We start from the raw sequence: 115343 nt of genomic DNA, 5'->3' as shown, positions 1-115343 counted from the left end.
GCAAGTACCAACAGCACTAATGACGAGGAAAGCAGTTCAACAGCCCAATATCTGGACCATCGCAAAAGTATCGCAAGCCGATCTTCCCTTGCTGCAAATTCATCCAATAGGACATTACCGATCTGGCCAGAATACGGTTTATCACTCAGTTCAACCGTAGGTTTTCCTCCGGCGAACACGACGGAATAGTTCGACGACTGATAAAGCGTCCGCACAGCTTGGCACATTTCGCTCTCATCACGACAGGACGCAAACCCATCGGCAATCTCCTGGCGTCGTTCACGTAACAAGGTACAAGGGATAGCCACGCGCTCACAGCGTTTCAACGCGAGATCATAAGCTCCTGAGAAATCTGAACCGATCAACAATGGTGAATTGGCCAATTCATTTGCCTCACGGGCAATTTTTGCGGACTCGGCAAGAGGGAGAAAGTTTCCTAATTTTGGCAGGTTGATAACGGCAGCCAATATCACGAACATCGCAAAGACCAAATTCACCTTAGAGCCCCTTCAGCAGCTTGTCGGTGCAAAGAAAACGGATACAGGACTTGACGTGATCCGGGACCACAAAGGTTTCACCGGTCCGCAACCATTTCCCACACCCATCTTTCCGCCATCGATCGATGAAATACTCCATGGCCTCCTGATAATTTTCGGCAATGTATTGCTGGTCCGTTACATAGATGACGCACAGGTACTTGCCTTGCTCCAGTGCCTGGAAATTCCGCCAGATTGCCTGGTCCAGGTCGCGACCCCGCTTCTCGGTCAACTCGATTTCCAGCGCCACGTACTGTCCAGGATAAGCATCAAGTTCGACCAGCGCGTCGGGGCGCTTGCCATCGAGGGTATCCAGCTCACCCATCGCCGACTCAAGGATGTAGCTCCGCACCCCAGGAACAGTCAGAATTGACTGCTGCACCGCCAGATTGTGCCGAATGAGACGGTGCGAAACTGAAGCGTGATCAAGATCGTAGTCACGCATGTTTCTTCGCCTCCTCCAGCCCCTGTTCCGTCAACATAAAGATTTGCTTGCAGCTGAGCCCGGGCACTTCGATGAACTGCAAGTAGCCCTTTCTTACCAAGTTGAGAAGGTATCCATTCTCGGTAATCCCCAGCCGCCTTTTGATAATTCCACGGCTGGTGTAGTGATGCCTAAAAATCCATTTCAACGTCTCCCTGAGTTTTTCCTTGGAACGGGCGTGCGGGGACATACCGCCGGTGAGATTGGCGCGGGGGTTTTTCTTAGTAACCGTCATAGCAACTCCTGTATAAACACACAGTTACTATGATCGATACGAAGATACCCCTCAAGTCGCCAATCGAAATAACTATGAGAAATTTTCGGTTTTTTGTATAAATACAACATAATTTTAGTTTTTGCATAACTACAACTGTTTATATTCATGTGCTTACTTGACTTTATTATAAATTTTATATACCATTTATGTGTTCCCTGGACACCACCCCACCAGACACCAAGTAAACAAGCCCACGCCAATGTGCGTGGGCTTTTTCATGGAAAGGAGATTTGTTTTGCCACAACAACAAGAACATCATATTTACCGTCATTTTTCATATTTTTTGCCAACCTACCGTGAATTGTTCAAGTCACCATATATCCGGCTGTTCATCGCCAGGCTGATCAGGTTGCATATTTCCTCGGAAAACCAATGCCTTGGAGGCAATTCAGCGGATTACTGGGACACCATTCGTTGGGGAAACAGCTTCTTTGGCTTCAACATCTACTACGACGAATTGGGTTCGCTGATGGTAGACATCTACCCGATGCTCGGAGAGGCGATTCAGGCAGATACGCCATTGGCGAGCTCCATACCTTTGCAGGTCACAAATCATGTGGTCGCTGAATGAGCGGGGAAAGTGGCAACAGCGCTGCGATTGCTGCGGTAGCCAGAAAGATGAAGGCCGATTTGGCAGTTTGCTTTTTCCTGCCTTGTCTGCTGATACCGACTCAGGTCCCGGCAAGGTTGCATTAGATCTTTGCCAGCGGTGCATTGACCGGGCACTTTGTGCCTTAACTAGCAAAACGGACTCTCAGGTCGCTACGCAAAAGCAATCTGGTCCCGGCCAGATAATTTTCTAGGAGATCTGATGATTCCAATCGTATTGCTGTTGCTAGTGCTGGCGTTCGCGGTTGCAGGCCTTACGTTCTATTTGCGCTCTGCCAAACGAAAGAAGGCCGACAAGGCCGAGCAAAAACAGCGACCGAAATAGCGCGGGCTTACGCGTTCACTGAATTCTGTGGGGGTATCGCTCTGAATGTGGCATTGCCAGAGACAGCCCCCCTTCCGCCCTTCCAATCTTTGAGGATGAAGCATGTTCAAGTTTTTTTCTATCACCGTTTTTTTTCCAGACCTGAAGGGTTTTACCAGCAACTTCCTGGGAGAGGATCCGGAACTTATGTCGACCCACGCTTTGCCGGGCAATGACGATTGCTGCCCCAGCATCAACCCTGCCAGCGGGCTCCCGATGATCAACGGTGATTGCGGGGTCGATATCGGTGGAAACAGCTACGGTTTCAACGATAGCCTGTTTGACTAATCAGGCGGTCCGACCATGCAGGTTCAACAACAAATCGATGAACTTCCGGAAATCATTTTGAACCCGGAGGATGGTGCTGCGCTGAACAACCTTTTTGAGCAACAAGGAAGCAAGTATGTCGTTTGTTTGGCAAACTATCCGGCGCTGATGGACAGCCTGGCGAATGCCTTGGCCAGTCAATTGGGTATTTTCCTGAACGAAGAGGCTCCACTTGAATCGCAGCTCAGAGGAACGATGGAATGACGCTCACCGAAGCGTTGCTCGATCTTCTCCAAGATATTGATATTCAATTGACGGACAGCGCACCGGACGACCTGCAGGCAATCAAGATGGGCATTTCTGCGCGACTTGATCTGCTGGGTAAAGAATTGGCCAACGCGGTTGCGTATTCTTCGCCAGGAGGCTGCGCATTGAGTGTCAGTATCATCCGCGGACACCTGCTTGGTGATTACCTGGGGATACTGAACCTCGCGCCAGGTATCCATGTCGACAAGGCAGGAGGAATGTCAGCTGACCTTCGACGGCTATTGGTCTACGCCGTGCCCTTCAGCTTCCAGCTTGCATTCGTTGGCACGGTTGGAACGGAGACGACCTGTGAAATTCGCCTGGTTGCCAATGCCCACCCAGATGCTGAACGGTTAACACAGTGCATCATCGAACATGCCGACCTGCTGGAGCGGGTGCTGAATAAATCTCTAAAGGCATTCGTGCGAACGAATCGCGACGTTAAAGATCTCCGCAAATTTTGCTGGACGAAAGAAATGCGTGATTTCGAGGTTGTGGCAGTGGTTATAGCTTCAACCGAAAAGGTTGCTTTTGGTACTTACCTTGCAGCAATGATCGAGATCATTTCGACGGCTGCGGGGGATTTGTTGTTGGTATAGGGGGCATCATTAATCAATGGCCAATGGGATACTCTTTGTCCTCACTGAATGCTTGATTGAATGAGTACAAAAGCGACCAAAGGTAGTCCATATAAATGGTAAAAAACAACCAAAACATCAATCCGCACAAGAACCAAAACATGTTGATTACTTTAATCTTAACATGTAAATTTACATCATCAAAACATGGTGATTAATTCAACTCAAACATGGCAACAAAATGGCACGCCCCCGTCTAAGCGCACGACAGAAATTAGCCCGAGCCCTTGAGGAGTTGCATGGCGTCCTTGGCTCGGAGCGCGGTGTTGTCCGCGGGCCGCAAATCAGCAACGCCAATCGCCTGCTCCTGCTCGAAGCCGGCTATCTACGAGAAATTTTGCGGGGATGGTATTTCGTCTCCGACCCCACGGCTGAGCAGGCCGATACCACGCCATTTTTTGCGAATTTCTGGGAGTACCTCACGCGCTATCTGAGTGAGCGTTTCGACGCAGGCTACTGCCTGACGGCAGAACATTCGCTACTCCGGCATGCGCAACATACGGTGATTCCGAAAACCGTCAACGTCATGCTCGCCGTCAATCAGAGTCAGGTTCAGGAACTGGCCTTCGGCCACACCGTTGCGCTTTTCCCGGGGCGCTCGACTTTCCCGACGCCGGAGCAAACGCTGTCCATCCACGGCTTACGGTGCATGTCGGCCCCCTATTGCCTGGTCAACTTGCCACCCCGGCATTTTGCGGTGTACGGCCGCGAAGTACAGATCGTCATGGCACAATTGCAGGATCCCGCCGAGCTAGCTGCCTTGGCGGATGTCAATCGGACCGGGCTTCAGCGCGTACTGTCGGCTTACCGCCAGGTGGGTCGCGGTAACTTTTCAGATGCTGTTCTCGCCCAACTCGCCGGTTTGGGCATCCAGCTCAAGACGGATGAACGCCCCTTCGACGAGACACCGGTCTTTGCGCTCGGCACGCTGGGAAAATCAGCCTTGTATGCCCGCGTGCAGGCGCTTTGGGCGCAGCACCGCAATACCGTCATCGCGAGCAAACCCGTTGGCGGCTCGCTCAACGTGACAGCCGCTGAATACCTGGCGAGAGTCCAGGCAATCCGCGTTGAAGATGCCTACCACTCGCTTTCAATTGAGCGATACCGCGTTACACCTGAGTTGATTCGTCGAATTGCCGACGAAGGCTGGAACCCACTGACCGATGCCGCCGATCAGCAGCAAGCCGCTGCCATGGCAGCCCGCGGCTATCTGGACGCCTTTGAGCTTGTGCGCGACGCGGCAGCGCAGGTTTATGAGTTCCGGGAAAGCAAGCCTGAGCTGGCAGGACTGCTATTCGCAGAAAAGCACCAGTCCTGGTACCAGAAACTCTTCGGCCCGTCCGTGACCGCCGGTATTTTGAAGATTGCCGACTTGGTGGGTTACCGTCGGGACTCTGTATTCCTGCGCGGCTCCCTGCACTCCCCGCCCCACAAGGATGATGTACGCGATGGCATGGAGGCGCTGCGCGAGTGTATCCAGGCCGAGGCCGACCCGTTTGTCCGCGCCGTACTCGGACACTGGCTTTTTGGTTTCGTGCATCCCTATCAGGACGGTAATGGTCGCACTGCGCGCTTTGCGATGAACGTCCTGCTCGCCGCCGGTGGCTACCCCTGGACCGTCATCCATGTCGAGGACCGTGCCATCTACATGCAGGCACAGGAGACCGCCAGCGTCGATGAAAACCTGCGACCCTTCGCGGAATTCATTGCACGCAGCATCCTACGTGCAGCTGAAGCCTAGATGATGGATAGCGCAATATCACGCAGTGCTAGAAACGCCCCCACATCTCCTTGATTTGAAGGGGCATGTCCAGTTTCGACACCGCAGCTAAAAGGCCCCACAAACAGAGCAGAACGGAACCTTTCTCCATGCCATCAGCTACTGTCAGCAGCTGTTCAAGAGCTACACCGGCGAGATTAGACGATACCTACTTGCCTTAACCCCCGAACCTTTGCTGACTTCATCCAGAACACCGTCCAGCCTGAACGCCTTAAGCATCTTCGAGGCTATCAAAAAGTTCGTACCGATCAATTCCCCCGCCTGACGACACGAAAGAAAGAAGGGATCACGCCCAGCCTGTTGTTGCAAACGTTCGCAGATTCGAAAAAGATGAAACTCTTTTTCTCCATAGCCGAGTTTCTCAATACGGGATGGTGCTGCTGCGGTCATGTCGATATCACCAAGGATCTGCTTAAAATTTGTACCGTGCGGATATTTGACACTTTCAAATGCACGGAGGAAATCGCACCAGGATATGGTGAATTCTTTTGTGGTGATTTTTGGCAATGCAGCCTTGTGCCATCGAAGAACGACTGAGCGCAGTTCCTCTATTGTCGCGTTCGGGCATATCGACTTAACCATTCTCGCAAACTCAAACAAACAATGGTTTCGCTCCCCATCCGCTGACGGAAGGGTTTGAATAATTGCATGATCTACAGAGAGAACAGAGGATACAGAGATATGACTAACGTCATCTCTGTATTTCTCTGTAGTACCACCACGAATTGAGTCAACCAGATCAGCAAATCCACCAAGCTCCATAAGTGGGCCCGATTTTAAGGCGTGACCAGTTACTGATAAATAGCGACCTGTTGTATAAAGTTCGACACAAATTCCGTCGACTTTTCCTCGCACCCCTTTTACCGAGGGACCGTATCCGAAAGCACGCAACCCGCTTCCACTGGGAGATAGTTCGACATAGGCGCATCCAAGACGACTATCCAGGATAGACATGGCAACAGGGTCCGGCACTCCATTGACGACACAATTGTCCAGATCCACACCAACAATTCCAGTGCCATCCAATACAAAACCCACCCCCGCAAAACCACCTTCTTCGAAAGTAGTTCGCGCCTGCTCGAAAAACGACCATGTAGCCGGATCAATCGAACTGGCAGGCATTCTGGGTACGGTTGCACAAAATGGCACTTTCTTTTCGGAAAAGACCACCCAATTTGGGCGCAGCGTCAGTTCCAGAGGAATATTCGAAAACACGGGGCTCAGCATGACAAAAGCCCTCCACTGCCTTCGATGACTGACCGAATCTGAAAGCTATTACAGGAAATTATCGGCCTGTGATGAACACTTGGAGAACAGATTACTTCCTGTCCGAAATCGAGCGTCTGCGTCTGCTTCATTCTCAACCCCCGATTTTGCTGGAAAGGTTGGATAACGCTGATTTCGGTCGACCAGGTTTTCGATTTTCACCTGTTGCCGATTTTACGTTTCGATCTTCCTGGCTATTTATCAGAAAGGTTCTCTGACTTGCAATCCAGTCGAGGATATCCTGGGTCACCCAAAGCAATTTCCGACCGCGGTGACACGGCGCTGGAAATCCCTCAAGCAGCGACGAAGGGCGCTGCCCATAGATGTGTTTCTTAAAAGCAGAGGTCGACACCCCTGCCAATTCAGCCGCATCACCCAATTCGATACGGTTTAGTTGTTGCTGCAAATACATTTTCTGGTGCCTCTTAACAAAGAGATGCACCCCCTGAATTCAACCAGAGGCACCCAGCAGCGGAGAGAGGGGGAAAAGTCTCTGCGCTAGGCGCGAGGCAATGGCGGAACCGGAATAAAACGGCTGCACAAGGCAATGTGCACTATCCGTGGTTTTGCAGGCATGCAACAAGGAAGTAGATGACAGCTACGCTTGGCTACGCTGTCATTAACCATCATTACAAAACGGTAATTACGATGCAAAGTCTTGTTCAACAACGACTGCAATGCCTGAAGCACATAAAGCAAAAACCCGAATGAAGCTTTCGCGATATCCGAAGGGAAGAATAACAACTTACGGACGCGGTTACGGGCGCCGAATGTTCTTTTTGCCTTTCCTTTAGCAAACGCGGACTGAACCTTGTTTGCAAAAAAATAGGAGCGGGTTGTGCTATACATAGCTTCAGCCTATCACAACCCGATACGAAAATCAATAGTATCTCATTGATATTAAATGGGTTAACTATTTACTCCCTTAGCCATTTTGCACAATTCGGTCACAAAACATCAGGTGCTCAAGAGGGTACGAACCGGGCACAATTTGGTCACACTTGAAAGTAACAACCCATAAAATTAAGAAAATTCTAATATTATTCGTCATATTCATCGCCAGGCATAAAAAAACCCGCAAAGCCTTGAGCTATGCGGGTTTTCAAGCCAATTCTGGCGGAGGAGGCGGGATTCGAACCCGCGGTAGGGGATTACCCTACACACGCTTTCCAGGCGTGCGACTTAAACCACTCATCCACCCCTCCGGAAGCCGCGCATTGTAGCAGAAGAGGCCGTTTGGTCAAACAAACTTTCGGACAAAAGCGAGTCCCAGCCAGAGGATCAGGACAATGGCAAAGGTCAAGATACCAACGAGCACTTCGCTTGCAGAACGCGGTAGAGCCGTCGCTACAATCCGGCGAGGTGTCTTGGTAATCAAGGAGAAAAGTTGGTAGACGCGGTTGCCTGCCCTATGCCGCCCCGCTATCAAATACAGCATTCCCTGCCCGATCAGACAAAGGCCAAGCATTTCGACAATTGCCCGCGTCGCACTGATCAGGAAAAGGCTCACGGCAGGCGCTCAGGAGTCGTCGACACCGAATTCCGCATCGAGTTTTTTCATCTGCCGGTTGTACCACCAGATGATCATCAGGTAGAGCACCAGAGCGCCTTGAGCAGCCATGTAAAAACCCAGCGGAAAGCCGAGTACGACAACCTCGTTAATGCTTCGGGCGAACCAGGTCAGGCCAAAGGTTATGAATAGCCAGAGGCAAATAAGGGTGAAGGTCAGGCGCCGCGTCTTGCGCCAGTGAAGATCGGCGTTTGAAATCACGGCGCGTCTCCGTTCCGGAAACGGATGGTGCTGAGAAAGCTGGCAGCCCGAGGGTCTGGTTTGGTGAACAGGCTGACCGCGATGATGGTTATGAAACCGGCCATGACACCAAACAGGCCACCGGATGTTGATTGGATGTGAAACCACGGATCCATGCCAAAACCGCTGATGCCGAGAATGGGAATGCTGTCGAATTCGACGCGAATGATGTAATAGATCGACAGCAGGATGCCGACGACCATGCCGGCGAGCGCCCCGGCCCGCGTCGCTCTTTCCCAGAAGATGCCGAGAACCAGTGCCGGGAAAAAGGCTGAACCGGCAATGGAAAAGGCCCAGGAAACCATGGACAGAATTGTTCCAGGTTTTTGGGCGGCAACAGTGGCGGCGAGAATGGCGACGACCAGCAACATTGATTTCGAGATGACCAGGCGGAACTGGGTCGACGCATCGGGACGGAAGATACGGTAATAAACGTCGTGCGACAGCGAACTGGTAATGGTCAGCAACAGGCCATCAGCGGTGGACAGGGCCGCGGCCAGACCGCCAGCCGCCACCAGACCGGAGACCACGTAGGGCATGCCGGCGATTTCCGGGGTGGCGAGCACGATGACATCCGGATTCAACGACAGTTCGGCCAGTTGCAGGATACCGTCGGCGTTGATGTCCTCGATACTGACCAGCCCGATCTTGGCCCAGGCGGCCACCCAGCCGGGCAATTTGGTGATGGGTATTTCGGCCAGATGGGAGAGTACCTCGTACTTGGCGAAGACCGCGTAGGCTGGCGCGGTGATGTAGAGCAAGAGGATGAACAACAGCGACCAGAACACCGATTCGCGCGCCTGCCGTACTGTGGGCGTCGTGTAGTAGCGGGTCAGCACGTGTGGCAAGGCGGCAGTTCCGACTGTCAGGCAAAAGATCAGCGCGAGAAAATTGACGCGCATGATGTTCTGCTCCTCGACCGTCTCGCCGGGAAACGCCTCGGCGTGATGAATGGGTGTTTTACTACGGTCAACAGCAGAAAACATCGCACTTTCCCAACGCGCCCTCGCCTGCTCCGGGTGGTGGGGCAGATCCCGGTACTGCCGTTCGAGCGCCACAATATCCCTCATCTGGGCGTCGCTGGCCTTGAGTTGGTTGATCTGCGCCGACAGGTGTTCGCGCTCGAAATTCAGCGACTGGGGCAATTGCATGATCTTCTGGGCGTACAGATCTGCCCGCTCGCGATAGAGCTCACGGACCTCCACCTCAACCGGACTCTGGAACAGGCGGTTCTCCAGTTGGGTGACCTGCTGAAGAACCTGGCCATAGACGAGTTGCGGCACCGGATTGCCGGTGACGTTGTAGGACAGGATGGCGACCGGTGTCACATAGGCGATGATCAGGATCAGGTACTGAGCCACCTGCGTCCATGTCACCGCCCGCATGCCACCCAGAAACGAGCAAACGAGAATACCGGCCAGACCGACGAAGACGCCGATCTCGAATTGCAGGCTGACGAAGCGGCTGGTAATGACGCCGACACCGTAAATCTGCGCCACGACATAAACGAAGGAAGCGAGGATGGCGGCGGCAACAGCAACCAGACGAATCGCGTTGCCACCATAACGGGCGCCGAGAAAGTCGGGAATGGTGTATTGACCAAAGCGGCGCAGATACGGCGCAAGCAGCAGCGCGACCAGCACGAAGCCGCCGGTCCAGCCGATGACATAGGCCAGCCCCTGAAAACCGGACAGGTAAAGGGTGCCGGCAAGGCCGATGAAGGAGGCGGCGCTCATCCAGTCGGCACCGGTCGCCATGCCGTTGAAGAAGGCTGGCACTCGCCGCCCGGCAACGTAATACTCAGAGACATCCGAGGTCCGGCAGACGATGCCGATCAGCGCGTACATCGAAATGGTGAAACACAGAAAGGCATAGCCGATCCAGCGCGGCGGCATGCCGTGCTGTTCGAGAACCGCCAGCGCCCCGATGAATGACAGAAAGCCGCAGGTGTAATACAGGTAGTAGCGCTGCAGTCTGGTCAGTGAAGCAAACATCCGGAGGCTTTAGTGGTTGCGCCGCAGGAAGCTGCTGGCCCGCGATTCGTCGATCAAATGAGCCGCCGTGTCGATCTGCTTGCCCACCGCACGCACCGTCATCATCTGGAAAATGCGCGCCAGAAGCAGGGTGTTGGCCATCGCATCGCGTCGGCCGCTACCGGTATCGAGACCGAAGACCTCGATCCAGTGGTCGAGCGGCATCACCGAATCGCCCTTGTCCTCGAACATCGACGGCAACAGCCAGGCCAGATCGACCCACTGCGGTTGAAAATCAACGCCCAGGCGCTCCTTGAAAGCGCGCTGCAGGAAGCCACCGACATAGGGAATGTGATAAGTGACCAGCGGCGCCTTGGCGGCAAATAGCAAAAAAGCCGTTAATTCCCGGTCGACCGTGGAACCCTCGCCGTCCAGCGTCGAAAAATCGACGTAGAAGCTGTCGTCCGGCTGAATCGTTCCCTTCCACACCGAACAGGCAGCGAGCCCAAGCAATTGGTCGCTTTCGGGATTCGAGCCACTGCTGACGATGTCGACCACAACGTAGCGGGTGTGAAAGTGCAGATCGTCGAGCGGCGGAGCCTTGCTGGCGCGCCAGACATCAAGCGACGCCCGCACATCGTCCGGCAGATTGGCTTGTGCGCTGCCCCGGAACAGGAATTTCTTGAGCCCGAGCATGTTCATTGCACCTGGTAATCGAGTTTGAGGCGCGTCTGGATCTTGCGGGCCTGACGGAAGGATTCTTTCAGAATACGGCGGTCCAGTTCGTTGAGCGTATCCGGATCGATCAGGTTGTCGCCCTGCGTGCCCGGTTCGCCTTCGAGATACTGGTGCTGCAGGCGCAGCAACTGGATGAAGTTGAGGCCTTCGAGCACGGCATTGATCTCGTCGCTCCGGATCGACAGCCGCTGCGCCGCCAGTCGCAGGCGCTGGATCGAATTGGTGTTGTGCACGCCGCTGGCCATGGCGTAGATGCGGGCAACGTCCACAAAAATACGCGAGCCGTATTTCTTCAGATCGATCTTGCCCGGATGCCCCGGTTCGAGATCGGTCAGGAAATCGCGAATCTTGCCGAGCGGCGGTTCGACGTCCAGCGCATTTTTGGCCATGGCGCGCAGAAACATCGGGTTGGATGCCGTCTGCGCCAGCAGGTGGCGGCGCATCGCATCGGCGAGCTCGGATTTGCCATAGAGCGCCCGGAAATCGAAAAAGATGGTGGCATTGAGCAGCGCATCGGGCTGCGGCATGCGAATCCAGTTGGCGAACTGGTCTTTCCATTCTTCAAGCGTCAGACACCATTGCGGATTGCTCGCCATGATGTTGCCCTTGCACAGGGGGAAGCCGACGCGGTCGAGGTCGTTGTTGACGTCGAGCGCGTAAGCCAGGAAACGCTGTTTCAAGGCGTCGACCGAAGCGCCCTCCGGTGGCGCGAAGACGATGCCGTTATCCTGGTCGGTACTGAAGGTCTGCTCGTCGCGGCCTTCCGAACCGAAGGCCAGCCAGGCCCATTCGATGCCGTCGAAATTATGGTTTTCCAGATTGAGCTGGATGACGCGGCGGGTCAACGCGTCATTGAGCGCCGAGATGAACTGGGTGAGCTGTTCGGCACCGACGCCCTGGGCCAGCATGTTGAACGACAGCTGGCGTACATCGGCGGCGGCCTGCTGCAATGCCTCGACATTGCGGGCGCCATCGATCGACTGGCGAATCTGGCGCAAACCGACACGCTGCAGCGAGAACAGGTCGCGCTCGGAAACAACGCCGGTCAGCTTGCCCTCGGCATCGGTGACCAGCACGTGGCGAATGCCGTGCGTTGCCATGGCGAACATCGCATCGTAGGCCGTGGCATGCTCTTCGATCATGAACGGATTGGCCGACATCGCCTGGCCGACTGGCGTGGTCAGCGGCAGTTCGGCGAGGACGACGCGATCGAGCAGGTCGGTTCGCGTGAATACGCCAACGGCCTTGCGGTCGTCACCGGCGACAACCAGCGAACCGACACCGGCTTTCGACATCGTTTCGAGCGCGGCGCGCAAGGGGGTATCGGGCGACACAGTGATCGGCGAGCGCGAACCGATACCGGCCAGCGGCGAATTGAGCGTTTGCTGCTCGCTGGCGCGTTGGGAAAATTGCAGTTGCAACTGGCGACGCGACTGATCGAGCAGGCTGGCGATGTAGCGCGTGCAGAACAGGTTGAATTCAGGGCTGGAGGTCAGCAAAGCCAGAAAATCGTCGGCCGGCAACTGGTAGCAGAAGGTATCTTCAACGGCCGTGTACAGATTGGTCGATGGCCGGCCGGCAGTGACGGCACCGATCGGGAAGCTCTCCCCGGCCCCAAGACTGAGGATGGAATATTCGGTGACCGTGACTTCGCCGGCCTGGCGTGCCTGCACCTTGCCCGATTCGATGAGATAGAAGAAACGAACCTTGCCGGAGTCCGGCCCGACAATCTCGCTGCCGGCGGCGTAAAAAACGATTTGGGCCTTTTCGGCGAAACGCTGCAAGGCATCCGGCTGCATCTTGTTGAATGGCGCGTGGTTACGCAGGAAAGCCTGCGTGTTGCCGGCCATTCGGCTACGCCCATCCTGACGCAGCGACATTTCGACCTGGCCGACGGCCTGTTCTTGTTCTTTTTCCTGCCCTGTTTGCTGTTGCGTAGTCACGACAACCTCATTTTTTAGAGTGCATAGTTTAACTTGAGACGCTGCTGCAGGCGCTTTGCCTGCTTCAATGCCTCACGCAAGATGGCCCGATCAATATCATGCAGCTCGGCGGGTTTCAGGCCATACCCCCCGGGCTCACCTCTGCCTGCGGCTTCGATCTGCTGCGCCAGCCGCAAGCGCAAAATTTGCGAAAAAGCAGCGTCGACCGCAGCAATCTCACCCGCCGGCAGGCCTACCGATGAACCGGCCTGACGCAGGCGTTCCGCCGTATTGACGGCTTTCGTCCCGGAAGACAAGGCAAAGATGCGCGCCGCATCGACAAAGATCCGGCTGCCGTACTTCTTCAGATCGATACTGTCGCCCTCCCCCGCCGCGACTTCGCCACGAAAATTGAGCGGCACATCAACCTGCAGCGCATTGGCCGCCATGAGGTGCTGGAAGGATGGCGTGGCCACTGTCATGGACAGCAGCAAGGTACGCAATCTTTCGCCAAGGGCGAGGTCCCCGAACAGCGGACGCAGGTCGAAAAAGATGCTGGCATTGAGCAGCGCTTCAGGCTCGGGACGGCGCACCCAGTCGATGAACTTTTCGCGCCATTCCTCAAGTGACAGACACCAGGCCGGATTGCCGGCCATGATCTGGCCGGCGCACAAGGCGAAGCCACAGTCGGCCAGATGCTGATTAACTTCCTGGGCGAAGGGCAGAAAGATCCGGCGCAGGGCGGCCGCTTCCTGCTCGCTGGTCGCGTTAAAGATCAGGCCGTTGTCCTGGTCTGTGACGAAAGTCTGTTCGTGCCGCCCTTCGGAACCCAGCGCCAGCCAGCACCATGCCACTGGCGGCAGGCGATGGCGGCGAGCGGTCAATTCGATGACTTTGCTCGTCAGGCGATCATTGAAGACGGAAATCAGCTGCGTCGCAGCGATGCCATCGATACCGTTTCCCGCTGCTGCCAGCAGATGTTCGCGCAGGCGCCCGGCAAGGACCGGCGCGGCGTCGAGCTCGGACAGCGCATTCACCGCTGTCACCAGTTCGAGTTGCTGCCTGCAAGGCAGGGTAAAGTCGGAATTCATGCCGAACTCAATATTTCACTCGGGCGAAATAGGTTTTCTCGGCCGCTTCGAGCGCCTGGCGAACGGTCACGATGCCCATGTCTTCGAGCAGCTTGACCAGTTTCAGGAAGACTTCGCCGGTTGCCAAAGCGTCCTCCAGCGCATTGTGCCGGGTGCCGATGGTGATGCCGAGGCGTTCCAGGATGACATCGAGCTTATGCGACTCCTGGTTGGGATGAACGACAGCCGAGAGCAGTAGCGTATCGAGTACCGGCTGGGTGAAACGGATGCCGGTACGCTCTTCCTTGAGTTGCAGGAAACGCATGTCGAAAGCCGCGTTGTGGGCGATCAGCACGGTGTCTTCGCAGAATTCGTGGAAGGCGGGCAGGATGACGTCGATGTTCGGCTTGCCGCGCACCATGTCTTCGGTAATGCCATGGATCGGAATCGACTCGGGTTTGAGCGGGCATTCCGGATCGACAATCTGGTCAAATGTTTCCTGGCGGAGCAGTCGGTTATTGACGATGCGGGCAGCGCCGATCTGGATGATTTCGTCGCCTTTGGACGGCTCCAGGCCGGTCGTTTCGGTATCGAATACCGTGTAGGTCAGATCGGACAGTTTGCGGTCGAGGTCGATGCTCTTGTCCTCGAACTTGAAGAGGTCGAAATCGTAGTATTCCGGCCGACCTTTGCCGCGGCTACGCTCTTCCTGTTCACTCTCGAGTTCTGGCACTGCGACCGGCAGAACGAAGCGGAAGAAGGCCCGGTGCGCAGCCTTTTCGCGCTCGTACCAGATTTCACCGCCATGCCGGTCGATGACATCGCGCAGACTGAGCGGCGAGCTTTCGCTGCCAATCTGCATCGTTTCCATTTCCCAGGTGTAAAAGGTTTCCGAGGACATCGCCGGGCCGGCCCAGATCAGGTCGAGGTAGGCCAGCCGACCGGCGGAAGTCAGACGGAAGCGCAGTTCGCGCGGTTCGTAGTGGTCCTGCAGCTTGGAAGCGAGGCTGACCACTGCAAAAACCAGAGAGAAGCTATCGGCCTTGATCCACAGCGCATCGTCAATTTCTTCGGTTTTGGTCGGCAACTTGAGCTTGTCGTCGATGCGACGCTGGGCGGCAGCCACGATGTCGATGCCGAGAATGTCTTCGAGCGGCCAGCGCGTCTTGATGGCGTCGGAAAACTGGCTCATCGTCTGGTCGATGACCTGACTGCGCTTGGCGACTTCGTCGTCGATCACCCGCAGAAAACGCTCGCGCAACTCGGGCTCCATGTCGGGGTAGTCGAGCAGGTTGGCGACGGCGGCGCGAATATTGGCGATGGACGAACGGCTGCCCTGGGTCAGCGAATGCAGCGCCTGATCGCGGCGCTCTTCTTCCTCGATGCTGCGGGTGATGTTCTCGACAGTGAGCACGTAGCCGGACATTGCGGTTTCGCCCTCGTCGCCCGAGGCGGCGAGTACCGGCACCATCTGGGCGCGCAGCAACTGACCACCGCGCGTCGTCGTGATGAAATTGGAAATCGCCGTCTTGCCTGATAACAGACGCTGGCGAATGACCTCCTCGGCATGATCGACCTGGCTCTTTTCGAGAATGGAGAAAATCGAACGGCCGAGGCCGATCAGCGCCCCGCCGGCGACCGAGGTCGGGCCTTGCGACAGCGCCTTGAACTGCAGGCGGGCGCGGTTGTTGTAGAGCAGGATGCGACCGTCGAGGTTGCACACGACGACGGCCTGGGCCAGTTCGGACATGAGCGCGGCGAGCCGGTTCTTTTCTTCCTCGACCGAGGCCTTGGCTGTGGCAATCTGGGCGTCGACGTCGTCCATCAGGACATCGCGCTGCTCGGCCAGATCGTTAGCCGCCTGAGCCAGTTGCTGGACTTCCGGCGGGCCTTCGATGGTCACCCGGAAATTGCGGTTGGCGCCGAGCATCAGGCGCAGCGTTTCAGCCATCCGCAACAGGCCCTCGACATACTGCTTGAACAGCTTGTGCAGCACCCCGACGCCAAGGGCAAAACCAAACAGGGTCATCATCGTCCCGACCGGCAGCCGGGAAACCAGCAGATTGGTCAGCAGGGTGCGCTCTGCCTCTTTCATGTCGAGCCAGACGAGCAGCGAGGTGACGACAAACGGCCCGGTCATGAGCAGACCGAGAACGATCACCGCGACGATCAAACGTTGTTTAGCCTTCATGGCGTGCATTCCAACAAATTTGGATTTCGATTTTGGCCGTTATTTCCGGTTGACCGTGGAAGCCTGCGCTCAGACGATCCCCAGCATGGTTTTCACTCTGGCCACCAGTTCCTTGGTCGAAAACGGCTTGGTGATGTAGGCATCGGCCCCGATGGCGAGCCCCTTGGCCACTTCGGTGTCGCGGCCCTTGGCAGTCAGCATGACGATCAGCACACCAGCCTTGGATGGATCGGCGCGCAATGCCTCGCAAACCTCGAAACCGGACTTCTTCGGCATCATTACGTCGAGCAGGATCAGGTCCGGCGCGAAACTCGCCACCTTGGTCAAGGCTTCATCGCCATCGCTAGCGACGGCGACGGAAAAACCTTCTTTTTTCATAAGGAATTCAAGGGAAATGACGATGTTGGGTTCGTCATCAACGATCAGGATTTTCTTGGTCATACAGTTTGTCTCCCACTGTTATCGTCCGGCGCCGGCAAGGGCACCGTGAAAATGAAGTTTGCTCCGGCACCGGGCCCGCTTTCAACCCACAGATTACCACCAAAATATTCCACGATCTGGCGGCTGATCGGCAGGCCCAGACCGGTTCCCTGCGGTTTGTCGGTCATCGTGTTGCCACCCTGGCGGAATTTCTCAAAAATGACGCTGCATTCTTCAGCCGTAAGACCCGGCCCGTTGTCGCGCACTTCGACGCGCACCAGGCCGGCAGCGCTGGATAGCCGGACCAGAACGCGGCCGCTGCCGCCCGGCACGAACTTCACGGCATTCGACAGCAGGTTGATCATGACCTGGGTCAGGCGATCGCGGTCGGCCAGGACGACCGGGGCACGCTCAGGAATATCACCTTCCAGCGCCACGCCTTTTTCGCGGAACAACTGTTCGAGCGAGGCCATCGACTCGCGCACCACTTCGCCCATATCGACTTCGCCGGTCGTCCATTCTGCCCGCCCCGATTCCATCCTGGCCATGTCGAGAATCTGGTTGATCAGCCGGGTCAGGCGCTCGGCTTCAGCGACGATGATGCCGAGGAAACGCTTGCGGTCAGCCAGTTCGAGACGCGGATCTTCGTGCAACATTTCGGAAAGGGCGCGGATCGAGGTCAGCGGCGTGCGCAACTCGTGCGTCACGGTCGAGATAAAATCGTCCTTCATGCGGTCGAGTTCGCGGAGGCGCTCGTTGGCTTCGCGAAGCTCGGCAGTCGCCGCCTCGAGCTCCTGCTGCTTGGCCTCGAGTTCGCGGCTATGGGCGCGGACCTGCGTTGCCTCGTCGAGAATGTCGAGCACCTCTTCCAGCCCGAGATCCTCTTCCTGCGCCACCGAAGCAACCATGACCCGGGCGCTGGCCGAGCCGATCGCACCAGCCAGTTCGGCTTCGGCAAACTGAACAAAGTCAGCATCGGCCGGCAGGTTGCGCCAATCCTTGGCCTGCCGCGAATTGGCATAGGCCGCCAATTGTTGCCGGGCACGGGCTGCACCGAGAAAACGTTCGAGCAAACCAACCAGGGCATCCGGCGACGCCTTGCCCCGCCACAGCCGCGCCTCGGCATTACGCGAATCGAAGCGGAAGACATCGACGAAACGTTCGGCCTGGCTGGCCTCGACGGCATCCGGTTTTGAATTGAGCGACACGGCGACATAGGCGCCGATATTGGCCAGCATGCTCCACCACAGGCAATGCGAAATCTCGTCCAGCCCGGCCAGCCCGAACAGCGCCTGTGCCTTGAGCCAGCCGATGCCGAACAAGCCGTGTTCGACGAAACCGTTCGGCATCCAGCCCGACTTGGCAAAGGATGGCAGCAACAAGGTATAGAGCCAGACCGCGAAGCCTGCCGTCAGGCCCGCCACCGCACCGGCCCGCGTGCCCTGCTTCCAGTACATGCCGCCGAACATCGCCGGCGCGAACTGGGCAACTGCCGCGAAGGAAATCAGGCCGATGCCGACCAGTGCGTACGCTTCGCCAGCGGCGCGAAAATAGATGTAGCCGAGAAGCAGGATCAGGGCGATGGCGGCGCGCCGGATGCCGATCAGCAGGCCGGAAAGGTCTTTTCGTTTTTCGACGAATTTTCCGGTTGACCGTAGCAGGATGGGCATGACGAGGTCGTTGCAGACCATGGTCGACAAGGCGATGGTTTCGACGATAACCATCCCCGTCGCCGCTGACAGACCGCCGATGAAAGCGAGCAGCGCCAGCGCCTCGGCGCCGCGGGCGAGCGGCAGGGTGAGCACGAAGGTATCGGGATTGACGCTCTGTCCGTCAAAATGCAGCAGGCCACCGAGCGCCAGTGGCAGGACAAAAATATTGATGAGCAGCAGGTAGAGCGGGAAGAGCCAGACTGCCCGCTTCAGATGCGATTCATCGACATTCTCGACGACGATGATCTGGAACTGACGCGGCAGGAAAATGATGGCCAGGCCGGAAAGGATGATCAGCGAAGTCCACGTCCCGGCTCGGCTGGAATCAAGTTGCAGCAAGCGCCCGAGATCGGCGCTGGCAGCGGCCCGCTGGAACAGGTCGCCAAGGCCGCCGAACATGCTGTAGGTGACGAAAATACCAACCGCCATGAAGGCGACGAGTTTGACCACCGACTCGAAAGCCACGGCGGCGACCATGCCCTCATGACGCTCGGTCGCATCGAGATGGCGCGTGCCGAACAAGATGGAAAACAAGGCCAGGACGACCGCAATGAGGAAAGTGGAATCCAGCCCCCAGACCTCGACGCCGTTGCCGGCATGTTCGAGCAGCACGTCGACACTGGCTGCCATCGCCTTCAGTTGCAGGGCGATGTACGGCACGACGCCAATCACAGCAATCACCGTCACCATCCCCGCCAGCAACTGGCTCTTGCCATAGCGGGAGGCAATGAAGTCGGCAATTGACGTGATGCGCTGCGCCTTGCTGATGCGGATCATCTTGATGATGACGCCGACGCAGAGCAGCATCAGCGTCGGTCCAAGATAAATGGTCAGGAAGGACAGCCCGCCGGAAGTCGCCCGGCCAACGCTGCCGTAGAAAGTCCAGGAGGTGCAATAAACGGCCAGCGAAAGCGCGTAGACGTTGGCCGAGATGATCGACTTGCCGGCATCGGCCCGCGCATCGCCAAAACGGGCGACGGCAAACAGCAGCCCGAGATAGGCCGTGGCCAGGAGCGCAATGAACCAGCCGGAAAGCATCTAGGAGCCCCGCCGCTCAGCCACCCAGGCTGCCAGTGCGATCAGTCCGGCCCAGACGCCGAACAGATACAGATAGGTCGCAGGAATACCTCCCACTTCGCCGCCCGGCAAACTAAGCAGCGGATAAGTCAGCAGCGGAACGCCGAGCAGACCGAGTGCAGCCAGTCGCTGGCGGGTTGGATTGGCTCTTTTCACGACCCTATCCCAGAAAAGGGAACGGCCGGCACGCCAAGCGTGCCAGCCGTTGTTGGCATATAGTCTGATGCGACTACACGGAAGGCCACCTTTTGGGCGACCATTGTCTCCTCCTTGCCTTATAGTCTTTGGAGGCAGCGTGGCAAGCTCGCCGCCTCCTGGCTCATGCCGGAACGAGGCTTTTTAGCCCTTCAGTTGTTCCAGAATAGCCGGGTTCTCCAGCGTCGAGGTGTCTTGCGTCAGTTCCTCGCCCTTGGCCAGACCACGCAGCAGACGACGCATGATCTTGCCCGAACGGGTCTTCGGCAGGTTGTCACCGAAACGGATGTCCTTCGGCTTGGCGATCGGACCAATTTCCTTGCCAACCCAGTCAGACAGTTCCTTGATGATGCGCTTGGCGTCGTCACCGGTCGGGCGAGCACCCTTGAGCACGACGAAAGCAACGATGGCTTCACCGGTAAGGTCGTCTGGACGGCCAACGACGGCAGCTTCGGCAACCATCGGGTTGGCAACCAGGGCAGATTCGATTTCCATCGTGCCCATGCGGTGACCGGAAACGTTCAGCACGTCATCGATACGGCCGGTGATGGTGAAATAACCGGTGTCCTTATCGCGGATGGCGCCGTCGCCAGCCAGGTAGTACTTGCCCTGGAAGTCGGCCGGGTAGTAGGACTTGACGTAACGCTCGTCGTCGTTCCAGATCGTGCGGATCATCGACGGCCACGGCTTCTTGCAGACCAGGATACCACCCTGGCCCCACGGCAGATCGGCACCGGTCTCATCGACCACGGCGAACTGAATGCCCGGGAACGGCAGTGTGCAGGAACCCGGAACCAGCGGGGTAGCGCCCGGCAGCGGGGTGATCATGTGACCACCGGTTTCGGTTTGCCAGAAGGTATCGACGATCGGGCAACGGCCGCCGCCAACGTTCTCGTAGTACCACGTCCAGGCTGCCGGGTTGATCGGCTCGCCGACCGAACCGAGGATGCGCAGCGAAGACAGGTCGTAGCTCTTCGGATGCACAGCAGCGTTGTTGTCGGAGGATTTGATCAGCGAACGGATGGCAGTCGGAGCGGTGTAGAAAATGGAAACCTTGTGGTCCTGGATCATCTTCCAGAAACGGCCGGCATCCGGGTACGTCGGGACGCCTTCGAAGACCACTTCGGTGGCGCCGCAGGCCAGCGGGCCGTAGGTGATGTAGGTATGACCAGTGACCCAGCCGATGTCGGCCGTGCACCAGAAGACGTCGTTCGGCTTGATGTCGAAGGTCCACTTCATGGTCATGATGGCGTGCAGCAGGTAGCCGCCGGTGGAGTGCTGAACACCCTTCGGCTTGCCGGTGGAGCCGGACGTGTAGAGCAGGAACAGCGGGTGTTCGGCTTCGACCCATTCCGGTTCGCAAACGTCGGACTGGTTGGCAACAGCGTCGTGCAACCAGGTATCACGACCGGCAACCATGTTGACTTCGGCGCCAGTGCGCTTGAAGACGATAACGTTCTTGACCGACTCGCAACCACCCATGGCGAAAGCTTCATCAGCAATCGGCTTGAGCGGGATTGCCTTGCCACCGCGGAACTGGCCGTCGGAGGTAATCAGGGCAACGGCGCCGGCATCGTTGATACGATCGCGCAGGGACTGAGCGGAGAAGCCGCCGAAAACGATGGAGTGGATGGCGCCGAGGCGGGCACAGGCCTGCATGGCGCAGATGCCTTCAACGGTCATCGGCATGTAGATTACGACGCGATCACCCTTCTTGACGCCCATGCCGCGCAGGGCATTGGCGAACTTGGCGACCTTGGAGAGCATTTCCTTGTAAGTAACCTTGGTTACTTCGCCGTTGTCGGCTTCGAAAATGATCGCGACTTTTTCGCCCAGACCGGCTTCAACCTGGCGATCCAGACAGTTGTAGGAAACGTTCAGCTTGCCATCGGCAAACCATTTGAAAAAGGGAGCGTTGGATTCGTCAAGCGACTGGGTAAAGGGCTGCTTCCACGTGATCATTTCACGAGCGCGCTTGGCCCAGAATTCCGGGTAGTCGGCTTCCGCTTCCGCGCACAGCGCCCGGTAGGCGTCCATCCCCGAAACCGCTGCGTTCTTGACCATTTCGTCAGACGGATAAATTAGCTGCACGGACTCATTCGACATATTCTTCTCCTCTGCGGTACTTCGCAATTTATGTTGAAACAACCGATTAGATCCCAAGCTTGACCCTGGAACTGTGTAAAGCCGCGCAAGCCGGAGAACACCACACTCCCCCGCCAGCGTTGATGCGGCATTAGACGTCGATATTCTTACATTGTCCTTACGAAATCACGCTGCGCCGCAGCATTTCAGTGGATTCCGGAAGGCGACGGGTCGCGTGATAAACTTCACTTCCCCAATTTACGATTCCAAAAATGAGCTCGCCAATCAAATCCCTTGAGACCTTCATCTTTGCCAGCCGCTGGATTCAGGCCCCGCTCTATCTTGGTCTGATCGTTGCCCAAGTGGTCTATTGCTGGCTGTTCATGGTCGAACTGAGTCACCTGGTTACCAGCGTCTTCGACGCCGCCCATTTCAGCGAAGCCGACGTCATGCTGGTTGTCCTTGGCCTGATCGACGTCGTGATGATCGCCAACCTGCTGGTCATGGTTATTGTTGGCGGCTACGAAACCTTCGTCTCACGCCTCGACCTCGATGACCATCCGGATCAGCCGGAATGGCTCTCCCACGTCAATGCTGGCGTTCTCAAGATCAAGCTTTCGACCGCCATCATCGGCATCTCGTCGATTCACCTGCTGAAGAGCTTCATCAATGCCAACAACCTGTCCGAGCACACGCTGATGTGGCAGGTGATCATTCACGTCGTATTCCTTTTCTCCGCCCTGGCCATGGCGATGGTAGACAAAACCATGACCCAGACCCTCGCTCTTCAACACCAGAAAAACCACTGACCCGGAGTTGCGCATGACCGCCATCAAACAAGAAGACCTTATCCAGTCCGTTGCCGATGCTTTCCAGTACATCAGCTACTACCACCCGCTCGATTACATCAAGGCCCTCGGTGAAGCCTACGAGCGCGAGGAAAGCCCCGCCGCCAAGGACGCCATTGCCCAGATCCTGACCAATTCGCGGATGTCGGCCGAAGGCCACCGTCCGATCTGTCAGGACACTGGCATCGGCATGGTCTTCATCAAGGTCGGCATGCAGGTCACCTGGCCGGATGCCACCATGAGCATCCAGCAAATGATCGACGAAGGCGTCCGCCGCGCCTACGGCAACCCGGACAATCCGCTGCGCGCCTCGGTGCTGGCCGACCCGGCCGGTGCCCGCAAGAACACCAAAGACAACACCCCGGCTGTCGTCCATTTCGAAATTGTTCCCGGCCATCACGTTGAAGTGATCTGTGCCGCCAAGGGCGGCGGTTCCGAAGCAAAGTCCAAGTTCGCCATGCTCAACCCGTCCGACGACCTCGTCGACTGGGTGCTGCATAAAATCCCGGAAATGGGTGCCGGCTGGTGTCCGCCCGGCATCATCGGCATCGGCATCGGCGGCACGCCGGAAAAGGCCATGCTGCTGGCCAAGGAATCAATCATGGCGCCGGTCAATATTCACGAACTGAAGGCCAAGGCCGCTACCGGTGCCAAGCTGACCCGCCCGGAAGAACTGCGCCTCGAACTGTTTGAAAAAATCAACGCGCTCGGCGTCGGTGCCCAGGGCCTCGGCGGCCTGACCACAGTGCTCGACGTCAAGGTGCTCGATTACCCGTGCCACGCCGCCAACCTGCCGGTCGCCCTGGTCCCGAACTGCGCGGCAACCCGGCACTGCCATTTCCATTTGGATGGCTCCGGCCCGGCCAAACTCGAAGTACCGAAACTGGAAGACTGGCCGGCTGTCACCTGGACGCCGGACCTCAAGGCCGCCACCTCGGTTGATCTCAACACCCTGACCAAGGAACAGGTCGCTGCCTGGAAGCCGGGCCAGAAGTTGCTCCTGAACGGCAAGATGCTGACCGGCCGCGATGCCGCGCACAAGCGCATTGCCGACATGCTGGCCAAGGGCGAAAAGCTGCCGGTTGACTTCACCAACCGTGTCATTTACTACGTTGGCCCGGTCGACCCGGTGCGTGACGAAGTTGTAGGACCGGCCGGCCCGACTACCGGCACCCGCATGGACAAGTTCACCCGCATGATGCTCGAACAGACCGGTCTGATCTCGATGATCGGCAAATCCGAACGCGGCCCGGTGGCCATCGAGGCGATCAAGGACAACAAGTCGGCCTACCTGATGGCGGTTGGCGGCGCTGCCTACCTGGTCGCCAAGGCGATCAAGTCGGCCAAGGTCGTCGGCTTTGCCGATCTGGGCATGGAAGCCATCTACGAATTCGATGTCGAGAACATGCCGGTGACCGTTGCCGTCGACTCCTCCGGCGTCAGCGTGCACGAAACCGGCCCGAAGGAATGGCAAATCAAGATTGGCAAGATTCCAGTCTCTGCCTAAGGCTTTCTCTGGACAACAAAAACCCGGCCAAGGCCGGGTTTTTGTTGGGTCGTTTCCGGAAAGAACAGTCAGCAGTTTTCTTCAATGTTTCCGGTCGGGCAGAGCGGAGGTTCACCGGAGGCGCGCAATTTTCGGCATTTTTTGCAGACCGCACTGATCCAGCCCTTGCAGGACATCATGTCGGGGAGCGACTCTTCGGCCAGCATCTCTTTCAGGCGCGCAAAAAACGCCTCCTGGTTGATGCTGTCCCCGCCGCAACCCGTCGTGCAAATAACCCGGTTGCCACCGGAAAGATGCGCCGCATCATGACGGCTGATCGCCAAATGCAACAACTCGTCAGTCGTCGTTGCCGCGTAGTCATCCGGCAAGGCAGCGATGCCCACACTGATGGTTACGGCAACTCGCGTACCCTGTATCGAAATATTTGCATCCGACATCGCCTTGCATACGCTGCGGGCAAATTTCTCGCACTGCTCGCGCCCGGCCATCTTTGAAATGATGGCGATGCGCCCGCCGACCAGCGGCAGCATGCTTTCATCCGTATTTATCTTGCTCCCCAGCAGACCGAGTATTTTCTGGACAATTTTGTCTGCCAGATCCCAGCCATAACGAAGCCTGAAGTCTTCGTAGCCATCCAACCCGAAGACCAGGACACCACGGGGTTGCGGATCATGAATCAGAGCCAGCGAGTCTTGCAGGCACGGGTCGCCGGCATCTTCGGACAGCCTTATCGCAGGCGCACTTTGGTTTTTCGGCGGCGCGTCACTCAGGCCGGGAAGGCTATCGACACGCTGCAAGAAGTCACTCACGCTGACTTCGCTTTGCTCGCCGAATTCGGCAACAACTGCGGTCGAATCGGTTGGTGAATTCAGATCAGGGTCAATCAGGCGGAGCAGTAAACTCTGAAACTCCGGACCGGCACTTCTTTTCGGAATGAATTCGGAAACACCGAGTTGTTTTGCCTGCGCCCGCCCATCTTCGGAGAAGCTGTCGGAAACCAGCTGAAAATAAGGCAGCTGATTGAGGCGAGCCAATTTACTGGCCCTGAGCCGCTCGACAAGTCCGGCCCCCTCGAGCGTGGTGATATCCAGCCCGGAAAAAACGGCGATGATCGACGAGTCAAGAACAAGCGTTTGCCACGCCGACTCTGCATCGCGCTCTTCGCAAACCTCAAAATGTCCGCGCAAAAGCTTGCCAAGTGACGCTCGAACCAGCCGCGAAGCGTCCACAACCAGGACTTTCTGCAACTTCGTCATATCTCTTCCACGCAAATTCGCTTGTAGGACACAATTGTAAGAATGTTACGACCAAAGGAGTAGTTTAATTCATTCGGTGAAATGCCGCTTACATTACTGACTTTTTGTTCATTTTCTCATTTCGCCTGAATTGATATATTTTTCGGCCCGTCGATCCCCTGAACGCCTGACCACCCAGTCGGGAAATACCTGCCCGCTAACATGTTCCGCAAATTCCGCATCCTGCTCCTGCTGCTTGTCCTCGCCACTGTCGGCCTCGGCGCGTGGCGCTCGAATTCCCGGCTGACGGCTTGGGAACACACCATCCATGTCGCGATCTATCCGATTGCCGGCGACAATTCTCCAGCCACCGCCGCCTACGTTAGCGGCCTGAATAACGAAAGCTTTACGGAAATTGCGCAGTGGCTGCAGCAACAGACGGAAAAACAGGGTCTCGCCATACTGCAACCGGTGGCGTTGCGCGTTTCACCGCCGCTGGCCGAAATACCGCCCTTGCGGCCGAGCCAGCCGAGCGCAATGGATGCCGTATTGTGGAGTCTGAAGCTGCGCTGGTGGGCATCCCAGCACGACAAGATCGACGGCCCGAAACCGCATGTCCGGCTGTTCGTGCTCTTTCACGATCCCGCACTCCACGCGTCGGTGCCTCATTCGACCGGCCTCAGCAAGGGGCAGATCGGTGTCATCCATGCCTACGCTTCACGCCTGCAGCGCCGGCAGAACGCCGTGGTCATTGCCCACGAAATGCTGCATACCTTCGGCGCTACGGACAAATATGATCTGGCGACCCTGCAGCCGATCTACCCGCAGGGTTATGCCGAACCGGGACGCGACCCGCGCCTGCCACAGGAGATGGCAGAAATCATGGGCGGGCGCATTCCGCTGGACGGGCAGACAGCCGAAATCCCGATCAGCCTTGCCGATACGCTGATCGGACCGGAAACTGCCCAGGAAATTGGCATGATGCGCGGGCTCCCACGGTCAACCGGGAAAAACAGCCAAAAATGAAATCGCTTTCCGGCCCTTGAATCAGCGCTCGGTCTTGCCAACCACACCCCATAGCGCGCGGAACTTGCCGCTCAACGTCAGCCTTTCGTCTGACAAGGCTTCAAGGAAATCGGACATGCGCTTCGACTTGGCCACGGCAAACAGCACCAACCCGACGAACACAGAAGTGGCAATCAGCCCGTGCAGCGCACGTTCGAATATTGAACCGTCACCAAAGGCAATGATGTTCATGCCGAAATAGCCGGTCGTCACCGTCGCAATCAGACCGAGAATGGTGATCACGGTCAGCCGGACGACGGTGTTCGATTGCCGGCGCTGCGAGTCGCTGTCGAGGTAATGGCTCATCTCGCGAATTTCGTCGCGGACATCGTCGTACAGCGCATCGTTGTGCAGATGATTGGAACACAGCCGGTACATCGCCTGCACGTGCGGCCGTTCGGAAAGCTCGTGGAACCAGTAGCGGTGGGTGAAGCGCAGGAAGGTTTCGAAATTGGCCCGGATCCGCCGTTTGAAGCGGCGGACGGAATTATCGTTGCGGATATCGAGATCATTGACCGCATCGACCAGCACCTCGGAAAACGCCAGCAGCGAAGCCCGATGCAAATGGGCGATGAGGAAAACGAGAAAATACTGGTGACGGAATTGCGCCAGAACGCCGCGCTCGCCATCGACAAAAAACGGAAATGCCGTATCGCCGACCACCGTGAAGGCGTTGCCGGTGCACATGAAGCGCGTGTTCGGCCCGGCCTCGCTGTCGGTCCAGAAACGGTCGTGACAGAACCGGCTTTCGAACTCGATGACGCCTGGTTCGTTGATCGGCAGCGTTTCGTTCGGGTGCAGCATGGTCGCCAGACCGATACGTACCCACTCCTCGCGACATAGCGTGCGCGGCTGATCCACGGCAAGAAAGGCCATGACCGGCATGCGCTGGTATTCGATCAGGCGGTAACGCAAATCGCCCTCTTCGTCGGAATGCGCCAGCACCATCGGCCGCAGCAGGCTGGCCCAATGCTCCGAAATGCAGGGGCTGCGATGCTGGCAAACGTAGCTCAGATATTTCTCGCGTTTTTCTGCATCGGAACGGGCAATGACCTGACCATCGACGCCAATCCACTCAGCCAGATAGACGTTGTGCAAACCTTCGCCGCCCTCTTCCCAGCCGGACGGATAAGCCCGCCCGAAGCGGAACAGGAAATCGCGCACGGTATCGAGCGGCAGGTTATTGGCCCGCACCTCGAGATTGAGTTGCACGACATCAAGGTCATGGAAGAAATAGAGATCGAGGTGCACGATGTCGAGCTCGATCGGCGCCTGCCCCTTGCGCAGCGTCACACGCAGCCGGTCAATATCCTTGCGCCGGAAAACGTGCATCGGCGAGCCACCCGGCGGGTCTTCCCGCGACGAATTGCGCGAGCGGCCCTCACCGTAGAGAAAGCGCTGGACATAGGGCAAAAATGAAACGAACTCACGGTAATGGCGCTCCTTGAACTGGCCGGCATCCTCCATGAACTCGTCATCAATCCGGCGCCACGGATGCGTCTCCGTCCGCGACTCGAAAATTTCCCAGTGCCGTCCCTCGCTACCGGTAATCGCCATCGGTTCAAGCTGTAGCGGCCAGACCAGGCTGGCGTGAAAGAGCCGAACGCGACCGTTCTCCGGATCGCTCTGCGTGTCGGTCATACGATTTTCCCCGTGTGGACTGCTCATGCCGATCCTATCGCCCCATCAATAGTCTCGAAGTATCCAACAAATCGGCTGATCCGCAATGGACAAAAGCCGGCTCCCAGCCAGCCTTGCCACCTCTGCGGCAATGATCAGGAAACCATTCGTTCGGCCCGGGCGCGATCCCACAGGCGCTTGTTGATTTCCTCGATTGGCAACTCGAAACGGAAGTGTTTGTCGAGTTCCCTGAGGATGGGCATCAATTGCATCCCGACCGTCCCCAGGCAGGGCCTCAATTCTGCAGGATCGATCGTCGCCAGCAGTTCCTTTAGTTGAGGCACGAAGGATTCACAACCACCAAGGCCGGCCCCCTGCAGGCCCGATGCGGCCATGACCCGATTGCCACCGGCCCGGGCGGCAGTATCGAGGCGCTCGTAGGCCAGTTGCAGCAGAGCCTGCTCCGACAACTCGACGCCGTCATCGGGAACAACCGCGACGCCAACGCTGACTGTCAGATGGATGCGCTGGCCTTCGACGGATATCTGCGCGCTCGCCATCGCCTTGCAGATACGGTTGGCAAATCCGGCACAAATCGAGGCAGACGTTGATCTCGTCACAATCACCACCCGACCATCAGTGAGTTGCCCGATAAAGTCTTCCGGCCGAATCTTCCTCGACAACAGGAAACAGAATCGCTGCGCCGAACTGAACGCCAATTCGGCCCCGTAGCGAACGACCAGATCATCATAGCCGTCGAGGCCGAAGGCCAGAACGCCTACGCCATGGCCCTCCTGCGCCTCGGGTAAAGTTTTCGCCAGATACTCTTCAAGCATCTCTTCGGCGAGCACCGTATCGTCGTTGCTGTAGTCGTCGTCTCCCGGCTCTTCGCGCTCCGTTGGCTCCAGTCCGGCAATCTGCCCCATGATGTTGCTGATGCCGATATCGGATTGCGCACCAAACTGCTCGAAGGGTTCTTCAGGAAGCGGCGGTGGCGCCTGAACGCGCCCATCTGCTGCGTCCTCTCGCCACTCCATCTGGGCCGAAACAAGGCTTTCGATCGATGGACTGGTCGATCCCTTCACGACAAATTCGGTAACACCTGAGTTTTTCGCTTTTTGCCGTTCATCATCGGAAAAGCTGTTCGAAACCATCAGCAAAAACGGAACGTTCTTCAAGCGCGACAACTTGCTGTCGCGCAGGCGCTCAAGCAAGCCGCGGCCATCGTCTCTGTCCAGGGTCATTCCGGAGACGACGGCAACAATGGCACTGTCGAGGACCATGGTCTGCCATGCCGACTCGTCATTGTCCTCATCACGGACTTCAAAACGATCAGACAGTTGCTTGGTCAGCGATGCACGAACAACTCTCGATGCATCGACAACCAGAACCTTGCGCTTATTTGCCATCTATATTCCAAATTCGCGAATTATTTCAAATACTTGAATTTCATCTCCACCGGGATTCAAGTGTAAACGACCCGGCACCATCCAAGTCAAGATTGGCGCATGTAAATATCTGTTGCGCGCCCGTCAACTCAAAGCCCCGTTGGTACTTGATTTTGTTGCCCAGCTAATCCATAGTTCGAAAACTGTTTTTTTTGCCCATTCTCAGGAAATCCGATGAACGCACGCCGTACCTTCCGCTCAGCCACTGCCTTTGCAGTGGAACCGGTTGTCGTACGCGTAGTCGTAGTAGGCGTCGTTATGCACGCGCCGTCGCGGATCGGGTAAGCAGAAGCAGCACAGAACCCCAAACCCCGCCGGCGCAAACCGGCGGGGTTTTTGTTTTTGGAGCCCGCCGGTTGCGCCACCAACCAAAAGGAAACCTCCATGACAGAAACTCTCACCGGCGCCCAGATCACCGTGCGCCTGCTTGAACGCCAGGGCATCCGCACCGTGGCCGGCATACCCGGCGGCGCCATCCTGCCGATCTACGATGCGCTCGGCCAGTCGTCCGCCATCCATCACGTACTCGCCCGCCACGAGCAGGGGGCCGGCTTCATGGCCCAGGGCATGGCCCGCGCCACCGGACTGCCGGCCGTCTGCCTGGCCTCCTCCGGCCCCGGCGCGACCAACCTGCTGACCGCCATCGCCGACGCCAAGCTCGATTCGATTCCGCTCGTCGCCATCACCGGCCAGGTGCCGAAGGCGATGATCGGCACTGATGCCTTTCAGGAAGTCGACACCTACGGTCTGAGCATCCCGATCACCAAGCACAACTTCCTCGTTTCGTCGGCCGATGAACTGCTCGAAGTCATCCCGCGCGCTTTCCGGATCGCCGCCTCCGGCCGTCCCGGCCCGGTGCTCATCGATATCCCGAAGGACGTGCAGACGCAGGCTATCGAGATCAGCGAATGGCCGGAACCCGGTCGCGCCCTTCCTGCCCCGGCTGCCGATTCGACGCTGATCGAACAGGCCGCGGCGATGATCAACGCGGCCGAACGGCCGATCCTCTACCTTGGCGGCGGCGTCATCCATTCCGGCGCTGCTGTGGCTGCGATTGAACTGGCCGAAAAGGCCAGCCTGCCGACCGTCATGACGCTCATGGCGCTCGGTGCGATGCCGGTCGATCACCCGCTGGCGCTGGGCATGCTCGGCATGCACGCCGCCCGCTACACCAATCTGGCGCTCGACGAATGCGACCTGCTGATCGCCGTCGGTGCCCGTTTCGACGACCGGGCGACCGGCAAGGTGGCAGCCTTTTGCCCGCAGGCGAAGATCATCCACATCGACATCGACCCGGCTGAACTGGACAAGATCAAAACGGCGCACATCGGCATCACGGCCGACATCGGCGAAGCACTCGGCCAATTGCTGCCGGCCGTATTTCAAAATTCGCGAAAAATCTGGGTTGACCGTAGCAATGCCCTGAAAGCCGAGTTCCCGTTCGATCTGCACAGCACCGACAATCCGCGTTCGCATTTCGGCCTGATCCAGAGCGTCGCCGCCTGCCTCGACGATGATGCCATCATCGCCACCGACGTCGGCCAGCACCAGATGTGGGTCGCCCAGGCTTACCCGCTACGCCGGCCGCGCCAATGGCTGACCTCCGGCGGGCTAGGCACCATGGGCTTCGGCGTGCCGGCCGCCATCGGCGCGGCGCTGGCCGAACGTCAGCGCACTGTCGTCTGCTTTACGGGCGACGGCTCGATCATGATGAACATCCAGGAACTGGTCACCGCCGCCGAGGAAAACGTGAATATCAAGATCGTGCTCATGGACAACGCCACGCTCGGCCTCGTACACCAGCAGCAGACGCTGTTCTACGGCGAGCGCCTGTTCGCCTCGCAGTTCAGATCGTCGCCGGATTTCGTCAAGATCGCCCAGGGTTTCGGCATCGCCGCGGTCGACCTCGACACCTCGGCCAACCCCTGCGCGACGCTCATGGAGGCCATTTCCCGCCCCGGCCCCTGCCTGATCCACGCCAGCATCGATGCCGAACAGAAGGTCTATCCCATGGTGCCACCGGGCGCCGCCAACCGCGACATGATTGGAGCCTGAGATGAACGCGATCAACCGTAATGAACAAAACGCACTGGCCCGCGCTGTGCTGGAAATCGACGTCAATAACCACGCCGGCGTCATGTCGCACGTCGTCGGCCTGTTTTCGCGCCGCTCCTACAACGTCGAAGGCATCCTCTGCCTGCCCGTCGGCGATGGCCAGCACAGCCGCATCTGGCTATTGGTCAACGAAGACCAGCGGCTGGCGCAGATGATGAAGCAGGTGGAAAAGCTTGAGGATGTCATCGCGATTCGCCGGCACAACGCCGACCACGCGGTATTTCAGGACTTGGAAACTTTCTTCCGGCCCTGAGGAAGAACAATCAGGAAGCTGCCGGGGTTTCCCGGCACTTCCGCTTGTATTCGCGAATCAGTTCGAGTTCGTCATCGCTGATCGACTCGAAGCGCAAACCAACCAGCCGGCGCTCACCAAGCCGGCGGATGCGCATGATGCTGACGTAGGCTTCGACCTTTCCGCCAAGATCGGGCGAATCGATCCGGCAGACACCAACTTCACCGCTCGGCTTGGCGCCGAGAACGGCCGCATCGATCAGCACGCCAATACCGGAAACCGAAATGTCAGCCGCCGGCAACTCAAGGTGCATGCCCCCTAGACTCAGGGAGACATGGCCTTGGAGAAATACGCGAGGGGAGCGGCGACGTTCTTTCACGATGGATTTCCAGCACAACACTAGACAGACATTTTTGCACGGGCGTGGTTCAAACGCACGACAATTACATGGATTTACCATAGCCACTCTGCGCGGCGAAATCCAGCGCCCCGGCGCCGATGCTGCCTTGCCAAGGCCCGGCTATACTCTGTCCTCCTGCCCAACCATTCAAAAAACATGACTCAGAGCATCAGCTGGCAAAGCGCCCACGCTTACACCGACATCCTCTACGAAACCGCCGAAGGCATCGCCAAGATCACCATCAATCGGCCGGAAAAGCGCAATGCCTTTCGCCCGGAAACGGTCAATGAACTGATCGACGCCTTCCACCGCGCCCATCGCGACAACGCCATCGGCGCCATCATCCTGACCGGTGCCGGCAATGAGGCTTTCTGTTCTGGCGGCGACCAGAAGGTGCGCGGCGCCGAAGGGTACATCGACGAAGGCGGCACGCCGCACCTCAATGTGCTCGATTTGCAGATGCAGATTCGCCGGTTGCCCAAGCCGGTGGTGGCCATGGTCGCCGGCTTTGCCATCGGCGGCGGCCACGTCCTGCACCTCGTCTGCGACCTGACCCTGGCCGCCGACAACGCCCGCTTCGGCCAGACCGGGCCGCGCGTCGGCAGCTTCGATGCCGGCCTCGGCGCCGGACTCATGGCGCGGACCATCGGTCTCAAGCGGGCCAAGGAAGTCTGGCTGCTCTGCCGCCAGTACGATGCCGCGACGGCACTAGCCTGGGGGCTGGTCAACGCCGTCGTGCCGATCGACAAGCTTGAAGAAGAAACGGTGAACTGGTGCCGCGACATGCTCAAGCTGTCGCCCATGGCGCTGCGCATGATCAAGGCCGGCTTCAACGCCGACACCGACGGACTGGCCGGCATCCAGGAACTGGCCGGCAACGCCACCGGCCTGTTCTACATGAGCGAAGAAGGCCAGGAAGGCCGCAACGCTTGGCTCGAACGCCGCCCGCCCAACTTCGGCAAGTATCGCAAACGGCCGTGAAAATCATCGGCGCTGACTGGCTGCCCTACTCGTTACCGCTCAAACGCCCGTGGCAAACCAGCCGCGGCGAGTTTTATCAGCGCCAAGGCCGCCTGCTCCGCCTGCAATCGGCCGAAGATCTGACCGGCTGGGGCGACTGCGCCCCGTTGCCCGAATTCGGCATCAGCGAGGCCTTGGCAACAGCCTTCGCCGAAGAATGTGCCCACCTAGACCTGATCGCCCAGCAAGCCGGCCTGCCGCTCAACGCCTGGCTCAGTGGCGAACCGCCGGTAAGCAATCTCACGGTCAACCGGAATTTTGGGCCAATTTTGAAATGCTCTGCGGAGGCGCTGGCCGACGCAGCCAACGCCGGTTTCAGCGTCCTCAAGCTCAAAGTCGGCATCGCCCCGGTCAGCGACGAAATCGCCGCCCTGCACCAGCTCGCTGGCGCCTTGCCCGCCGGACTGAGCCTGCGCCTCGATGCCAACCGTGCCTGGAACTGGGCCGACGCCCAAAGCTTCATCGCCGCCTGCGCCAGCCTGCCCATCGAAGGTCTCGAAGAACCACTGGCCGAGCCGACGCAAGTTTTACTGCAAAAATTGCAGTCGACCGCAGCTTTCCCGCTGGCCATCGACGAGTCGATCCATCTCCTTGACGCCGACTTTTTCCGCCATCCGCCGGTCGGCCGCATCGTCATCAAACCGGCCCGCCACGGCGGCCTGCTGGCCAGCGTCGAACTGGCCTTGCGAGGCCGCGCTTCCGGCCTTGAGGTCATCGTCACCTCAAGCCTGGAAAGCGCCTGCGGCCTGCTCGCCTGTGCCCATCTCGCCGCCGCCGTGGCGCCGGACGCCGTGCACGGCCTGGCCATGGCCGACTGGTTTGCCAAAGACACGGGCGCCACGCCAGCCATCGTCGGCGGTCAGTTGCAACTACCGACCGGCCCCGGGCTCGGCTTTCAAACTTTCCTGCCTTAAGCCCCCCCGGCAGCCATCGCCTGGCTCAAATCTTTACGACATTTTTACGCCGGGATGGCGAGAATATTCATTGTTTTTAGACGCGACGACGTAGGCTGGAAATGTCGGATTGCAGAAAGAAAATCATGAACAGCGAAACCCCCGTGGTCACCCCACAGCCAGAGCGTTTCAAACCCTGGCAGCGGACGTTGCTCACGGTCCTGGCGTGTGCCGCAACAACGCTGGTGGCGACACCGCTGCTTGGCTATCTCGATCCGGCCAATATCGTCATGCTTTTTCTGCTCACGGTATTGCTCGTCGCCATCACTTTCGGGCGCGGCAGTGCGGTGCTTGCATCAGTTCTCGGCGTCCTGCTCTTTGACATCTTTTTCGTCCCGCCGCGCTTTTCGCTGGCCGTCGAAAACATCCAGTATCTGGTGACTTTCGCCGTCATGCTGATCACCGGCCTGATCACCGGCCAACTGGCCGCCGGCCTCAAACAAAAGGCGCGCGAAGCGCAGACCCGCGAACAACGCACGCAGGCGCTCTACGACGCCGCCCGGCAACTGGCCGGCGCGCTGACCCTGGCGCAGGTCGTCGACATCGCGCGCAGTTTCACGCAGGCGCAGCTTGAAGCAGAATCGCTCATTCTGCTACCCGACGAGCACGGCCATCCAACGCTGGCAACATCGACCACATCCGCCTGCAAGGTCAATCCGCTGCTCGCCAACATTGCCGAAGACAGCGGCAAAACGGTCCGCAATCATGAAATGTCCGGCAGCGGCTACGCCGCGCTCTATCTGCCCTTGCGCGCTTCGATGCGGACCCGGGGCGTGCTCGCCATCGCCTTCCCGGCCGAAGTCGTCAGCGTGCCCGACGAACAGGTCGCCCTGCTCGAAGCACTGGCCTCGCTCATCGGCATCGCGCTCGAACGGCTGCATTACGTCGACGTCGCCCAGTCGACGCAGTTCAAGATGCTTGCCGAGCGACTGCGCAGCTCCATCCTGTCGGCGCTTTCCCATGACTTGCGGACGCCGCTGACGGCGCTGGTCGGGCTGGCCGATTCGCTGTTCCTGATCAAGCCGGCGCTGCCCGACACGGCCCTGGAAACCGCCCAGTCGATGCACGAACAGGCCGCCCGCCTGGCCAATCTGGTCGGCAACCTGCTCGACATGGCGCGCCTCAATGCCGGCGAAATCAATCTGCGCCGCGAATGGCAACCGCTCGAGGAAGTCATCGGCGCCAGCATCAAGCTCATCGAAAGCGCCCTCGTCGCCCATCCGGTCAAGGTCAGCCTGCCGCCCGACCTGCCGCTGCTGGAATTCGATGCCGTGCTGCTCGAACGCGTCTTCTGCAATTTGCTTGAAAACGCCACCAAGTACGCACCGCTGAATACCAACCTAGAGATCACGGCACAGCCGGCCGGCGAGTTTGTCGAAATCGCCGTCAGCGACCGCGGCCCCGGCTTTTCGGATACCGACAACGACCGCCTGTTCGACATGTTCGTGCGTGGCGACAGCGTTGCCGGCAAACCGGGCACCGGCCTTGGCCTGGCCATCTGTCGGGCCATTGTCGAAGCGCATGGCGGCACCATTCGTGCCACGAATCGGCCGGAAGGCGGCGCATGCATCAGCTTCACCCTGCCCCGCGGCACGCCGCCCATCCTTGAGGAGGAAAGCGTATGAACGCGCCGAAACCCAAGGTGCTGCTCATTGAGGATGAAAAGACCATCCGCCGCTTCGTCCGCGCGGCCGTCGAGGAGGAAGGCTGCGCCGTCATCGAAGCTGAAACGATGGCCGGCGGCCTGATTGAGGCCGGCGCCCAGAAGCCCGACCTGCTCATCCTCGACCTCGGCCTGCCCGACGGCAACGGCATCGACCTGATCCGCGACCTGCGCGGCTGGTCGGAAGTGCCGGTGCTGATCCTCTCGGCCCGTACGCAGGAAAACGACAAGATCGACGCCCTTGACGCCGGCGCCGACGATTACCTGACCAAGCCGTTCAGCGTCGGCGAACTGCGTGCCCGCGTCCGCGCCCTGTTGCGCCGACGACAGCGCAGCGGCGAGGGGGTCACCCCCGTCATCGAATTCGGCGATGTCACAGTCGACCTCTCGCGGCGCCTGGTTTTGCGCGGTGGCGAAGCGGTGCACCTGACACCCATCGAATACCGCCTGCTGTCCACCCTGCTCGGCCACCCCGGCAAGGTGCTCACCCAACGCAACCTGCTGCGCGAAATCTGGGGTCCGTCCTATATCGAGAGCAGCCATTACCTGCGGGTCTACGTCGGCCATCTGCGCCAAAAACTAGAGAACGACCCAACCCAGCCCGCCCACTTTTTGACCGAAACAGGCGTCGGCTACCGCTTCCAGCCGTAAGGAAAATCCATGCAAGTTACCGACAACAAGCGTCTCGCCACGCTGACTCTGGCCGCCCTCGGCATCGTTTATGGCGACATTGGCACCAGCCCGCTCTACGCCATCAAGGAAGTCTTCGGCGGCGCCCATCACCCGGTGCCGATCACGCCGGACAATGTCCTCGGCGTGCTTTCGCTCTTCCTCTGGTCGCTGCTCATCGTCGTCACGCTGAAGTACGTGTCCTTCATCATGCGCGCCAACAACAAGGGCGAAGGCGGCATCATCGCGCTCATGACGCTGGCCCTGCACAAGGGCAACCCGGCGTCGCGCCGGCACAAGTTGCTGATTGCCCTCGGCCTGTTCGGCGCCGCGCTGTTCTACGGCGACGGTGTGATCACCCCGGCCATTTCGGTGCTCTCCGCCGTCGAAGGGCTGGAGATCATCACGCCGGCCTTCAAGCCCTATGTGCTGCCGATCACGCTGAGCATCCTGATCGGCCTGTTCTTCTTCCAGCGCCGCGGGACGGCCAGCGTCGGCGCCCTGTTCGGCCCGATCATGGTGCTCTGGTTTGCTGTGCTGGCGACCTTCGGCGCCATGGCCATCATCGAACACCCGGCCGTCCTGGCTGCGGTCAACCCGATTTATGGCCTGAATTTCCTGCTCGGCAATTCGGTCCTCGGCTTCTTCGCACTCGGCGCCGTCGTCCTCTGCATCACCGGCGCCGAGGCGCTTTATGCCGACATGGGCCACTTCGGTGCCAAACCGATCCGTTACGCCTGGCTCGGCTACGTGCTGCCGGCCCTGGTCATAAACTATTTTGGCCAAGGCGCGCTGCTCCTCGACAACCCGGAAGCCGTCCAGAATCCGTTCTACCTGCTCGCCCCCGACTGGGCACTCTACCCGCTCGTCATCCTGTCTACGGTGGCGACCATCATCGCTTCGCAGGCGGTCATTTCCGGCGCCTTCTCGATCACTCAGCAGGCCATCCAGCTCGGCTACACGCCGCGCCTCGAAATCCAGCACACCTCGGATCGCGAAATGGGCCAGATCTACCTACCGGCCATCAACTGGTTGCTGCTCATCGCCATCATCGGACTGGTCATCGGCTTCGGCAGTTCGTCCAATCTGGCCGCCGCCTACGGCATTGCGGTGACTGGCACGATGCTGATCACCAACCTGCTGGCCATCGCCGTCGCCATCCGTCTGTGGAACTGGAGCCCGTGGCGAGCGGTGCTTGGCGCCCTGCCCTTCATCGTCATCGACCTCGGCTTCTTCCTCGCCAATTCGGTCAAGATTCCCGACGGCGGCTGGTTCCCGCTGGTCTTCGGCCTCGGCGTGTTCATCCTGCTGACCACCTGGAAACGCGGCCGCGAACTGCTGCATGAGCGCCTGGCGGCCGACGCCCTGCAACTCAAGCCCTTCATCGAAGACATTGCCGGCGGCGGCATCGAGCGGGTACCCGGAACGGCCATCTTCCTGACGCCGGACCCGGAAGCCGTGCCGCACGCCATGCTGCATAGCCTCAAGCACTTCAAGACGCTGCACGAACAGGTTGTGGTTCTCAGCGTATCGGTGTTCGACGTGCCGTATGTGCCGGATATTGACCGCGTCGAGGTTCGCAAACTGGCCGGGAATTTCTCGCAGGTCGTCGTCCAGTACGGCTACAAGGACGAACCGGATATCCCGGCCGCCCTCGCCTTGTGCGGCGAGGCCGGGCTGCACGTCGACATGATGGACGCTTCGTTCTTCCTGGGCCGCGAAACGCTGATTCCGAAACTGAAATCGGATATGGCCTACTGGCGCGAATTGCTCTTCGTCGCCATGTTCCGCAACGCCGGCAGCGCGACGGCCTACTTCAAGATTCCGTCGAATCGCGTGGTCGAGTTGGGGGCGCAGATCGTGCTGTAACCGCGGATTCGACGGTCAAGCGGGATTGCTACGGTCAACCGGAAATAACGGCCAAAATTGAAATGCGCGGTGGCGGGCAGATCACCTGCCCGCAAAGCCCTTTATTCGGGCTTGTCGCCAGGGTTGTACTGAAAACCCGTGAACATGGTCCGCGTCTGGGTTTGCATCTGGTCCTGCATCGACTGAAACATTTTTTTTGACTGATCCATATAGGCAGTCATCATGTTCTGCATGGCCGGCTGCTGGAAGTTCAGGAACTGGTTCCAGAAATCCGTCTGCATGTGGGTATTGTCGCCGCCATTCGGGCCGTACATGGTCTTCGACTGTTCCTGCAACTTGCCCTGGAAGTCAACGAAGGTCTTCATGTTGTTTTCCAGGTACTTGCCGAGCATGCCCTGCATCGTGCTGCCGTAGAAACGGATGAAGCCGGAAAGCAGTTCGCTCGAGAACAGCGGCATGCCGCCTGATTCTTCCTCGAGGATGATCTGAAGCAGGATGCTGCGCGTCAGGTCTTCATCGGTCTTGGCGTCGAGCACCTTGAACACTTCGAACTTGAGGACCAGTTCCTTCACATCGCCCAGCGTGATGTACGCACTCGTCTTGGTATCGTAAAGACGACGATTGGGGTATTTCTTGATCAGGCGTACCGGTTCCGACATGCTTTGATCCTTCAGGACGGGTTTGTGTGCAGCGCAACATTATAGCAAAAAAAACGGGCGCTTTAGGGCGCCCGTTCCTGTTGCATTGCAAAAATTCAGCAATATTCAATGCCGAACTCCGCAACGCTGTTCGGCAGATTACTGGTAGTACAGACCGCCGTTGATGTTCATCGTCGCGCCGGTCATGAAGGCTGCCAGATCGGAAGCCAGGTAGGCGCAGGCGCCACCGATTTCTTCCGGCTTGGCCAGACGCTTCATCGGCACGGTGTCGATGATGGATTGCAGAACTTCCGGCTTGATCGCCATAACCATCTTGGTGGCAACGTAGCCCGGGCAGATGGCGTTGACGGTCACGCCCTTGGCGGCCAGTTCGGCAGCCAGCGCCTTGGAGAAGCCGATTACACCGGCCTTGGCAGCCGAGTAGTTGGTCTGGCCAGCCTGACCCTTGACGCCATTGACGGAGGAGATGTTGATGATGCGACCCCAGCCACGTTCGGCCATCTTGGCAGAGACTTGCTTGGTCATGTTGAACAGCGAGGTCAGGTTGGTGGCGATAACTGCATCCCAGCCGTCCTTTTCCATCTTGGCAAACATGCGGTCACGGGTGATACCGGCATTGTTCACGAGGATGTCGACCTGACCGCAAGCGGCTTCAGCTTCGGCAACCATCTTCAGGCAGTCTTCCAGCGACGAAACGTCGCCAGCAACACAGACAAAATCCTTGAAGCCGGCTTCAGCCATTTCAGCCAGCCAGGCATCCTTGTTATCGAATTGCGGGTGGTAAGAAGCGACCACCTTGTGGCCAGCCTTGGCCAGTTCCTGACAGATTGCGGTTCCAAGACCACCCATAGCGCCGGTAACGAGAGCAACACGTTGAGTCATAGTTATTCCTTCCTGTTGTTAAATAGAGCGGGGTAAAAAATTACGCCAGTCAGTACATGTGCTGACCACCGTTGATGGAAATATTGGCCCCGGTCACGAACGCCGCTTCGTCGGAAGCGAGGTAGGCGACAAGGCCGGCGATTTCTTCCGGCTTGCCCAGTCGATTGACCGGGATCTGCGGCAGAATTTTTGAATCGAGGATTTCCTGCGGGATGGCCGTCACCATCTTGGTGCCGATGTAGCCCGGGGAAATGGTGTTGACCGTAACCCCCTGCTTGGCCACTTCCAGCGCCAGCGCCTTGGTGAAACCATGCATGCCGGCCTTGGCGGCCGAATAATTGGTCTGCCCGAAGGCGCCCTTCTGGCCATTGACGGAACCCACATTGATGACCCGACCCCACTTGCGCTCGACCATGCCCTCCATGACCTGCTTGGTCATGTTGAAGACGGAATCGAGGTTGGTATGAATGACGGCATCCCAATCAGCCTTGGTCATCTTTTTGAAAGTCATGTCTCGGGTGATGCCGGCATTGTTTACCAGCACATCGACCGGGCCGACCTCCTTGCTCACCGTTTCGACACACACGCGAGCCGATTCGAAATCGGTCACATCGCACGGGTAGGCCTTGAAGCCATAACCCATGTTGTTCATTCCCTTCAGCCAATCCTGAACCTTGGCATTGCCGGGCGAATAGGTCGTGACGACCTTGAAACCCAATGCGGCCAGCTTGATGCAAACGGCCTCGCCGAGACCGCCCATTCCTCCAGTAACCAGTGCAACTCGCGACATTGTTATACCCTCTCGAGAAGTTTTTATACCGCGCGTTCCTTGACGTATCTGCCTGGTGCCGGTTCGATCGGCTTGTAATTGGCATTCCCCGGTTTGCGCGGTGCCCGCTGTTCTCCTGACAACGGTTTGAGCCAGTCAGCCCAGTCGGCCCACCAGCTCCCCTTCCTCTCTTCTGCCGCGGTCAACCACCCGTCAGCATCGTTTTTTACATCTTCATTGACCCAATAGCTGCGTTTGTTCTTGCTGACCGGATTGATCACGCCGGCGATATGACCGGAGGCGCCCAGCACGAAGCGGCTCTTGCCGCCGAGCAGACGCGTGCTCTGATAGGCCGAGTGCCAGGGCACAATGTGGTCTTCGCGCGTAGCCAATAGATAAACCGGCATGTCGAGCTGGCCCAGATCGACTTTTGTCCCGCACATGTCGAGCTTCCCTGGCACGCGAAGGTTGTTTTCGAGATACATGTTGCGCATGTACCAGCAGGCAAACGGCCCCGGCAGGTTGGTCGAATCGGAATTCCAGTACAACAAGTCGAAGGCCTTCGGCTTCTCGCCTTTCAGGTAGTTGCCGGTGACGTAATTCCAGACCAGATCGTTGGCACGCAAGAAGGAGAAGGTATTGGCGAGGTCACGTGCCGGTAGCAGACCGCCCTTGCCGATTGTGCCTTCACGTGCAGCAACACCTTTTTCGTCGATGAACAGGCCGATTTCTCCGGTATCCGAGAAATCAAGCAAGGTGGTCAGCAAGGTCAGCGAAGCAACGGGATCTTCCCCGCGCGCCTTGAGGACAGCCAGTGCCGACGTCAATATGGTGCCGCCAACACAGAAGCCCAGCGCATTGACCTGTTTGACCTTGGTTATTTCCTGGACCACACGCAGCGCGGTGATCGGCCCTTGTTCAAGATAGTCATCCCAGCCGGCCTGGCCTTGCGCTTCCTTCGGATTGCGCCAGGAAACGAGGAACACCGTGTTGCCCTGCTCGACCATGAAGCGGATCAATGAATTGTCGGGCTGCAGGTCCATGATGTAAAACTTGTTGATACACGGCGGCACGACAAGCAGCGGCCGCGTGCCGACCTTGGGCGTGAGCGGGGCATACTGGATCAACTGCATCAATTCGTTTTCATATACGACAGAGCCTTCGGTCGTCGCGATATTCTTGCCAACCTCGAACACCGACTCGTCGGTCATCGAAATACGGCCCTTCTCGAAATCCTTGATCAGGTTGTTGATGCCGTCGGTAATGCTCTGGCCCTTGGTTTCCAGCGCCAGCTTGATGAATTCGGGGTTGGTCGCGGCAAAGTTGGACGGCGCCATGGCATCAGCCATCTGGCGAGCCAGGAAGCGCATGCGCTCCTTCGATTTTGCATCCTCGGCCGGAATCACTTCGACGACCTGCTTCAAATACTGGGTATTGAGCAGGTAGGCCTGATGCAGATAGTCGTAGATCGGACTTTCTTTCCACTCGGGCGCCGAAAAACGACGGTCACCGGGCTCGGGCGACACCTTGAAGGCTGGCTCCTGTCCCTGCTGCTTGTTCAATACCGCCTGCCAGAGCGACATCTGCTGATCCATGAACTGTTTTTGCAGTGCCGTCAGCGCCTGCGGATCGACCGCGGGCGGAGGCAGAGCACCAGCCGGCGAACCAGCCTTGCCAAGATAGTCCATGAATTGCTGCATCATGTTCTGCCCGTTTTGCATGAACTGAGCGGCAGAACCCGCGAATGCATCGTTATTGTTCGATCCCTGCGCCATGGGAAGACTCGTCTCTATTGTTGTCGGGGTTTGAGCCTTTGGATTCTCCATACCCGATTCGGCGCTGTCAATGAATTTGCATGCATAATTAGGCCCCCTTCAAGGCGCCCACTATGTACATTGTTGCAATCGGCTGGCTCTACGTTACATTGCTGATTGCCGTCAACGAACCCAGCGTCGTCGCCGGCATCGTTTCGTTCCTGTTTTACGGGCTTATGCCCTGTTCGTTGCTGCTCTGGCTGAGCGGCAGCAAGGTCCGGCGACAGCGCCGGGCGCATCGTGAATCACTCGCCGACCAGCGCCTGGACGATGGCGATCGAGGCGATACCCGAACAGATCAATAGCACCTGCAGGATCGACTCCTTGATTTCGGAGCGCTTGTGCAGGCCAGGAATCAGGTCGGCCACCGCAACGTAGATCATGCTCGCCGCGCCAAGGGCGAGCAGCGACGGAATCCACTCCGTCAATTCGGCCAGGGCGAAATAGGCCAGCATGGCACCAACCAGCGTTGCCAGGCTGGATAACAGATTGAAGGCTAGCGCCCGCACCTTGCTGTAGCCGGAATGCAGCAGGATCAGGTAGTCGCCGACCTCCTGCGGAATTTCGTGGGCAATGATGGCCATCGCGGTGACGATGCCAAGCTCGGTGCTTTGGAGAAAAGCGGCAGCGATCAGGATGCCGTCGACGAAATTGTGAAAGGTATCACCAACCAGGATGAGCAGGCCGGAGCGTCCATGATCATGGGCCGGCGCATGGGCGTCGTGTGCCTCGCAGTGGTCATGGTGACAATGGCGCCAAAGCACCAGTTTTTCGAGGACGAAAAACGCCATGATGCCGAACAGGACGGTTGCCGTCGTCCGATGTACATCGCCATGTTCGAGTGCATGCGGCAGGATTTCCAGAAAGGCCGCACCAAGCAGGGCACCGATAGCATAAGAGATCAGCATGCTGATGCGATGCGCGCCGAGCGCGAGACTCACCGCTGCTGCGGCGAAGACGCTCAAAGCGCCGCCAGCCAGCGAAACGGCAATGATCCAGGAAAGAGTACTCACGGGAATCTGCTACTTGGGAAAGGCGCGGATTATACGCCCGCCGACCAGTTTGGCTTAACCGCCAACGCCTCGTCTAGGAGCCAGCGACGAAATGCCGCAACCGAATCGCGCTGGGCAACGGCCTTGCGCATCACGAGAAAATAACCGAAGGGCGACGGCACGGCGATCTCGAAAGGCACGATCAAACGCCCGGCCGCCACATCGGCTTCTACCAGCGGTTTCAGCGCCAGGGCCACGCCCTGCCCGTCAAGCGCAGCTTCAACCGCGAGGACGGCATTTGAAAACCGTGGCCCGCGCTCGGCGTCGACGTTGCTTACCCCGGCGCAGGCTAGCCACTCCTGCCAACCTGGCTGACCTTCCTCGTCGCCGATGGTTTCATCATGGATCAAGACGTGACGCGCCAGATCCTGGGGCACGGCCAGCGGGCGCTCGGCGCTGAGCAGGCGGGGGCTGCATACCGGCACCCAGTCCGGTGCGAAAATTTGCTCCACCTGCAGTCCGGGATAATTGCCGGTGCCGTAACGAATGGCGAGCAGGCTGCCGGCCTCGCGCAGATCGACGCGATCACTGTCGAGCAACAGTGTTTCGCCACGCCGGTCGACGCTGTCACCACGACTCGACAGGCGCAACTCGACCTCCGGATGCGCCAGAGAAAAGCGCGGTAACCGCGGCACCAGCCAGCGCGTGGCGAATGACGGAGGTGCCGTCACGGTGAGCACGCCATCGGCTTCGCTACGGGTGCTGTCGATGGCGGCGGCCAAGCAATCGAAACCTTCCCGAATCTTCGGCAGCATGGCGCGCCCCTGCGGCGTAATTTCCAGCGCCCGGGTCAGGCGACGAAAAAGCGCGACACCGAGATAGGTTTCCAGGGTCTTGATCTGCTGGCTGACGGCAGCCGGCGTGACGTGCAATTCCTCGGCAGCTTTCTTGAAACTCAGGTGACGCGCCGCAGACTCGAAGGCGCGCATGGCGGAAAGCGGGGGCAGACGATAGGTCACGGCTAACGATTAAGTTTTTCTAAAGCATTGCATCATAATTAGTCGTTTGCCGCTCGGCAAGGCGCTGACTAATGTTTCGTTTCGGCCGATATCGGGTCGTGCCGCCAAACATCCCTGAAAGAAAGGTATCACCATGAACAAGTCACTGCTCGTCGCCGCACTGCTTACCGTCGCACTCACCGCCTGCGGCAAAAAGGACGAGTCCGTCGCAGCACTGCCGCCGGCAGTCGCCTCCCCTTCCCTGCCAGCACCTGCCACCCCACCGGTACTGCCGAACGTCTCGCAGGAAGAAGCCGCCAAGCCTGCCGATAGCGCTACACCGAGCGCTCCGGCCAGCGAAAGCACCCCGGCCCGTTAAGCCTGATGCCTCACAGTTAAGAAATACTAATTTATCAAACAAAAATAACTCGTTCGTTGCCGCGCAGCGACTTTGATAAATTGCGCCCCGTCTCCTCCAGGCCTTCATGCGCTAAGGATCTGGATTGAGCCCGCTTTATGCGGGCTCTTTTTTTATTCGTATTTTTTGTCATCTGTTGATAACCCAATACTGGAGCATCGAGAAACATGGTTGGAGGTTCACGCATCCTTAATGCCGCCATGCGCGGCAAGATCATGTCGGCTGATGAAGCCGCCAATCTCATCGAATCCGGCGTCAATGTCGGGATGAGCGGTTTTACCGGGGCTGGCTATCCGAAACTGGTTCCCACGGCGCTGGCCAAGCGCATCATGGACGCCAACCTGCACGGACAAAAATTCAAGATCGGCGTGTGGACCGGCGCCTCGACAGCGCCTGAACTCGACGGCGCGCTGGCCATGGTCGACGGCATCGAGATGCGCCTGCCCTACCAGTCCGACCCGACTTGCCGCAAGCGCATCAACGCCGGCGAGATGGAGTACATCGACATCCACCTGTCGCACGTCGCCCAGTTCGTCTGGGGCGGCTTCCTCGGCAAACTCGATATCGCCGTCGTCGAAGTCGCAGGCATTCTTGAGGATGGCCGGCTGATTCCATCGTCCTCGGTTGGTAACAACAAGACCTGGCTCGATCAGGCGGACAAGATCATCCTGGAAGTCAATTCCTGGCAAAACCCGGCGCTTGAGGGCATGCACGACATTTACTATGGCACGGCCCTGCCGCCGCACCGCAAACCGATTCCTCTGCTCAAGACCGATGACCGCATCGGCGAACCGTATTACAAGATCGATCCGAACAAGGTCATCGCTGTCATCGAAACCAACAAAGCCGACCGCAACTCGGCCTTCTCGCCACCGGACACCAACTCGCAGCTGATCGCCGGCCACATCCTGGAATTCCTCCAGCATGAAGTGAAGAAGGGTCGCCTGCCGGCCAACCTGCTTCCGCTGCAATCGGGTGTCGGCAATGTCGCCAATGCCGTGATGGCCGGCTTGCAGGATGGCCCATTCGAAAACCTGACGGCCTATACCGAAGTACTGCAGGACGGCATGCTCGAACTGATCAAGTCGGGCAAGCTGACCTGCGCTTCGGCCACCTCCTTCTCGCTGAGCCCGAACGCGCTGGTCGAACTGAATGCCGACCTGCCGCGTTTCAAGGACAGCATCATCCTGCGTCCGCAGGAAATCTCGAACCATCCGGAAGTGATCCGCCGTCTCGGCGTCATCTCGATGAACGGGCTGATCGAAGCCGACATCTACGGCAACGTCAATTCGACCCATATCATGGGCACCTCGATCATGAACGGCATCGGCGGCTCTGGCGACTTCGCCCGCAACGCCTTCGTCTCCATCTTCATGACCCCGTCAAGCGCCAAGGGTGGCAGCATTTCCTGCATCGTGCCGATGGTGTCGCACGTCGATCACACCGAACACGACGTCCAGGTCGTCGTCACCGAACAAGGCCTGGCCGATCTGCGCGGCCTGTCGCCAAAGCAACGGGCCAAGGTGATCATCGACAACTGCGCCCATCCGAATTTCAAGCCGGCCTTGCGCGAGTATTACGAGCGCTCGACGCGCTATTCACCCGGTCGCCACACGCCACATCTGCTCGATGAAGCCTTCACCTTCCTGCCCAACTGGGTGGCCAATCAGGCGGCGCGCGAAGCGTGGCGGGAGGATTCGCTGATACAGGCCGACGCCTGGAAAAAATAGTCGGCAAACCAAGGCAGCGAGAACGTTTCGCTGCCTTATTACCATTTGGCAGGCAAATAACTAACGCCCCACCCCATTTATTGCCGGCTTAACGATCCAGCCAGATCAGGCTGGCCATGCGGCCGGTCACGCCGTCGCGGCGGTAAGAAAAGAAATCGTCCGCTTCGCTGAAGGTGCAGCGGTCACCACCGCTGATTGAACTGAGGCCAGCCGCATTGAGGCGCTGGCGGGCAAGCAGATAGATGTCGGCCAGCCATTTTCCCGGCCCATGTGCCACGAAGGCTTGAGCCGCCTGCACATCGTGCGCGACAAAAACAGTGCGAACCTCGTCACCGACTTCGAAGGCCGATGGACCGATGGCCGGCCCAAGCCAGGCGAGCAGTTCGCCGGCCGGCACTGCCATCTGTGCCATGGTTTCTTCGAGCACACCGGCCGCCAGCCCGCGCCAGCCGGCATGAGCCGCAGCAACGACGGTCCCGGCCCGGTCGCAAAAAAGCACGGGCAGGCAATCGGCGGTCATCACGGCGCAAACCACGCCGGAATCTCGCGTATAGGCCGCATCGGCCTCTTTCATTTTTGGGCTTTTTTTCGGGTTGACCGTGGCAATGCCGTGAACCTGCTTGAGCCACGCCGGTTCAGCCGGCAAATGATCGCGCAAGGCGGCCCGATTGGCTGCAACATTGGCCGGATCGTCACCAACATGATCACCAAGGTTGAAGCTATCCCACGGCGCCGGACTGCATCCGGCACCGCGCAGCGTCTGCAAGCTGCGGACCCGGGCTGGCGCCGGCCAGTCCGGAACCAGCAGATTAGCCATAGCGCAGGGAATCGAGAAGGTCACGCATATCCTCCGGCATCGGTACTTCCCACTGCATTTTCAGTCCGGTCAGCGGATGGACGAGCCCGAGGCGCGTTGCGTGCAAGGCTTGCCGCGGAAACTCGGGCAATTTCGGGTTGTGCTTGCCATAGACCTGATCGCCGACCAGCGGATGATGAATGGCCGCCATGTGCACGCGGATCTGGTGCGTTCGTCCCGTTTCCAGCGAACACTCGACGAAGGTCGTGTACGGGAAGAGTTCAAGGATGCGAATATTGGTAATCGCCGGCTTGCCGCCACGATTTTCCGGCACGATGGCCATCTTGATGCGCTGCGACGGATGCCGGCCGATCGGCTCGTTGACCGTCCCTTCGTGCTTCATCGCGCCGGCCGCCAAGGCCAGATAGATGCGTCGCACGGTCCGCGCCTGCAACTGGCGAACCAGATCGGTCTGTGCTTCCAGCGTCTTGGCGACAACCAGCAGACCGCTGGTGTCCTTGTCCAGACGGTGCACGATGCCGGCGCGCGGCACCACCTCGATCCCCGGGACGTGGTGGAGCAGCGCATTCATCAGCGTGCCGCTCCAGTTGCCGCTGCCCGGATGAACGACCAGCCCGGCCGGCTTGTTGATAACGAGCAGGGTTTCGTCCTCGAAAACAACGTCGAGCGGAATGTCTTCAGGCAGTTCGGGCTGGTTACGGATATCAGTCGGCTCGCTGACCAGCAGCCTCTCGCCGCCCATCATCTTGCGCTTGGGTTCAGTCTCGGCCTTGCCATCGACCAGCACGCAGGCATCACGCACCCAGCCCTGCAGTCGGTTGCGGGAATGCTGGGGCAGCAAGTCGGCCAGCACCTGATCGAGACGGCGGCCGTAACTAGCGTCAGGAACGGTCAGGTGGAGCGGTTCAGTTCGGCTATAATCGCCGGAGTTTTCAACAGGATCATCATTCATGGTGCGAAGTTTACCTGCATTCCAGTCATTCCCCGCTCTCTTCCGCGTGCTGATGGCTGTTTTCATTGCCGCTTTCATCGCTGGCTGCGGCTCAATGCCGGCGCAAATCGACGAAACCGCCGGCTGGTCGGCTGGCAAGCTCTACGGCGAAGCCAAGGATGCACAGGCCGACGGCAACTGGGACAAGGCCGCCAAAATGCTGGAGAAGCTAGAAGCCCGCTTCCCCTACGGCCGCTATGCCCAGCAAGCCCAGCTTGAAATGGGTTATGTGTACTGGAAAAACAATGAACCCGGTTCGGCGCTGGCCGCCTGTGACCGCTTCATCAAGCTCCACCCGAGCCACCCGGCCGTCGATTACGTTTATTACCTGAAAGGTCTGGTCAACTTCAACGAAGACCTCGGTCTGACCGCCTTGATCAGCACCCAGGACCCGACCGAGCGCGACCCCAAGGCAGCCCGCGAAGCCTTTGATGCCTTCAAGGAGCTGGTCACCCGCTTCCCGAACAGCAAGTACACGCCCGACGCCACGCTACGCATGAACTACCTGATCAATGCGATGGCCTCGCTGGAAGTCCACGTCGCCCGCTACTACGTCAAGCGTGGCGCCTACATTGCCGCGGCCAACCGTGCCCAGTACGCGATCAAGACCTATCCGCAGGCGCCTGCCATTGAAGAAGCGATGTTCATCATGGTCACTGCTTACGACAAGATGGGCATGAACGATCTGCGCGACGACGCTGATCGCGTGATGAAGAAGAACTTCCCGACCAGCCGGTTCTACAAGGATGGGTTGAAGAGCAAGACGGCTTGGTGGCAGCTCTGGTAAGAGTGCCCGCGTAAGCGGGAGGGATTTCCGGATTTGCACTGGATCATGGCGATTTCCCGTTTAATTGGCTTGGGGTTCCGCCCTGTTGGCGGGCGTACTTTTTCTTGCTTCGCCAAGAAAAAGTAGCCAAAAAGAAGGCGACCCCGAGGGCGGCGCCGGGCTTTGCCCGGTTCCTTGCGCTACTCGGCAGGCCGGGCGGCTTGCTAAACTCGCCTTCGGCTCAAACAACGCAAGCCGACTGCCCCCGGCCCGCCTGCGTTGCTCAGCGCCTTCCACGGGGACCCCAAAAGCGGAGCGCGATCAACCATCCCGAGAAAAATAGACTTCCACGGTCAACCGGAAAAAAAGCCTAAAATCAAATCCACTGGTCGATCGTGGACGCCTTACCGGGCCCCTTGAGAGGTGCCGAGCAACGCAGGGGCTGGCGGAAAAAAGGCGAGGACTGTCTGAGGGCGCAGCCCGAGTTCCGCAGCCCCCGCCAGACCCGAGTAGCGCAGGGCACCGGCGAAGCCGGCACCGACCCAGGGTCGCCTTCTTTTTGCTTACTTTTTCTTGGCGACGCAAGAAGAAAGTAAGACGCGCCTCAAGGGCGGAACCCCATGCCGATTCACGACCCCTGCTTGATCGCCAGAATCGCCTGATTCCGCAGCGTCCTCAGCAACTGCAATTCCTTTTCGGGAATCGAAATCCCCCCCGGCTCATCGCGGTCAGCATAAATCAGCGCCACTGAGTTCCCCTTGATATTAAGCGGGAACAGCACGAAGGAGTTGGCCGGTACAGCTTTGCGATACCAGTCGGGAATACGGCCCGCAATCTTCGGATCATTGATGTCGCTGATCAGCAAATCAACGCCCTTCGATGTCGCGGCATGGAAGATATCCGGGGTAAAACTCAGCGGAAAGCGGAAAGCCTTGGCGACCTCGTTGGCATCCGGCCCGAAGCCGAAGCGCCCCTGCATGACGCCGGCCTTGGCGTCGCGGATACAGAGCACGACACGCTTGAAGCCCATCGCCCGGTACATCGTTTCGAGAATGATGCGCAGGATGTCGTTGAGTTGGAAGCCGTCGATCAGCGTATTGCTTATGTCCTGGATGCCGGCCGTCAGAACTGACTGTGCATCGACCTCTGGCGCGCCAGGACCGCCCCCGACACCACCTAGCGGATCGCTCTCGCCGATGACCGTACCGTCGGCAAAATCGCTGCCATTCGGGTCGTCAGCGGAACGCTTGTCGACCGCGCCGGCTTCGGCGAACAGGCGCATCTGCTTGCCGAAGGTGGTCTGTTGAAGATTGAGGTGAATGATCCGGGCAAAATCGGCAACCTCTTCGACTGCTCGCTGCACGGTCTGCATCACGTCGTTCTGGCCCAGCGCCACCGCGTCGGCAAAGCGCGCCATGGTCTTCTTCAACTCGCGGTCTCTGAGCTCCGGAGTAGCGAGCGCGATGACGTCGCACAATTCGTTGGAAAAGCCGGACAGCGTGCGCAGGCGATCTTCCTGATCGACTGCCTTCTTGACCGTACCGGTCGGCAAGCGCCGCATTGACGAAACGATCAGCGGCGGGAATCCCCAGAGTTTGGCAATGGCGATGCCGATCTCCTCGAAGGAGATGCCAAGCACCTGTTTCGCCGCGATGTCCTCGCTGCAGTTCTTTTGCGCCATGACGCGGCGAATTTCTTCGGCGTCTTCCGGGAAATAATACTGCGACAGCAAACGCCCCAGGCTGTGGAACAGCGAGCAGATGAAGGACTGCTCCAGATCGCGCATATGCGCGGTCGCCCCGATATCCTTGGCCAGCACGCCGGCCATGTTGGCGCGCAGAAAATCTTCCTTGAGCTGGTTGGCGTTGGCCTTGTTTTGCAGGTGATCGAAGAGCAGGACGGTAATGGCGATGTTGCGCACGGCCTCGAAGCCGAGCACGATCACGGCGCGTGACACGGTACTGATACTGCCGCCGCCGGCCTGCCTGAAATAGGCCGAATTAACTAGGCGCAACAACTTGTTGGTCAGCGCGAAATCCTTGAGGATGGTGTTCGACAGCTTGTCGATGCTCTCCGTCTCGCTGTTGGCGATCTTGTTGATGGCACTGACCGACTCGGAGAGCGCCGGAAAATCGCTCTTGTGGCGCATCCGGCGCAACAGGAACTCCAGTGTTGCCTGCCGGCCACCAGAACCGGCAGCAAGATCTTCTTCAGGGTCCAGGTAGTTGTCCAGCGCCTCGCCAAACTGGGCCGCTGTCTGAAAACGCAGCAGCGGATCGCGCGCCAGCGCCTTGTGCAAAATGGCGCTTAATTGCTCGTCGACCGCAGCATCCTGTGGCAGCTTGATGTCTTCGCCGGCCAGACGTTGCATGGCCGCGCCGGTGCTATCGGCGACCACCGCACGGCGCCCGGTGAGCATTTCGAAGAGAACAAGGCCGGTGGAGAAGACATCCGAACGCTCGCTGATCTCGCGCCGCAGAATGTACTCGGGTGCCATATAGGCTGGCGTGCCGGTAATCCTGTCATTCGGGTCGCTAGACGCGTCGACCCGCGCTGCGATGCCGAAGTCCATGACGCGCGGCGTACCGTTGTCGTCAAGCAGGATGTTCGACGGTTTCAAATCACGGTGGATGATGCCCTGTCCGTGGGCATAGGCGACCGCGTCAAGGATCGGCCGGAGGATCGAAATTGCCTTGACCGGCGGCAATGCGCCGCTCTGCCGCAGGAACTCGGCCAGACTCTTGCCCGGCACGTATTCGAAGACGAGATACAGATCGCCGTCCTGCTCGCCCGCTTCAAAAATCGGCACGATGCTCGGATGGCGCATCCGGCTGACCGTGCGGGCTTCGCCGAGCAGCATGCCCTTGTGCTCAGGATCGGGCGTCGCGAAATGCAGGGTCTTGATGGCAATTTCGCGCTGCAACTGCGGATCGTAGCCGAGATGGACGACGCTTTGGGCGCCCCGACCCAACTCCCCACGAACCTCAAAACGGCCGATTTTTCTGCTCATTGTTCGCTATCTTCTATCCAGACAAGGTGGGGTACGGCATCGGCACCGCCGCAGACGACGGCATTCTGGCCAAAATCGGCAGCCAGGGCGCAGGCGTCCTCGCGGGAAATGTCCGGCACGAAACAGCTCTCCTCGGTCGCCCAACCATCGTCATCGGCCTCGTGCTGCGCTGCATATGGCTCGTAGTTGCCTTCCAGCAACTCGCACTCCAGTTGCGACTGACTCTCGGCGTTGAGCGCATCATCAGCCCGCAGACCGCCAGGATTGTGCGCCGTGATCAGGGCAAACTCGGTGCTGCCGGCCGTTTCAAGCCAGCACCGCAGCGTCTCGCAGGGCTGCCCGATACGCAGATCACAAACACCTCCAGGCAGGAAAACCCGGTAAGTCGTCGCCATGTAGGCGGCCTCAAGTTCACTCGTCTTCGCCATCAAAATCCGCCACACCTATCAATTGTTCGGCCTCTGCCACCGGCAGCGCCTCGACTTCCTTCAAACGGCGCGTCAATTGCCGCGTCCGCGTTTCCGCCTTGCTGATGCTGTTGCTCGCCTCGTCCAGCTTTTTCTTCGTATGGGCCAGCGCCTCGCCAAACTTGCTGAACTCGGTCTTCACGGCGCCGAGCACGGCCCACACTTCGGCCGAACGCTGCTCGATGGCCAGCGTACGGAAGCCCATCTGCAGGCTGTTGAGCATCGCTGCCAGCGTCGTCGGCCCGGTCAGGCTGACCCGCCAGTCGCGCTGCAGGGTTTCGGCCAGGCCCGGTCGGCGCAATGCCTCAGCGTAAAGACCTTCGAGCGGTAGGTAGAGCAAGGCAAAATCGGTGGTGTGCGGAGGCGAGACGTATTTTTCGTGGATGCTTTTCGCCTCGTTCTTCAGGCGGATTTCGATGGCCCGCGAAGCCTCCTCGACCCCGGCCGGATCACCACGATCCTGCGCATCGAGCAGGCGCTGGTAATCCTCGATCGGGTACTTGGCATCGATCGGTAACCAGACCACGGCACCGTCATCCTTGCCCGGCAGGCGGATGGCGAAATCAACACGTTCGTTGCTGCCCGGCTTTGTCGCCACGTTGCTGCCGAATTGCTCGGCCGTCAGCAACTGTTCGAGCAGCGCCGAGAGCTGCACCTCGCCCCAGGTGCCACGGGTCTTGACATTGGTCAGCACGCGCTTGAGGTCGCCAACGCCGGCGGCCAGCGTCTGCATTTCGCCGAGGCCGCGATGCACCTGTTCGAGCCGGTCGCTGACCAGCTTGAAGGACTCGCCGAGACGTTGCTCAAGCGTTGCGTGCAGCTTTTCATCGACCGTCCGCCGCATTTCTTCAAGTTTTACCGCGTTGTCGGCCTGTATTGCGGTCAACCGGGATTCGACGGCAATTTTCAAACGCTCGAAACGCTCATCCAAGCCCAGCGAAAAGCGATTCAGCTCACGGGCAAAAGCTTCCAGCCGTTCGGCCTGTGCTGCGCCAAACTGGACGACCTGTGTGGTCAGCGTCTGGCCCAGCAAATTGGACGACTGAGCCCGTTCCTCGCGATCGCGGAAGGCTTCCTCGCCCACCTCGCGCCGACCGCGCGCCAGTTCCTCGCGCAGTTCGCGCTCAAGACGCATCAAGCCCTTTTCCTGAGCCTCCTGCTGCACCCGAAAGCGCTCTTCATCCTGGCTCCGATTGCCGCGTAGCAACAGCGCCGCCTGCAACAGGATAACGACCACGATGCCGACGATCAGCGCCAGCCCCATCGTTTCGCTCATCAGCGACTCATTTCAGCGAAAAATCAACACGGCTGGCCTTGCCCTTTTCGTCAGCCTCAACCTTCGATGGCAACAGGAATACCCGCTCCGGTGGCACCTTGCCCTGGTCAACCAGCCAGCCTTGCACCGCTTCGGCCCGTCGCCCGGCCAGCGCCTTGATGTCGTCGTCGCTGACCGGCAGGTTGGCCAGCATCAACTTCTCCATTTCCTCAACCGGCAACTCCTTCTGCAAGCCGATCATGTTGCGCGGTTTCGGGAACTTCGCTTCCTTGTAGGCGCGGGTCAGGTAAGCAGTCCGTTCCGCCGGTGCAATATCGATCTCTTCGAGCGACTTTCCTTCGCCAGCCTTCTTCAGATCCTTGAGTTTTTCGGCCTGCATGGCACGCTCCAAAGCAGCACGCTTGGCCCCCTCACGGTCGGCCACAGGATCAGCCCGGCCAGTAATTTCGAGTTTCAGCGCATTGCGTTCGTTGAGCGCCTTGGCCAGTACTTCGAGCTTCTTGCCGGCGACGTCGTTAAGCGTGGCCCGGCCAGCCGCGAATTCGACATTGGACAGCTCATCGCCACCGCCGAACATCGAGCCGATCAGTGCAAATGGCGAGGTTACGGCCTTGACGAACAGATTGACGATGACCTTGATAATCAGCCCGCCAATCGAGAACTGCGGATCATCGAGCGAACCGGAAATCGGCAAGTTGAGGTCGATCTCGCCACGATTATTCTTGAGTAACGACAACGCCAGATTGACCGGCAGCTTGGTCGCGTCGGCACTTTCAATCTTCTCGCCAAAGGTGAATTGGTCGATGAACAGCCGGTTTTCAGCCGACAACTGGTTGTTCTCCAGCTTGTAGGCGACGATCAGTGACAGCTTCCCCTTCTCGATGGCATAGCCGGCATATTTGGCGGAATAGGGCGAGAAGCCGACCAGATCGACGCCCGTGACTTCCGCTTTGAGGTCGAGATAGGACTTCGCGGCCAGTGGATTGAGCTTGGCCAGAATCTGAACCGGTGACGAGTTGGCGTACCTGCCGCGCAGTTCCATGTCCGCCACGGTATCGGCCGCTGACGAGAGATTGGTCACCCGTCCGCCGAGCTTGGTCACGTTGACCGTGTAGTTCGGTTTGACGAAAAGGTCGGAGAAATTGACCGTACCATTCTGCAGGGTGATCTTGCCGATCTTGATCGGGATCGGCTGTTTGGCCGGCGTCGCATCCTTGGTCGCTACCTTCGTTTCCGGCTTTGGTTCTTCATTTTTAGCCGCCTCGCCTTCCGGCTTCTTGACGATATCGGCGACATTGAGCTTGCCCTCCTTGTTCAGGATGAGCCGGGAGAAGTAGTCGGTAAGCGCAATCTCACCAATGTTGATGGCCATTGGCTCCAGGCGGAAATCGATACCGCCGAAATACAACGACTTCCACTTGAGGAAATCGGCGCTGTTCAGCTTGTCCACCGCAACAAAGTCGCCGAGAGTGAAGGAGCCCTTGTAGCCGGCCTTGAGGCCTGCCGTATCGAGCTTGGCCGTCGCTTCGCCCTTGTTCGAAACCTGACCCCGCGTCAACGAAATATTCAGGAACTGGCCGAAATAGGGTTCCAGCGGAAGTAGCGAAATTGCAACCGTCTCGACCTTGACCGCCACGTCGAGCGGGTAGACCTGCAGGCTGCCATCGACACTCAGACTTCCCTTCTTGTTAACCTTGCTCTTCAGTGAAATCGCCCCCTTCTTGTTCGGCTCATTGGTCAGCTCCTGGCCAAGCAGATTGAATCCCTCGATTTCCTGCACCGCGACCTGTTCCAGCGAGCGATCCTCGAAGCGAAAACCAAGGTCTTCAACGGCCAACTTGCCAACCTTGCCAATCCACGGTTTTTCATCCTTGACCTGTGCGTCGGTCGCCCGGATGGTTTTCAGTATCGGCGAGCTGACCCATTCGATCTTGCCAGCCTTGTTGCGCAACATGCGAGCGCGCGTACCGCTATTTACAAACTCGGCGATGTCGATTCGATGGGCCGGGAGATCGACCCTGATGCCCTTGATGTCCATTTTCTCGACGCGGAAACGCTCGCCGAGATCGACCTGATAACTGACTTCGCCGATTTCAATCGGCTCGACCAACTTGCTATCGACCTTGCCGACACTAACCAGCAGATTACGCACCTCGCCGGCCACCGGGGTCAGATTGGACTCATCCTGCCAGCGGATCAGACCGTTGGTCAGGGCGAACTCGCCGAGTGACCACTCAAATGGTTTGGCCGGCGCCGGCTGCGGGTCCGGCGTTGCCGCGGCCGGCTTGGCCAGCCTGTCAGCAACCCGCATGACATTGAATTCACCCTGCTTGTTGACCGCCAGTGAGACATCAAGGCCATCGAGTCCGACCCGTTTGACGGCAACCTTGCTGTTGATCGGGTCGGCATTGTCGAGTTCAATATCCAGCCGCTTCCAGCCAAGCAGCGGCTGACCTTCGCTTTCGGTCAACGCCAGCCCGGAAACATGGACGGCCCCAACGACCGAAACGGAGTAAACCTTGTCCGAAACTTCCTTGAACATCGCCTTCAGTTCTGAATCAAGCGTTCCCGAGGTAAGCCGGAAAGGCAGCGAATCAGGCATGTAGGGTTGCAGGCCAGCCAGGTCGAAGCGGTCCAGATCAAGGTTGAGCCGGCTTTCGTGGGTCTCCGAAAACGGTTTGCTGTCCCCGGTCAAGGCCACAGCTGAGCCGTTTATCGTGGCTGAAAACGATGGATTGACCAGAACCTCGGTGTGGTAGGGCAGGCTGGAAACAAAGGGCAACGCCAGGTTGATGTCGCTGATCGTGTGCACCTTGCCCTTGGGCTGGTCATCAAAAACGATCTTGCCGCTGATCAACTGGATATTGTTCACCGAAAAGCGCGGCGTGCCCGACTCCGGCTCGTCCTTGGGCTTCATCCATTCATCGAGCAGATCGGAGATGTCGTAACGCCCCTCGGCAACTCGCGACACGGCAACCCTCAGCCCCTGCAGACGAACCTCATCGACGACGGCAGCCAGTTTGAAAATGGAGGCCGACGAAAGATTGACGAAAAGTTCGTCGAAACCGGCCACTTCCTTGCTGCCCTCGGCCTTGATCGAAAAACCGCTGATCTTCGCCGACAAGCCGTATGGGTTTATGTCTATGTTTTCAATGCTGACTTCGCGATGCAGCTGCTCCGACAGCTGTTTCTGCAAAACGGATTTGAGCAGTGGCGGCGCAGCGAAAAAACCAAGCACGCCGAAAACCACAAAAATGCCCGCCAGCCATTTTCCAATTCGCTGGCTGCGCGGTGATTTCAGCGCCCCGGTCAGGCGTAACATTGTTGCGGAATTGCTTGCAGTCGACTCGGCCATGATAATCTGCCCTTCTTGTTTTATATCCGCCAAATTTAGCACACCGCCACACCAGAAATATCAGCAAAAACACATGAAATGGTTCATCGAAGAAATATCCAGGTTAGTTGAGCAACTCAAGCGTTGGCAGACTTGGCTGGTCATCGGATTGATCACTCTTTTTGCCGGATTTGCTTTTTTAATCGGCGGCTTCGCCTTCCGCACAGACGGCATCCTGCTCTATCTCAACCGCACGGCCGGAGCCTGTCGTGAGCTGACCAACGGCATCATCATTTTCATGTTCTGTGGCATGATTTTTTTCATGCTTACCGCCCTGCTGACCCTTGGCGAATTTCAGCGTTATTTCCAGTTCAAGCAACGTGCTGCGCACTATCAAGCCAGCCGCGCGCTGTATTGGGGAATCGGCTGGGCTGTCACGGCCATCAGCATTTCGATTGCTGCGCTGGTTTTCTTCAATCGATATTGCCGCTAGACTGCGTTGATCGAATCCCGGCAGAAACCATGAAAATTCTTGTCGTCGAAGACAGCCGCTCCAACCTCCACCTGCCGATCCAGCATGTGGAGAAATTTGGTGCGACGACGTTTTCCGCCGGAAGCGGCGAGGAGGCGCTGGAGAAATACGCCAGAACCCGCCCTGATCTGGTCTTGCTCGATGTCATTCTGCCCGACATGGACGGTTTTCTGGTCGCCCAGCGTATTCGGGCAATGGAAGGCCCGGGCGAGTGGACGCCGATCATTTTCCTGTCCGCCGAGAGCGATGAAAGCAGCATCGAAAACGGCATTACTGCCGGTGGTGACGATTACCTGCTCAAGCCGGTCAGCGAGATCGTGCTCGGTGCGAAAATCCGCGCCATGCAGCACATCGTGCTGATGCGCTCGTCGCTGATTGCCCTGACGCGCAAACTCGATGCCGCCAACCAGGAACTGGTGCGCATTTCGTCCAGCGACGCGTTAACCGGTGTCGCCAACCGGCGTTATTTCGACGAGGCGATTTCAATCGAATGGCGCCGGGCACGCCGTCACTCGAACAGCATCGCCATGATGATGTGCGATATCGACTACTTCAAGTTATACAACGACACCTACGGCAATCAGGCCGGCGATGAGTGCCTGCGCAAGGTAGCAAAGGCGATTCGCCAGCACACCGAACGTCCTTCCGACATCGTGGCCCGCTATGGCGGCGAGGAATTCGCGGTCGTCCTGCCCGAAACGACGATCAGCGGCGCGCTGATGGTGGCTGAAAAAATCCGCAACGCCATCCGCGAACTCAATATCCAGCACGCCTCCTCACCAGGCGGGACGGTCACCCTGAGCATCGGCCTCGCCTCGGCTGCGCCCGGGTTCGACAACCCGCCGGATGACCTTATCCAGGCAGCCAGCAAGGCGCTGCTCCATGCCAAGCATGGCGGCCGCGATCGCATCTGCCGGGCAGACGAAACCTAGTGGCCAGACGACGCATCTCCATCGTCATCGCTGACGACAACGACATGATGCGCAGCATTCTGCGCGCCATGCTGCGCGGCGAGGAATACGACGTCGTCGGTGAGGCCCGCAACGGGCAAGCTGCCATCGATGTCGTCGATCGCATGAAGCCGGACATCGTCTGCATGGACGTCATGATGCCGGAGAAAAGCGGTATCGAGGCGCTGTGCGAAATCAAGGTAGCCAACCCGGCAACCGAAGTCGTCATGGTGACCAGCAATTCCGATCCGGAAACCGTTCAGGAATCGATCATGAACGGCGCCAGCGGCTTCATCATAAAGCCCTTCAATGCGGCCCGCGTGCTTGATACGCTGGAAAAGGTCAGCAACCGCGTTCGTCAGGCCAAGCCGTAGGGCGACGCCCTAAAAGTCGTTTCGCCAGCTGCGAATGGTTTTGAAAATTGAGGCTTTTTTCCGGTTGACCGTGGAATCCCGCTTTTCGGCGGCGGCAATGACCGCCAGCTCGGCGCAGCGCAGGAAAGGGTTGGTCGCCTTCTCTTCACCAAGCGTCAACGGCACACTGGGCAGGCCCGCCGCCCGCAGCGCTGCAACCTTCGCCACGCGGGCCTGCAAGGCCGCATTTTCCGGCTCGACGGCCAGGGCAAAACGCAGGTTCATCTCAGTGTATTCGTGGGCGCAATAGATCAGGGTGTCGTCCGGCAGGGCGGCAATGCTGTCGAGCGAGGCCGACATCTGTTCCGGCGTGCCTTCAAACAGGCGCCCGCAGCCGGCGCCGAACAGCGTATCGCCACAGAGCAGCACGCCCGGCGCCAGGTAGGCCAGATGTCCGAGCGTGTGCCCGGGAACGGCCATGACATTGACCATCTGGCCCAGCACATCGATCCGCTCGCCGCCTGAAAGTGGACGTGTGCAGCCTGTGATAGACTCATTGGCCGGTGCATGAACCTCGACTGGCCAGCGCGCTTTCAGTTCGGCGACGCCACCCTGGTGATCGGCATGGTGATGCGTGATCAGGATGCCCTCCAGTGTCAGATCGTCGGCCTCCAGACGGGCGATGACCGGAGCTGCATCGCCAGGATCGACGACGACGGCACGCTTGCCGCGGGTCAGCAACCAGATGTAATTATCCTTGAACGCGGGAATGAGCGAAATTTCAAACATACCGGAACTATCGAGCGCCGCGCCCCGGATGTCAATTCCCGGGCTCGATGCCTGGCTGTCTACCGCCGCCGGCCGATATGTGCTGGACTGGGAACAGCGCCAGGTCGACGCGGCCGTGCCCGATGTGTTCGGTTTCCATGCCCTGCAACTCGGCCTGCCGCAGGGCGACTTCCTGCGCGCCAACCGCATCCCACTGCGCCTCAAGGCCGGCGAATACGGCGCGGTCGACCTGCTCTGCAACTGCGCCGCCCTGCCCTTTGCCTCGCTCAGCACCGACCTCGTCGTCCTGCCGCATGTCCTCGAATTCAGCGACGAGCCGCACCAGATATTGCGCGAAGTCGAGCGCATCCTGATTCCCGAGGGACAGGTCATCATCATCGGTTTCAATCCGCTGTCACTGTGGGGCATGAAACGAAAATTCGACGGTAGCGGCGAGTTTCCGTGGAACGGCAGCTACCTGTCGTTGAATCGCCTCAAGGATTGGCTAAAATTGCTCAGTTTTGAAGTCGACCGTGGCCAGTTCGGCTGTTACATCCCGCCGGTCGAACAACTCAAATGGGTGCAACGCTGGCAGTTCATCGAAACGGCCGGCAACCGCTGGTGGAATTTCTCCGGCGGCGTCTACGTGCTACGCGCCATCAAACGCGTACACGGCATGCACCTGATCACCCCCAACTGGCGAAACAAGTCGGTGCGCGCCAAGGCGCTGCGCCCGATCGCTCAAAAGGAAGGCCATGGCCGCTGAAGAAATCGTTGAAATATTTACCGATGGTGCCTGCAAGGGCAATCCCGGCCCCGGCGGCTGGGGCGCCATCCTGCGCCTCGGCCAGCACGAGAAGGAACTGTGGGGCGGCGAGAAGGAAACGACCAACAACCGCATGGAACTGACCGCTGCCATCCGCGCCATCGAGGCGCTCAAGCGGCCCATCGGCGGCAAAATCTTCACCGACTCGCAGTACGTCATGAAGGGCATCAACGAGTGGATTCACGGCTGGAAGAAAAACGGCTGGAAAACCGCCGACAAGAAGCCAGTCAAGAACGCCGACCTGTGGCAACTGCTCGACGCTCAGGTCCGGCTGCACAAGCTCGAATGGATCTGGGTCAAGGGCCATGCCGGCCATCCGGAAAACGAACGGGCCGATGCCCTGGCCAATCGCGGCATCGATGAATTGAGAAACAGGGAAGCAGCATGAGACAGATCGTCCTCGACACCGAAACCACCGGCCTCGACCCCCGCTCGGGCCACCGCATCATCGAAGTGGCTTGCATCGAGATGGTCAACCGCCGCTTCACCGGCCACCATCTGCACAAATACCTCAACCCGGAACGCGAAATCGACGAAGGCGCCCAGGCGGTGCACGGCATCACGCTTGAATTCCTCGCCGACAAGCCGAAATTTGCTGACATCGCCGACGAGTTTCTCGAATTCATCAACGGCGCCGAACTGATCATCCACAACGCGCCCTTCGACATCGGCTTCCTCAACGCCGAACTCGACCGCCTCGGCCGCGTGCCGGTCGGCACCATCTGCGGCAAGGTGACCGACACCCTGCGCATGGCCAAGGATCTGCACCCCGGCAAACGCAACAGCCTCGATGCGCTGTGCGAACGCTACGAAATCGACAACTCCAGCCGCACCCTGCACGGCGCCCTGCTCGACACCGAGCTGCTAGCTGAAGTATTCCTGGCCATGACGCGTGGCCAGAACTCGCTGATGATCGAGCCCGACGCCGCACCGCGCCCGAACATCGGCGCCGACGGTCTGGTCCGCGAGCGCAAGCCGCTCACCGTTCGCCGCGCTTCACCCGAGGAACTGGTCGAACACGAGCTGGTTCTCGCTGCCATCAACAAGGAATCCAAAGGCGCCTGCCTGTGGCTGCCCAAGCCTGACGCCGAAGCGGCCTGAACCCGACATGGTCCCTATTTCGCTGTTTATCTGGATCGTGCTGGAAGTCAGCGGCTACCTTTACATCGGCCGCCATGTCATGCACCTCGACTGGCCGCTGGCCATCATCGGAGCGATCAACTGCCTGCTTGGCCTGCGTTTCTGGATGAACGCGACAACCTGGTTCTTCGGCATGAAATTCGCCTCGCCGGCCCCGGCACTTGGCTTTGGCAAACGCTTCCGGATCATGGCTGGCGAATACTTCGCCTTCCTGCTCACCTTTCTGCTCGTCATCCCCTTCGAGCGCCTGTGGATGCCGGCCGACCGCCTGCTCCCCGGCCACAAACCGATCCTGCTCGTCCATGGCTACGGCTGCAGTCGCGGTGTCTGGTGGCTGCTCCGTCGTCGCCTCGAAGCAGCCGGCCACAGCGTTGCCACGGTCAGCCTGGCGCCGCCCTATACCAGCATGGGTAAGCTGGTGCCGCTCCTTACCCAGCGCATCGAGGAAGTCTGCGCCGACACCGGCAGCAAGCAGGTAACCCTCGTCGCGCACAGCATGGGCGGCCTTATTTGCCGCTCCTATCTGGCCCGCCACGGCATCGAACGCGTCGACCGCTTATTTACCTTGGCCACGCCGCACGCAGGAAGTCTTTTGAGCAAAATCGGCTTCGGCCAGAATTCCCGCGAGATGACACCCGGCTCCTTGTGGCTGCGCGACATGGCCACCGAGACCATCAAGATTCCCGCCGTCAGCCTGCGCAATGCCTACGACAATTACGTCATGCCGCAGGACAACCAGCGCCTGCCCGGCGCCCGCGATGTAGAACTGCCGGCAGTCGGACACATCGCGATGCTTTATGATGATCGGGTTGCCCGACAGTTGATCGAATTGCTGAAACTCAAGAAACCATGAACATTCCCGCCGCTACCCGCGCTCAGGCGCAGGACCTGCTCGATTTCATCGACGCCAGCCCCAGCCCCTGGCACGCCGTCCAGACCTGCGAAGGGCGACTGACCGCGGCCGGTTTCTGCCGGCTGGAAGAGTCGGACCGCTGGACGTTGACTGCCGGCGGCCGCCACTACGTTGTACGCGGCGGTTCATCGATCATCGCCTTCGTCGTCGGTAGCCAGCCAGCGGCGACGACCGGCCTGCGCCTGATTGGCGCCCATACCGATTCACCAGGCCTGCGCCTCAAGCCGAAGCCGGCTGAAGACGCCGCCGGCATGGTGCGCCTCGGCGTCGAAGTCTATGGCGGTCCCATCCTCGCCACCTTCGCCGACCGTGACCTGTCGCTGGCCGGGCGCGTCAATGTCCGCGTGCCGGGCGGCTTCGAAACTCGGCTGGTGCGCTTTGCCGACCCGCTGCTGCGCCTGCCCAACCTCGCCATTCACATGAATCGCGAGGTCAACGAGAATGGCCTGAAATTCAACAAGCAGACCGAACTGCCCTTGCTGCTCGGCGTTTCCGAAGATGACACGAAGGCCGAAGCGCGCTTCCGCCAGCCGATCGCTGCCGAACTCGGTGTCGAGCCGGGCGACCTGCTGACCTGGGAACTCAACGCCTACGACACGCAAAAAGGCGCCTTTTGGGGCGTTGACCGTGAGTTCGTTGCCAATAGCCAGCTCGACAACTTGGCCTCCTGCCACGCTGCGCTGAGCGCCCTGCTCGCCACCAGCGAGCCAGCCGCCACGTGCCTGTGCGCCTTCTTCGACCACGAGGAAGTCGGTAGCGAGAGCGCCACGGGCGCCGGTGGCAGCTTCGTGCAGGATGTCATCGCCCGACTGGCCACCAGCGCCGGCCTCGATAGCGAAGATCAGCGTCGCATGCTGGCGCGGAGTTTCTTCATCAGCGCCGACATGGCGCACGGCTGGCACCCCAATTTCCCAGCCGCCTACGAGCCCAGCCACCACGCGCTGGTCAACGCTGGTCCGGTCATCAAGAGCAACGCCAACCAGCGCTACAGCACCAGCGCCGAGACGGCGGCCCGCTTCATGGCCATCTGCGAAAAAGCCGGCGTGCCCTGCCAGCAATACGCCCACCGCACCGACCTTGGTTGCGGCAGCACCATTGGCCCCATCGTCGCCTCGCGCCTCGGTATCCCCAGCGTCGATGTCGGCTCGCCGATGTGGGCCATGCACAGCATCCGCGAAAGCGCCGGTGTTCTCGACCACGGCTACATGATCGCGGCCCTTACCGCCTCATTCTCGAACTGACATGAACGATCTGATCACCTTCCTCGCCGGCTCCGGCATCGTCATCTGGCTTTCGCGAAAAGCCCTGCTCAAACCGGGTAGCCACGGTTTCTACCGCTTCTTTGCCTGGGAAGCCATCCTCGGACTGATTGTGCTCAACCACGGCGTGTGGGGCGAAGATCCGTACTCGCCGCACCAATTCACATCTTGGATGCTGATGCTGCTCAGCATGTTCCTGGTCATCGCCGGGGCACGCACACTGACCCGCCATGGCGCAGCCAATGCCCAGCGTGATGATGGCTCGTTCTACGAATTCGAGAAAACGACGCAGGTAGTGTCGCATGGCATCTTCGGCTACATCCGCCATCCGATGTACTCGTCCTTGCTGGCGCTGGCCTGGGGTGCCTACTTCCAGGACCCGAGCATGATCGGCACGCTCATCGCCGGTGTCGCATCCATTTCGCTGTGGCTGACCGCCGTTACCGACGAGCGCGAATGCCTGGCCTATTTCGGCGACGCCTACGCCAACTACATGCAGCGGACCAAGCGCTTCATCCCCTTCCTACTCTGAAGGCTGCTTCGTCCCCATCATTTCATTGCAGGTCGCCCGGCCAAAGGTTTCAGCCTTTTTCGGGCTGGAAATCTGCGGCTCTTCGTAGATTCGCCGGATGATGTGATTGGTGATGCGCGCGCCATCGCTGCCGTCTTCGTCGAAGAGTTTCATCGGCCGGCCTTTGTCGCGGCTGTAGAAAGCCTGCAGCGCGTGGTCGCGGACGCGTTCGCAGAAGCGGATGCGCTGGGCATCCGGCATGCTGTCATCGATCGGTCCGGGGTGGCCGTGGGCGATGGCGCCAGAAGCGGCCAGCGAAGTCATCAGGGTCAGGGCAAGACGTTTCATTCTTTCGGCTCCTGTATCGACGTGAGATAGGCCAGGATGTCCTGGATATCCTGCGGCTTGAGGGCATTGAGCAAACCGACGGTGCCCTCTTCGTCATGCGGCCGGTCGCCCTTGAGGTAGAGATCGACCTGACGCTGCAGATAATTGGTGTACTGGCCGACGAGCATCGGGAACATGCCGCGGCCCTTGCCGGTCTTGCCGTGACAGGCGGCGCACTGCTTCTGATAAAGCTTCTCGCCATGGGCCAGATCGCCCTCGGCGCGCGGGATGATCATCACCTTTTCGGCCATCAGCAGCCTGGTCAGCGCGTCCTCCGTACCTTTGTAGGTTGGCATTTTGGTATCGAGCTCGATACCGGCCAGATAGGCGGAAATGTCCTTGATATCTTCATCGGACAGCTCGCGCTCCTGCGTGTAGGGGAACATCGGGATATTGACCCGCGTCCGCGCGCGAAAATTCTTCAACTGGCTTTCGATGTATTTGACCTGCTGACCGGCGATGCGTGGGTACTCGCCCTTCTTGCCGCCCTGGCCGTTGTCGCTGTGGCAGGCGGCGCAAGTACCGTTGATTTCCTTGCCTTTTTCGCGGTCGACCGCAGCCGCCGGAAGGCTCAGCGCAAGTACGGCAAGCAAGAGGGGAAAACGCAGGATATTCAGCATGCAGGACAACTCCCGGGATCGATGCGGCGAATTGTCGCACCTCTCAAGCGACTGAAAATTGACACAAATCACGCATAATTCGGCCCATGGCATTTACCCCGTGCACGACTGCGAATACCGACCACCTGGCCAACCTGCGCCGCCTGGTTATCGGTCGCTGGGTAGTGCTCGCCGTGCTGGCCCAACTCATCATGGTCGGCCCCGGCCTGCTCGACATTCCCGTACCGCAGGTGCCGCTCCTCGGCATCATCGCCATCGCCCTGCTGTTCAATGCCATCGCCCAGTGGCGGGTAATCCGCTCGCAAACCGCCACTGCCAACGAACTGTTCAGCCAGCTGCTGTTCGACGTCGGCATGCTGAGCGCTGTCGTCTTCCTCAGCGGCGGTGCCGCCAATCCGCTCGTTTCGCTGCTCCTGCCGCCGGTCGCCGTCGCCGCGCTGACCTTGCCGGCGCGTTGCGTGGCCATCGTCACCGCCGTCGCCATTGCCGCCTATTCGCTGCTCATGCTCTATTACGTCCCGCTGCCAATGCCCGACGCAACGCGCGCGACGCGCCTGCACCTGGGCGGCATGTGGCTGATTTTCGTCGTCTCGGCCGTCATGATCGGCTGGATCATCGTCCATACCACCCGCGTCATTCGCCAACGCGATGCCGAACTGGCCACCGCCCGCGAACAGGGCCTGCGCGATGAACGGGTCGTCGCCATGGGCACGCTGGCCGCCGGCGCCGCCCACGAACTCGGCACGCCGCTCGGCACCATGGCTCTGCTCGCCGGTGAGCTGGCCAACGACGCGACCCTGGGCGAACCGGTTCGCGACGACCTCAAACTGCTCCTGCAACAGATCGCTCTCTGCAAGGAAATCGTCACCGGCCTGTCGCGCCGGGCCGGGGCCGAACGTCTGGAAAACGCCCCGCTGCAAGCCGCCAATCGCTGGCTCGATCACCTCCGCCAGAACTGGCACGCCGCCCGCCCGCAAGCCAGCAGCCGGCTGATCATCGCCAGCGACGGAGAGGCGCCGGAAATCGTCGCCGACCCAAGGCTCGAACAAGCCGTGCTCAACCTGCTCAACAACGCCGCCAACGCCACGACCATCCCGCTAGAAATACGCCTGAGCTGGTGCACCGACAACCTGTGCATCGAGATCCGTGACCGCGGCCCCGGCTTTCCCGAGCAGGTGCTTGAACTGGGCGGCCAGGAGAGCTTTCCCGCGCACGAACGCGGCAGTGGCGTCGGCCTGATGCTGACGCGCAGCGCCGTTGAACAACTCGGCGGCACCCTGACGCTGCTGAATCCCGAAGAAGGGGGCGCCCTCGCCCGCATCGAACTGCCCCGGATAAAGACATGACCGAACCAACGCTGATCATCGACGACGACCCGAGCTTCAACGCCATTCTCGTGCGCACGCTGGAAAGACGCGGCCACCCGGCGCACGGTGCACTCGACGCGGCATCGGCGTTAGCAGCGGCAAAGGAAATGCAGGCCGGGCGCGTCGTCCTCGACCTCAACCTGAACGGCAGCTCCGGCCTGGCGCTGATCCCCCAACTGCTGGCCATCAACTCGGAATGCCGGATCGTTGTCCTGACCGGCTACGCCAGCATCGCCACCGCCGTCGACGCGGTCAAGCTCGGCGCCGTTCAGTACCTCGCCAAGCCGGTCGAAGTCGAAGCCATCCTCTCCGCCCTCGACGCTGACGACGGCCCGGATTTCGACGTGCCGGCCTCGGACGAACCGCTGTCGGTCGACCGCCTCGAATGGGAACACATCCATCGCGTCCTCAACGAAAACGACGGCAACGTCTCAGCCACAGCCCGCGCCCTGAAAATGCACCGGCGGACTCTGCAGCGCAAACTGTCGAAACGGCCGGTCAAGACCTGAGTGGCTCAGGCGAAAAACGAATAGAGCAGCAGCACGACGATCAGAACGAATAGAACCATGAACATGGTTTCAGCCCGGTTCAGTGTGTGGTGAATAGCCAGCAAACCGGCTGACCGCAGACTTCCACGGTCAACCGGAAAAAACGGCCAAAATCAAAATCAGTGTTTGTGATCCATGGCGGCCGGCATCGGTGCGGCCATCGGGCGGACGACCTTGGCGTCGACCTGCTTGGTGCTGCCGTCGTCGAAGCTCAGGGTGATCGGCACGACGTCGCCTTCCTTCATCGGCGCCTTGATGTCGATCATCATGACGTGCAGGCCGCCCGGTTTGAGGACGGCTTCGCCCTTGGCCTTGACCTCGATGCTCGGCACCGGGCGCATTTTCATGACGCCGCCATCGTTGATATGGGTATGCAGCTCGGTGACTTTGGAGATCGGGTTGTCGGCCTTGATCACTTTGACATCCTTGTCGCCGTTGTTCTTGATGACCATGAAGGCGCCGGTGGCCGGGGCGTTGGGCGGGGCCAGGCGGACATACGGATCCTGAACCGACACGTTGTCGGCGGCGCCGGCCAGGACGCCGGCCGAGAACATCAGGCTGGCTGCAAGCAGGGACAGTTGTTTCATGGGCTTACTCTCCTTCAGGGTTGGTTCAAGTATTTGCGAATGGCGACGACGACCTGATCGGGCGGCGTGGCGTGCACCATCTTGGCGACCAGTTGGCCGTCCGGGCCGACGATGAAGGTATCGGCCGAGTGGTCGACGACGTAGCCGCCACCGGCTGTTTCGATCTTCTGCTCGGCGTAGAACACACCGTAGCGCTTGGCGATTTCGGCGATGTTTTCCGGCGTACCGGTGACGCCGACGATGGCCGGATGGAAAAATTCAACATATTCCTTGAGGCGTTCGGGCGTATCGCGTTTCGGGTCGACCGAGACGAAGATCATCGCCACCCTGGCCAGTTCCTCGGGCGTCAGCTGCTTGAGTCCTTCGGCCGTCGCCGCCAGCGAGGTCGGGCAGATATCGGGGCAAAAGGTGTAGCCGAAATAGACGAGCACCAGCTTGCCGCGATAATCATTGAGCGAGATTGGTCCGCTCGCCGACTGCAGCGTGAAATCGCCACCAGCCGCGATGAACGCTCTGGGCAGGGACCGCTCGGGCATTTCCGGTTGCCAGAAGAGGACGACGCCGAGTATCAACGCAGCCAGCAAGCCGGCGATTGCCATCAGTATGCGTTCGGCCATTTAGTGCGACTCCCCGGTCGTGAAGCGGTAAGGAATCGCCACCCGCTCACTGCCTGTTTCAATAAGCACCGTCGCCTGCCAGTCCATGCTGCCGGTGATGCAGACCGGCAACGTCACTTCGGCGGCATAGCTGCCGGCGCCACGCACCGTCAACTCGGGCCGGTTGTAGCCCATATTCATCTCGATGCCGGAGAAATCGACCTCGACGCGGGCCGGCGAAAACCCGCTGGTCGCTACCTCGACCTCGAACGGTTTGACCAGCGGCACCGGGCGCGTCCCCATCGACAGGGTGACATTGCCGCCGGACGGCAGGCCCACGCTGCAGGCCTCGCGCTGCAGGTTGCAGACGGGATCGGGCTGAACGGTGACGTCGGCTTTGGGCAGGAGCATCGGCGACAGCTTGTAACCAACGACTACAACCAGAGCGATCAATTCCAGACCAATGACGTCAATCAGTATTTTTTTGTTCACAAGTGTGCTTCTGGACCTTGGGTCATTTGGATCAATGGATTGTCGCCGAACGCAGTTGTTTGGATTTAACAAACATCAATTCTTTCACAGTCGGCGAAGAATACAGTGTGCGGCAAATTGTCGCAGTGACACTCTGTCGCAGGCGCCAATGGGGGAAATGGAAGTTTTTTGCTTCTGGTGCTCATGGGAGAAATAGAGATGAAAAAATTTGTAGTGAAATCTACCGCGCTGCTGCTCGCCGCCGGTTTCGCAGCGACGGCGTATTCTGCCGAATCGCTGCAGGACGTCATGAAGCGTCGCGGCCTGAGCCAGCAGGATTTGCTTGCCGCATCCAAGACCTACGTCCCGACCGGCAAGCGCGATGAATTCATCGCCTTCAGTTCCGGCGGCCAGTCGGGTCAGGTTCTGGTGTATGGCATTCCGTCCATGCGCATCCTCAAGTACATCGGCGTGTTCACGCCGGAACCTTGGCAGGGCTACGGCTTCGATGAAAACTCCAAGGCTGTTCTGCGCCAGGGCAACATCGACGGCAAGGAAATCAACTGGGGCGATACGCACCACCCAGCCATGTCGGAAACCCAAGGCAAGTACGACGGCCAGTTCCTGTTCATCAACGACAAGGCCAATCCGCGCCTCGCCGTGATCGACCTGCGTGACTTCGAAACCAAGCAGATCGTGGTCAACCCGATCTTCAAGTCGGAACACGGCGGCGCCTTTGCCACACCGAATACCGAATACGTCATCGAAGCCGCCCAGTACGCCTCGCCGCTCGAGAACAAGAAGTTCTACCCGCTTGAAGAATTCAACGAAAAATATCGCGGCGGTATCACCTACTGGAAATTCGACCGCAAGGAAGGCCGCCTCGATCCGAAGCAATCCTTCTCCCTCGAACTGCCGCCGTACTCGCAGGATTTGTCCGACGCCGGCAAGGGTCCGTCCGACGGCTGGTCCTTCACCAACTCATTCTGTTCCGAGCGTTACGTTGGCGGCATCGAAAAAGGTCGTCCGCCGTATGAAGCCGGTTGCTCCGCCAAGGACACCGACTATCTGCACGTGATCAACTGGAAGAAGGCGGCCGAACTGGTTGCTGCCGGCAAGGCCAAGAAGATCAACGGCCACAACGTGCTGATGATGGAAACGGCGATCAAGGAAGGCATCCTCTTCCTCGTCCCGGAACCGAAGTCGCCGCATGGCGTCGACGTCACCCCGGACGGCAAGTTCCTGACCGTCGCCGGCAAGCTCGACACCCACGTCTCCGTCTATTCCTTCGAGAAGATCATGGCCGCCATCAAGGCCGGCAAGTTCGAATCCAAGGATCCGTACGGCATTCCGGTCATCGGAATGAAGGATGCGCTGCACACCCAGGTCCAGCTCGGCCTCGGCCCCTTGCACACCCAGTACGATTCCAAGCCCTGTATCGCCTACACCTCGCTGTACGTCGATTCCCAGGTCGTCAAATGGAATCACTGTGATGGCAAGGTCCTCGACAAGATCTCGGTGCACTACAACATCGGTCACCTGATGACCATGGAAGGTGACTCGATGGATCCGAAGGGTCGCTACCTGGTGGCGCTGAACAAGCTGTCAATCGATCGCTTCAACCCGGTTGGCCCGCTGCATCCGCAGAACCACCAGCTCATCGACATCAGCAACGACAAGATGCAACTCCTGTACGACATGCCGCTACCGCTGGGCGAGCCGCACTATGTGGTTGCCATCGAAGCTTCGAAGCTGAAGCCGGGCGTTCGCTACAAGGTAGGCACCGATTCCCGTACCGACAAGCCGCACCCGGGTGCCGTTCGTGCTGGTGAGGAAGTCACCACCAAGAAGGGCAACAAGATCGAGGTCAAGGGTACGCTGATCCGTTCGCACATCACGCCGGAAACCATCGAAGCTGAAGTCGGCGACGAAGTGACCATCCACCTGACCAACCTCGAACGTGCTCAGGACGAAACCCACGGCTTCACGGTTTCGACCTTCAATGTGCACGCCTCGGTTGAACCGGGCAAGACGGTCACCGTCAAGTTCAAGGCTGACAAGGAAGGTGTGTATCCGTACTACTGCACCGAGTTCTGCTCCGCACTGCACCTTGAAATGCAGGGTTACCTGCTGGTCAAGCCGAAGGGCTGGAAGCCGGGCAAGGTTGAAGCGGCCAAGGCCGTCTATACCGAAACCGACTACAAGGCTACGGTCAAGAAGGTTGCTGACACCCAGGTCGTCATTGATTCCGTCGTTGGTTACATCACCAGCGTGAACTTCAAGGACTTCCCGGATGTGGTCAACATGGTTGACGACGCAACCGACCAGCTCAACAAGATGAAGGAAGCCAAGGCCAAGCACGAAGCCGCAGCCGCCAAGAAGGATTGGGACCAGGCGAACCTGTGGGCTGAGCAAGTCTGGCAATACCAGGTCAAGGCAGCCGACATCGGCCTGCGCGCCAAGACCTACCTTGAGCAGAACGGCGCCAAGAAGGTCAAGTAATAAACAAACTTGATCTGACTTAAGGCAATCAGCGGGGAACAGAGCGAATCTGTTCCCCGTTTCACATTCAGGAGGGAATAACCATGAAATATGTAATGACTTTGATTGCTGCGGCAATCGTCGCCACACCAGCCTTCGCCGCACTTGATGGCGCCAAGCTTTTCGCCGAAAAAACCTGCAACGCCTGCCACGGTGCCAAGGCTGACAAGCCGCTGATGCCCAACTATCCGAAGTTGGCCGGCCAGAATGCCGCCTACGCTGAAGCGCAAATGAAGGACATCAAGAGCGGTGCCCGTAACAACGGCCAGACTGCCGCCATGAAGGGCGTCATGCACCTCGTCAATGACGAGGAAATCAAGGCAATTTCGGAATACCTGTCTAAACTCAAATGATTGGATGAAGCCGGAATTTTCGGCTTCTGACCAACATCAAGGAATGCTGATATTCACCATGCAACAATGACCTCAGCGTTCCGAATCCTCTGCCATAAAGGAAACCAAACATGAAACTATCACTCCTTTTGATCAGCCTGCTAACCGCAGGTATTGCATTTGCTGGCCCTCCCGCCCCGAAAAGCGAAGGCATCGAAGGTAAGGACTACAAATGGAACGCTCAAGGTGGCGAAAAGAGCGAAGCATTAAACAAGAAAGGTGACGCAAAAGCTGGCGAAGAAGGTTATGAAACCTGCGGAGCCTGTCACCTTCCATCTGGTGCCGGTCGTCCTGATGGCACCTTCCCGCAGCTCGCCGGCCAGCACACCACCGTGCTGATCAAGCAGATGGCCGACATTCGCGCCGGCCTGCGCGACAACCCGACGATGTACCCCTTCGCCGCGACGCTGACCGATGCCCAGGAACTGGCCAATGTCGCCGCCTACATCGAGAAACTCTGTATTCCGCCTGACCACGGCCATTACGACTCAAAGCCTGGCGACACTCTGGACAAGAACTGGAAGGCCCCGGCCGACACCGACAAGCGCATTGCCGAAGGCAAGGCGCTGTACGAAAAGGAATGTCTGGAATGCCACGGCAAGAACGGCGAAGGCAACAAGGAAAAGTTCTATCCCGTGATCGCCGGTCAGCACTACAAGTACCTGCTGCGCCAGATGACCGAGATTCGCAACGGCCATCGCCGCAACGCCAATCCGGACATGGTCAAGATCATCAAGAAGTACAGCGATGATCAGCTGATTTCGATCTCGGCCTATCAGTCCAGCCTGGTCATGCCGGGCAACATGTGCAAGCCTAAGGCCGGCAAGAAGAAGTAAACGAACTTGATCTGTCGTCCCCGCGCAAGCGGGGACCCGGACGCATGGATTCCCGCTTTCGCGGGAATGACAGTGCCGCAACAAGAGCAGAGAACAGCAAAATGGAAAAACAAAACAAAATCATCGGTGGCCTGACCCTGATCTCCCTGATCTGCCTGGTCGCTGCGTACTTTGCGCCAATCTGGTGGGTTTCCCTGACCGCCCCGAATTACCCGCCTGACGCCTTCCCCGATGGCATCCGCATCCATTTCCATTTCGATGGCGTCTATAACGGCTGCAAGGCGGCCGGCAAAGGCACACGGATGGCCAACGAGATCATTCAGAAAGATCTCGCTCACGACGACGAACGTTACAACCCGGTGACCGACGCCGCAAAAAATGTCGACAAGGGCGCCGAAGGCCTCGATTGCGTCCATGAAATGAACACCATCAACCACTACGTCGGCATGTTCCCGATCGCCACCGGCGCGCCGGTCGAAAAGCCGCTGGCCAAGTTCTTCTTCGGCTTCTTTGCCGTGATGATGCTGGCTTTCACGGTCAACCGGAAAAAACCGCGAATTTTGATATTGAGCGCCGGCTTCGCCGCCGTCGCCGCCTGGATGCTGGTCGACCAGTTCATGCTCGGCCACCTCGAAAGCCACGTCCAGGCCTACATGCAGGAATCCGGCACCTTCTTCAAGGACATGGAGCGCATCAACGTCTGGGGCGACAACGTCCGCAACGTCTCGAAGATCGTCATCTTCGGCCTCATCGCAGTCATGGCCATCGTCATTGCCGGCACGGCCAAAATCAAGCCATTCCAGTTGCTCCTAGCGCTGGTCCCGGCTCTGCTCCCGGTCTTCTTCGTCATCACCTACGCCGGCTGGCTGTGGTTCTTCGGCCACAACATGCACCCGTGGGGCGCCTTCACCGTCAAGCCTTTCATGCCTACCGTCTTCGGCGAAGGCAAGGTTGCGCAGTTCTCGACCTTCTCCTACCCGTACTGGGGCTATGGCCTGCTCGTCGCGATTTTCATCTGCATGATGCTGGCCCTGCTCATCCGGCGCAAACAGTTGCGCGAAGGTACAGCCGAGTAAGCGCCGTGCGGCACCTTCAAACCCTGGCCAAAGGAGGGCTCACGATTGCCCTTCTCCTGACCATCTCAAACAGCTTCTCGGAGCAGCAACTGGGAGCCGGTGCCGACTTGAGTACTGCACCGCGAGTCGAAATTGACCGACCGAAACCGACCTACATGCTGCGTGAGCGCAACGCCCGGGTCCATGGCCTGAAGCCGTTTCAGGACCTCGTCGACAAGGCCCCGGCCGGATCGGTGCTTAAACCTCCACCGGGCACCTATTCCGGCCCTGTCGTCATCAACAAGCCCTTGACCATCGACGGTGGCGGCAAGGTCACCATCGATGCCGGCGACAGAGGCACGGTGATGGTCCTGAATGCCAGCAATTCGGTCCTTCGCGGTCTGCATTTGACGGGTTCTGGCGACTCGCACGATACCGATGACTCGTGTCTGGATGTCCGCGGGCATCACAACACCGTTGAAAACATTGAAATCGACAACTGCCTGTTTGGCCTCGACTTCAAACAATCGAACAATAATGTCATTCGCAACAACACCGTCCGCTCCAAAGACCGGGAACTCGGTGTGCGCGGCGACGGACTTCGGCTGTGGTACAGCAACGACAACCTGATCGAAAATAACCAGATCATCGATTCCCGGGACATGGTGGCCTGGTATTCGAACAAGAACATCTTCCGTGACAATCTTGGGAGACGTAGCCGTTACTCGATCCACTTCATGTTTGCCAACGAGAATATCGTTGAAAACAACCAGTTCTACGACAACGCAGTCGGTATCTATTTCATGTACACCGAGGGCGGCGTGGCGCGCAACAACATCATTTCGCACGCCACCGGCGCCACCGGCATGGGCATCGGCTTCAAGGAAGCCTCGGGCACGATCATCGAGAACAACGAAATCATCTACTGCGGCGTCGGCATCGGCTCCGACCTCTCGCCCTTCCAGCCCGACAGCACTATCGAAATCCGTGGCAATCGCTTCGCCTACAATGGCATCGGCATCCTGTTCAACAGCGAAACCGGTCACAACAACATGGTCGACAATATTTTCGAGGGCAATCTGACGCAGGTCAGCTACGGCGGCCACGGCGACAACAACAACAGCCCGAAGAACGTCTGGATCGGCAACTACTGGGATGACTATCAGGGCTTCGACCGCAACAACGACGGTGTCGGCGACAAGACCCATGAGCTCTACGCCTACGCCGACCAGATCTGGATGGAACTGCCCATCGCCCGCTTTTTCCGCAGCTCGCCGGTCATGGAGCTGCTCGATTTTCTTGAACGCCTGGCCCCCTTCTCCACACCGGACCTGATCTTGCGCGACGAAAAGCCGCGCTTCGTCAAACCTGAAAGAACGGCACGATCATGAGCGAGATCGACAACGAAGTCGGTAGCGAATCTGGCAACGACAACAACGGCGATAACAGCAACGCGCCCCGCCAACCGGCTGGCAACGGCAAACCGGTCGTCTCGATTGCCAAGCGGCAGACCAACCGGCGTCGCGTGCTGCGCACCATCCTGCTCACCGGCGGCGTGCTCGGCGCCGCGCTGTCCGGCTTCCTGCCCCTCGTCTACGCCCAGAAAAAACGCCTGCGCCCACCCGGCGCGCTCGACGAGAAGGACTTTCTCGGCAGCTGCATCAAGTGCGGCCAGTGCGTCCAGGTCTGTCCTGTCTCGGCCATCAAGCTGGCTGACCTGGTCGACGGCGTTGGCGTCGGCACGCCCTACATCGATGCCCGTAGCCAGGCCTGCGATTTTTCCTGCGATGCCGTGCAGTGCGTCCTGGCCTGCCCGACCGGTTCGCTGACTTACCACAAGCCCGACTTCCTGCCGGTTCGCCCCGGCGCCGCGCTGGCTGCCAAGCCCATCCTGCTCGCCAAGGAAAATGACCCCGAGCCGACGCTCAACATGCACGAGCGTATCGGCGTCGCCCGCCTGACCCGTCCGGAAGCCTGCCTGGCCGTCCAGGGCAAGGGTTTCAAGGGGCAAACCCGCGGCGCCGAGTTCAAGGGCAAGTTGCGCTACATGGATGTAGACCGCTGGAAACCGGTCAAGGTCAGCAGCCATCCCTACGAACTCGCCGAATGCGATCTGTGCGTTCGCCAGTGCCCGGTCAAGGGCGCCATTTCCATCGAAACGGTGTTCGCGCCGGATGGCAGCAAGCACAAGTCGCCGGTCGTCCATGAACCCTGCGTCGGTTGCGGCGTCTGCGAAATGGTCTGCCCGGTCGAACCCACTGCCATCACCATCGAAGCCGGCGAGGTCTGGAAAATATGAGCGCGCTTCTCAAACGTCGGTTTTTTGATCAGATCAAGGTCCTGTTCGGCGCCGAGCCGACCAAGTCGAAAGAAATCAGCCCGGCCGCCCAGCAGATTCACTTCTACAAGAAGGGCAACCGCAACCTCATCGCCGAGAAGGCGCATGCCCGCGCCCATGTCACCCCGAGCCACAAGTGGCGCAACCGCCGCTGGGCGACGCTGATTTTCGCCAACCTGCTGTTCACGCTGTCCTTCGGCCTTGACATCCAGATTCTCGAAGGGGCGCTGACCGCCTCGCGCTTTGTCGGCTTCCACCTGATCGACCTCAACTCGGCGCTGCAGGTCATGCTCGCCCACAAGCACATCATCAACAACCTGCTGATCGGCACTGGCACAGTGCTCGTGCTGTGGGCACTGCTCGGCGGCCGCACTTTCTGTTCGTGGGTTTGTCCCTACCATCTGATCGCCGAATGGGCCGAGAATATCCATCTCTTCCTGGCCAAGAAGAAGCTGGTCACCGACCAGAACATGGACCGTCGCCTGCGCACCGTTTTCTGGATCATCTTCGCGCTGCTCGCCCTGGCCACCGGCTACACCGTCTTCGAGGCCATTTCACCGACCGGCATCCTGTCCCGCGCCCTGATCTACGGCCCGGGCCTGGCCCTGCTCTGGGTGGTCGCCCTGCTCTTCTTCGAAGTCTTCTTCTCGCGCCGCGCCTGGTGCCGCTACGCCTGCCCGATCGGCCTGACCTACGGCGTCGTCGGCATCGTCTCGCCGGTCCGCATCATCTACAAGCTCGATGGTTGCTTCCACGAAGGCGATTGCCGCAAAGTCTGCCTCGTGCCGCACGTACTGGACACCGTCATCAAGGGCCGCGCCGTCGAGACGGAAGTCCCGATCGGCCCCGACTGCACGCGCTGCGGCTTGTGCGTCGACGTCTGCCCGACCGGCTCGCTGTCGTTCGAGGTCAAGGGCCTGTCCAAACTGGCTTGAATTTTGGCCGTTTTTTCCGGTTGACCGTAGCATTCGAACATTTAGGCTGAGCCAGAAAAATCAGGGTAGCATTGCCTTGCATCTCCATCAAAAGGGATGCCAAAAGTGATAAAGTTCAGAAAAATATCTGAACTCACTTTCGCCACCTGAAGGCCCATGCATGAGCTTGAACCTCTTCCGGAAGACCTCGCTCAAGACCAGACTGACCCTCTTTACGCTGGCCGTCTTTTTGATCGGCATCTGGTCGTTGGCCTTCTACGCCAGTCGGATGCTGCGCGAAGACATGCAACACCAACTGGGCGAACAGCAGTTTGCAACCGTCAATCTGGTTGCCGCACAAGTGAATTCCGAGCTGGAAGAGCGTTTGAAGGGCCTGGAGAAAGTCGCATCCGAAATTACGCCGGGTATGCTGAACAAGGCTGACAGCCTGCAGGCATTTCTCGAACAGCGCCCGATTCTGCAACTCATGTTCAACGGTGGCGTCCGTATCGCCGGACCGGATGCACTGGCAGTCGCCTCCGTGCCCTATTCCGATGAGCGGGTGAGCACTAGTTACATCGATCGCGACTACATGATCGGCGCCCTCAAGGAAGGCAAATCGACCATTGGTCGCCCGGTGCTCGGCCGGGTTTTGCAGGCCCCGGTCATTGGCATGGCGGTGCCCATTCGCGATGGCAAGGCTCAGGTCATCGGCGCACTGGTCGGGGCGATCAACCTCGGCAAGCCCAATTTCCTCGACCGGGTGACGTCAAGCCGTTTCAGCAAAACCGGTGGCTACCTGGTGATTGCGCCGCAACATCAGTTGATCGTGACCGCCACCGACAAGAGCCGAATCATGCAGGCAGCCCCGTCGCCCGGGGTGAACAAGATGCACGACCGGTATGTGCAGGGATTTGAAGGCTATGGCATTGCCGTCAGCTCGCGGGGGGTCGAGGAGTTGTCGGCGGCCAAGAGCATCCCGGTGGCCGGCTGGTTCATCGTATCCGCGCTCCCCACCGAAGCAGCCTTTGCCTCGATCACCGCCATGCGTCAGCGCATCCTGCTTGCCACCGGCCTGCTTACCCTGCTGGCCGGCGCCCTAGTCTGGTGGATGACGGCGTGGATGTTGCGGCGGCAGTTTGCGCCGATGATTGCTGCGACCAAGGCACTGACCACACTGTCCAATGCAAGCCAGCCGCCCCAACTATTGCCGGTGGACCGGCAGGATGAAATCGGCGAACTGATCGGTGGTTTCAATCGTCTGCTCGAAAGTCTGATTCATCGCGAATCCGCCCTGCAGGAAAGCCGGGAAGACTATCGCCGCCTGGTAGCCGACCTTCAGGTCGGCGTCCTTATCCAGTCACCCACTTCAGAAATTCTCCAGTGCAACCGGACTGCGCTTGAGCTGCTCGGGTTCGAAGAAAGCCAATTACTCGGCAAGACCAGCTTCGATCCGGACTGGAATGTCATTCACGAAGATGGCTCGCCCTTCCCCGGCCCCGAGCATCCGGTGCCGCAAGCAATCGCCACAGGACTGCCCGTCGAAAACGTCGTGATGGGCATTTACCGCCCGACCAGCCATGACCGTGCCTGGCTACTACTCAGCGCCAAGCCGGATCTGGCGGCTGATGGCAGCCTGCGCCAGGTCATTTGCACCCTCATCGACATCAGCGAGACGAAACGCGCCGAACGGCACGACCTGTTCCGCACCCATGTTCTGGAGCTTCTGGCCGGCGGCGAACCGCTCCCCGATGTGCTTGAAGCCCTCGTGCGCGGAGCAGAGCAACTCTATCCGGCGATGCTGTGCAGCATCATCCTGCTCGACAGCGAAGGAACGCACATCGAGAAGGGCATCGCGCCCAGCCTCCCCAACTTCTACAACAAGGCCCTCGAAGGCCTTGCCATCGGCATGGGCGTCGGCTCTTGCGGCACGTCCGCCTTCACGGGACAGCGCGTCATCGTCGAGGATATCGCAACGCATCCCTACTGGGTGCCCTACAAGGAACTGGCCGCCAGCGCCGGACTCGGTGCCTGCTGGTCGCAACCCATCCTCGCCTCGGATGGCCGGGTGCTCGGCACCTTCGCCATCTACCACCGCCAGCCGCACACGCCGGCTGACTACGACATCTACCTCATCGAGCAATGTGCCCGCCTGGCCAGCATTGCCCTCGAGAAAAAACTGGCCGAGGAAAGACTCCAACGCAGTGAAGCCCACTACCGGTTGCTGACCGAGGATGTGCAGGATGTCGTCTGGAAAACCGACAGCAATTTCATCATCACCTACATCAGTCCATCGGACGAGCGAATTCGCGGCTTTCGCCCCGACGAGGTCATTGGGCAGCACATCTTTTCACTTTTCAATGAAGAGGGGCGGGCCACGGTCAGCAGCATCATGCAGCAGCGCCAGGAAATGCTGCAACAGGGGGTTCCGCTCGGGTCGATCACCTTCGAGGCGCTGCATCGCTGCAAGGATGGTCATCTGGTCTGGGGAGAAATCCTGTCAAAACCAGAAATCGACATCACCGGGAAGATCATCGGTTATCACGGCATCACCCGGGAAATCACCGAACGCAAGAACACCGAGGCAGAACTCAGGCGCCACCGCGATCACCTCGAAGAACTCGTCGAGCAACGCACCGCCGCGCTGTCGATTGCCAAGGAAGCGGCCGAAGCGGCCAGCCGCGCCAAGAGTACTTTCCTCGCCAACATGAGCCACGAATTGCGAACGCCGATGAACGCCATCATGGGCATGACCGGTCTGGCATTGAGAAACGCAACCGATCCCAAGTTGCGTGACCAGCTCGCCAAAGTCACCCAGGCCTCTCACCATCTGCTGCAGGTCATCAATGACATCCTCGACATTTCCAAGATTGAAGCCGACCGGCTGAGTCTCGATGCCATCGATTTCACCTTGGCGACACCGCTCGAAAACCTGAGCAATCTGGTCCTCCCGGCCGCCATGGCAAAAGGGCTGACGTTCAGCATCGACATCGCGCCCGACCTAGCCCGCCAGCGGCTCAGCGGAGATCCCTTACGCCTGGGTCAGATACTCCTCAATCTGGCCAGCAACGCCATCAAGTTCACCAACGAGGGCTCGGTCAGCCTCGATGTCTCGGTCACCGAAGAGACGAATGAAGACATCGTCATTCGCTGCGCCGTGTCCGACACCGGAATCGGCATATCGGCCGAGGATCAGGCCCGGCTGTTCCAGGCTTTCGAGCAATCCGACAATTCGATGACCCGCAAATATGGCGGCACCGGACTGGGGCTGGCCATCAGCAAGCGCCTGGCGGCGGTGATGGGCGGTAGCATCGGCGTCGACAGCCAGCCCGGGTCAGGCAGCACATTCTGGTTCACGGCCAGGCTGAAAAAGTCGACCGCCAAGCTTGAGCCGGTACGGCCTGCCTCAGCCAACCTGTCCGAAGAAATGCTGAAGGCTGACTACGCCGGGGCGCGCATCCTGCTCGCCGAAGACGAGCCGATCAACCAAGAGGTTTCGCGCGAATTGCTTGAATCGGCTGGCCTTGTCGTCGATCTCGCCGAGGATGGTGTCGAGGCGGTCGAACTGGCCAGGCGCACCGCCTACGATCTGATCCTGCTCGACCTGCAAATGCCAAAAATGAACGGCATCGAAGCATCGCAGATCATCCGCGCCCTGCCGGGCCGGGAAGCTGTTCCGATTCTGGCCCTGACGGCGAATGCCTTCACCGGCGACCGGCAAAAATGCATAGACGCCGGCATGAACGACCATATTAGCAAGCCGGTTGATCCCGAACAGCTATTTGCCACCCTGTTCAAATGGCTGTCCAAGCCGATTTGAATTTTGGCCGTTATTTCCGGTTGACCGTGGAACTCACGCCCGTCAGATCCTGAACGTCTCAGCCAGCCGCCGTAACTCGCCGGACAGCTCATTGACCTCACCGGCCAGCGAAGCCGCCGCCTGACTGGCATGCGATCCCTGCTCGGTCATCTGGGCGACGCGCTCGACGTTCTGGGCAATCTCGCGGGCGGCCGTGCTCTGCTCGCGGATCGCCAGGGAAATTTCATTGACCGCCTCGGCCACCTGCCCCGAACTAACCTGAATCGTTCCAATCGACTGCTCGGCCTGATGAGCCAGATCGACACCGGACTGGACCTGCTCGACGCTGTTTTCCATTTCGGCAACGGCGTGGCGGGAACTGGCCTGCACTTTATCGATCATGCCGGCGATTTCCTTGGTCGACGAGGCAGTACGTTCCGCCAGCTTACGCACCTCATCGGCGACCACGGCAAAACCGCGCCCCTGCTCACCAGCGCGTGCCGCCTCGATGGCGGCATTGAGGGCCAGCAGGTTGGTCTGGTCGGCGATCTCCTTGATGACGTTGACGATGGTCGAGATCTCGACCGTATAGGATTCGAGTTCGCGAATGGCCGTCGCCGAGCCGTTTACCGTATCGGCAATGTGGGTCATTTCATTCGCGGCGCGCTGGATGACGCCGCCGCCTTCGCGCGAGGCGCTGCCTGAGGCACGGGAGAGCGTATCCGCCTCGGTTGAAAACTCGGTGACATGGTCAATCGACACCGACAATTCCTCGACCGAAGCGGCCATGTTGGTAGCCACTTCCGATTGGGCGGATGCCGCACTCGCCGACGCCTGGCTCGAATCGGCGAGACGCCGGGCCATCGTGTCGAGCTTGGCCGTGCTCTGACGGAGCATGGCGGCCATTTCCTGGAAATGATTGCGCATGATGGCAAGTTGTGCCAGCAATTGGCCGACTTCGTCATCGCCATGCACGGGAATCGGCTGGCTGAGATCCATGGCCGCCATGCGCCGGGCGGCATCGATGGCGGCACTGACCGGCCGGTTGAATTCGCGAATGATCACCCAGGCCAGCGGCGGCCAGGCGAGCAGGGTCAGCCCGCCAATGATCAACATGGCCTGATGCAGGCCGGCAATGCGCCCGGCGACCTCCGGTGTCAGGGTCGAAACTGGCACGGCTGCGACAACCTGCAGACCCAACCCGAGACTCAGGCAGACAATGACGATGGACGCCAGCGTCGACAGCCACAGCCGCTTGCTCAGATCGATATCGTTGAGCCGCCGGAACAGCCGTTTCAACAGCCCGCCACGGATGCTCCCCTGTTCGAGCAGCAAGGTCGAATCACGGCGCATTTGCTCATACAGGGCGCTCGCGGCGCGAATCTCGGCGGCGCTCGCCGTGGTCCGTACCGACATGTAGCCGCCCGAAGACAGCGGCGTGGCCATCGCCTTGACCCAGTAGAAACTGCCGTCCTGGCGCCGGTTCTTGACGACGCCTCCCCATGGCTTTCCCCGCTCGAGCGTAGCCCACATGTCGCGAAATGCCTCGGCTGGCATATCCGGATGGCGAACGATGTTGTGGGGTTGACCGATCAATTCCTCGCGGCAAAAGCCGGCGGCTTCGACGAAATCATCATTGACGTAGGTGATCAGGCCTTTTTCATCGGTCCGGCTGATGATGCTGCACTCCGGACGGATAGCGTATTCACGATCAAAAACCGGCTGATTATTTTTCATATTTTTGAACTTTTCGGAATTTTTCAACCATAACAGAGGCACTCAAACCATGCAATTACGACAAAAGTAATAATACGAACAATGGCTAATATTCAATTATCGTCCTGCGCTCGTCGCTCTTTCATTCCTCGTCCCGGCGCCGCGCATTTTTTTGATTCAGGTTCAAAGACGATTTCCTTGCCCTGCCTATAATCGGCGGCATGATCCAGTTCAAGAACATCGCCAAGACCTTCCGCAAAGCCCGGGTGCTCGATGGCATTAGCCTCGACATCGGTATCGGCGAACGCGTCGCGCTGATCGGCTCGAACGGCGCCGGCAAGACCACGCTGATCCGCTGCCTGCTCGGCGAATACACGCACGACGGAGAGGTCGCCATCAATGGCCTCGATCCGCGCGGCAACCGCACCGAAGTTCTGGGCAATATCGGCTTCGTGCCGCAACTGCCGCCACCGCTCAAGATGCCGGTCGGCCAGCTGATCAATTTTTCTGCTTCGCTGTGCGGCACCGACCCGCAGCGCATCCACGCCATCGCCAGGCGCCTCGGGCTTAACGTCGATGAAATCCTCTCCCGCCAGTTCGTTCGCCTGTCGGGCGGCATGAAGCAGAAGCTGCTGATCGCCATCGCGCTTGGTCGTGAGGCCAAGGTCTTGGTCATGGACGAACCGGCTGCCAACCTCGACCCTGAAGCGCGCAAGATTTTCTTCGACCTGCTGGCCGAACGCCTCGACGACGCAACGATGATCATCTCCAGCCACCGCCTCGACGAGGTTTCAGCGCTGGTCAATCGCGTCATCGAAATGGATATGGGCAAGATTGTCCTCGACGACAAGGTCGCCGATGCCGTGACGCTGACCGCCCGGTTGGCCTGCCGCATCGTGCTCAGCCGCTTCGAGCCGGCCTTCGCCAAGGCACTCGATGGCTGGAAATTCGCCAGCCGCGACGACAACCGCATCTGGGAAGGCGAGATCGCCGGCCCCGACCGCCTGCGCTTCCTTGGCATCATTTCCCGCTACACGGCGCTGGTCAGCGAGCTGTCGCTGTCCGAAAGCTGAACATGTGCGACCAGCATCGCCGTGAATTTATCGGCCGTTTGGGACTCGGTGGCCTGTTGCTGACGCCCCTCGCGGCCTGCGGCAGCAAGGGTAACTGGCCGGAGAGCATGGCCGAGATCAAGTGGGACCGCGACACCTGCGTGCGGTGCAGCATGGTCATTTCCGACCGCCGCTTTGCCGCCGAGATGCGCGGCGGCCCGAACAACACCGTTTTCAAGTTCGACGACCCTGGGTGCCTCGCCTTCTGGCTCAAGGAAAAAGCCGACAAATACCCGTGGATGACCGATGCCGCCACCCGCATGTGGGTGGCCGACTTCAGCAGCAAGAGCCGTGACGAAATGACCTGGCTCGACCCCAAGCGCGCCCATTTCATCACCAAGACATCGCCGATGGGCTACAACTTCGCTGCCGTATCGATGCCGATGCCGGGCAGCCTCGATTTCACCGACATGCGCCAGCACACGCTGGCCAAAGGTAAATAAGCAAATGAAACAACTGTGGCTGACCGCCAAACTCGATATCGTCGAATCCCTGCGCGCCCGCTGGTTCCAGATCTACACGCTGGTCTTCGGCGGCATCGTCGCGCTGCTCTTCCTCTTCGGCCTGACCGAATCGCGCGTCCTCGGCTTCATCGGCCTGTCCCGCCTGCTCGTCACCTACATCCAGCTGACCATGGCCATCCTGCCCATTTTCGTGCTGATCACCACCGTCCGTTCGGTCGCCGGCGACCGCGAGGCCGGTGTGTTCGAATACCTGCTCTCGCTGCCGGTGTCGCTCTCCGCGTGGTTCTGGGGCAAGATCGTCGGCCGCTACATCGTCGTCTTTGCGCCGGTTTTCCTGGCCATGCTCGGCGCCGTGATCTGGGCGACCATCCAGGGCATCGAGGTGCCGTGGGACATGTTCGGCTACTACACCGCCCTGCTCGCCGTCATGGCCATGTGCTTCCTCGGCATCGGCATGCTCATCTCGGCCATCGCGCGCACCACCGACATGGCGCAGGGCGCCGCCTTCATGGTCTGGCTCTTCCTGCTGCTTTTCCTCGACCTGATCCTCCTCGGCGTCATGATCCAGGGCAAGGTGGCGCCTGAACTCGCCGTCACGCTGGCCCTGGCCAACCCGCTGCAGGTTTTCCGCACTGCGGCGCTGGCGCTATTTGATCCACAACTGATTGTCCTCGGCCCGTCCGCCTACGTCATCCTCGACCTGTTCGGCACGGCCGGCTACAAAGTCTTCGCGCTGGTCTACCCGGCGGCGCTCGGCATGGTCAGTGCTACCATCGGCTACTTCATTTTCCGCCGTGGTGACTTGCCTTGAAGAAGCTGTTTGCGCTTTTGATTTTTGGCCTTTTTTCCGGGTTGACCGTAGCAGACGACCAAACCTCATCCGCCCCCCTCTTCGCCGCGACGCTCAACGATCTTGACGACAAGCCGGTGGCCTTGGAGCGCTACAGGGGCAAACCGCTCGTCGTCAATTTCTGGGCTCGTTGGTGTGGCCCCTGCCGGGCTGAAATCCCCGAGCTGATCAAGTTCCGCGCGGCCAACAAGGGCAAGATCGAAGTGCTCGGCATCGGCATCGAGGACAAGGCAGAACCGGCCAGGGACTTCGCCAAGGCCTACGAGATGGATTACCCGGTGTTCATCGCCAAGGAAAAGGGTATCCCGCTCATGCAAACCCTCGGCAACACCAAGGCCGGCCTGCCCTACACGCTGTTCATCGACCGCAACGGCAACGTGATCCAGAAAAAAATGGGCTTGATCCGGAAAGTCGATCTGGATGCGGCACAGGAAGCGCTGCTAAAAAAATAGGCACCACCTGCCTCGTCATAAGAGGCGAGCCTGATATTTATTCGCTGCTTTTCAGTTGCGACGCGAGTTCGCGCGGCATGTTCTCATCATTCAGGGCGCGAAGGATTTCTTCGAGGGCGTCTGCCGTTTGCATCGCCAGAGCCAATGCCTCGGGACGACCATGACGGGCACTGTCGTCCGCTTGCTTGGCCAATTGGTAGAGTGCATCGGCGCGAATGTTGCCGCTCGTCCCTTTCAGCGTATGCGTCATGAAAGCCAGCGTCTGGAAATCCTCCCGATTGACGGCATCACGTAATTTGGCGGGAATCTCGGCCAGCGATTGCTTGACGGTTGCCAACAGTTTTTCGATAAAAGCCTGACGATGGTTGAAGCGTGCGGCAAGTGCCGGCCAGTTGATTGAGGTAGTGTCGCTTTCGCTGATGCCGGGTAGTGCCTGATTGCCACGGTCGACGCTCACCGGCGCCTCTTTTTTTCTGAGTTGCCGGAGAATCGCGGTGACCAGATGGTCGATGTCGATCGGCTTGGTGATGTGCTCGACCATGCCGGCAGCGAGACACTTGTCACGCTCTTCGCCTAGGGCATGGGCGGTGAGACCGATGACCGGCAGCGTCGGTGCTATTTCATGAATCCGCCGCGTGGCCTCGTGACCATCCATGAGCGGCATTTGAACATCCATCAGCACCAGATCAAATGCGCGCGGATGGTCTTCTACCTGATCTACCGCCTCGCGGCCGTTGACCACAAACGTTGTCCGGGCCCCTTCGTTGCTCAGAATTTCCTCAAGGACAATCCGATTCAGTTCATGGTCATCAGCGGCCAGAATGCTGATTCCGATCAAGCGTGCAACCGATGAAAAATCGCCATGCCCTGATTGGCTTTGCTCAAACTCACTCAGCAGATGACGCAGGCGCAACGGCCGCTGGATAGTAATAGCATGGTCACTCAGCGCGCATGGCCGGTCGTTCTGGGTTCCAGGGGTGGTCAGCACGATGGGCCGAAGCGAATCCGGCGGCGGGGTCACGCAGTGCTTTTCCAGTGCTTCCTCGGCGAACAGCAGCAGATCCGGCGATGGCAAGGAAAACGCCCCGGAAACGTCGGCTTTTTCAACAGTGACTCCATACTTCTCCAGATCGTCCGTCAGCCAGCCGCATTCCACACTGTTGAGTCCCACCTGACGAACCCGTGTGTAGCACTTGGAGACGACTGCCTCAGGACTATCCAGCAAGGCAATCGGCAGCTGCAACTCGAACGATGAGCCGACGCCGGGGCGACTTTCAACCACGATCTTGCCACCCATGGCCTCCACTAGCCGGGCGCTGATTGCGAGGCCTAGGCCGGTACCCCCAAAGCGCCGCGTGGTTGAAGGATCAGCTTGCTCAAAAGGCGTGAATAGGCGCTCAATCTGATCCTCGTTCATGCCGATGCCGCTATCACTGACCCGAAAACTGATGTCGGTGCCGGCTCGCGTGACGGAGAGACTGACGATGCCCCGCTCGGTGAATTTGATCGCATTCGAGAGAAGATTAAGCAGTACCTGATTCAAACGCGTGGTATCGCCCGAAACCTCCAATGGCAGATCGGGATCCTCGCTCACCCTGAACAGTAAACCCTTACTGTAAGCGCGCTCGGCGGTGAGATCGACAACCCGGTCAATCGTCTCGCCAAGTTTGAAAGTGGCCTGCTCAACAGTCAGTTTTCCCGACTCGATCTTCGAGTAGTCAAGAACGTCGTTGACCACGCTGAGCAGATGTTTGCCCGAGTCGAGAATGCGCTGAAAATTGACTTGCGCCTTGCGCCCCACGTTATCGCGGACGCCCGTTTGCGCCAGGCCGAGCACGGCATTCATCGGTGTCCGAATCTCGTGGCTCATGTTGGCGAGAAATTCGCTCTTGGCTAGCGCCAGGCGCTTGGCTTCGGCTAACGCCTGCAGGGTGGCATGTTCTGCATTTTTGAGCTCGTTGATATCCTGAACGACACCATGAGCCGCGATCAACTCTCCGTTCTCATCCAGATGCAGTTCAGCCCGTTCACGGACCCACTTGATTTCACCGTTGGCCACAATGCGATGTTCAATATCGTAGGGCTGACCATCTTGAGCAGCTTGCCAGGCAGTCATTACCCGCTCGCGGTCTTCCGGATGGACGCATTCGACAAAACCGGAGAGCGTCATCGATGTATCCGGGGAAATACCGAAAATGCGATAGCTCTCATTTGACCAGGAGAGTTTGTCCTGCCTGGCATCCAGATGCCAACTGCCGAGATGCGAAATAGCCTGAGCCCGCTCCAGATCGGCGCTGCGTATGCCAAGTGTGATCTGGGTTTCTTTCAGTGCCGTGATGTCGCTGGCAAACAGGTAGATACCCTGGACCTGACCGGCGACAACGTCCGGAATGTAGGTCACCAGGTTGTAAGCGGTCGAACCATCGACTTTGGTCGATGATCGCTCAAACTCCTGACGTTGCCCCCGCAATGCCGCCTGCAAGAACGGTTCGCTTTTTCGGAAAAGCTCGTCACCGAGCAACTCCCGCACAGTGATGTCGAGCATCTCCTCCGGCTTTTTATTGAACCAGACCATGTAGGCGGCATTGGCAAAACGGCAACGCAAATCGCCGTCCCAATAACTCACCATAGCCGGCACATTGTCGGTAATCGTGTGAATGAATTTTTCTTTGGTAACCAATGCCTGATTGAGCTTTTCCAGCTCTGCCGTACGTTGGCAAACGAGTTCTTCCAGATGGTGACGATGGAGTTCCAGTTCGTTCGAAACACGTTTGCGCTCGGTGATGTCTTCAAAAAGCGAAACGTAATGGCTGACATTGCCATCACCCTGACGCAGCGGAGAAATGCTCTGGTAAGCCGTAAAAATGCTGCCATCCTTGCGCCGGTTGATCACCTCGCCGCGCCATGACTTTCCTGCCTTCAGCGTTTGCCAAAGAATAGCGAAGATTTCCGGAGGAGTTTGTCCCGAGTTGAGCAGGCTGGGGTTGCGTCCTTTAATCTCTTCCGGGCGATAACCGGTGATATTGCAGAAGGCATCGTTAACAAACTCAATCTCCGCCGCCGTGTTGGTAATAACGATGGCATTTGAACTTTGTTCGACCGCCAGTGACAGTTTGGCGAGGGTTTCTTCGGTCCGTTTGCGTTTGATAAAGGCAGCGATAATCCCAGCTGCCGCGCTGAGAAAAGTTTCTGCAACACTGGTACGCTGGCTATCAGCCGGGAGGTAGAGGAAAAGGACACCCAGCATTTCGTCCGCGGCCAACAGCGGCTGACAATACTGACTGTGGTCGGCAATATCCTTGTAGGCAATCTCGTGTCTGTCATCGATGTGGCTGGCGAATACCACCTGTCGACTGGCAGCGGCGCGGCCACAGAGGCAGCGATCAAGCGGCAGATGATGGCATCGGGAAAGTATCCCCGGCGGCAGGTTGCGAGATACGCTTAAGGTCAGCCCCGCCTTGTTTTCGGCGGCCAGATGAATGCCACCCCGGGGTTGTGTGGCAAGCCAGGGTATGGCCAGCAATTGGTCAAGGCAGCGTTGCAGAGTCTCTTCCATGGAGGCGCCGGAGACGGTGGTTTCGATCAGGCTGCGCAGCACTGACTGCTGTTCCCGGTCACGCTCCACCGCCGCTTCAGTGGCCTTGCGCTCAGAAATATCGATATGGCTGATCACCGCCCCGTTGCCATCAGCCAGCGGCGTTACCAGCATGTTGAACCAGCGCTCCCGCTCAGGCGAATGGCAAGCGTATTCCAGCGAGAAGGAAGGGCTGCTGCCGTCCAGAACGCCTTCTATGCCACGGCGCACCGCGACCGCCTGACTATCTGAATCCACAGCTCGGCTGCATACCGCCAGATAATTGACGCCGCAAGCGTTCCGGGTAGCCTCGTCGCCACCGTTGGCCGCGGCAAAGTCCTGCCAGGCGCGGTTGGTATGACAGATCGTGCCGTTAGCATCAATCACCACAACGGCATGGCCCAGCGACTCGATGATGGCGTGGGTCAACTCTTCGCCTTGGCGCAGCGAGGCATCGGCACTAAGAAGTGCTTTCTGGTAGGCCGCATTGCGAAGCATCCAGATCTGCGCACCAAAGCTGGCCAGAACAACGATGCCAACAATCACCACAACCTCACCCGGCTGGTGATGTATGCCAAGTGCGAGCAAGGCAAGGCTGGCAACGGTCAACGGCAGAAAGCGGAGATACCGTGAAAAGGCTGTGGCAACCCGTGACCTGGCGCCCAGAAGTTTGAATCGCCAGTGGGTAGGCATGGCTATGAAAATCTGCAAATCGTTACGATAAGCCTACTCTAGTGTAAAGATTACCTTACTTCAAGCCTATTATTACTTTCGTATTAAGTATCTCAATTTCCCTGGCCTGATCTTACAAATGACCAAAGCCGTGGCGCTTTGCATAATCAAACAACTCGACATTATTCTCCAGCCTGAGTTTGCGCATCAGGCGGCTCTTCTGAACGCTGACCGTCTTGGCGCTGCGCCCGAACTGCGCGGCGATTTCCTTGATATTGGCGCCCCGCGCCAGATGTTCCAGAATGGATCGTTCCCGCGGCGAAAGCACTTCCGGTAGAGGCTCGCTGTTGTCGAGACGCTCGAAGAGCAAGGCATTGGTAAGGCGCGGATCCATATAGCGCCCACCCGCTGCAACCGTGCGAATGGCCACCAGCAATATTTCGGCACCGGCATCCTTGGTGACAAAACCGGTGGCACCAGCCTGGATCGCCCGGGCGGCGAGATGCGGTTCGCTGTGCATGGTAAGCACCAGAATCGGCAGCGTTGGCTGGCTGCTGCGTAGCTCGCTGATCAGGCCAATACCGCCATCCGGCATGGAAAGATCGAGCAGCAGCAGGTCAAGGTTTTTTTTCTTGACGGCGAGGACAGTGCCGGCGCCATCTTCGCTTTCTCCGGCGACTACAAACTCCGGACAGGTCCCAACGATATGCCCCAGCCCCTTGCGCACAATCAGATGGTCATCGGCAATCCAGAGGCGAATTTTCTTCACGTTGTTGTTTTCCGTTTGATCGGTATCTCTACCGCGATAACGGTTCCCTTGCCGAGCGCCGAGATGATTTTCAGTGTAGCGCCGAGCATGGCAGTGCGCTCCTGCATGCCGATCAGGCCAAAGGATTGGTCGTTGGCGCCGAGCAAGGCACTATCAAAGCCCAGACCGTCATCTGCTATTTTGAGGTTCAGAGACTCGGCTGTCGACTCGATGTGCACTGAAACTGATTGCGCATGGGCATGGCGGGCAACATTGGTGAGCGACTCCTGGACAATCCGAAAGATCGATGCTGCATAGCTTCCATTGAGTTGCGGATCCGGTCCGCTCAAGGTCAGGCGGCAGGCGACACCGCTACGACCATAGAAATCTGTAGCCAGTACTTCAAGGGCCGGTAGCAGGCCACGTTCCAGTTGAGCCGGATGCAGATCGCGCGTAATCCGGCGCAGCACGGTCTGAGTCAAGTCAAGATAGCCCTGCATTTCCAGTGCGATCTGGTTGGCCTGGCTGGTCGTCATGTCGGAGGTGAGTTGCAGGGCTGACACCATGAAATTCATGCCAGTCAACAATTGGCCCAATTCATCATGCAGCTCGCGGGCGAGATGGTTCCGTTCATTCTCCCGAATCTGGTCCTGCCGAATCAGGATTTGCCGCAGCGCCTGCTGCGACTCTTCCAGCTTGGCCTCGGCACGCTTGACCATGGTGACGTCGGTAATCACGGCATAGAAGCCGGTAACCTCGTTGCCGGCACGCGCAGGAATGTACTCGACAAGAAGATGGCCGATTTCACCGGAGGGCTTTTTCAGGGTGCGCTCAAATTGCCGATGCTCCCCACCGATTGCCGCTTCAATATCCGCCTTTTGGAACAGGAACAGCTTTTCACCGAGCATCTCCCTGATCGACTTGCCCTGCATTTGCTCGGGCGTCTTGCCGAACCATTCCAGATAGGCTCGGTTGGCAAAACAGCAATGCAAGGTTTTGTCCCAATGACTCACCATGCTGGGCAGCGCATCGGTGAAAGAGCGTAAAAACCGCTCGTTTGCTTCCAGTGCTTGCTCGGCAAGTTTGCGTTCGGTGATATCGAAAGCGGTAAAGCTGCAACTCAGCGCCGGATCTCCCGGATCAATCAAGGCCGAGGCCAACAGAATATGCCGCAAGGCCCCCGATTTATGACGCCAAACGGTTTCGATGACACCCCTGCCACACGACCTGATCCGTGCGTACTTTTCCTTTCCGACGCGATTGAACTCAGCATCCGAGGGATAGAGAAAGCGAGCCGATTGGCCGATCAGCTCCTCGGCCGAGTAGCCGGTGATAGTGGTCATCGCTTCATTGACGTCGCGCAACTGGCGCTCGACAACAACGCCGATACCCAGCGGAGAGGCCTGGAGGATTGAGCGCATTCGGGCTTCGTTATGTTGTAGCAGCCTGGTTCGCTCATCAACCAGATCCTGCAGGTGCTTGCGGTGGCGCTCAAGTTCGATAGCAATCTGCTTCTGTTCGGCAATATCGACACCAAAGCCAATGATGCATGGCTTGCCATCAAGTTCGACGCTGCGCCCGGTGAAGTAGTGCGGAATACGCCTGCCGTCTCGCGTCAGGAGGGGCGCATCAAGAAAGTTCTCGCCCTTGATGAATGTTTCTTCGATGGCCCTGCTTACCTGCGGCTGAACACCCCGGTCAAAAAACGCCAGTGGACCCATCCTGGAAATAGCTTCGCCGTCGTAGCCAGTAACTGTCTCCAGATTCTTGTTCCAGCGCAGAATATGGCCGGCATCGTCGAGCAGGTAGAAGATGCCTGGCGCCGAGTCGATGATCTCGCTGGTTAGCTGTAGCTGACTTCGCAAGGCCTGCTCGGCCAGTTTTTGTTCGGTGATCGTGCTGTGCGCGACAACTGCGCCGCCAGCCGCGTCAGCGTGCGCCCCGAAGGAAGAGGCGGGGCGATTGGCGATTCTTGCAATAGTACCGATGGTAACCAAGGCACTTCCGTTGCTCTGAGCATCGACTTGGCAGAGGCGCAAACAGACTCGAGACCACGATCCGTCATTGCGACGAATCTGAAACTCAAGCTCGGTGCGGTCCGCATCTGCTGCCTCGACGGTAGCGACCATGGTTTGTACGGCCTGCCGGTCCTCTGGGTGGACAAGATCCATGCACGCCGCAAGGGTAATCGGGGCTTCGGCGATTGAGTAGCCGAGCAGAGCACAGAGATATTCGCTGCAGAGAATGCGGCCAGTGGCCGGCTCATGAACCCAGACACCAAGACCAGCCCCTTCGAGCGCAGCCAAAAGATGCCGGTCGGAGACACCGAATTCACGAAATTTGATCTGGGTTTCAGCAGTCAAATTAACCCTCTTGCTAGGCTGGTTTGATTGAATTTAGAGCACTATCGTCAAATGTGCTCGTTTCGAACGCGAAGGCTAGCATAGCTCCATGTTGAGGTTGATCGGCTTGAATGAGAAATGCCTGCCCTATATGAGCAAGGTCGAAGCCAAGACACCCCACTGATACAAGCGGATCAATCGCAATACCAAAAAAAGAGGCTAAGCGACCTAGGTCACAGACCAACCCAATACCGCCGGATATAGTCGTTCGGCCCGCAGCCTGGCCGTTGTGCCGCTGCCTTTGACAATATCCACCGAACCGGAGAGACCATGAAAATCACTCGCCTCGCATCCACCCTTCTCATCGCCGGCCTCGCGCTGGGCACCACGGCCAGCCACGCTGACGGCCTGAAGTTTCTCCCCGGCCTCGACAAGGGTTTCAAAGCCGAGCCGTCGCTGGCAGTCAGCGCCGGCGTCATGAGCGCCTCGGCTACCAACGACGATTCAATGTTCGTCTACGGTCTCGACTTCAACATGAACTGCGGCCTGATCCAGACGCCGGACAACCGTATCCGCACCCACGTCCAGATCAACCACACCGACGAATCCGGCATGAAGGCCACCTCCTTCGAACTGTCGCCGCGCTACACCGTGCCGCTCGGCAGCGGTTTCTCGGTCGGCGCCGGCCCGGTGCTCGGCGTTGTCCTGGCCGACAACGGCCGCAACGACAAGAGCCTGTTCGGCTATGGCGCCGTGGTCGGTGCCAATTACCGCAAAGGCCTGTACTACTCTGGCCTCGACCTGCGCTACCTGAATACTAGCGAAAGCGACAACGTCAGCTTCGAAAACTGGGCGCTGATGGCCAAGGTCGGCATCAACTTCTAAGCACCCCGCAAGCGGAAACAAAAATGGAAGGCAGATGCCTTCCATTTTTTTGCCTTTTTTCCGGTTGACCGTGGAATTCCGCTAATCAATCGCTTTCAGGAAACGCTGCCGCGCCTGTTCCAGTTCAGCGTGCCCGGCTTCGCCGACCAGTCGGTCGCAAGTCTCGAAAAAGGCGTTGAAAGCCTTGCGCACCACCGCCCCTTCCAGCCGGCCCTTGCCTTCATTGGCAGGCTGATTGAGCGGCTTGAGCACAGCGTGGCGGGGAATGATGCGTTGCCCGCCGGCCTCTGAAGAAGCCGTCAGCGGCCCGGTTTTCACATAAACAAGGCCCTCGTATTCAAAACGGGCGCCCATCGGCAGATCCTGAAGTTTCATTGCGTGTTTCCAGTGATGCATTCCTGAATAACGGATCAGGGCGCAAGGGCCCCCTTTCGCTCGAATCTTAGCGTTAATCCCTGCTTAAGTTTCGCCTAAGCCACCTTTAAGACTCGCTCCCTACACTCCTTCTCCATCAACACCAAAAGGAGAACGATGATGAGAGCCATCCCCGCCGTAGCGCTGCTGCTCGCCAGCCTGGCCTGCCATGCCGAGACGCCGCAGCAGATTCGTCAGATTTATGTCACCGAAGCCGCCAGCCAGCAGGCCGGCTTCACGCCCTCGGCCAAACGCGGCGACGCCTTTTTCCGCCAGCGTTTTGCCATCAACGACAAGATGCCGGGCTGCACCAGCTGCCACACCGACAGCCCGCTCAATGCTGGCCAGCACGCCGTGACCGGCAAGACCATCAAGCCGCTGGCCGTCGCAGCCAATCCGGATCGCCTGAGCGACCCGGCCAAGGTCGAAAAGTGGTTCGGTCGCAATTGCAAAGAAGTCGTCGGCCGCGCCTGCACGCCGGCCGAGAAGGCCGACTTTGTCACTTACCTGAGCGAGGTACGCTGAAATGAAACACATAGTCCTCATAGCCCTGCTCGGCAGCGCCTTCCCGGCCTTGGCCGACCGCCTGCCGATGCCGGCCAACGCCCCGGCCAGCTTCACGTCCGAATGCAGCAGTTGCCACATCGCCTACCAGCCCGCCCTCTTGCAGGCCAACGACTGGCGCAAGCTGATGGCTGGCCTGAGCGAGCATTTCGGCAGCGATGCCACGGTCGACCGGAAAACCGAGCAGGAAATCACGGCCTTTCTCGAACGCAATGCCGGCAACGCCAGCCGCCTGGGCAATGCCGGCAATCCGCCGCGCATCACCCAGACCGCCCGTTTCATCCGCAAGCATGACGAAATCCCGGCCAAATACTGGCGCGATCAGCGCGTCAAATCGAAAGCCAACTGCGAAGCCTGTCACCCCGGCGCCGCCAAGGGCAGCTATAGCGAACACGACATCACCATCCGCGAACTGCGGGAGTAAATCATGAAAAACATTCTTGTCTGGGACTGGCCGGTCCGCCTCGGCCATTGCCTCATGGTCGGCGGTTTCATCGTCGCCTGGCTGACCTCCGAAAGCGAAACCTGGCGGCTCGTGCATGCCTTTTCTGGCTCAGTCGTTATTGCCGTCGCGCTCTTTCGCCTGCCTTGGGGCTTCATCGGCTCGCGCTACGCCCGCTTCGTCGATTTTGTCCGTGGTCCGGGTTCCGTCGTCGCTTACCTGCGCAGCCTGATCCGCCTCGAACCGGATCACCACACCGGCCACAACCCGGCAGGCGGCTGGGCCATCGTGCTGCTGCTCGCCCTCGGTATCGCCACCGGCCTCGTCGGCTGGGCGATGTACAACGAAATCGGCGGTGAATGGCTGGAAGACCTGCACGAAGGTCTGGCGGCGACGATGCTGACCGTCGTCTTCATCCACGTCGCCGGCGTCATCTCGGGCAGTCTGCTGCACGGCGAAAACCTCGTGCGCGCCATGATTACCGGACACAAACAAGGTTCGCCGGAAGAAGCCATCCCGTCTGCCCGGCCTCTGGCCGCCATCTTCCTGCTGGTCTGGGTTGCCGCCGCCAGCTGGTGGTTGGCTAACTGATAGAATCCGCCCATGCGAATTCTGCTTGTCGAAGACGACCCCGAACTTGGCGACGGCCTGACCGTTGGCCTGCGCCAGGCCGGTTTCGCGGTCGACTGGCTGCGCGATGGCAATTCCGCCGACCAGGCCTTGCAGAGCGAGAGCTTCGACCTGGTCGTCCTCGACCTCGGCCTGCCCCGTCTTTCCGGCATGGATGTCCTCAGTCGTGCCCGCGCTCGGGGACTGACCGTTCCCATCCTTATCCTGACCGCCCGCGACGCCACCGGCGACAAGGTTTCCGGCCTCGATGCCGGCGCTGACGACTATCTCGTCAAACCCATCGACCTCGACGAGCTGAGCGCCCGCATCCGCGCCCTAACCCGGCGCAGTGCCGGCCGCGCCGCACCGCTGCTGACTCACGGCGAACTGACCGTCGACCTGGCCGCCCACAGCGTCACGCTGGCCGGCCAGGAAATCGAACTGTCCAGCCGCGAGTATTCGCTGCTCCAGATGCTGCTCGAAAACGCCGGCCGCGTTCTGACCCGTACCCAGCTCGAACAATCGGTCTACGGCTGGCGTGACGAACCGGACAGCAACGCCCTTGAGGTGCACATCCACCACCTGCGCAAGAAACTGGGCGGCGACCTGATCCGCACCCTGCGCGGCGTTGGCTACACCATCCCGAAATGAGCGGCACGGGAACGACCGTCTGGTTCTCGCTGCGCCGCCGCCTGCTCGGCCTGTTGCTCGGCGGCGTCTCCGCTGCCTGGCTGGTGACCATGGTTTTCAGCTACATCGACGCCCATCATGAAGTCGACGAGCTGTTCGACGCCCAGTTGAGCCAGGCCGCCCAGACCCTGCTCGCCCTGGCCAGCCACGACGAGGGCGACGATATCGAGGATCTTGGCGAAGCCACCCATAAATACCAGCGTCGCCTGCGTTTCCAGATCTGGCGCGCCGATGGAACGCTGTTGATGCGTTCAAAAAATGCCCCAAAATTCCCGTTGACCGTGGAAACCGGCTTTTCCGAGACCAAAAACGACCCGGATGGCCACTGGCGGCATTTCAGCCAGTGGAACGAGGACCACAGCCTGCAGGTTCAGGTCAGCGAGAACCACCACATCCGCGATGAGCTGATCGGCCACATCGCCTGGCGCCTGCTCTTTCCGGCGCTCTTCGGCCTGCCATTGATCGGCCTCTGGGTCTGGGTTGCCACCCGCAAAGGCTTCGCTTCGCTCGACGGCATCGCCCGCCAGATCGCCAGCCGCGACCCGCAACAGTTGCAGCCACTGCATCCGGCCGCCGCGCCTGAAGAAATCCGCACCTTGCTCGAAGCGCTCAATGGCCTATTCCAGCGCGTCGAACACACCCTCGAATCCGAACGCCGCTTCACGGCCGACGCCGCGCACGAGCTGCGTACCCCGCTCGCCGCGCTGCAGGCCCAGTTGCAGGTCGCCCAGCGCGCCCGTGACGACGAAGAGCGCGACCGTTCGCTGAACCAGTTGCAGAACGGACTGACGCGTGCCGCCCACTTGGTCGACCAGATGCTGCATCTGGCCCGCCTTGATCCGGAATCCGGCCTGCCCGACCCGCAAGCCGTCGATCTGGCCAGGCTGGCCGAAGACGTCTGCGCCGACCTTGGCCCGCAGATTCTGGCCAAAAATATCGATTTCGACCTCACCGCAACACCCGGTAGCCAGGTCACCGGGCAAGCCGAGTGGCTGGGCGTGCTGATCCGCAACCTGGTCGACAACGCCGTTCGCTACACCCCGGAAGGCGGCCAGATTCGCGTTGATGTAACGCGAAAAAATGCCTTCATCGCGTTCTCGGTTGCAGACAGCGGCCCGGGCATTCCCGTCGAAGAGCGCGAATCCGTCCTTCGCCGCTTCCACCGTCTCAACCAGGGAAACCAGCCAGGCAGCGGCCTCGGGCTGGCCATCGTCGCCCGCATTGCAGAGTTGCATGGCGCGCTCCTGCAACTCGACACGTCGAATACGCCAAAAGGCCTATTGGTCACGGTACAATTCCCTGTTCGCCAACCAATACCCTGAAACGGGTATACGGTGAACGACAGACCGGCCATTAATCAGCAATACTTGACCGAGCCGTAGCAATGCTTTTCTGTAGAAGATCATGACCACTGCGCACCAACTGGCCCAAGTACCAAGCACCACCGACACCCCGCCCGAAGGCACCCGTCGCATTATCGACGGGCTGGAGCGCGTGTTCTACGATGGCTACTGGATCAAGACCTACCCGGTCCCCGCTGACACGCTGGAAGCCAAGAAAAAGCTGATCGATGCGCTGACCCGGCGCCTGTTCAACCACACCGAGCATGGCCTCAACATTCCCGGTACCCGTCTCCACGAGGCGCGCACCAACTACGAAGCGGAAGCCGACCCGGCGCGCAAGCGCGTCAAGGGCGCCATGCTGGCCGGCGCCCTGTTCAACCGGGCAGCCGATATTTTCCGCAAGCTGGTCGAACTGCAGGCCTGCGGCATTGAAATCCTCAGCGACAATCCGCTCATGCGCGAATGCGGCAAATGCCTGCTCGACGCCATGGAACTCGGTCGTTGCGTCATGCACCGGAGTGGCGAAGAAGGCATCGACGAACTGTGGGGCGAACCTTTCCGCGCCTTCTCGATTCCCCTCGAAGACTTCTACGAGAGCCGCTACATCAAAATCGGTCAGGTCCTGCGCGACATCGACCTGATATCCAACGCGATGATCGACAATTTCAGCGGCATTCCGGCCTTCTCCGACATCGAAGCGCCGGTCCGCGACCTGGCTATTGCGGCCAAGATCAAGACCGAAACCCTGCGCACGGATAGCGACATTTTCGACGTCTGGGCGCGTATGGTCACCGCCGGCGAACGCCTCGCCGACCTCACCGTTTTGACCGGGCCTGCCGTCTACAGCGCCCCGTTCACCTACAACCTGTCGGACGGCCTGCAGCTGATTCGCCAGGGCCGCGACCTGATTTTCTACGTTTCCCGGGCCAGAACGGCCATGCCGAAAAGCACCAAGGAATACATTGAGCGCTGCAAGAATTACCTGGCCACTGGCCGTGCGCCGCTGTTCCCGGCGCACTTTCCAGCCTAGAAGCCCGATCAGCGCTCGACGTTCAATTCGACGACCAGTGTCGTATTACCGAGTTTAGCCTTGACCGGACTTGCCAGCAGGTCGCCCTTGCCCGGCTCGGCGCTGCCGCTCTTCGACACCTTGGCTGTCACGAGCACTTCGGAAAACTGCGAGATCGTCCGTCCAGGCATGATGGCTGAACTGTCATCGAGTCGAAACTCGATAGGAAAATCCGAACCCTTGTAGCGCCAGACGGCCAGCGGGGCACCGGCGCCATCCGGCGCCTTGGCCGTGACGAACAGCGTATCGTCGACAGAAACCTTGCCCTTCAATTTCGGGCTCAGCGTAACCACCCCGGCCACCGCGCCGATGGCTACAGCCGGCTCTACCGCTGCAGCCGCAGCAGGTTTCTTGCCGGAAAGCATGGAATTGGCCTCGCCAATGTTGGCATCCGCCAGCTTGCTATCCATCGAATCTACCGGCGCCGCAGCCTTCATGCGCTTCCAGAAATCGATGGCGGCCTTGTAGTCGGCACGACCAAAAGCCTCACTACCCGCCAGCGCCAGCGCCTTGACGTGCTTGGGATCAGCCGCCAGGGCACGTTTGACGATCTTTCTCGCCTCGTCATCCCATTGGCGATCCTTGGTCATCACGTGCGCATCCGCCCAGTCAGCCAGCGTCTGGGCATCCAGCGTGACAAGTGCCGACGCCTTGGCATAGGCTGCATCGGCCTCAGTGTGGCGGCGCAGCTCGCTGTAGGTCTTGGCCAGCAACAACCAGCCTTCGCCGTTGTTGGGGTCTTTTTCCATCTTGTCGGCCAGTTTCTTGACGACCGTATTCAGGTCGCCACCGCTGCTGGCCTGAGCGCTATGCTTTTCCTCCGGCAAACCAGCAGGCGCACTGACAGCAGCCGTCTTCGGCCTATCGCTGGAGGGCGAGGAAATCCAGATGGCAGCGACGGCAATTGCCACGACCACCCCGCCGGCAATCAGGCCAAGCTTTTTCCCGGGCAGCTGAAATCCCGCCTGCGCCTGAGCCGGGTCAAGAACTGCCGCATGGAGTACCGCCTGCTGCCGTTCGAATTCGGCCTGATCGATACGTCCTTCGGCCCTGGCCAACAGCAACTCGCGCAATGCGGACGCAACATCGACCTTTTCAACAGTGGTCGATTTGTTGGCTGCATATTTTCCAAGCCCCCATAGTACGAGGAGGGATAGCGCAACACTGGCCAGAATGATGTAAACAAAAGTCATATGAGGATCACCGAATTATTTTGAGTGTTGATGGGGCACCAAATGAATCTGGCAACCCGGAAGTTGCCAGCAATTCAGCCGAGGAGCCGGAGAATAAGTGTTGGCTAGCGATAGTCCCAGCGGATACCGAGATAGAGATATTCCCGCCTGTTCTTGCTATCGGTCGTCCCTGTGTTTTTCGACTCACTGTAACCAACTTCACCTTCGAGAGACAAACTGTTCCGCCACTGGTAGACCAGTTTCATGCTCGGCGAAAACTGGGTCATGTTCTGACCACTATCGCTATGCTGGCTGTAGTATCGGGCATTGTTTTCCAGGCGCCAGCTTTCCAAAAATGGGTAGATATAGCTCAGGCCAAGGTTCTGGCCGGTGTAGTTCGGGCCGGCAATATAGCCCAGATAAGCCACCCCAACCCCATTCGGCACGAACAGGTTGGTGCCGATAGCCTGTGCCGAATACATGTTCGTACGACCCGATGCATCCGAAGTAGCGCGACACGTCCGCGTAATCAAGTCATAACTATCGACCTGGCAAATCCCCATTTCCGAAATTCGGAGCGTTCCGCGCGGACCATCGACGCAAAGCGGATCGTTCGGGTTGGCGTCGTCCTGAATCTCCTTGCACATCTGGGCAAGTGGAATGGTGGCATTTGTTCCTGATATTTCGGACATCCGGTAATCGATACCGAATTGCCAGCGTTCGCCAAGCGGAATGGTCACCCCTGTAGCGAACATCGTGGACAGTGCCGTCGAATCTGAAACCAGTTGGCGTGCTCCGCTGACACCAACATTACTAACCAGATCGGTAACCGTCGTATAGCCTGAGGTAGCCAGTGCATTGGTCAGGCTATAGGTCGGACTTTGCCGGTAATCATAAGAAACAAAGTAATTGTTGCCCCACTTGTCTAGATAGTTGGCCTGCGCCATGCCGATGTTGAGGCCCTTGTAGAGCACGTCATAGTCAAGCAAACCAAAAGCCGTAACCTGACCATCAAAGTAACGAAGCTCTGAACCAACGGCACGGCGGTTCAAAATCCCGTCAATGTTCTGCTCGATACCGTAGACGCTTGCGCCCGGCCGTGAAACCTGCGGTGCCAGTTCAACACTGCCACCGTAGAAATTCTTCTTGAACGGCGAACCAAATTCGACAGCTTCGCCATAAACCGCCCCCACCTTCCAGTCTGGTGTCAGGTTGTAACTGCCAGTGATCCCGTCAAAACGCTCAAGCACCCCAGAACCATTCGGATTCTGGCGGCCAACGCGGACAAAATAACCAATCTCGCGATCAGTACGCTCGGCATAAGCGGAATAGATACGGTTGTAGTTCCGGCTTGGCCGCATGAAATTCCGGCTGTCCGTATCACGAAACACAAAACGCGTATCGGTCACGGAATCGCGCAAGCGTGCGCTCAGATTTACCGAAGAGACCAGTGATTCCTGATCGCGCTTCATCGGCCCATTATCCTGCTTCGATTGTCCGGCAAAAAAATATGACGAGAGGCTGCCATTGACCATCCACTCTGCCGGCTTGTCGTCACGAACAACGCGCGCCGTCGGACGACGGATGGTGCTGACAGCAGGCAATGCGGCGAGCCGCTGCTTGATTTTCGGCACTTCAGGTGAGTTCGGATAAAGCTTGAGGTAGAGATCGTATTCGGCACGGGCCTTGGCGATTTCGCCATTCTTCTCGCGCGCCTCTCCAATCAGGGCCTGGGCCGCCATTGTCCGCTCGTTTTGCGGCAGACTCAGGATGCGGTTCATGCGATTGATGGCCTTCGGAAAATCCCCTTTTTCGAAAGCCTCTTGCCCGTCGAGCAGGAAGGCATGGGCCATCTCCTCGACTTTCTCCGTCGACAACGCTGGAGCAGCCTCGGGCTTGTTTTCATCCGGCGTCTGCGAAGGGACTGCGGGGGGAACGGTTGCATCAGCCGCAACAGGCGCTACCGCTGGCGTGACGATGGCAACGGGTGCCGGCGCATCAGCGCTCTTGGCTTTCTGAGTAGCAACAACATCCTTTACCTTGGCCGGTGGTGCCGGCACCATGACGACGATGCTTCGGCTGTCGTCGCCAGCGCGGACAATGTACTTTGTTGGCTTGGCAAAGGTAATCAGCATGCCGTTTACCAGCTCGGGATAAGCAACGGTGAACGGAGGAAGAAGATCATTCTTGGGCGACCGTCGAACTTCCTGCATCAACTCGCTTTCGGAAAAACCGGGCTTGGTTAGCCGAAAGAATACGCGCAGGAACTTCCCTTCGTCATCGGGCGTATGCCGGGTGTACTGAATCTCCGTCGAAAAGCGGATCGTTACCTCGGCCTGATCACCGACGCGGGCAACATCAATTGTTTCGATGATCGCAGCAAAGGCATTGGTGCTCGCCAGCAAAGAAAAGGCCAGGAAAAACCGGGCAATTTTCGCCACCCTCGCCAAATTCACGGAATTATTAAAGATTAGCCCAGCCATTTCCACCTTCAATATCAGTAACAACCGCTAAAGAGCTTACCTAGAGATTTAAGAGATCAATGGCAGCCAGAAAAGAACTTGTAACCATCAGTCCCACTTTGTGTAGGGCGTTCCCTTTCTGCCCAGCGGTTTGTGACAACTGCTCTGCGAACAGTCATCCGTCGCCTTTGAACCTTCGTGACCACCCAACCTGATTTTCTCTGCACCACCCACGTCGTATGTCGTCGTACTGGCATGGCAGGTCTTGCAGTTCGTCTGGATGCTGCCGTGATTCATTCTGGATACCGTCGTAAATGAAGTCGTACCCACGTGGCATAGCGAACATTCATTGCCAGGCAAGCCCGCAAGGGTGGTTGGGATATGAGTAGTATGTTTACCCTTGACGCCGACATACATTCCGCTATGGCAGGTCTGGCAAGTCGTCGCACCAACGTGGTTGAAGGCAGCGAGGGTAGTCCAGCCAGTCCTGGTGTGGCAGGCATCACAACTGGCTGTCGTCGGCACGTGATTCGCCAGCGGTTTGTAAGACATGCCCGGATAACTAATCACATGACAGTTTGCACACGAACCTGCCACGACTACGGTATGGGCATACGGCGTGATCAAAGGCATCCAGGTCCCTCCGGTACGGTGGCAAACACTACATGCTTCAGACGTCGGAATATGCAGCGCAGGCTTGCCCGTAGCTGTCGTACCGTTATGACAGCTCACACAAGTCTTGCCTGCCAACTGAGCAGGTGTATGCGCAAAACTGGCCGGTAGCCAAGCTGTCGTGCGGTGGCATGAATCACATGAGTCGTTCGTAACGAGGTGGCCGGTATTCTTGGCCTGAGCATTGACCGCCGTGTATCCGCCGTTATGGCATGTCTGGCACTGCCCTGTCGTTCCGGTATGGCTCATCGAAGCAGGCCTGAACGTCGTGTAATTCTTATGGCAATTGTCACACTGGCTGCTCGTCGGAATATGCCCGGTCGTTTTGCCCGGAGCAGCCGACCCATTGTGGCAATTGGAACAGGTTCCAACGGCTGAGGCCGCATGGGTATAGCTTGCGCCCGTCCACACGGTCATCGATTTATGGCAGCTATCGCACTGCGCTGTTGTCGCGATGTGGCCAACGTTCTTGCCTTGCGCTCCCAGTACCGACCCGTTATGACAGTTTGAGCAAGTCCCCGTTGCCGTGGCCGGGTGGGTATAGACCGCCCCGGTCCAGGTTGTAGTGATTTTGTGACAGGTATCACACGGGGCCGTCGTGCTGACGTGCGTCAGTGGCTTGGCCAGTGCATTGACACTGACATAGTTGCCGCCGTGGCAACTTGAACACTGGCCGGTCATAGTGGCGGTATGGGTCATGTGCGCTGGAGCAAAGTGCGCATCCGAAGTTAGGTGGCAGGTATCGCAAGCCAACGTTGTCGGAATATGAGTGAGATTCTTGCCTGTTGCATTAGTCCCGTTATGGCATGTCACACAAGTTCCGGCTACGACACCTGCGTGGAAGTTGACTGCCGGCTTCCAGGCGGTAGTTCCATGACAGGTATCGCAAGACTGAGAGGTCGTAATGTGTGTCCCGTGCTTGGCCAGGGCATTAAAAGAAACATATCCACCGCCATGGCAATTGATACAAGCACCGGCGGTCCCGGCGTGGCTCATGCTGGCAGGTCTGAAAGCGGTGTAATTCTTATGACAGGTATCGCACTGGACGGTTGTCGGGATATGCCCCATCCCAAGCGGTTTCCCCGGCGCAGTGGTGCCGTTGTGACAGTTCGAGCAAGTGCCGACCGCGCTTGCCGCGTGGGCATAGGTTGCCCCCGTCCAGGCGGTCGTCGATCTGTGACAGGTATCGCACTGCGCAGTCGTCGCCACATGACCTGTTTGTGGTTTGGCCAACGCCCCCAGCACCGTAACCGTGCCACTATGGCCATGGCAATTCGAACAAGTCCCCGTTGCGCCTGTATGAGGATATCGCGCACCTGTCCACTCTGTTGTCGAGCTGTGGCAGCTATCACATTGCGCACTCGTACTGACGTGGTTTGTCGGCTTGGGAAGAGCATTGAGCGCAACAAAACCACCCGCATGGCAGGTCGAGCACAGCCCTGTCGTACCCGTATGATTCATGCTGGCTGGCTTGAAGGCCGTGAAGCTCGTAGCGCCATGGCAGCTTTCGCAGGAAGCGCTGGTCGGAATGTGACTGGTCGGCTTGGCCAGAGCATTCAGGGAAACATGGGCGCCACCATGGCAACTCGTACAGCCGCTGGTAATCCCGGCATGGCTCATACTGGCCGGGGCGAAAGTATTGAAATTGGTGTGGCAGGTATCGCAGAAACCGGTCGTCGGAATATGCGTACTCGGCTTGGAGAGTCCCTTGCCCGCCGTCCCGTTGTGACAGCCGTTGCAGGAATGATCGCCCATCGCTACAGGTGGCGTCAGCAAGGCGTGATTCTGCACGGCGCCCACCCGCCACGACGTCGTTGACGTGTGGCAGTCCGAACATTGCGCATTCGTCGACTGATGGGTTGTCGGTTTCGCTTGGGCGTTTTGCGCAACATAAGCACCACTGTGGCAGGTGGAACACTGCGTCTGGCCGGTGTGGTCCATCGCGGAAGGCGCCCAGGACGTGTAATTGTTGCCTGTTCCATGGCAAGTATCGCAAGCCCCGGTTCCCGGAATGTGGTTGGTGGGCTTGGCGAGCGCGCCCTGGCCGGCGTAGGCCCCACCATGACAGGTTGCGCAGGCTTCGCCGGTAACCGCATGGTTCATCCTGCCTGGCTTGAAGGCGCTATAGCTCGTCCCGTGGCAGTTTTCGCAGGAACTGCTGGTTGGAACGTGGACCGTGGACTTGCTCTGGGCATTGACACCGTTGTGACAATCGGTGCAGCGACCGAGAACCGATGGAGATGCTGCAGCATGGTTGAACGAACCGGAGGCCCAGGATGTGAAGCCGTTGCCATTTCCGTGGCAGCTATCGCAAGTTGCCGACGTCTGGATATGGGTAGCCGGCTTGGCCAGTGCATTCTGGGAAACATAGGCGCCGCCGTGGCAAGTCGAGCACGCCGCCCCGCCAGTAGCAGCGTGGTCCATCGCCGCTGGCTTGAACGAAGCATAGTTGTTGTGACAACTGCCGCAATTCGCCGCAGTCGTCACCGTCGGAATATGCCGTGCCGATTTGCCCAGCGCCGTCACACCGTGACAGGTATCGCACCGGCCAATCGCCGACGCATCATGGCTGTAGGTCGCCGTAGCCCACGAAGTGGTGCTCCCGTGACAGGTGTCGCACTGAGCAGTCGTCGTGACGTGGGTCAGCGGCTTCTCCAGCGCATTCTGCGAAACATAGCCGCCACCGTGACAGGTCGAACACTGGCCGTTCAGGCCGGAGTGGTTCATCACCGCCGGCGACCAGGCGTTAAAGCCACCTGTGTGGCAAGTATCGCACTGAGCGCCTGTCGGGACATGGACGCCTGTCTTGGCCAGCGCATTGGCAAAAACAAAACTGCCGTTGTGGCAACTGCTACATGCTCCGGCCGTACCGGCATGGCTCATGGCTACCGACGAGAAGGAGGTAAACGTGTTGTGACAGCTATCGCACTGCCCAGCCGTCGGAATATGGTTGATCGATTTGCCCAGTGCGTTTGAGCCGTTATGACAGGTGGAACAGCGTCCGGCGGCCGCAGGGCTTGCGTTGGCGTGATTAAAAGTACCTGTCGACCAGGTTGAGGTAGAAGCATGACAACTGTCGCACTGGGCGGTCGTTGAAATGTGTGTCGCTGTCTTGGCCTGGGCATTCTGTGGCAGGTAACCACCGCTGTGACAACTCGAACACTGCCCATCGAGCCCCGTGTGATTCATTCTCGCTGGCGACCACGAAACGAATCCGCTGGTGTGACAGGAGTCGCACTGAACAACCGTTGGAATATGGCGACCGGACTTACTGAGGGCATTTACCGAAACAAAAGTGCCGCTGTGACAGGTAGAACACTGACCAGCCGTTGTACTGTGATTCATCTGTGCCGGGCTGAACGATACAAAGTTGGTATGGCATGTGTCGCAGGCCGCCGTTGTCGGTACGTGATTGGTCGGCTTGCTCAAGCCCGAGCCACCAGGAGTATGGCAATCCGTGCAAACACTGCCGGAAGGCCGATTGGCGTGATCAAACGTTGCCACCGCCCAGGATGTCGTTGACAGGTGGCAGGTATCGCATTGTTGTGCGGTCGCCAGATGAGTCGCCGGCTTGCTTTGGGCGCTCAGCGAGGAAAAACGTCCTGAGTGACAGGTCGAACACTGACCGTTCAAGCCAGAGTGATCCATTCTGGCCGGTACAAAGGTCGAGAAATTCTTGTGGCAGGTATCGCAGGTAGCAGCCGTCGGAATGTGGGCGGCAATTTTGCCAGTTGCATTGACGCCATTGTGGCAGGTGGCGCAGGTTCCTGGCTGCACACCGGCATGCGGATTGGTGGCAGGCGTCCAGGAAGTCGTGGTGTGGCAGGTACTACAAGCAGTCGATGTTTGAATATGCGTGGCCGGCTTGGTCAGCGCATTTGCACCGATAAACGCGCCGTTATGACAAGTCTGGCAATTGGTCGCTGTAACTCCAAGTTGTGGATTGATGGCATGCCCTGATACCCCTTGAATGAATCCGGTCGGCTTTTCGCTCCAGTTAGTAGCACCCGGACGATGGCAGGAATCACAAGCCGCATTAGTCGGAATGTGCGTTGCTGGCTTGCCTGGCGCTCTTGCCCCGGGACCAGCGTGACAGGTTGCACAGGCACGCGGTGTGCCACGGAAGACACCGGACGTGTGGCAGGTTTCGCAATTGACCAGCTTGTGGGTGTTATCGAGGATGTAACCAGTAGCGTTGTGATCAAAACTCAGGTTTTGCGCCCCATCGGCTTGCGTCTGCGCGAAAGCACTGCCCCACTGCCCGAACAGGAGAGCAGTGGCGGCCAGCGCGACAAGAAGGAGACGGGCAAGGTAGTTCACAGGCAGAGTACCTCGTAAAACCGGTTAATCAATGTTCGCAGCACAAGCTGAGGAAACACATATTTCGCGACCCATTGATAGGAGTCAAAAATTCAATACGAGGGAATTTATCACACATATTATGCATCTTGCTAGCGCCTGACTTTCTTCCAGTTCGCCGCCACGTGGCAACTCTCACATTGGCTGCCGAATGCGCCGTTATGAACGTCGTCCTTCACATGGCAGGCAATGCACGCCCTGCCCGGCTTGCGCAGCCCTGATTTCGACTCCTTGTGACACTCCTTGCACTCGACCTTGCTGTGCCCGCCGTCAAGCAGGAAGCGCGTCGTCGCATGGTCGAAATCCCAGGTTTTCCAGGTACCGGTGGTGTGGCAGGTTTCGCATTTCTTGCCGTAGCCACCCTTGTGCTTGTCGTCCTTCTCATGACAACCGTTACAGGTCAGCGGTGCGTCCTTGAAGGCGGGCGTCAGGTGGCATTTTTTGCATTCAACCTTGGCGTGGCTGCCGGTCAGTGCGAAGCGCGACTTGTTGTGATCGAAGGGCGTGTCCTTCCATTTCTTTTCGTCGTGGCAGCTCTCACATTTGTTGCCGAGTTGGCCTTTGTGCTTGTCGTCCTTCTTGTGGCAAGCAATGCAGATCTCTTCCAGCCTGGTTTTGTAGATATTGCCTTTCTCGGGCAAATGGCAGGCATCGCACTTGGTCTCCCGGTGCTTGCCCTTGAGCAGGTACTTGGTTTCCTTGTCGTGGTTGAAGACGCTGGTCTTCCAGTCCTTGGCTGTATGGCAAGTGCCGCATTTTTCGCCGTAGCGGCCTTTGTGGCCTTTTTCGTCGTCATTCTTGCGGTGGCAGGCGATGCAGGCGGTCTCCACCTTCAATTTCGTGGCTTTGGGGCCGCTGACTCCACCCTTGTGGCAGGTATCGCACTTGGCATCCTTGTGCTTGTCGCGCAAAGGAAAATCAGTTTCATCATGGTCGAAATCGGATTTCTTCCAGTCACGTTCGCTATGGCAGCTCTCGCACTTTTCGCCCAGTTCGCCACGATGGCCTTTTTCCTGGTCATCCTTTTTGTGACAGGCAAAGCACTTGGTCGGCAGCTTTGACTGATAGATATTTCCCTTTTCCGGCAAGTGGCAGGTGTTGCACTTGGCCTGACGGTGCTTGCCCTTCAGGGCATATTTGGTGTCGTGATCGTGATCGAAGTCGATCTCCTTCCACCCCTTGTCGTTGTGGCAGGACTCGCACTTGATGCCGTATCGACCCTTGTGACCTTTTTCCTGATCGATCTTCTTGTGGCAGCCGTTACAGGTCAGCGGCGTCTTCTGATAAGTCTTGTCTTCGTGGCAATCCTTGCATTTGACGTCGGCGTGCTTGCCGCCGAGCAGCGAGAACTTGGTTTTTTCGTGATCGAACCTGGTTTCTGTCCACTTCTTCTCGTTGTGGCAGTTCTCGCACTTGGTACCAAGATGGCCCTTGTGACCCTTTTCGTCGTCGATTTTCTTGTGGCAGTCATTGCACAGCTTGGGCGCCTGACGGTATTTGCGCTTGGCCAGGTGGCAGCTCTCGCACTTGCTTTCCTTGTGAGCACCGAGCAGTTTGAAGTCAGTCTTTGAATGGTCAAATTTCTTCTTGTCGATGGGTGCGATATCGGCGCTGCGCCCCTTGTGCTCGGTGTGGCAATTCCGGCAATTGGTGTCGTCGGATTTGCCATGCAGCCGCGTCTTGCTGCGGATGTCTGCGGCGATATCCTTGTGGCAGTCGACGCACAGTTTGGTTTGCGCCTTTTTGTCGAAGCGCTGATGGCACTGTTCGCATTCGTGTTCGTACTTGGCGTGCCCGGTAATGACTTCGCCGGGCATCAATACCTTTTCGATCGACTGCGCCGCTGCCCCGCCGGCAAACACGATGGCAGCGATCAGCGCCAGACCGGAAAACAGCCGGTTAATACATGTGGACCGCAACAACATGGACGACTCCACTAAAAACCAGCAAATAAAGAAAAGGGATATGCACGATGTGCCAATAGGAGAACATTCTTTCCCAGACGGAGAGTTGTGAAGCCTTGACGACGGAATCGAGATAGCGGTCGACCTGCTCGCGGGCCAGGCGGTAGTTGACGATCACTTCCCGGCGCCTGCCCCCCTGCTTGCGAAACTGCTTGCGCAGGGCATTTTTGGCATCGCGGCGAATTTGCTTGGCCAGTCGCCGGCTCCGCCAGTGCAAATTCATGAAGCGCCAGGCGCGCGACAGCCATGATCCCGTCGGGTCAAAAGCAGCATCCTGGAATGCCTTCAACCTCGGCTCGATATCCGGCCGCAAGGCAAAAACAGAGCGTACATTTTCGGCGCACTCTTTGAGCTCTGCCGAAGCCCCCGCCAACGTCAGTTGATTGCCGTAGAGGCCGCGATGAATATGGCGGTAAATGAAACGCCCGACCACACCGCTACAAGCCACAAGCAGCATGGCATACAGGGCCATGGCACCGTTGAGCGAACCGGTTCTGAACGTGGAATGAAAAAGCACCAGCAGCGGCCCCGTTATCCCGGCAACCATGTGAAACTTGAACCACGACTCCATTTTTCCCAAACGCTCAAGGGCATGAATCCGCTTGCGTAAGGGATAGAGGAGCAGACTGAGCATCAGCAGGCCGCCGATCAGGCCGATGTTGTACGCGAAATCGGAGTTGGAATCGTATAGCTCTCCGGTCCGGACCAGCCAGGCGAGAAAAACCAGCAGACCGACGAGCAGCGCGATCGACACTCGCCAGACGCCGCGAAACACCTTCTCGCTGGAGGATTTTGCTTCTCCCTCCAGGGAAATCACCGTCATTGGGCCAAGCGCACTTGTATCCATGGATTCCTGAATCTGATTAACGGCACCGAGCCGCCCCCGCCCGGCGCCCGAAAAATCGACAGACTACCGGGTCGAAGCATGACGAGGTAAAATTTCACACTTAATCAAGAATACCAAAAAAATCACTTGGCAAGGTGCACGCCGTCCGGGAGAAATCAACAATGACTGAAAACCCTACGCAGTCGGCAAAAACCAGCCGCATCAACTCTGCGGGCTCAATGGGCGGCCTGCTCGGCCTCTTCGTCATTGCCTGCGTCGAATTCCAGCGACTCTGGCCGACCGGCACCGGCCTGATTTATTTGCTCGTCAGCCTGCCGCTCCTGCTCATCTGGATTGCCCACCAGGCCGGGTGGACGGTTGCCGAGAGCAACGCCGGCCTGGCTGTCGACATTGCCATTTACGTGCTGGTCATTGCCAGCCTGGGAATACGCTTTGGCGCCAGCCAGCCAACCTCGGAACTGGCATCGACGCTGTTGTTCTGGGCTCCCCTCGCCGCAGCATGGTGGGCCTGGCGCTATCAACAGTTCCCGCTTCGGCTGTGGCTGTTGCTCGGCGGCTTTTTTGTCGTGCTGACCTGGCAACTGGCCAGCGACCACGAACGACTGGATGAACACCTGATTCTCTCGCTCCTGATCGCCTTGATCGTACGTTATGCGCATCGTTCAACGCCGCCGAATCCGGAGACCAGCATGATCCGGCGCGACCCCCTGACCGGACTGCCGTCGCCCGAATGCTTTGAAGCCGAACTGGCCCATGTCTCATCAATTTCCGACCGCTACCAGCTCCCCCTTTCGCTGATCGGTTGCCGCGTCGGGCAGATCGAAACCGGTAATCTGTCAGACAATCAGTTGTGTCAGTGCGCTGAAGCCATCGCCAATCGCTTGCGCACCTCGGATACGGCTTGTCGGTGGGATCGCTCTACTTTCATGATTCTCCTGCCCAATACCTCGGAGACGAGCGCCGGGAAGCTCGCCAGCGAAATTCAGAAAGCCTTCGAGCATTTCAAATTTGGGCAAAAATTCCCGTTGACCGTGGGAATCACCACCGTCGAACACGAATCGGGAGAAGATCCAATGAGTACCGTGAGCGCCCTCGAAAACAAACTTGCGAACGCCGCCGAATGATCTCCGACCTGCTCTACTATCTGCTTCCGGCACTGCTCATCCTGATTCCCGCCGCCTTTCACCTGCGCGCAAAAAAGAAGGTGTCGGCAATCCACCATGCCGTCCTCAAGGAGGCCCAGGAAGCCGGCCTGACCGAACCCCCATCGCTGCACCCCGTCGTCGACCTGTCGATCTGCATGGGCTCCGGCGCCTGCGTCAGGGCCTGCCCGGAAAAAGCGCTGGGTGTCATCAAAGGCAAGGGTGTGCTGATCAATCCTACGCACTGCATCGGCCATGGCGCCTGCGCGCCCGCCTGCCCGGTCGGCGCCATCAAACTGGTTTTTGGCACGGAAAAGCGCGGGATGGATATTCCGCAGGTCGATCCGGACTTCCAGACCAACATCCCGGGCATATTCATCGCTGGCGAACTGGGCGGCATGGGCCTGATCCGCAATGCCATTCGTCAGGGCACGTATGCCGTCAAGGCAATCACCAGCCGGCAGCACGGCAAGGCTGATTTCGACCTGGTGATCATCGGCGCCGGCCCGGCCGGCATTGCCGCCTCGCTAGCCGCCAAAGAAGCGGGACTGAACTACGTCACCGTCGAACAGGAAGACTCGCTCGGCGGCACCACCTATCACTATCCGCGCAACAAACTGGTCATGACGGCCCCCATGCGCCTGCCGCTGATCGGCGAAATCAAGGTCCGCGAAATCAGCAAGGAAGAGCTCATGGAAATCTGGCAAGGCATCCTCGACAAAGCCACACCCAACATCCAGTTCAGCGAGCGCATGGAAGAAATCACCCCGGTCGATGGCATCTTTTCGGTCCGCACCAACAGGGCGACTTATTCCACGGGCTGCGTCCTGCTCGCCATCGGACGCCGCGGCACACCAAGAAAACTGGGCGCCAAAGGCGAAGAACAAGCCAAGGTCGTCTATCGACTGATCGAGGCGGAACAATATCGGGACAAGCACGTTCTGGTCGTCGGTGGTGGCGACAGCGCGCTCGAGGCCGCCCTCGACATCGCCAACGAGCCCGGCACGCACGTCACACTGAGTTACCGCGGCAAGGCCTTTGACCGGGTCAAGCCGAAAAACCGGGTACGGCTGGCCGAGGCCATCGCAGAAAACAGGATTGAACAATTGCTCGAGAGCACGGTCCGGGAAATCGGCGTGGACAACATCGCCCTCAAGCATGGCGATGACATCCTCGAACGTCCAAACGATGCGGTTATCGTTTGTGCCGGTGGCGAACTGCCAACACCGATGCTGAAAAAGATGGGCGTCCAGGTCGACACCCGTTACGGCGAATAGCAAGCCTACTTTGCTTGAGTCCGGCATATCGGCAGGCTCCCACGCTTTACCTCCATAGACAAACGTGGGAAACTATTCCGCAAATGATATCGAGAAAGCCGTGAAAGTGCGCCAGGAATCCGCCGATGATTGGCTGCAAACCCTGTTCATGAAACGCCACCGGGGACGTAGAATGTCGCCTGATCTCCTCCCGCCCTACAGCACCAGCGAAGGATTGGTGCTGACTGATCGCCGATCCCGGCAAGATCGGCACAGGGCGCTTGACCAGAAATTCCCCACGACCCCGGCGACGACCTGAATTCAGATGCCACTTTGGCTCGTCACCTGAAAAACGGCACCCCTTGATGTCAGACTCACCGCTACGATCAGCTCTTCTCTCCGCGATTCACCGCGTGCTGTCGCCGATTGTCCGCGTCATGCTGGCGCACGAGATTACGTTGCCGATGGCGATCGAGCTCCTCAAACGCGTCTTCGTCGAAGTGGCAGAGCGCGATTTCCGGCTCGACAACAAGGCGTCAACCGACAGCCGGATCAGCCTGATCACCGGCGTGCACCGCAAGGACGTCAAACGCTTGCGCGAACTACCCGATGTCGAAGCAAATTTGCCGCCAAAAATATCGCTCAGCGCGCAAGTCGTCGCCACCTGGATCACCGGCGCCCAGTGGCTTGATGAAAACGGCCAGCCCCGCCCCCTGTCCCGGCTCGCTCGCGGCGCCGGGGAGGCATCGTTTGAAGCGCTGGTGGCCAGCATCAGCCAGGACATTCGTCCGCGCTCGGTACTCGACGAATGGTTGCGACTGGGTGTTGTCAAAATCAACGGAGCCGACGAAGTCGAGCTGCTCAGCAACGCTTTTGTCCCGAGAGAGGGTGTCGAAGAAAAGCTGGCGTATTACGGCCACAACCTCGGCGATCACGCGGCGGCCGCAGCAGACAACGTACTGACGACGAGCAGCCCGTGGTTCGAGCGCAGTGTGCATCACAGCTCGCTGAGCGAAGCCCAGGTCGAAAAATTGCGCGTTCGCGCCGCCAAACTTGGCATGCAAACCTTGACTCAGTTGCACACCCTGGCCGCTCAGCCAGTCGATGGTGATGAGCAGTCGCCAAATAGCGGGCCGAAGAAGAGATTCACCTGCGGCGTCTATTTTTACAGCACCGACGCCAGCGAAGCGAACACGGAAAAATGAAACGGTACCTTCTGTCACTCGTCGTTGCCGCTTTCCCGCTGGTCGCCTGGTCCGCCCCGGTTTGCGTCGATCCCGAGCGCCCGGCAAAAAACCATCAGGCACGGGATGGGATCGGCGGCATTGGCGGTACCGGCAGCCCTGCCACAGACAAGTCAATTGGTCACAATACCGAACCGGGTGGCGGCGGTATCGGCGGCACGGGCTCCCCTGCCCTTGGCGGAGATGAAGGAGGTGGCATCGGTGGAACCGGCGCCCCTGTTGCCGACGGTGCGTCGGTTGGCATTGTCGGTGTGGTCAGCGGATTTGCCTCGGTTTGTGTCAACGGGGTTGAAGTTCATTTCGACCATGGCGTCCCGGTCAACGAAAACGGCGACCCCTCGTCGGCTGACAAGCTGGCGGTCGGCCAGGTAGTCTCGATCGACGCCACCAATTCACCCAAGGGACTGCAAGCGCGAAACATCGCCATTCTGAACGCCCTTGAAGGGCCCATCACCAAGCTGTCGCACGGCGGCAAAATGATTCAGGTTCTCGGGCAAAACGTGGCTGTCGGGCCAAATACCCGCGGACCGGGCAAGGGACTGGCCATTGGCCAGCTCGTCAAGGTCAGCGCCCTCGCCGGCGCCGATGGCACTTTGGTCGCGACGCGCGTCCAGCCCAGTCCGAACCTCAAGCAAGCAGGCGCACTGGGACAAGTCGTCACCTCAGGCAAACAGTCCCGGGTCGGCGGGGTTGCCGTTAGCGCTGCGGTCGACGCCAGCGCGGCGCTGGTCAGAGGTCAATGGACCGGCAGCGAACTGGTTCCGACCAGCGTCACGGCAGATCCGACCTACCGGTTCAAGAATAGCGCCAGCAGAATCCTGCTTGAAGGCCTGGTTCAGACCTCTGACGGTCGCGGAAAAATCACGGCTGGCGGAGTTGAACTGTCGCTGCCCAATGCGACGGCCAGCCAGATGAAGTCCCTGCAACCTAATCGGCGAATTTTTGTGGACGCCAGGGTCGGGCGCTCGGGCCAACTCGTTGTCAGTCACTTTGAACTGGCGAGCACCGAAAACCGCAGCGCTCCCCTTCCACAGAACTCCGAACGAACCAATAGCGCTTCGACCGCCAAGGCGGATAGCAGCGAAACAACAAGACTGACCGAAAAAACCGAAACGTCAGAGCGGGTGGAGAAGGGCGAGAGCGCTGAGAAGGCAGAGAAAGCTGAGAAGTCCGAGAGGGCTGAGAAGTCCGAGAGGGCTGAGAAGGCTGAGAAGGCTGAGAAGGCTGAGAAGGCTGAGAAGGCTGAGAAGGCTGAGAAGGCTGAGAAGGCTGAGAAGGCTGAGAAGGTC

The 115343-nt window shown here is 58.9% G+C and carries 102 protein-coding genes and 1 tRNA gene (1 of these 103 running past the window's edge); 54 read left to right on the top strand and 49 right to left on the bottom strand.

Features of this window, described 5'->3' with window-relative positions:
• The 3 genes in view from WBK19_RS16975 to WBK19_RS16965 are tightly spaced (at most 1 nt apart) and all read right to left on the bottom strand, a layout consistent with a single transcriptional unit that may run on beyond the window.
• Positions 1 to 497 carry the 5' portion of a hypothetical protein gene (locus WBK19_RS16975; protein ID WP_511291827.1) on the bottom strand. It extends 361 nt beyond the left edge of the window, so only the first 497 of its 858 coding nucleotides appear in the window; its start codon is at positions 495 to 497; the stop codon falls past the left edge of the window.
• 1 nt (position 498) lies between these two features.
• Positions 499 to 981, bottom strand: a complete 483-nt coding sequence (locus WBK19_RS16970; RefSeq protein WP_511291825.1) for a hypothetical protein — start codon at positions 979 to 981, stop codon at positions 499 to 501.
• Positions 974 to 1255: a hypothetical protein gene (locus tag WBK19_RS16965; RefSeq protein ID WP_511291823.1), complete on the bottom strand. Its 282-nt coding sequence runs from the start codon at positions 1253 to 1255 to the stop codon at positions 974 to 976. Before WBK19_RS16965 ends, WBK19_RS16970 begins: the two co-directional genes overlap by 8 nt.
• A gap of 277 nt (positions 1256 to 1532) precedes the next feature.
• Between WBK19_RS16965 and WBK19_RS16960 the strand changes: the two genes are divergently transcribed.
• The 6 genes from WBK19_RS16960 to WBK19_RS16935 all read left to right on the top strand — a co-directional run bounded on the left by WBK19_RS16960 (position 1533) and on the right by WBK19_RS16935 (position 5222).
• Positions 1533 to 1868: a hypothetical protein gene (locus WBK19_RS16960; protein WP_511291821.1), complete on the top strand. Its 336-nt coding sequence runs from the start codon at positions 1533 to 1535 to the stop codon at positions 1866 to 1868.
• Between the two features lie 240 nt (positions 1869 to 2108).
• The gene (locus WBK19_RS16955; protein ID WP_511291819.1) at positions 2109 to 2231 is read left to right on the top strand and encodes a hypothetical protein; all 123 of its coding nucleotides are present in this window, start codon (positions 2109 to 2111) and stop codon (positions 2229 to 2231) included.
• Positions 2232 to 2333: 102 nt separating this feature from the next.
• On the top strand, positions 2334 to 2558 hold the full coding sequence (locus tag WBK19_RS16950) for a hypothetical protein (protein WP_511291817.1): 225 nt from the start codon (positions 2334 to 2336) through the stop codon (positions 2556 to 2558).
• 15 nt (positions 2559 to 2573) lie between these two features.
• On the top strand, positions 2574 to 2801 hold the full coding sequence (locus tag WBK19_RS16945; RefSeq protein WP_511291815.1) for a hypothetical protein: 228 nt from the start codon (positions 2574 to 2576) through the stop codon (positions 2799 to 2801).
• Complete coding sequence (locus WBK19_RS16940; RefSeq protein WP_511291813.1) at positions 2798 to 3442, top strand: hypothetical protein; 645 nt, start codon at positions 2798 to 2800, stop codon at positions 3440 to 3442. Before WBK19_RS16945 ends, WBK19_RS16940 begins: the two co-directional genes overlap by 4 nt.
• A gap of 220 nt (positions 3443 to 3662) precedes the next feature.
• Positions 3663 to 5222: a Fic family protein gene (locus WBK19_RS16935; RefSeq protein WP_511291811.1), complete on the top strand. Its 1560-nt coding sequence runs from the start codon at positions 3663 to 3665 to the stop codon at positions 5220 to 5222.
• 162 nt (positions 5223 to 5384) lie between these two features.
• On the opposite strand, the gene WBK19_RS16930 is transcribed toward WBK19_RS16935, so the two are convergent.
• The 14 genes from WBK19_RS16930 to acs form a co-directional block, all read right to left on the bottom strand.
• A complete protein-coding gene (locus WBK19_RS16930) occupies positions 5385 to 6488 on the bottom strand; it encodes a hypothetical protein (RefSeq protein WP_511291809.1) in 1104 nt (367 codons plus the stop codon).
• A gap of 133 nt (positions 6489 to 6621) precedes the next feature.
• Entirely contained in the window at positions 6622 to 6939 is a 318-nt protein-coding gene (locus tag WBK19_RS16925) for a hypothetical protein (RefSeq protein WP_511291807.1), read from the bottom strand.
• Positions 6940 to 7641: 702 nt separating this feature from the next.
• Positions 7642 to 7732: transfer RNA gene (locus WBK19_RS16920), tRNA-Ser, on the bottom strand.
• Between the two features lie 35 nt (positions 7733 to 7767).
• A complete protein-coding gene (locus WBK19_RS16915; protein WP_511291805.1) occupies positions 7768 to 8037 on the bottom strand; it encodes a hypothetical protein in 270 nt (89 codons plus the stop codon).
• A 9-nt stretch (positions 8038 to 8046) separates the two neighbouring features.
• Positions 8047 to 8298 (bottom strand): DUF4212 domain-containing protein, encoded by a 252-nt coding sequence (locus WBK19_RS16910; protein ID WP_511291803.1) that lies wholly within the window; start codon positions 8296 to 8298, stop codon positions 8047 to 8049.
• Positions 8295 to 10331, bottom strand: a complete 2037-nt coding sequence (locus WBK19_RS16905; protein WP_511291801.1) for a sodium:solute symporter family protein — start codon at positions 10329 to 10331, stop codon at positions 8295 to 8297. The genes WBK19_RS16910 and WBK19_RS16905 overlap by 4 nt, the downstream gene beginning before the upstream one ends.
• 9 nt (positions 10332 to 10340) lie before the next feature.
• On the bottom strand, positions 10341 to 11012 hold the full coding sequence (locus WBK19_RS16900; RefSeq protein ID WP_511291799.1) for a 3'-5' exonuclease: 672 nt from the start codon (positions 11010 to 11012) through the stop codon (positions 10341 to 10343).
• Positions 11009 to 12928 carry a DUF294 nucleotidyltransferase-like domain-containing protein gene (locus WBK19_RS16895; protein ID WP_511291845.1) on the bottom strand — a complete coding sequence of 640 codons (1920 nt, stop codon included), beginning with the start codon at positions 12926 to 12928 and terminating at the stop codon, positions 11009 to 11011. Before WBK19_RS16895 ends, WBK19_RS16900 begins: the two co-directional genes overlap by 4 nt.
• Before the next feature lie 77 nt (positions 12929 to 13005).
• Positions 13006 to 14061 carry a DUF294 nucleotidyltransferase-like domain-containing protein gene (locus WBK19_RS16890; RefSeq protein ID WP_511291797.1) on the bottom strand — a complete coding sequence of 352 codons (1056 nt, stop codon included), beginning with the start codon at positions 14059 to 14061 and terminating at the stop codon, positions 13006 to 13008.
• Positions 14062 to 14068: 7 nt separating this feature from the next.
• The gene (locus WBK19_RS16885) at positions 14069 to 16231 is read right to left on the bottom strand and encodes a 3'-5' exonuclease (protein ID WP_511291795.1); all 2163 of its coding nucleotides are present in this window, start codon (positions 16229 to 16231) and stop codon (positions 14069 to 14071) included.
• Positions 16232 to 16300: 69 nt separating this feature from the next.
• Complete coding sequence (locus WBK19_RS16880) at positions 16301 to 16672, bottom strand: response regulator transcription factor (protein WP_511291793.1); 372 nt, start codon at positions 16670 to 16672, stop codon at positions 16301 to 16303.
• Complete coding sequence (locus tag WBK19_RS16875) at positions 16669 to 19401, bottom strand: ATP-binding protein (RefSeq protein ID WP_511291791.1); 2733 nt, start codon at positions 19399 to 19401, stop codon at positions 16669 to 16671. Before WBK19_RS16875 ends, WBK19_RS16880 begins: the two co-directional genes overlap by 4 nt.
• Positions 19402 to 19596, bottom strand: coding sequence for a hypothetical protein (locus WBK19_RS16870; protein WP_494648083.1), 195 nt, complete (start codon positions 19594 to 19596; stop codon positions 19402 to 19404).
• Between the two features lie 183 nt (positions 19597 to 19779).
• Positions 19780 to 21741: an acetate--CoA ligase gene (acs, locus tag WBK19_RS16865; protein WP_511291789.1), complete on the bottom strand. Its 1962-nt coding sequence runs from the start codon at positions 21739 to 21741 to the stop codon at positions 19780 to 19782.
• Between the two features lie 251 nt (positions 21742 to 21992).
• On the opposite strand from acs, the gene WBK19_RS16860 reads away from it, so the two are divergent.
• Both WBK19_RS16860 and WBK19_RS16855 read left to right on the top strand, forming a co-directional pair.
• Positions 21993 to 22529: a TIGR00645 family protein gene (locus WBK19_RS16860; protein ID WP_511291787.1), complete on the top strand. Its 537-nt coding sequence runs from the start codon at positions 21993 to 21995 to the stop codon at positions 22527 to 22529.
• A gap of 13 nt (positions 22530 to 22542) precedes the next feature.
• The gene (locus WBK19_RS16855; RefSeq protein WP_511291785.1) at positions 22543 to 24075 is read left to right on the top strand and encodes a fumarate hydratase; all 1533 of its coding nucleotides are present in this window, start codon (positions 22543 to 22545) and stop codon (positions 24073 to 24075) included.
• 68 nt (positions 24076 to 24143) lie between these two features.
• Here the strand turns inward: WBK19_RS16855 and WBK19_RS16850 are convergent, their stop codons facing one another.
• Positions 24144 to 25331 carry a diguanylate cyclase domain-containing protein gene (locus WBK19_RS16850; RefSeq protein ID WP_511291783.1) on the bottom strand — a complete coding sequence of 396 codons (1188 nt, stop codon included), beginning with the start codon at positions 25329 to 25331 and terminating at the stop codon, positions 24144 to 24146.
• Positions 25332 to 25532: 201 nt separating this feature from the next.
• On the opposite strand from WBK19_RS16850, the gene WBK19_RS16845 reads away from it, so the two are divergent.
• Positions 25533 to 26336 (top strand): hypothetical protein, encoded by an 804-nt coding sequence (locus WBK19_RS16845; protein WP_511291781.1) that lies wholly within the window; start codon positions 25533 to 25535, stop codon positions 26334 to 26336.
• Positions 26337 to 26357: 21 nt separating this feature from the next.
• On the opposite strand, the gene WBK19_RS16840 is transcribed toward WBK19_RS16845, so the two are convergent.
• Both WBK19_RS16840 and WBK19_RS16835 read right to left on the bottom strand, forming a co-directional pair.
• Positions 26358 to 28016 (bottom strand): CorA family divalent cation transporter, encoded by a 1659-nt coding sequence (locus WBK19_RS16840; protein WP_511291779.1) that lies wholly within the window; start codon positions 28014 to 28016, stop codon positions 26358 to 26360.
• Positions 28017 to 28150: 134 nt separating this feature from the next.
• A complete protein-coding gene (locus WBK19_RS16835; RefSeq protein ID WP_511291777.1) occupies positions 28151 to 29404 on the bottom strand; it encodes a GGDEF domain-containing response regulator in 1254 nt (417 codons plus the stop codon).
• A gap of 423 nt (positions 29405 to 29827) precedes the next feature.
• On the opposite strand from WBK19_RS16835, the gene ilvB reads away from it, so the two are divergent.
• Positions 29828 to 31498: an acetolactate synthase large subunit gene (ilvB, locus tag WBK19_RS16830; protein WP_511291775.1), complete on the top strand. Its 1671-nt coding sequence runs from the start codon at positions 29828 to 29830 to the stop codon at positions 31496 to 31498.
• A 1-nt stretch (position 31499) separates the two neighbouring features.
• On the top strand, positions 31500 to 31811 hold the full coding sequence (ilvN, locus tag WBK19_RS16825) for an acetolactate synthase small subunit (RefSeq protein ID WP_511291773.1): 312 nt from the start codon (positions 31500 to 31502) through the stop codon (positions 31809 to 31811).
• A gap of 10 nt (positions 31812 to 31821) precedes the next feature.
• Here ilvN and WBK19_RS16820 read toward each other — a convergent pair whose 3' ends face one another.
• The gene (locus WBK19_RS16820) at positions 31822 to 32169 is read right to left on the bottom strand and encodes a PilZ domain-containing protein (RefSeq protein WP_226495669.1); all 348 of its coding nucleotides are present in this window, start codon (positions 32167 to 32169) and stop codon (positions 31822 to 31824) included.
• Positions 32170 to 32346: 177 nt separating this feature from the next.
• Between WBK19_RS16820 and menB the strand changes: the two genes are divergently transcribed.
• The 5 genes from menB to WBK19_RS16795 all read left to right on the top strand — a co-directional run bounded on the left by menB (position 32347) and on the right by WBK19_RS16795 (position 38364).
• On the top strand, positions 32347 to 33171 hold the full coding sequence (gene menB, locus WBK19_RS16815) for a 1,4-dihydroxy-2-naphthoyl-CoA synthase (protein WP_511291771.1): 825 nt from the start codon (positions 32347 to 32349) through the stop codon (positions 33169 to 33171).
• Positions 33168 to 34124, top strand: a complete 957-nt coding sequence (locus WBK19_RS16810) for an o-succinylbenzoate synthase (protein WP_511291769.1) — start codon at positions 33168 to 33170, stop codon at positions 34122 to 34124. Before menB ends, WBK19_RS16810 begins: the two co-directional genes overlap by 4 nt.
• Positions 34125 to 34249: 125 nt before the next feature.
• Positions 34250 to 35788 (top strand): DUF4118 domain-containing protein, encoded by a 1539-nt coding sequence (locus WBK19_RS16805; protein ID WP_511291767.1) that lies wholly within the window; start codon positions 34250 to 34252, stop codon positions 35786 to 35788.
• Positions 35785 to 36477 carry a two-component system response regulator KdpE gene (gene kdpE, locus WBK19_RS16800; protein WP_511291765.1) on the top strand — a complete coding sequence of 231 codons (693 nt, stop codon included), beginning with the start codon at positions 35785 to 35787 and terminating at the stop codon, positions 36475 to 36477. The genes WBK19_RS16805 and kdpE overlap by 4 nt, the downstream gene beginning before the upstream one ends.
• Positions 36478 to 36486: 9 nt before the next feature.
• Positions 36487 to 38364, top strand: coding sequence for a potassium transporter Kup (locus WBK19_RS16795; RefSeq protein ID WP_511291763.1), 1878 nt, complete (start codon positions 36487 to 36489; stop codon positions 38362 to 38364).
• Between the two features lie 101 nt (positions 38365 to 38465).
• On the opposite strand, the gene phaR is transcribed toward WBK19_RS16795, so the two are convergent.
• The 4 genes from phaR to phaC all read right to left on the bottom strand — a co-directional run bounded on the left by phaR (position 38466) and on the right by phaC (position 42449).
• On the bottom strand, positions 38466 to 39023 hold the full coding sequence (gene phaR, locus WBK19_RS16790) for a polyhydroxyalkanoate synthesis repressor PhaR (protein WP_511291761.1): 558 nt from the start codon (positions 39021 to 39023) through the stop codon (positions 38466 to 38468).
• Between the two features lie 138 nt (positions 39024 to 39161).
• Positions 39162 to 39905 carry an acetoacetyl-CoA reductase gene (gene phbB, locus WBK19_RS16785; RefSeq protein WP_511291759.1) on the bottom strand — a complete coding sequence of 248 codons (744 nt, stop codon included), beginning with the start codon at positions 39903 to 39905 and terminating at the stop codon, positions 39162 to 39164.
• A 49-nt stretch (positions 39906 to 39954) separates the two neighbouring features.
• The gene (gene phbB / locus WBK19_RS16780) at positions 39955 to 40695 is read right to left on the bottom strand and encodes an acetoacetyl-CoA reductase (protein ID WP_511291757.1); all 741 of its coding nucleotides are present in this window, start codon (positions 40693 to 40695) and stop codon (positions 39955 to 39957) included.
• A gap of 23 nt (positions 40696 to 40718) precedes the next feature.
• Positions 40719 to 42449, bottom strand: coding sequence for a class I poly(R)-hydroxyalkanoic acid synthase (phaC, locus tag WBK19_RS16775; protein ID WP_511291755.1), 1731 nt, complete (start codon positions 42447 to 42449; stop codon positions 40719 to 40721).
• A 113-nt stretch (positions 42450 to 42562) separates the two neighbouring features.
• On the opposite strand from phaC, the gene WBK19_RS16770 reads away from it, so the two are divergent.
• The gene (locus tag WBK19_RS16770; RefSeq protein ID WP_511291753.1) at positions 42563 to 42793 is read left to right on the top strand and encodes a hypothetical protein; all 231 of its coding nucleotides are present in this window, start codon (positions 42563 to 42565) and stop codon (positions 42791 to 42793) included.
• Here the strand turns inward: WBK19_RS16770 and WBK19_RS16765 are convergent.
• A complete protein-coding gene (locus WBK19_RS16765) occupies positions 42734 to 43501 on the bottom strand; it encodes a ZIP family metal transporter (protein WP_511291751.1) in 768 nt (255 codons plus the stop codon). The genes WBK19_RS16770 and WBK19_RS16765 overlap by 60 nt on opposite strands.
• Before the next feature lie 29 nt (positions 43502 to 43530).
• On the bottom strand, positions 43531 to 44499 hold the full coding sequence (gcvA, locus tag WBK19_RS16760; RefSeq protein WP_511291749.1) for a transcriptional regulator GcvA: 969 nt from the start codon (positions 44497 to 44499) through the stop codon (positions 43531 to 43533).
• Between the two features lie 133 nt (positions 44500 to 44632).
• On the opposite strand from gcvA, the gene WBK19_RS16755 reads away from it, so the two are divergent.
• Positions 44633 to 44857 (top strand): hypothetical protein, encoded by a 225-nt coding sequence (locus WBK19_RS16755; RefSeq protein ID WP_511291747.1) that lies wholly within the window; start codon positions 44633 to 44635, stop codon positions 44855 to 44857.
• A gap of 206 nt (positions 44858 to 45063) precedes the next feature.
• Complete coding sequence (gene scpC / locus WBK19_RS16750; protein WP_511291745.1) at positions 45064 to 46626, top strand: succinyl-CoA:acetate CoA-transferase ScpC; 1563 nt, start codon at positions 45064 to 45066, stop codon at positions 46624 to 46626.
• Positions 46627 to 46714: 88 nt separating this feature from the next.
• Here scpC and pgeF read toward each other — a convergent pair whose 3' ends face one another.
• Together pgeF and rluD are read right to left on the bottom strand one after the other, a co-directional pair.
• The gene (gene pgeF / locus WBK19_RS16745) at positions 46715 to 47443 is read right to left on the bottom strand and encodes a peptidoglycan editing factor PgeF (RefSeq protein WP_511291843.1); all 729 of its coding nucleotides are present in this window, start codon (positions 47441 to 47443) and stop codon (positions 46715 to 46717) included.
• Positions 47436 to 48395, bottom strand: coding sequence for a 23S rRNA pseudouridine(1911/1915/1917) synthase RluD (rluD, locus tag WBK19_RS16740; RefSeq protein WP_511291743.1), 960 nt, complete (start codon positions 48393 to 48395; stop codon positions 47436 to 47438). The genes pgeF and rluD overlap by 8 nt, the downstream gene beginning before the upstream one ends.
• 52 nt (positions 48396 to 48447) lie before the next feature.
• Between rluD and WBK19_RS16735 the strand changes: the two genes are divergently transcribed.
• Positions 48448 to 49221, top strand: coding sequence for an outer membrane protein assembly factor BamD (locus WBK19_RS16735; protein WP_511291741.1), 774 nt, complete (start codon positions 48448 to 48450; stop codon positions 49219 to 49221).
• A gap of 607 nt (positions 49222 to 49828) precedes the next feature.
• On the opposite strand, the gene WBK19_RS16730 is transcribed toward WBK19_RS16735, so the two are convergent.
• Genes WBK19_RS16730 through WBK19_RS16715 form a run of 4 tightly spaced genes read right to left on the bottom strand, consistent with a single transcriptional unit; the run spans position 49829 to position 57308 of the window.
• On the bottom strand, positions 49829 to 52210 hold the full coding sequence (locus WBK19_RS16730; RefSeq protein WP_511291739.1) for a protein kinase domain-containing protein: 2382 nt from the start codon (positions 52208 to 52210) through the stop codon (positions 49829 to 49831).
• Entirely contained in the window at positions 52207 to 52638 is a 432-nt protein-coding gene (locus WBK19_RS16725) for a DUF3293 domain-containing protein (RefSeq protein WP_511291737.1), read from the bottom strand. Before WBK19_RS16725 ends, WBK19_RS16730 begins: the two co-directional genes overlap by 4 nt.
• Positions 52622 to 53953, bottom strand: a complete 1332-nt coding sequence (locus tag WBK19_RS16720; RefSeq protein WP_511291735.1) for a DNA recombination protein RmuC — start codon at positions 53951 to 53953, stop codon at positions 52622 to 52624. The genes WBK19_RS16725 and WBK19_RS16720 overlap by 17 nt, the downstream gene beginning before the upstream one ends.
• Before the next feature lie 7 nt (positions 53954 to 53960).
• Positions 53961 to 57308: a DUF748 domain-containing protein gene (locus tag WBK19_RS16715; RefSeq protein WP_511291733.1), complete on the bottom strand. Its 3348-nt coding sequence runs from the start codon at positions 57306 to 57308 to the stop codon at positions 53961 to 53963.
• Between the two features lie 73 nt (positions 57309 to 57381).
• Here WBK19_RS16715 and WBK19_RS16710 point away from each other — a divergent pair, with 73 nt between their 5' ends.
• The 3 genes from WBK19_RS16710 to WBK19_RS16700 are packed head-to-tail and all read left to right on the top strand — an operon-like array spanning position 57382 to position 59143.
• A complete protein-coding gene (locus WBK19_RS16710) occupies positions 57382 to 57780 on the top strand; it encodes a hypothetical protein (RefSeq protein WP_511291731.1) in 399 nt (132 codons plus the stop codon).
• 29 nt (positions 57781 to 57809) lie between these two features.
• Positions 57810 to 58751, top strand: coding sequence for a GGDEF domain-containing response regulator (locus WBK19_RS16705; RefSeq protein WP_511291729.1), 942 nt, complete (start codon positions 57810 to 57812; stop codon positions 58749 to 58751).
• Positions 58751 to 59143, top strand: a complete 393-nt coding sequence (locus WBK19_RS16700; RefSeq protein ID WP_511291727.1) for a response regulator — start codon at positions 58751 to 58753, stop codon at positions 59141 to 59143. Before WBK19_RS16705 ends, WBK19_RS16700 begins: the two co-directional genes overlap by 1 nt.
• A gap of 9 nt (positions 59144 to 59152) precedes the next feature.
• On the opposite strand, the gene gloB is transcribed toward WBK19_RS16700, so the two are convergent.
• Complete coding sequence (gloB, locus tag WBK19_RS16695; RefSeq protein ID WP_511291725.1) at positions 59153 to 59911, bottom strand: hydroxyacylglutathione hydrolase; 759 nt, start codon at positions 59909 to 59911, stop codon at positions 59153 to 59155.
• A 28-nt stretch (positions 59912 to 59939) separates the two neighbouring features.
• Between gloB and WBK19_RS16690 the strand changes: the two genes are divergently transcribed.
• The 6 genes from WBK19_RS16690 to WBK19_RS16665 are packed head-to-tail and all read left to right on the top strand — an operon-like array spanning position 59940 to position 64560.
• On the top strand, positions 59940 to 60656 hold the full coding sequence (locus WBK19_RS16690; RefSeq protein WP_511291841.1) for a methyltransferase domain-containing protein: 717 nt from the start codon (positions 59940 to 59942) through the stop codon (positions 60654 to 60656).
• Positions 60646 to 61104 carry a ribonuclease HI gene (gene rnhA, locus WBK19_RS16685; protein ID WP_511291723.1) on the top strand — a complete coding sequence of 153 codons (459 nt, stop codon included), beginning with the start codon at positions 60646 to 60648 and terminating at the stop codon, positions 61102 to 61104. The genes WBK19_RS16690 and rnhA overlap by 11 nt, the downstream gene beginning before the upstream one ends.
• Positions 61101 to 61817, top strand: a complete 717-nt coding sequence (gene dnaQ, locus WBK19_RS16680; protein ID WP_511291721.1) for a DNA polymerase III subunit epsilon — start codon at positions 61101 to 61103, stop codon at positions 61815 to 61817. The genes rnhA and dnaQ overlap by 4 nt, the downstream gene beginning before the upstream one ends.
• A gap of 7 nt (positions 61818 to 61824) precedes the next feature.
• On the top strand, positions 61825 to 62709 hold the full coding sequence (locus WBK19_RS16675) for an esterase/lipase family protein (RefSeq protein ID WP_511291719.1): 885 nt from the start codon (positions 61825 to 61827) through the stop codon (positions 62707 to 62709).
• A complete protein-coding gene (locus WBK19_RS16670; protein WP_511291717.1) occupies positions 62706 to 64010 on the top strand; it encodes a M18 family aminopeptidase in 1305 nt (434 codons plus the stop codon). The genes WBK19_RS16675 and WBK19_RS16670 overlap by 4 nt, the downstream gene beginning before the upstream one ends.
• A 1-nt stretch (position 64011) precedes the next feature.
• Positions 64012 to 64560 (top strand): methyltransferase family protein, encoded by a 549-nt coding sequence (locus tag WBK19_RS16665; protein ID WP_511291715.1) that lies wholly within the window; start codon positions 64012 to 64014, stop codon positions 64558 to 64560.
• Here the strand turns inward: WBK19_RS16665 and WBK19_RS16660 are convergent.
• Positions 64552 to 64887 (bottom strand): hypothetical protein, encoded by a 336-nt coding sequence (locus WBK19_RS16660; protein ID WP_511291714.1) that lies wholly within the window; start codon positions 64885 to 64887, stop codon positions 64552 to 64554. The two genes, WBK19_RS16665 and WBK19_RS16660, sit on opposite strands and share 9 nt — an antisense overlap.
• A complete protein-coding gene (locus WBK19_RS16655; RefSeq protein ID WP_511291712.1) occupies positions 64884 to 65546 on the bottom strand; it encodes a c-type cytochrome in 663 nt (220 codons plus the stop codon). Before WBK19_RS16655 ends, WBK19_RS16660 begins: the two co-directional genes overlap by 4 nt.
• 86 nt (positions 65547 to 65632) lie before the next feature.
• Between WBK19_RS16655 and WBK19_RS16650 the strand changes: the two genes are divergently transcribed.
• Both WBK19_RS16650 and WBK19_RS16645 read left to right on the top strand, forming a co-directional pair.
• Entirely contained in the window at positions 65633 to 66892 is a 1260-nt protein-coding gene (locus WBK19_RS16650; protein ID WP_511291710.1) for an ATP-binding protein, read from the top strand.
• A complete protein-coding gene (locus WBK19_RS16645) occupies positions 66889 to 67422 on the top strand; it encodes a response regulator transcription factor (RefSeq protein WP_511291708.1) in 534 nt (177 codons plus the stop codon). Before WBK19_RS16650 ends, WBK19_RS16645 begins: the two co-directional genes overlap by 4 nt.
• Before the next feature lie 158 nt (positions 67423 to 67580).
• Here WBK19_RS16645 and WBK19_RS16640 read toward each other — a convergent pair whose 3' ends face one another.
• From WBK19_RS16640 to WBK19_RS16630, 3 genes are read right to left on the bottom strand one after another with little or no spacing between them, the layout of a single operon-like run.
• The gene (locus WBK19_RS16640) at positions 67581 to 68048 is read right to left on the bottom strand and encodes a copper chaperone PCu(A)C (protein WP_511291706.1); all 468 of its coding nucleotides are present in this window, start codon (positions 68046 to 68048) and stop codon (positions 67581 to 67583) included.
• A gap of 14 nt (positions 68049 to 68062) precedes the next feature.
• Positions 68063 to 68665, bottom strand: coding sequence for an SCO family protein (locus WBK19_RS16635; RefSeq protein ID WP_511291704.1), 603 nt, complete (start codon positions 68663 to 68665; stop codon positions 68063 to 68065).
• A complete protein-coding gene (locus WBK19_RS16630) occupies positions 68666 to 69136 on the bottom strand; it encodes a hypothetical protein (RefSeq protein ID WP_511291702.1) in 471 nt (156 codons plus the stop codon).
• A gap of 198 nt (positions 69137 to 69334) precedes the next feature.
• Here WBK19_RS16630 and nosZ point away from each other — a divergent pair, with 198 nt between their 5' ends.
• The 8 genes from nosZ (at position 69335) to WBK19_RS16590 (ending at position 81011) form a co-directional block, all read left to right on the top strand.
• Positions 69335 to 71617 carry a Sec-dependent nitrous-oxide reductase gene (gene nosZ / locus WBK19_RS16625; RefSeq protein WP_511291700.1) on the top strand — a complete coding sequence of 761 codons (2283 nt, stop codon included), beginning with the start codon at positions 69335 to 69337 and terminating at the stop codon, positions 71615 to 71617.
• Between the two features lie 83 nt (positions 71618 to 71700).
• Positions 71701 to 72009 (top strand): c-type cytochrome, encoded by a 309-nt coding sequence (locus WBK19_RS16620; protein ID WP_511291698.1) that lies wholly within the window; start codon positions 71701 to 71703, stop codon positions 72007 to 72009.
• A 110-nt stretch (positions 72010 to 72119) separates the two neighbouring features.
• Positions 72120 to 72884 carry a c-type cytochrome gene (locus tag WBK19_RS16615; protein WP_511291696.1) on the top strand — a complete coding sequence of 255 codons (765 nt, stop codon included), beginning with the start codon at positions 72120 to 72122 and terminating at the stop codon, positions 72882 to 72884.
• Between the two features lie 101 nt (positions 72885 to 72985).
• On the top strand, positions 72986 to 73960 hold the full coding sequence (locus WBK19_RS16610; RefSeq protein ID WP_511291694.1) for a hypothetical protein: 975 nt from the start codon (positions 72986 to 72988) through the stop codon (positions 73958 to 73960).
• Between the two features lie 5 nt (positions 73961 to 73965).
• Positions 73966 to 75330, top strand: a complete 1365-nt coding sequence (nosD, locus tag WBK19_RS16605) for a nitrous oxide reductase family maturation protein NosD (RefSeq protein WP_511291692.1) — start codon at positions 73966 to 73968, stop codon at positions 75328 to 75330.
• Positions 75327 to 76238, top strand: coding sequence for a 4Fe-4S dicluster domain-containing protein (locus WBK19_RS16600; RefSeq protein WP_511291690.1), 912 nt, complete (start codon positions 75327 to 75329; stop codon positions 76236 to 76238). The genes nosD and WBK19_RS16600 overlap by 4 nt, the downstream gene beginning before the upstream one ends.
• Positions 76235 to 77212, top strand: a complete 978-nt coding sequence (locus WBK19_RS16595; RefSeq protein WP_511291688.1) for a NapH/MauN family ferredoxin-type protein — start codon at positions 76235 to 76237, stop codon at positions 77210 to 77212. Before WBK19_RS16600 ends, WBK19_RS16595 begins: the two co-directional genes overlap by 4 nt.
• Positions 77213 to 77372: 160 nt before the next feature.
• On the top strand, positions 77373 to 81011 hold the full coding sequence (locus WBK19_RS16590) for a PAS domain S-box protein (protein WP_511291686.1): 3639 nt from the start codon (positions 77373 to 77375) through the stop codon (positions 81009 to 81011).
• A gap of 42 nt (positions 81012 to 81053) precedes the next feature.
• Here WBK19_RS16590 and WBK19_RS16585 read toward each other — a convergent pair whose 3' ends face one another.
• Complete coding sequence (locus WBK19_RS16585) at positions 81054 to 82727, bottom strand: methyl-accepting chemotaxis protein (protein ID WP_511291684.1); 1674 nt, start codon at positions 82725 to 82727, stop codon at positions 81054 to 81056.
• Positions 82728 to 82927: 200 nt separating this feature from the next.
• On the opposite strand from WBK19_RS16585, the gene WBK19_RS16580 reads away from it, so the two are divergent.
• The 4 genes from WBK19_RS16580 to WBK19_RS16565 are packed head-to-tail and all read left to right on the top strand — an operon-like array spanning position 82928 to position 85584.
• Entirely contained in the window at positions 82928 to 83779 is an 852-nt protein-coding gene (locus WBK19_RS16580) for an ABC transporter ATP-binding protein (protein WP_511291682.1), read from the top strand.
• Positions 83780 to 83781: 2 nt separating this feature from the next.
• A complete protein-coding gene (locus WBK19_RS16575; protein ID WP_511291680.1) occupies positions 83782 to 84261 on the top strand; it encodes a hypothetical protein in 480 nt (159 codons plus the stop codon).
• A 4-nt stretch (positions 84262 to 84265) separates the two neighbouring features.
• A complete protein-coding gene (locus tag WBK19_RS16570; RefSeq protein ID WP_511291678.1) occupies positions 84266 to 85093 on the top strand; it encodes an ABC transporter permease in 828 nt (275 codons plus the stop codon).
• Complete coding sequence (locus tag WBK19_RS16565; RefSeq protein ID WP_511291676.1) at positions 85090 to 85584, top strand: TlpA family protein disulfide reductase; 495 nt, start codon at positions 85090 to 85092, stop codon at positions 85582 to 85584. The genes WBK19_RS16570 and WBK19_RS16565 overlap by 4 nt, the downstream gene beginning before the upstream one ends.
• A gap of 37 nt (positions 85585 to 85621) precedes the next feature.
• Here the strand turns inward: WBK19_RS16565 and WBK19_RS16560 are convergent, their stop codons facing one another.
• The 3 genes from WBK19_RS16560 to WBK19_RS16550 form a co-directional block, all read right to left on the bottom strand.
• Positions 85622 to 89851 carry a PAS domain S-box protein gene (locus WBK19_RS16560; protein WP_511291674.1) on the bottom strand — a complete coding sequence of 1410 codons (4230 nt, stop codon included), beginning with the start codon at positions 89849 to 89851 and terminating at the stop codon, positions 85622 to 85624.
• 112 nt (positions 89852 to 89963) lie between these two features.
• A complete protein-coding gene (locus WBK19_RS16555; RefSeq protein ID WP_511291672.1) occupies positions 89964 to 90599 on the bottom strand; it encodes a response regulator in 636 nt (211 codons plus the stop codon).
• On the bottom strand, positions 90596 to 92941 hold the full coding sequence (locus WBK19_RS16550) for a PAS domain-containing sensor histidine kinase (protein WP_511291670.1): 2346 nt from the start codon (positions 92939 to 92941) through the stop codon (positions 90596 to 90598). Before WBK19_RS16550 ends, WBK19_RS16555 begins: the two co-directional genes overlap by 4 nt.
• 309 nt (positions 92942 to 93250) lie before the next feature.
• On the opposite strand from WBK19_RS16550, the gene WBK19_RS16545 reads away from it, so the two are divergent.
• Positions 93251 to 93805: a hypothetical protein gene (locus tag WBK19_RS16545; RefSeq protein ID WP_511291668.1), complete on the top strand. Its 555-nt coding sequence runs from the start codon at positions 93251 to 93253 to the stop codon at positions 93803 to 93805.
• 81 nt (positions 93806 to 93886) lie between these two features.
• On the opposite strand, the gene WBK19_RS16540 is transcribed toward WBK19_RS16545, so the two are convergent.
• Positions 93887 to 94180 carry a hypothetical protein gene (locus tag WBK19_RS16540; RefSeq protein ID WP_511291667.1) on the bottom strand — a complete coding sequence of 98 codons (294 nt, stop codon included), beginning with the start codon at positions 94178 to 94180 and terminating at the stop codon, positions 93887 to 93889.
• A gap of 156 nt (positions 94181 to 94336) precedes the next feature.
• On the opposite strand from WBK19_RS16540, the gene WBK19_RS16535 reads away from it, so the two are divergent.
• The 6 genes from WBK19_RS16535 (at position 94337) to WBK19_RS16510 (ending at position 98897) form a co-directional block, all read left to right on the top strand.
• Complete coding sequence (locus tag WBK19_RS16535) at positions 94337 to 94744, top strand: DUF1924 domain-containing protein (RefSeq protein WP_511291665.1); 408 nt, start codon at positions 94337 to 94339, stop codon at positions 94742 to 94744.
• A gap of 1 nt (position 94745) precedes the next feature.
• Complete coding sequence (locus WBK19_RS16530) at positions 94746 to 95207, top strand: diheme cytochrome c (protein WP_511291663.1); 462 nt, start codon at positions 94746 to 94748, stop codon at positions 95205 to 95207.
• Between the two features lie 3 nt (positions 95208 to 95210).
• The gene (locus WBK19_RS16525; protein ID WP_511291661.1) at positions 95211 to 95816 is read left to right on the top strand and encodes a cytochrome b/b6 domain-containing protein; all 606 of its coding nucleotides are present in this window, start codon (positions 95211 to 95213) and stop codon (positions 95814 to 95816) included.
• A 12-nt stretch (positions 95817 to 95828) separates the two neighbouring features.
• Positions 95829 to 96485: a response regulator gene (locus tag WBK19_RS16520; RefSeq protein WP_511291659.1), complete on the top strand. Its 657-nt coding sequence runs from the start codon at positions 95829 to 95831 to the stop codon at positions 96483 to 96485.
• A complete protein-coding gene (locus tag WBK19_RS16515) occupies positions 96482 to 97846 on the top strand; it encodes an ATP-binding protein (RefSeq protein WP_511291657.1) in 1365 nt (454 codons plus the stop codon). Before WBK19_RS16520 ends, WBK19_RS16515 begins: the two co-directional genes overlap by 4 nt.
• An 82-nt stretch (positions 97847 to 97928) precedes the next feature.
• A complete protein-coding gene (locus WBK19_RS16510) occupies positions 97929 to 98897 on the top strand; it encodes a hypothetical protein (protein ID WP_511291655.1) in 969 nt (322 codons plus the stop codon).
• Between the two features lie 8 nt (positions 98898 to 98905).
• On the opposite strand, the gene WBK19_RS16505 is transcribed toward WBK19_RS16510, so the two are convergent.
• From WBK19_RS16505 to WBK19_RS16485, 5 genes are all read right to left on the bottom strand, one after another.
• The gene (locus WBK19_RS16505; RefSeq protein ID WP_511291653.1) at positions 98906 to 100129 is read right to left on the bottom strand and encodes a tetratricopeptide repeat protein; all 1224 of its coding nucleotides are present in this window, start codon (positions 100127 to 100129) and stop codon (positions 98906 to 98908) included.
• Positions 100130 to 100233: 104 nt separating this feature from the next.
• Complete coding sequence (locus tag WBK19_RS16500) at positions 100234 to 102549, bottom strand: tetratricopeptide repeat protein (RefSeq protein ID WP_511291651.1); 2316 nt, start codon at positions 102547 to 102549, stop codon at positions 100234 to 100236.
• Positions 102550 to 102678: 129 nt separating this feature from the next.
• The gene (locus tag WBK19_RS16495; RefSeq protein ID WP_511291649.1) at positions 102679 to 107562 is read right to left on the bottom strand and encodes a cytochrome c3 family protein; all 4884 of its coding nucleotides are present in this window, start codon (positions 107560 to 107562) and stop codon (positions 102679 to 102681) included.
• A 131-nt stretch (positions 107563 to 107693) separates the two neighbouring features.
• Complete coding sequence (locus tag WBK19_RS16490; protein WP_511291647.1) at positions 107694 to 109526, bottom strand: cytochrome c3 family protein; 1833 nt, start codon at positions 109524 to 109526, stop codon at positions 107694 to 107696.
• On the bottom strand, positions 109501 to 110412 hold the full coding sequence (locus WBK19_RS16485; protein ID WP_511291645.1) for a hypothetical protein: 912 nt from the start codon (positions 110410 to 110412) through the stop codon (positions 109501 to 109503). Before WBK19_RS16485 ends, WBK19_RS16490 begins: the two co-directional genes overlap by 26 nt.
• 161 nt (positions 110413 to 110573) lie before the next feature.
• Between WBK19_RS16485 and WBK19_RS16480 the strand changes: the two genes are divergently transcribed.
• From WBK19_RS16480 to WBK19_RS16465, 4 genes are all read left to right on the top strand, one after another.
• Positions 110574 to 111536 carry a diguanylate cyclase domain-containing protein gene (locus WBK19_RS16480; protein ID WP_511291643.1) on the top strand — a complete coding sequence of 321 codons (963 nt, stop codon included), beginning with the start codon at positions 110574 to 110576 and terminating at the stop codon, positions 111534 to 111536.
• Entirely contained in the window at positions 111533 to 112831 is a 1299-nt protein-coding gene (locus WBK19_RS16475) for an NAD(P)-binding domain-containing protein (protein WP_511291641.1), read from the top strand. Before WBK19_RS16480 ends, WBK19_RS16475 begins: the two co-directional genes overlap by 4 nt.
• A 344-nt stretch (positions 112832 to 113175) precedes the next feature.
• On the top strand, positions 113176 to 114015 hold the full coding sequence (locus tag WBK19_RS16470) for a DUF6502 family protein (RefSeq protein ID WP_511291639.1): 840 nt from the start codon (positions 113176 to 113178) through the stop codon (positions 114013 to 114015).
• Positions 114012 to 115343, top strand: a 1332-nt coding sequence (locus WBK19_RS16465) for a DUF5666 domain-containing protein (protein ID WP_511291637.1), incomplete at its 3' end; no start/stop codon positions are given. The genes WBK19_RS16470 and WBK19_RS16465, both read left to right, overlap by 4 nt.

Source organism: Azonexus sp., from assembly GCF_049652925.1.
Lineage (GTDB): Bacteria > Pseudomonadota > Gammaproteobacteria > Burkholderiales > Rhodocyclaceae > Azonexus.
This window is presented reverse-complemented; position numbering and strand designations above follow the sequence as displayed.

Bases quoted from the DNA above. Each gene is read 5' to 3' on its own strand.
- WBK19_RS16580 (WP_511291682.1), top strand. From the start codon at position 82,928: ATGATCCAGTTCAAGAACATCGCCAAGACCTTCCGCAAAGCCCGGGTG.
- nosZ (WP_511291700.1), top strand. From the start codon at position 69,335: ATGAAAAAATTTGTAGTGAAATCTACCGCGCTGCTGCTCGCCGCCGGT.
- WBK19_RS16890 (WP_511291797.1), bottom strand. From the start codon at position 14,061: ATGAATTCCGACTTTACCCTGCCTTGCAGGCAGCAACTCGAACTGGTG.
- WBK19_RS16755 (WP_511291747.1), top strand. From the start codon at position 44,633: ATGAACAAGTCACTGCTCGTCGCCGCACTGCTTACCGTCGCACTCACC.
- WBK19_RS16845 (WP_511291781.1), top strand. From the start codon at position 25,533: ATGTTCCGCAAATTCCGCATCCTGCTCCTGCTGCTTGTCCTCGCCACT.
- WBK19_RS16640 (WP_511291706.1), bottom strand. From the start codon at position 68,048: ATGAAACAACTGTCCCTGCTTGCAGCCAGCCTGATGTTCTCGGCCGGC.
- WBK19_RS16490 (WP_511291647.1), bottom strand. From the start codon at position 109,526: ATGTTGTTGCGGTCCACATGTATTAACCGGCTGTTTTCCGGTCTGGCG.
- WBK19_RS16715 (WP_511291733.1), bottom strand. From the start codon at position 57,308: ATGGCCGAGTCGACTGCAAGCAATTCCGCAACAATGTTACGCCTGACC.
- WBK19_RS16480 (WP_511291643.1), top strand. From the start codon at position 110,574: ATGACTGAAAACCCTACGCAGTCGGCAAAAACCAGCCGCATCAACTCT.
- WBK19_RS16935 (WP_511291811.1), top strand. From the start codon at position 3,663: ATGGCACGCCCCCGTCTAAGCGCACGACAGAAATTAGCCCGAGCCCTT.
- dnaQ (WP_511291721.1), top strand. From the start codon at position 61,101: ATGAGACAGATCGTCCTCGACACCGAAACCACCGGCCTCGACCCCCGC.
- WBK19_RS16905 (WP_511291801.1), bottom strand. From the start codon at position 10,331: ATGTTTGCTTCACTGACCAGACTGCAGCGCTACTACCTGTATTACACC.
- WBK19_RS16505 (WP_511291653.1), bottom strand. From the start codon at position 100,129: ATGACTTTTGTTTACATCATTCTGGCCAGTGTTGCGCTATCCCTCCTC.
- WBK19_RS16540 (WP_511291667.1), bottom strand. From the start codon at position 94,180: ATGAAACTTCAGGATCTGCCGATGGGCGCCCGTTTTGAATACGAGGGC.
- WBK19_RS16670 (WP_511291717.1), top strand. From the start codon at position 62,706: ATGAACATTCCCGCCGCTACCCGCGCTCAGGCGCAGGACCTGCTCGAT.
- WBK19_RS16560 (WP_511291674.1), bottom strand. From the start codon at position 89,851: ATGCCTACCCACTGGCGATTCAAACTTCTGGGCGCCAGGTCACGGGTT.
- phbB (WP_511291759.1), bottom strand. From the start codon at position 39,905: ATGACTCAACGTGTTGCTCTCGTTACCGGCGCTATGGGTGGTCTTGGA.
- WBK19_RS16665 (WP_511291715.1), top strand. From the start codon at position 64,012: ATGAACGATCTGATCACCTTCCTCGCCGGCTCCGGCATCGTCATCTGG.
- WBK19_RS16655 (WP_511291712.1), bottom strand. From the start codon at position 65,546: ATGCTGAATATCCTGCGTTTTCCCCTCTTGCTTGCCGTACTTGCGCTG.
- WBK19_RS16875 (WP_511291791.1), bottom strand. From the start codon at position 19,401: ATGCTTTCCGGCTGGTTCATTGCGCTCCTGGCCACGGCCTATCTCGGG.
- WBK19_RS16930 (WP_511291809.1), bottom strand. From the start codon at position 6,488: ATGCTGAGCCCCGTGTTTTCGAATATTCCTCTGGAACTGACGCTGCGC.
- WBK19_RS16600 (WP_511291690.1), top strand. From the start codon at position 75,327: ATGAGCGAGATCGACAACGAAGTCGGTAGCGAATCTGGCAACGACAAC.
- WBK19_RS16690 (WP_511291841.1), top strand. From the start codon at position 59,940: ATGTCAATTCCCGGGCTCGATGCCTGGCTGTCTACCGCCGCCGGCCGA.
- ilvN (WP_511291773.1), top strand. From the start codon at position 31,500: ATGAACGCGATCAACCGTAATGAACAAAACGCACTGGCCCGCGCTGTG.
- menB (WP_511291771.1), top strand. From the start codon at position 32,347: ATGACTCAGAGCATCAGCTGGCAAAGCGCCCACGCTTACACCGACATC.
- ilvB (WP_511291775.1), top strand. From the start codon at position 29,828: ATGACAGAAACTCTCACCGGCGCCCAGATCACCGTGCGCCTGCTTGAA.
- WBK19_RS16950 (WP_511291817.1), top strand. From the start codon at position 2,334: ATGTTCAAGTTTTTTTCTATCACCGTTTTTTTTCCAGACCTGAAGGGT.
- WBK19_RS16730 (WP_511291739.1), bottom strand. From the start codon at position 52,210: ATGAGCAGAAAAATCGGCCGTTTTGAGGTTCGTGGGGAGTTGGGTCGG.
- WBK19_RS16615 (WP_511291696.1), top strand. From the start codon at position 72,120: ATGAAACTATCACTCCTTTTGATCAGCCTGCTAACCGCAGGTATTGCA.
- WBK19_RS16510 (WP_511291655.1), top strand. From the start codon at position 97,929: ATGACCACTGCGCACCAACTGGCCCAAGTACCAAGCACCACCGACACC.
- WBK19_RS16620 (WP_511291698.1), top strand. From the start codon at position 71,701: ATGAAATATGTAATGACTTTGATTGCTGCGGCAATCGTCGCCACACCA.
- WBK19_RS16835 (WP_511291777.1), bottom strand. From the start codon at position 29,404: ATGGCAAATAAGCGCAAGGTTCTGGTTGTCGATGCATCGAGAGTTGTT.
- WBK19_RS16880 (WP_511291793.1), bottom strand. From the start codon at position 16,672: ATGACCAAGAAAATCCTGATCGTTGATGACGAACCCAACATCGTCATT.
- WBK19_RS16570 (WP_511291678.1), top strand. From the start codon at position 84,266: ATGAAACAACTGTGGCTGACCGCCAAACTCGATATCGTCGAATCCCTG.
- WBK19_RS16485 (WP_511291645.1), bottom strand. From the start codon at position 110,412: ATGGATACAAGTGCGCTTGGCCCAATGACGGTGATTTCCCTGGAGGGA.
- WBK19_RS16525 (WP_511291661.1), top strand. From the start codon at position 95,211: ATGAAAAACATTCTTGTCTGGGACTGGCCGGTCCGCCTCGGCCATTGC.
- WBK19_RS16900 (WP_511291799.1), bottom strand. From the start codon at position 11,012: ATGAACATGCTCGGGCTCAAGAAATTCCTGTTCCGGGGCAGCGCACAA.
- WBK19_RS16945 (WP_511291815.1), top strand. From the start codon at position 2,574: ATGCAGGTTCAACAACAAATCGATGAACTTCCGGAAATCATTTTGAAC.
- phaC (WP_511291755.1), bottom strand. From the start codon at position 42,449: ATGGCGCAGGGATCGAACAATAACGATGCATTCGCGGGTTCTGCCGCT.
- WBK19_RS16860 (WP_511291787.1), top strand. From the start codon at position 21,993: ATGAGCTCGCCAATCAAATCCCTTGAGACCTTCATCTTTGCCAGCCGC.
- WBK19_RS16475 (WP_511291641.1), top strand. From the start codon at position 111,533: ATGATCTCCGACCTGCTCTACTATCTGCTTCCGGCACTGCTCATCCTG.
- WBK19_RS16970 (WP_511291825.1), bottom strand. From the start codon at position 981: ATGCGTGACTACGATCTTGATCACGCTTCAGTTTCGCACCGTCTCATT.
- WBK19_RS16895 (WP_511291845.1), bottom strand. From the start codon at position 12,928: ATGTCGCTGCGTCAGGATGGGCGTAGCCGAATGGCCGGCAACACGCAG.
- rnhA (WP_511291723.1), top strand. From the start codon at position 60,646: ATGGCCGCTGAAGAAATCGTTGAAATATTTACCGATGGTGCCTGCAAG.
- WBK19_RS16590 (WP_511291686.1), top strand. From the start codon at position 77,373: ATGAGCTTGAACCTCTTCCGGAAGACCTCGCTCAAGACCAGACTGACC.
- WBK19_RS16735 (WP_511291741.1), top strand. From the start codon at position 48,448: ATGGCTGTTTTCATTGCCGCTTTCATCGCTGGCTGCGGCTCAATGCCG.
- pgeF (WP_511291843.1), bottom strand. From the start codon at position 47,443: ATGGCTAATCTGCTGGTTCCGGACTGGCCGGCGCCAGCCCGGGTCCGC.
- WBK19_RS16965 (WP_511291823.1), bottom strand. From the start codon at position 1,255: ATGACGGTTACTAAGAAAAACCCCCGCGCCAATCTCACCGGCGGTATG.
- WBK19_RS16855 (WP_511291785.1), top strand. From the start codon at position 22,543: ATGACCGCCATCAAACAAGAAGACCTTATCCAGTCCGTTGCCGATGCT.
- rluD (WP_511291743.1), bottom strand. From the start codon at position 48,395: ATGAATGATGATCCTGTTGAAAACTCCGGCGATTATAGCCGAACTGAA.
- WBK19_RS16595 (WP_511291688.1), top strand. From the start codon at position 76,235: ATGAGCGCGCTTCTCAAACGTCGGTTTTTTGATCAGATCAAGGTCCTG.
- WBK19_RS16720 (WP_511291735.1), bottom strand. From the start codon at position 53,953: ATGAGCGAAACGATGGGGCTGGCGCTGATCGTCGGCATCGTGGTCGTT.
- phbB (WP_511291757.1), bottom strand. From the start codon at position 40,695: ATGTCGCGAGTTGCACTGGTTACTGGAGGAATGGGCGGTCTCGGCGAG.
- WBK19_RS16940 (WP_511291813.1), top strand. From the start codon at position 2,798: ATGACGCTCACCGAAGCGTTGCTCGATCTTCTCCAAGATATTGATATT.
- WBK19_RS16650 (WP_511291710.1), top strand. From the start codon at position 65,633: ATGGCATTTACCCCGTGCACGACTGCGAATACCGACCACCTGGCCAAC.
- WBK19_RS16770 (WP_511291753.1), top strand. From the start codon at position 42,563: ATGTACATTGTTGCAATCGGCTGGCTCTACGTTACATTGCTGATTGCC.
- WBK19_RS16710 (WP_511291731.1), top strand. From the start codon at position 57,382: ATGAAATGGTTCATCGAAGAAATATCCAGGTTAGTTGAGCAACTCAAG.
- WBK19_RS16530 (WP_511291663.1), top strand. From the start codon at position 94,746: ATGAAACACATAGTCCTCATAGCCCTGCTCGGCAGCGCCTTCCCGGCC.
- scpC (WP_511291745.1), top strand. From the start codon at position 45,064: ATGGTTGGAGGTTCACGCATCCTTAATGCCGCCATGCGCGGCAAGATC.
- WBK19_RS16795 (WP_511291763.1), top strand. From the start codon at position 36,487: ATGCAAGTTACCGACAACAAGCGTCTCGCCACGCTGACTCTGGCCGCC.
- WBK19_RS16840 (WP_511291779.1), bottom strand. From the start codon at position 28,016: ATGACCGACACGCAGAGCGATCCGGAGAACGGTCGCGTTCGGCTCTTT.
- WBK19_RS16545 (WP_511291668.1), top strand. From the start codon at position 93,251: ATGAAAATCACTCGCCTCGCATCCACCCTTCTCATCGCCGGCCTCGCG.
- WBK19_RS16635 (WP_511291704.1), bottom strand. From the start codon at position 68,665: ATGGCCGAACGCATACTGATGGCAATCGCCGGCTTGCTGGCTGCGTTG.
- WBK19_RS16585 (WP_511291684.1), bottom strand. From the start codon at position 82,727: ATGAAAAATAATCAGCCGGTTTTTGATCGTGAATACGCTATCCGTCCG.
- WBK19_RS16805 (WP_511291767.1), top strand. From the start codon at position 34,250: ATGAACAGCGAAACCCCCGTGGTCACCCCACAGCCAGAGCGTTTCAAA.
- WBK19_RS16885 (WP_511291795.1), bottom strand. From the start codon at position 16,231: ATGAAGGCTAAACAACGTTTGATCGTCGCGGTGATCGTTCTCGGTCTG.
- WBK19_RS16705 (WP_511291729.1), top strand. From the start codon at position 57,810: ATGAAAATTCTTGTCGTCGAAGACAGCCGCTCCAACCTCCACCTGCCG.
- acs (WP_511291789.1), bottom strand. From the start codon at position 21,741: ATGTCGAATGAGTCCGTGCAGCTAATTTATCCGTCTGACGAAATGGTC.
- WBK19_RS16575 (WP_511291680.1), top strand. From the start codon at position 83,782: ATGTGCGACCAGCATCGCCGTGAATTTATCGGCCGTTTGGGACTCGGT.
- WBK19_RS16535 (WP_511291665.1), top strand. From the start codon at position 94,337: ATGATGAGAGCCATCCCCGCCGTAGCGCTGCTGCTCGCCAGCCTGGCC.
- WBK19_RS16660 (WP_511291714.1), bottom strand. From the start codon at position 64,887: ATGAAACGTCTTGCCCTGACCCTGATGACTTCGCTGGCCGCTTCTGGC.
- WBK19_RS16925 (WP_511291807.1), bottom strand. From the start codon at position 6,939: ATGTATTTGCAGCAACAACTAAACCGTATCGAATTGGGTGATGCGGCT.
- WBK19_RS16675 (WP_511291719.1), top strand. From the start codon at position 61,825: ATGGTCCCTATTTCGCTGTTTATCTGGATCGTGCTGGAAGTCAGCGGC.
- WBK19_RS16955 (WP_511291819.1), top strand. From the start codon at position 2,109: ATGATTCCAATCGTATTGCTGTTGCTAGTGCTGGCGTTCGCGGTTGCA.
- kdpE (WP_511291765.1), top strand. From the start codon at position 35,785: ATGAACGCGCCGAAACCCAAGGTGCTGCTCATTGAGGATGAAAAGACC.
- WBK19_RS16610 (WP_511291694.1), top strand. From the start codon at position 72,986: ATGGAAAAACAAAACAAAATCATCGGTGGCCTGACCCTGATCTCCCTG.
- WBK19_RS16520 (WP_511291659.1), top strand. From the start codon at position 95,829: ATGCGAATTCTGCTTGTCGAAGACGACCCCGAACTTGGCGACGGCCTG.
- phaR (WP_511291761.1), bottom strand. From the start codon at position 39,023: ATGTCGGAACCGGTACGCCTGATCAAGAAATACCCCAATCGTCGTCTT.
- WBK19_RS16725 (WP_511291737.1), bottom strand. From the start codon at position 52,638: ATGGCGAAGACGAGTGAACTTGAGGCCGCCTACATGGCGACGACTTAC.
- WBK19_RS16850 (WP_511291783.1), bottom strand. From the start codon at position 25,331: ATGACGAAGTTGCAGAAAGTCCTGGTTGTGGACGCTTCGCGGCTGGTT.
- WBK19_RS16470 (WP_511291639.1), top strand. From the start codon at position 113,176: ATGTCAGACTCACCGCTACGATCAGCTCTTCTCTCCGCGATTCACCGC.
- WBK19_RS16645 (WP_511291708.1), top strand. From the start codon at position 66,889: ATGACCGAACCAACGCTGATCATCGACGACGACCCGAGCTTCAACGCC.
- WBK19_RS16515 (WP_511291657.1), top strand. From the start codon at position 96,482: ATGAGCGGCACGGGAACGACCGTCTGGTTCTCGCTGCGCCGCCGCCTG.
- gloB (WP_511291725.1), bottom strand. From the start codon at position 59,911: ATGTTTGAAATTTCGCTCATTCCCGCGTTCAAGGATAATTACATCTGG.